This window comes from Streptomyces maremycinicus (assembly GCF_001184025.1).
GTDB lineage: Bacteria > Actinomycetota > Actinomycetes > Streptomycetales > Streptomycetaceae > Streptomyces > Streptomyces maremycinicus.
Window position 1 is genome coordinate 1 of record NZ_BBYG01000022.1, and the last position, 115,343, is coordinate 115,343.

The 115,343-nt window shown below is 68.6% G+C and carries 86 protein-coding genes and 5 pseudogenes; 26 read left to right on the plus strand and 65 right to left on the minus strand.

Going from position 1 to position 115,343, the window contains the following annotated elements:
- Positions 1 to 185: 185 nt before the first annotated feature.
- Positions 186 to 593 carry a hypothetical protein gene (locus tag AOQ37_RS33075; RefSeq protein ID WP_159401393.1) on the minus strand — a complete coding sequence of 136 codons (408 nt, stop codon included), beginning with the start codon at positions 591 to 593 and terminating at the stop codon, positions 186 to 188.
- A gap of 201 nt (positions 594 to 794) precedes the next feature.
- On the opposite strand from AOQ37_RS33075, the gene AOQ37_RS33080 reads away from it, so the two are divergent.
- Positions 795 to 1,664, plus strand: a complete 870-nt coding sequence (locus AOQ37_RS33080) for an IS5 family transposase (RefSeq protein ID WP_063781202.1) — start codon at positions 795 to 797, stop codon at positions 1,662 to 1,664.
- Positions 1,665 to 1,840: 176 nt separating this feature from the next.
- On the opposite strand, the gene AOQ37_RS33085 is transcribed toward AOQ37_RS33080, so the two are convergent.
- Complete coding sequence (locus AOQ37_RS33085) at positions 1,841 to 2,413, minus strand: hypothetical protein (protein WP_062649988.1); 573 nt, start codon at positions 2,411 to 2,413, stop codon at positions 1,841 to 1,843.
- 244 nt (positions 2,414 to 2,657) lie between these two features.
- Between AOQ37_RS33085 and AOQ37_RS39140 the strand changes: the two are divergent.
- Positions 2,658 to 3,281 (plus strand): annotated as a pseudogene (locus AOQ37_RS39140) (IS5 family transposase); the annotation flags it as partial.
- An 8-nt stretch (positions 3,282 to 3,289) separates the two neighbouring features.
- Here AOQ37_RS39140 and AOQ37_RS40555 read toward each other — a convergent pair.
- On the minus strand, positions 3,290 to 4,015 hold the full coding sequence (locus tag AOQ37_RS40555) for a hypothetical protein (protein WP_062649990.1): 726 nt from the start codon (positions 4,013 to 4,015) through the stop codon (positions 3,290 to 3,292).
- Positions 4,016 to 4,174: 159 nt separating this feature from the next.
- Entirely contained in the window at positions 4,175 to 5,404 is a 1,230-nt protein-coding gene (locus AOQ37_RS33095) for an IS701 family transposase (protein ID WP_078890457.1), read from the minus strand.
- A 166-nt stretch (positions 5,405 to 5,570) separates the two neighbouring features.
- Between AOQ37_RS33095 and AOQ37_RS41540 the strand changes: the two are divergent.
- Positions 5,571 to 5,648: pseudogene (locus AOQ37_RS41540) on the plus strand (IS5-like element ISNeu3 family transposase); the annotation flags it as partial.
- A 68-nt stretch (positions 5,649 to 5,716) separates the two neighbouring features.
- Here AOQ37_RS41540 and AOQ37_RS33100 read toward each other — a convergent pair.
- Positions 5,717 to 6,289 carry a TetR/AcrR family transcriptional regulator gene (locus AOQ37_RS33100; protein ID WP_062649992.1) on the minus strand — a complete coding sequence of 191 codons (573 nt, stop codon included), beginning with the start codon at positions 6,287 to 6,289 and terminating at the stop codon, positions 5,717 to 5,719.
- A gap of 239 nt (positions 6,290 to 6,528) precedes the next feature.
- Here AOQ37_RS33100 and AOQ37_RS33110 point away from each other — a divergent pair, with 239 nt between their 5' ends.
- The 4 genes from AOQ37_RS33110 to AOQ37_RS33125 all read left to right on the plus strand — a co-directional run bounded on the left by AOQ37_RS33110 (position 6,529) and on the right by AOQ37_RS33125 (position 9,568).
- Positions 6,529 to 6,888, plus strand: coding sequence for a darcynin family protein (locus tag AOQ37_RS33110; protein WP_062649996.1), 360 nt, complete (start codon positions 6,529 to 6,531; stop codon positions 6,886 to 6,888).
- A gap of 414 nt (positions 6,889 to 7,302) precedes the next feature.
- Positions 7,303 to 7,986: a siderophore-interacting protein gene (locus AOQ37_RS33115; RefSeq protein WP_062649998.1), complete on the plus strand. Its 684-nt coding sequence runs from the start codon at positions 7,303 to 7,305 to the stop codon at positions 7,984 to 7,986.
- A gap of 119 nt (positions 7,987 to 8,105) precedes the next feature.
- A protein-coding gene (locus AOQ37_RS39150; protein WP_107085362.1) for an IS5 family transposase occupies positions 8,106 to 8,908 on the plus strand; the annotation gives its coding sequence in 2 pieces (ribosomal slippage) (positions 8,106 to 8,447 and positions 8,450 to 8,908; 801 coding nt in all).
- 147 nt (positions 8,909 to 9,055) lie between these two features.
- Positions 9,056 to 9,568, plus strand: a complete 513-nt coding sequence (locus AOQ37_RS33125; RefSeq protein ID WP_267888028.1) for an MmyB family transcriptional regulator — start codon at positions 9,056 to 9,058, stop codon at positions 9,566 to 9,568.
- Positions 9,569 to 9,589: 21 nt separating this feature from the next.
- Here AOQ37_RS33125 and AOQ37_RS33130 read toward each other — a convergent pair whose 3' ends face one another.
- The 5 genes from AOQ37_RS33130 to lanKC all read right to left on the minus strand — a co-directional run bounded on the left by AOQ37_RS33130 (position 9,590) and on the right by lanKC (position 16,673).
- A complete protein-coding gene (locus AOQ37_RS33130) occupies positions 9,590 to 10,024 on the minus strand; it encodes a DDE-type integrase/transposase/recombinase (RefSeq protein ID WP_078890459.1) in 435 nt (144 codons plus the stop codon).
- Positions 10,025 to 10,260: 236 nt separating this feature from the next.
- Positions 10,261 to 12,096 (minus strand): ABC transporter ATP-binding protein, encoded by a 1,836-nt coding sequence (locus tag AOQ37_RS33135; RefSeq protein WP_062650002.1) that lies wholly within the window; start codon positions 12,094 to 12,096, stop codon positions 10,261 to 10,263.
- Entirely contained in the window at positions 12,096 to 13,829 is a 1,734-nt protein-coding gene (locus AOQ37_RS33140; protein WP_062650004.1) for an ABC transporter ATP-binding protein, read from the minus strand. The genes AOQ37_RS33135 and AOQ37_RS33140 overlap by 1 nt, the downstream gene beginning before the upstream one ends.
- A 94-nt stretch (positions 13,830 to 13,923) precedes the next feature.
- The gene (locus AOQ37_RS40945; protein WP_199825121.1) at positions 13,924 to 14,040 is read right to left on the minus strand and encodes a class III lanthipeptide; all 117 of its coding nucleotides are present in this window, start codon (positions 14,038 to 14,040) and stop codon (positions 13,924 to 13,926) included.
- The gene (gene lanKC / locus AOQ37_RS33145; protein ID WP_062650006.1) at positions 14,037 to 16,673 is read right to left on the minus strand and encodes a class III lanthionine synthetase LanKC; all 2,637 of its coding nucleotides are present in this window, start codon (positions 16,671 to 16,673) and stop codon (positions 14,037 to 14,039) included. The genes AOQ37_RS40945 and lanKC overlap by 4 nt, the downstream gene beginning before the upstream one ends.
- Before the next feature lie 317 nt (positions 16,674 to 16,990).
- Between lanKC and AOQ37_RS33150 the strand changes: the two genes are divergently transcribed.
- Positions 16,991 to 17,980, plus strand: a complete 990-nt coding sequence (locus AOQ37_RS33150) for an NAD-dependent epimerase/dehydratase family protein (RefSeq protein ID WP_062650008.1) — start codon at positions 16,991 to 16,993, stop codon at positions 17,978 to 17,980.
- Here AOQ37_RS33150 and pepN read toward each other — a convergent pair.
- The 7 genes from pepN to AOQ37_RS33180 all read right to left on the minus strand — a co-directional run bounded on the left by pepN (position 17,977) and on the right by AOQ37_RS33180 (position 28,568).
- Positions 17,977 to 20,577, minus strand: coding sequence for an aminopeptidase N (pepN, locus tag AOQ37_RS33155; protein ID WP_062650010.1), 2,601 nt, complete (start codon positions 20,575 to 20,577; stop codon positions 17,977 to 17,979). The genes AOQ37_RS33150 and pepN overlap by 4 nt on opposite strands.
- 202 nt (positions 20,578 to 20,779) lie before the next feature.
- A complete protein-coding gene (locus AOQ37_RS40560; protein WP_159401394.1) occupies positions 20,780 to 20,947 on the minus strand; it encodes a hypothetical protein in 168 nt (55 codons plus the stop codon).
- A 196-nt stretch (positions 20,948 to 21,143) separates the two neighbouring features.
- Positions 21,144 to 21,896, minus strand: coding sequence for a nucleoside 2-deoxyribosyltransferase domain-containing protein (locus AOQ37_RS33160; RefSeq protein ID WP_063781203.1), 753 nt, complete (start codon positions 21,894 to 21,896; stop codon positions 21,144 to 21,146).
- A 125-nt stretch (positions 21,897 to 22,021) separates the two neighbouring features.
- Positions 22,022 to 22,264, minus strand: a complete 243-nt coding sequence (locus AOQ37_RS33165) for a phosphopantetheine-binding protein (RefSeq protein ID WP_062650015.1) — start codon at positions 22,262 to 22,264, stop codon at positions 22,022 to 22,024.
- Positions 22,261 to 25,485 carry an AMP-binding protein gene (locus AOQ37_RS33170; RefSeq protein ID WP_062650017.1) on the minus strand — a complete coding sequence of 1,075 codons (3,225 nt, stop codon included), beginning with the start codon at positions 25,483 to 25,485 and terminating at the stop codon, positions 22,261 to 22,263. Before AOQ37_RS33170 ends, AOQ37_RS33165 begins: the two co-directional genes overlap by 4 nt.
- The gene (locus AOQ37_RS33175; protein ID WP_159401395.1) at positions 25,482 to 26,762 is read right to left on the minus strand and encodes an MFS transporter; all 1,281 of its coding nucleotides are present in this window, start codon (positions 26,760 to 26,762) and stop codon (positions 25,482 to 25,484) included. The genes AOQ37_RS33170 and AOQ37_RS33175 overlap by 4 nt, the downstream gene beginning before the upstream one ends.
- An 84-nt stretch (positions 26,763 to 26,846) precedes the next feature.
- Positions 26,847 to 28,568, minus strand: coding sequence for a carbamoyltransferase family protein (locus AOQ37_RS33180; RefSeq protein WP_062650020.1), 1,722 nt, complete (start codon positions 28,566 to 28,568; stop codon positions 26,847 to 26,849).
- Positions 28,569 to 28,957: 389 nt separating this feature from the next.
- Here AOQ37_RS33180 and AOQ37_RS40125 point away from each other — a divergent pair, with 389 nt between their 5' ends.
- Positions 28,958 to 29,710, plus strand: coding sequence for a GNAT family N-acetyltransferase (locus tag AOQ37_RS40125; protein WP_159401396.1), 753 nt, complete (start codon positions 28,958 to 28,960; stop codon positions 29,708 to 29,710).
- A gap of 12 nt (positions 29,711 to 29,722) precedes the next feature.
- Positions 29,723 to 31,429 carry a CocE/NonD family hydrolase gene (locus AOQ37_RS33190; protein WP_062650024.1) on the plus strand — a complete coding sequence of 569 codons (1,707 nt, stop codon included), beginning with the start codon at positions 29,723 to 29,725 and terminating at the stop codon, positions 31,427 to 31,429.
- Here AOQ37_RS33190 and AOQ37_RS33195 read toward each other — a convergent pair.
- The 4 genes from AOQ37_RS33195 to AOQ37_RS33210 all read right to left on the minus strand — a co-directional run bounded on the left by AOQ37_RS33195 (position 31,414) and on the right by AOQ37_RS33210 (position 35,251).
- Positions 31,414 to 32,463 (minus strand): glycosyltransferase family 2 protein, encoded by a 1,050-nt coding sequence (locus AOQ37_RS33195; protein WP_062650026.1) that lies wholly within the window; start codon positions 32,461 to 32,463, stop codon positions 31,414 to 31,416. The genes AOQ37_RS33190 and AOQ37_RS33195 overlap by 16 nt on opposite strands.
- Positions 32,460 to 33,218: a class I SAM-dependent methyltransferase gene (locus AOQ37_RS33200; protein ID WP_062650028.1), complete on the minus strand. Its 759-nt coding sequence runs from the start codon at positions 33,216 to 33,218 to the stop codon at positions 32,460 to 32,462. Before AOQ37_RS33200 ends, AOQ37_RS33195 begins: the two co-directional genes overlap by 4 nt.
- Before the next feature lie 51 nt (positions 33,219 to 33,269).
- Positions 33,270 to 34,247 (minus strand): ATP-grasp domain-containing protein, encoded by a 978-nt coding sequence (locus tag AOQ37_RS33205; RefSeq protein WP_234437081.1) that lies wholly within the window; start codon positions 34,245 to 34,247, stop codon positions 33,270 to 33,272.
- A 242-nt stretch (positions 34,248 to 34,489) separates the two neighbouring features.
- Complete coding sequence (locus AOQ37_RS33210) at positions 34,490 to 35,251, minus strand: class I SAM-dependent DNA methyltransferase (protein ID WP_159401397.1); 762 nt, start codon at positions 35,249 to 35,251, stop codon at positions 34,490 to 34,492.
- Positions 35,252 to 35,339: 88 nt separating this feature from the next.
- Between AOQ37_RS33210 and AOQ37_RS33215 the strand changes: the two genes are divergently transcribed.
- Positions 35,340 to 36,719 (plus strand): condensation domain-containing protein, encoded by a 1,380-nt coding sequence (locus tag AOQ37_RS33215; protein WP_062650034.1) that lies wholly within the window; start codon positions 35,340 to 35,342, stop codon positions 36,717 to 36,719.
- Between the two features lie 34 nt (positions 36,720 to 36,753).
- Here AOQ37_RS33215 and AOQ37_RS33220 read toward each other — a convergent pair whose 3' ends face one another.
- The 7 genes from AOQ37_RS33220 to vioD all read right to left on the minus strand — a co-directional run bounded on the left by AOQ37_RS33220 (position 36,754) and on the right by vioD (position 44,372).
- Positions 36,754 to 37,419 (minus strand): PIG-L deacetylase family protein, encoded by a 666-nt coding sequence (locus tag AOQ37_RS33220; RefSeq protein ID WP_062650036.1) that lies wholly within the window; start codon positions 37,417 to 37,419, stop codon positions 36,754 to 36,756.
- Complete coding sequence (locus AOQ37_RS33225) at positions 37,416 to 38,393, minus strand: NAD-dependent epimerase/dehydratase family protein (protein ID WP_062650039.1); 978 nt, start codon at positions 38,391 to 38,393, stop codon at positions 37,416 to 37,418. The genes AOQ37_RS33220 and AOQ37_RS33225 overlap by 4 nt, the downstream gene beginning before the upstream one ends.
- A complete protein-coding gene (locus AOQ37_RS33230) occupies positions 38,390 to 39,448 on the minus strand; it encodes a Gfo/Idh/MocA family protein (RefSeq protein WP_078890464.1) in 1,059 nt (352 codons plus the stop codon). The genes AOQ37_RS33225 and AOQ37_RS33230 overlap by 4 nt, the downstream gene beginning before the upstream one ends.
- Positions 39,449 to 39,522: 74 nt before the next feature.
- On the minus strand, positions 39,523 to 40,302 hold the full coding sequence (locus AOQ37_RS33235) for a hypothetical protein (protein WP_062650043.1): 780 nt from the start codon (positions 40,300 to 40,302) through the stop codon (positions 39,523 to 39,525).
- 8 nt (positions 40,303 to 40,310) lie between these two features.
- Complete coding sequence (gene vioC, locus AOQ37_RS33240) at positions 40,311 to 41,336, minus strand: arginine beta-hydroxylase, Fe(II)/alpha-ketoglutarate-dependent (protein WP_062650045.1); 1,026 nt, start codon at positions 41,334 to 41,336, stop codon at positions 40,311 to 40,313.
- A complete protein-coding gene (locus AOQ37_RS33245) occupies positions 41,326 to 43,269 on the minus strand; it encodes an amino acid adenylation domain-containing protein (RefSeq protein ID WP_062650047.1) in 1,944 nt (647 codons plus the stop codon). The genes vioC and AOQ37_RS33245 overlap by 11 nt, the downstream gene beginning before the upstream one ends.
- Positions 43,266 to 44,372 (minus strand): capreomycidine synthase, encoded by a 1,107-nt coding sequence (gene vioD / locus AOQ37_RS33250; RefSeq protein WP_062650049.1) that lies wholly within the window; start codon positions 44,370 to 44,372, stop codon positions 43,266 to 43,268. Before vioD ends, AOQ37_RS33245 begins: the two co-directional genes overlap by 4 nt.
- A 525-nt stretch (positions 44,373 to 44,897) precedes the next feature.
- Between vioD and AOQ37_RS33255 the strand changes: the two genes are divergently transcribed.
- Positions 44,898 to 45,830 (plus strand): macrolide 2'-phosphotransferase, encoded by a 933-nt coding sequence (locus tag AOQ37_RS33255; RefSeq protein ID WP_062650051.1) that lies wholly within the window; start codon positions 44,898 to 44,900, stop codon positions 45,828 to 45,830.
- A 132-nt stretch (positions 45,831 to 45,962) separates the two neighbouring features.
- Here AOQ37_RS33255 and AOQ37_RS33260 read toward each other — a convergent pair whose 3' ends face one another.
- The 5 genes from AOQ37_RS33260 to AOQ37_RS33280 form a co-directional block, all read right to left on the minus strand.
- Positions 45,963 to 48,899, minus strand: coding sequence for a condensation domain-containing protein (locus AOQ37_RS33260; RefSeq protein WP_062650053.1), 2,937 nt, complete (start codon positions 48,897 to 48,899; stop codon positions 45,963 to 45,965).
- Entirely contained in the window at positions 48,896 to 50,425 is a 1,530-nt protein-coding gene (locus tag AOQ37_RS33265; RefSeq protein WP_062650055.1) for an amino acid adenylation domain-containing protein, read from the minus strand. Before AOQ37_RS33265 ends, AOQ37_RS33260 begins: the two co-directional genes overlap by 4 nt.
- Before the next feature lie 26 nt (positions 50,426 to 50,451).
- Positions 50,452 to 52,251 (minus strand): asparagine synthetase B family protein, encoded by a 1,800-nt coding sequence (locus AOQ37_RS33270; protein WP_062650057.1) that lies wholly within the window; start codon positions 52,249 to 52,251, stop codon positions 50,452 to 50,454.
- Positions 52,252 to 52,253: 2 nt separating this feature from the next.
- Positions 52,254 to 53,036, minus strand: coding sequence for an SAM-dependent chlorinase/fluorinase (locus AOQ37_RS33275; RefSeq protein WP_159401398.1), 783 nt, complete (start codon positions 53,034 to 53,036; stop codon positions 52,254 to 52,256).
- A 383-nt stretch (positions 53,037 to 53,419) separates the two neighbouring features.
- The gene (locus AOQ37_RS33280) at positions 53,420 to 54,316 is read right to left on the minus strand and encodes an alpha/beta fold hydrolase (RefSeq protein WP_234437082.1); all 897 of its coding nucleotides are present in this window, start codon (positions 54,314 to 54,316) and stop codon (positions 53,420 to 53,422) included.
- Positions 54,317 to 54,524: 208 nt separating this feature from the next.
- On the opposite strand from AOQ37_RS33280, the pseudogene AOQ37_RS38130 reads away from it, so the two are divergent.
- A pseudogene (locus AOQ37_RS38130) lies at positions 54,525 to 54,929 on the plus strand (response regulator transcription factor); the annotation flags it as partial.
- A 65-nt stretch (positions 54,930 to 54,994) separates the two neighbouring features.
- Here AOQ37_RS38130 and AOQ37_RS33290 read toward each other — a convergent pair.
- From AOQ37_RS33290 to AOQ37_RS41545, 3 genes and pseudogenes are all read right to left on the minus strand, one after another.
- Entirely contained in the window at positions 54,995 to 55,477 is a 483-nt protein-coding gene (locus tag AOQ37_RS33290) for a hypothetical protein (protein WP_062650062.1), read from the minus strand.
- A gap of 192 nt (positions 55,478 to 55,669) precedes the next feature.
- On the minus strand, positions 55,670 to 56,770 hold the full coding sequence (locus AOQ37_RS33295; RefSeq protein WP_063781205.1) for a helix-turn-helix transcriptional regulator: 1,101 nt from the start codon (positions 56,768 to 56,770) through the stop codon (positions 55,670 to 55,672).
- A gap of 1,623 nt (positions 56,771 to 58,393) precedes the next feature.
- Positions 58,394 to 58,558 (minus strand): annotated as a pseudogene (locus AOQ37_RS41545) (transposase); the annotation flags it as partial.
- Positions 58,559 to 58,628: 70 nt separating this feature from the next.
- Between AOQ37_RS41545 and AOQ37_RS33300 the strand changes: the two are divergent.
- The gene (locus AOQ37_RS33300) at positions 58,629 to 59,153 is read left to right on the plus strand and encodes a transposase (RefSeq protein WP_234437083.1); all 525 of its coding nucleotides are present in this window, start codon (positions 58,629 to 58,631) and stop codon (positions 59,151 to 59,153) included.
- A 21-nt stretch (positions 59,154 to 59,174) separates the two neighbouring features.
- Here AOQ37_RS33300 and AOQ37_RS40135 read toward each other — a convergent pair.
- The 8 genes and pseudogenes from AOQ37_RS40135 to cas5c form a co-directional block, all read right to left on the minus strand.
- Positions 59,175 to 59,710, minus strand: a pseudogene (locus AOQ37_RS40135) (IS5 family transposase); the annotation flags it as partial.
- Positions 59,711 to 60,091: 381 nt separating this feature from the next.
- A protein-coding gene (locus AOQ37_RS39180; RefSeq protein ID WP_445407664.1) for an IS5 family transposase occupies positions 60,092 to 60,909 on the minus strand; the annotation gives its coding sequence in 2 pieces (ribosomal slippage) (positions 60,092 to 60,562 and positions 60,565 to 60,909; 816 coding nt in all).
- A 672-nt stretch (positions 60,910 to 61,581) separates the two neighbouring features.
- A complete protein-coding gene (locus tag AOQ37_RS33320) occupies positions 61,582 to 66,189 on the minus strand; it encodes an AAA family ATPase (RefSeq protein ID WP_062650072.1) in 4,608 nt (1,535 codons plus the stop codon).
- On the minus strand, positions 66,186 to 66,926 hold the full coding sequence (locus AOQ37_RS33325; protein ID WP_234437084.1) for a hypothetical protein: 741 nt from the start codon (positions 66,924 to 66,926) through the stop codon (positions 66,186 to 66,188). The genes AOQ37_RS33320 and AOQ37_RS33325 overlap by 4 nt, the downstream gene beginning before the upstream one ends.
- Positions 66,927 to 67,810: 884 nt before the next feature.
- The gene (locus tag AOQ37_RS33330; RefSeq protein WP_078890470.1) at positions 67,811 to 74,146 is read right to left on the minus strand and encodes an AAA family ATPase; all 6,336 of its coding nucleotides are present in this window, start codon (positions 74,144 to 74,146) and stop codon (positions 67,811 to 67,813) included.
- A 3,739-nt stretch (positions 74,147 to 77,885) separates the two neighbouring features.
- The gene (gene cas7c / locus AOQ37_RS33340) at positions 77,886 to 78,755 is read right to left on the minus strand and encodes a type I-C CRISPR-associated protein Cas7/Csd2 (RefSeq protein ID WP_062650080.1); all 870 of its coding nucleotides are present in this window, start codon (positions 78,753 to 78,755) and stop codon (positions 77,886 to 77,888) included.
- A gap of 57 nt (positions 78,756 to 78,812) precedes the next feature.
- A complete protein-coding gene (gene cas8c / locus AOQ37_RS33345) occupies positions 78,813 to 80,633 on the minus strand; it encodes a type I-C CRISPR-associated protein Cas8c/Csd1 (RefSeq protein WP_234437097.1) in 1,821 nt (606 codons plus the stop codon).
- A gap of 7 nt (positions 80,634 to 80,640) precedes the next feature.
- The gene (cas5c, locus tag AOQ37_RS33350; protein ID WP_062650084.1) at positions 80,641 to 81,411 is read right to left on the minus strand and encodes a type I-C CRISPR-associated protein Cas5c; all 771 of its coding nucleotides are present in this window, start codon (positions 81,409 to 81,411) and stop codon (positions 80,641 to 80,643) included.
- 17 nt (positions 81,412 to 81,428) lie between these two features.
- Here cas5c and AOQ37_RS33355 point away from each other — a divergent pair, with 17 nt between their 5' ends.
- Positions 81,429 to 83,972: a CRISPR-associated endonuclease Cas3'' gene (locus AOQ37_RS33355; RefSeq protein WP_234437085.1), complete on the plus strand. Its 2,544-nt coding sequence runs from the start codon at positions 81,429 to 81,431 to the stop codon at positions 83,970 to 83,972.
- A gap of 2,224 nt (positions 83,973 to 86,196) precedes the next feature.
- Here the strand turns inward: AOQ37_RS33355 and AOQ37_RS33360 are convergent.
- Positions 86,197 to 89,898, minus strand: a complete 3,702-nt coding sequence (locus AOQ37_RS33360; protein WP_159401402.1) for a hypothetical protein — start codon at positions 89,896 to 89,898, stop codon at positions 86,197 to 86,199.
- Positions 89,899 to 89,907: 9 nt separating this feature from the next.
- On the opposite strand from AOQ37_RS33360, the gene AOQ37_RS40565 reads away from it, so the two are divergent.
- Complete coding sequence (locus AOQ37_RS40565) at positions 89,908 to 90,051, plus strand: hypothetical protein (protein ID WP_159401403.1); 144 nt, start codon at positions 89,908 to 89,910, stop codon at positions 90,049 to 90,051.
- Between the two features lie 298 nt (positions 90,052 to 90,349).
- Here AOQ37_RS40565 and AOQ37_RS33365 read toward each other — a convergent pair whose 3' ends face one another.
- The 11 genes from AOQ37_RS33365 to AOQ37_RS33410 form a co-directional block, all read right to left on the minus strand.
- Positions 90,350 to 91,057, minus strand: coding sequence for a hypothetical protein (locus tag AOQ37_RS33365; protein WP_234437086.1), 708 nt, complete (start codon positions 91,055 to 91,057; stop codon positions 90,350 to 90,352).
- A 47-nt stretch (positions 91,058 to 91,104) separates the two neighbouring features.
- Positions 91,105 to 92,475, minus strand: a complete 1,371-nt coding sequence (locus AOQ37_RS33370) for a hypothetical protein (protein ID WP_159401404.1) — start codon at positions 92,473 to 92,475, stop codon at positions 91,105 to 91,107.
- A gap of 280 nt (positions 92,476 to 92,755) precedes the next feature.
- The gene (locus tag AOQ37_RS33375) at positions 92,756 to 93,808 is read right to left on the minus strand and encodes a hypothetical protein (RefSeq protein WP_234437087.1); all 1,053 of its coding nucleotides are present in this window, start codon (positions 93,806 to 93,808) and stop codon (positions 92,756 to 92,758) included.
- Between the two features lie 241 nt (positions 93,809 to 94,049).
- Positions 94,050 to 94,337: a hypothetical protein gene (locus AOQ37_RS42215; RefSeq protein ID WP_374701561.1), complete on the minus strand. Its 288-nt coding sequence runs from the start codon at positions 94,335 to 94,337 to the stop codon at positions 94,050 to 94,052.
- On the minus strand, positions 94,277 to 95,647 hold the full coding sequence (locus AOQ37_RS33380; RefSeq protein ID WP_374701562.1) for a hypothetical protein: 1,371 nt from the start codon (positions 95,645 to 95,647) through the stop codon (positions 94,277 to 94,279). Before AOQ37_RS33380 ends, AOQ37_RS42215 begins: the two co-directional genes overlap by 61 nt.
- Complete coding sequence (locus tag AOQ37_RS41555; protein ID WP_234437088.1) at positions 95,648 to 96,511, minus strand: hypothetical protein; 864 nt, start codon at positions 96,509 to 96,511, stop codon at positions 95,648 to 95,650.
- Positions 96,512 to 96,529: 18 nt separating this feature from the next.
- Positions 96,530 to 96,811, minus strand: coding sequence for a hypothetical protein (locus AOQ37_RS33390; RefSeq protein ID WP_234437089.1), 282 nt, complete (start codon positions 96,809 to 96,811; stop codon positions 96,530 to 96,532).
- A 342-nt stretch (positions 96,812 to 97,153) separates the two neighbouring features.
- The gene (locus AOQ37_RS33395) at positions 97,154 to 97,543 is read right to left on the minus strand and encodes a hypothetical protein (RefSeq protein WP_062650094.1); all 390 of its coding nucleotides are present in this window, start codon (positions 97,541 to 97,543) and stop codon (positions 97,154 to 97,156) included.
- Between the two features lie 24 nt (positions 97,544 to 97,567).
- Entirely contained in the window at positions 97,568 to 98,593 is a 1,026-nt protein-coding gene (locus tag AOQ37_RS33400; protein WP_062650095.1) for a hypothetical protein, read from the minus strand.
- 29 nt (positions 98,594 to 98,622) lie between these two features.
- A complete protein-coding gene (locus AOQ37_RS33405; protein ID WP_062650097.1) occupies positions 98,623 to 99,123 on the minus strand; it encodes a hypothetical protein in 501 nt (166 codons plus the stop codon).
- Between the two features lie 156 nt (positions 99,124 to 99,279).
- Positions 99,280 to 100,485: an FAD-dependent monooxygenase gene (locus tag AOQ37_RS33410; protein WP_374701563.1), complete on the minus strand. Its 1,206-nt coding sequence runs from the start codon at positions 100,483 to 100,485 to the stop codon at positions 99,280 to 99,282.
- 89 nt (positions 100,486 to 100,574) lie between these two features.
- Here AOQ37_RS33410 and AOQ37_RS33415 point away from each other — a divergent pair, with 89 nt between their 5' ends.
- The 3 genes from AOQ37_RS33415 (at position 100,575) to AOQ37_RS33430 (ending at position 103,759) form a co-directional block, all read left to right on the plus strand.
- Positions 100,575 to 101,291: a TetR/AcrR family transcriptional regulator gene (locus tag AOQ37_RS33415; protein WP_062650101.1), complete on the plus strand. Its 717-nt coding sequence runs from the start codon at positions 100,575 to 100,577 to the stop codon at positions 101,289 to 101,291.
- Between the two features lie 455 nt (positions 101,292 to 101,746).
- Positions 101,747 to 102,604 carry an ATP-binding protein gene (locus tag AOQ37_RS33425; protein ID WP_062650105.1) on the plus strand — a complete coding sequence of 286 codons (858 nt, stop codon included), beginning with the start codon at positions 101,747 to 101,749 and terminating at the stop codon, positions 102,602 to 102,604.
- A 9-nt stretch (positions 102,605 to 102,613) separates the two neighbouring features.
- The gene (locus AOQ37_RS33430; RefSeq protein ID WP_062650107.1) at positions 102,614 to 103,759 is read left to right on the plus strand and encodes a hypothetical protein; all 1,146 of its coding nucleotides are present in this window, start codon (positions 102,614 to 102,616) and stop codon (positions 103,757 to 103,759) included.
- A gap of 505 nt (positions 103,760 to 104,264) precedes the next feature.
- Here AOQ37_RS33430 and AOQ37_RS39190 read toward each other — a convergent pair.
- On the minus strand, positions 104,265 to 104,615 hold the full coding sequence (locus AOQ37_RS39190) for an ATP dependent DNA ligase (RefSeq protein WP_306305226.1): 351 nt from the start codon (positions 104,613 to 104,615) through the stop codon (positions 104,265 to 104,267).
- A gap of 95 nt (positions 104,616 to 104,710) precedes the next feature.
- Between AOQ37_RS39190 and AOQ37_RS33440 the strand changes: the two genes are divergently transcribed.
- Complete coding sequence (locus AOQ37_RS33440; protein ID WP_062650109.1) at positions 104,711 to 105,478, plus strand: class I SAM-dependent methyltransferase; 768 nt, start codon at positions 104,711 to 104,713, stop codon at positions 105,476 to 105,478.
- Positions 105,479 to 105,678: 200 nt separating this feature from the next.
- On the opposite strand, the gene AOQ37_RS33445 is transcribed toward AOQ37_RS33440, so the two are convergent.
- From AOQ37_RS33445 to AOQ37_RS33470, 6 genes are all read right to left on the minus strand, one after another.
- Positions 105,679 to 106,566: a GNAT family N-acetyltransferase gene (locus AOQ37_RS33445; protein ID WP_062650111.1), complete on the minus strand. Its 888-nt coding sequence runs from the start codon at positions 106,564 to 106,566 to the stop codon at positions 105,679 to 105,681.
- Between the two features lie 474 nt (positions 106,567 to 107,040).
- The gene (locus AOQ37_RS40140) at positions 107,041 to 108,840 is read right to left on the minus strand and encodes a hypothetical protein (RefSeq protein WP_107085365.1); all 1,800 of its coding nucleotides are present in this window, start codon (positions 108,838 to 108,840) and stop codon (positions 107,041 to 107,043) included.
- A complete protein-coding gene (locus tag AOQ37_RS33455; RefSeq protein WP_062650113.1) occupies positions 108,837 to 109,166 on the minus strand; it encodes a helix-turn-helix domain-containing protein in 330 nt (109 codons plus the stop codon). Before AOQ37_RS33455 ends, AOQ37_RS40140 begins: the two co-directional genes overlap by 4 nt.
- On the minus strand, positions 109,163 to 109,876 hold the full coding sequence (locus AOQ37_RS33460; protein WP_374701565.1) for a tyrosine-type recombinase/integrase: 714 nt from the start codon (positions 109,874 to 109,876) through the stop codon (positions 109,163 to 109,165). The genes AOQ37_RS33455 and AOQ37_RS33460 overlap by 4 nt, the downstream gene beginning before the upstream one ends.
- Positions 109,873 to 110,310, minus strand: a complete 438-nt coding sequence (locus tag AOQ37_RS33465; protein ID WP_234437090.1) for a DUF6233 domain-containing protein — start codon at positions 110,308 to 110,310, stop codon at positions 109,873 to 109,875. The genes AOQ37_RS33460 and AOQ37_RS33465 overlap by 4 nt, the downstream gene beginning before the upstream one ends.
- Positions 110,311 to 110,358: 48 nt before the next feature.
- Positions 110,359 to 110,691, minus strand: a complete 333-nt coding sequence (locus AOQ37_RS33470; protein ID WP_062650115.1) for a hypothetical protein — start codon at positions 110,689 to 110,691, stop codon at positions 110,359 to 110,361.
- A 476-nt stretch (positions 110,692 to 111,167) separates the two neighbouring features.
- Here AOQ37_RS33470 and AOQ37_RS33475 point away from each other — a divergent pair, with 476 nt between their 5' ends.
- The 4 genes from AOQ37_RS33475 to AOQ37_RS41565 all read left to right on the plus strand — a co-directional run bounded on the left by AOQ37_RS33475 (position 111,168) and on the right by AOQ37_RS41565 (position 112,922).
- Entirely contained in the window at positions 111,168 to 111,389 is a 222-nt protein-coding gene (locus AOQ37_RS33475) for a DUF8825 domain-containing protein (protein ID WP_062650117.1), read from the plus strand.
- Positions 111,386 to 111,610, plus strand: a complete 225-nt coding sequence (locus AOQ37_RS33480) for a LexA family protein (RefSeq protein ID WP_063781206.1) — start codon at positions 111,386 to 111,388, stop codon at positions 111,608 to 111,610. The genes AOQ37_RS33475 and AOQ37_RS33480 overlap by 4 nt, the downstream gene beginning before the upstream one ends.
- Before the next feature lie 788 nt (positions 111,611 to 112,398).
- Positions 112,399 to 112,683 carry a hypothetical protein gene (locus AOQ37_RS41560; protein WP_234437091.1) on the plus strand — a complete coding sequence of 95 codons (285 nt, stop codon included), beginning with the start codon at positions 112,399 to 112,401 and terminating at the stop codon, positions 112,681 to 112,683.
- The gene (locus AOQ37_RS41565) at positions 112,680 to 112,922 is read left to right on the plus strand and encodes a hypothetical protein (RefSeq protein ID WP_234437092.1); all 243 of its coding nucleotides are present in this window, start codon (positions 112,680 to 112,682) and stop codon (positions 112,920 to 112,922) included. Before AOQ37_RS41560 ends, AOQ37_RS41565 begins: the two co-directional genes overlap by 4 nt.
- 125 nt (positions 112,923 to 113,047) lie before the next feature.
- Here the strand turns inward: AOQ37_RS41565 and AOQ37_RS33490 are convergent, their stop codons facing one another.
- On the minus strand, positions 113,048 to 113,398 hold the full coding sequence (locus tag AOQ37_RS33490) for a hypothetical protein (protein WP_062650315.1): 351 nt from the start codon (positions 113,396 to 113,398) through the stop codon (positions 113,048 to 113,050).
- A gap of 261 nt (positions 113,399 to 113,659) precedes the next feature.
- The gene (locus AOQ37_RS33495; protein ID WP_062650119.1) at positions 113,660 to 113,911 is read right to left on the minus strand and encodes a hypothetical protein; all 252 of its coding nucleotides are present in this window, start codon (positions 113,909 to 113,911) and stop codon (positions 113,660 to 113,662) included.
- 292 nt (positions 113,912 to 114,203) lie between these two features.
- Here AOQ37_RS33495 and AOQ37_RS33500 point away from each other — a divergent pair, with 292 nt between their 5' ends.
- Together AOQ37_RS33500 and AOQ37_RS33505 are read left to right on the plus strand one after the other, a co-directional pair.
- Complete coding sequence (locus AOQ37_RS33500; RefSeq protein ID WP_054240969.1) at positions 114,204 to 114,374, plus strand: hypothetical protein; 171 nt, start codon at positions 114,204 to 114,206, stop codon at positions 114,372 to 114,374.
- Between the two features lie 356 nt (positions 114,375 to 114,730).
- Positions 114,731 to 115,084 carry a PRC-barrel domain-containing protein gene (locus tag AOQ37_RS33505; protein WP_062650121.1) on the plus strand — a complete coding sequence of 118 codons (354 nt, stop codon included), beginning with the start codon at positions 114,731 to 114,733 and terminating at the stop codon, positions 115,082 to 115,084.
- The last annotated feature ends 259 nt before the right edge of the window (positions 115,085 to 115,343 follow it).

The following is a 115,343-nucleotide window of genomic DNA, read 5'->3' on the forward strand; positions in this document are numbered from 1 at the left end:
AGAGGTCGTTTTCGTCCTTGAAGTGAATATTCCACCGTATTCCTCGGCGTGTGGGTGTCGTCGTGGCGGGGCTGACGAGTCGGATGCAGGGCGTGGGTCGTGTGGGGTGACCCGAGAGGCGGAACGCGCCTTACGCCTGTCTCATCCCAGGACGTCCGCCGCATGGTCGGTTCAGTGACGAGGGATCACCGCCGCCGCCAGCACCGGCGGACCGGAGCCGATGTATTTCCACCGCCTTCGCGCTGGGACTCGTGCCAGCGACGACGTTCTCGGCGAAGACGGCGCCGTAATCGGTATCTGCTGATGCGCATGCCGCACTCGGTTCCTGCACCCAGGATCAGCAGCACTGCCAAGACCGCCTGAGACACGCAGGCCACCGGCAGATCAGCCCAGGAGAAGCCGTAGCTGATCAGCGCCGAGCAAGTCGACCCCACGCCCAGGACCAGGAAGAGCCGACTCGTCTCACCGGGAACCGGCCCTCCCTTGGCAGCCCACTTCTTCATGCCTTCGACGAACAAGAAGGCAACCAGCGCCGCCACTTCGAGCCCTGCCAACAGGACCGCCAGGCCAATGTCCAGGACCCACTTCAACATGCTCACCATACTGAAGCGGACGGACGGCCACACGCCTGAGTACGGCTACTCAAGTGGAGTGGCCATCAAGCGGGACTTCACAATGCGGCCGTCGCAAAGGTTGCGGCAGGAGCACTTTTTGACGAGGCCACCTGGTCCGTGCTTCCAACGCCGGGACAGACGCCTGGGCGCACGCCCTCTGTCCGGCGGTATCACCTGGTCATGACCAAACGCCGTGCGTATCCAAGTGACCTGTCCGATGCCCGCTGGGCGTTGATCGAGCCGGTGCTGTCGGAATGGCGGGCCGAGCGGCGCCGGTATGCGCTGAACATCGGCCGCCCGCCCGAGCATGACCTGCGCGAGATCACGAACGCGATCCTGTACGTGGACCGCACCGGGGTGCAGTGGCGCTACCTGCCGCACGACTTCCCGCCCTGGGAGACCGTGTACGGCTACTTCGCCAGGTGGCAGAAGGACGGTGTGTTCGCCGAGCTCACCGGCGTGCTCCGGCGACTGTTACGGCAGAAGGAGGGCAGGGATGCGGAGCCGTCCGCATGCGTGATCGACGCCCAAAGCGTGAAGACCTCCACCAGCGTCCCGGCCGCAGGCCAGGGCACGGATGCGGCTAAGAAGATCGTGGGTCGCAAGCGGAGCATCGTCACCGACACCCTCGGCCTACTGCTGGCGGTGCTGGTCACGGGCGCCGGCGTGCAGGACTCCGTCGCAGGCACCGACCTGATCGACCAGGTGGCCGCCGCGCACCCCACCATTCGCAAGGTCTGGGTGGACGGCGGCTACCGCCAACACCTCGTCGAGCACGCAGCAGGGATCGGCATCGACATGGAAATCGTCCAGCGCACGCCCGGAACCAGGGGATTCACCCCACTACCGAAGCGCTGGACCGTGGAGCGGACCTACGGCTGGCTGATGCTCCACCGCCGCCTCGCACGCGACTACGAGACCTTGCCCACCCGCTCCGAAGCCATGATCCACCTCGCCATGACCGACCTAATGGCCCGCCGCCTCACCGGCGAAGCCACCATCTCTTGGCGCGACCCGATATCACAGGAACAAACTCGCATTCCAGGATGAAACACCGGGACAAAACGACCTCTTAGCTAACCCCCCATCCGCTGCCGCCCCGCAACCGTCCTCACTGCATGGGCGACACTGAGGTCGGCGCATCGTGGCGCGCCCTGTCAATCAAGAGGCCACTGCGTGACGGAGCCTGCCCAGAGCGGCCTGGTGCGGGGTGTTTGATGTCTGCATTAGCCCTCTTGGGTCACGTTTGTGATCTGCACGGATACCTTCGTGCCCGACGACGCCGTACTGATCGTGGACGGCCTGTAATTCAGTGTCGTCTCGTTCGACAGCTTGGCCGTCTGGATGACCGGTCCGGACTCGTCACCCTGGATCTCGTAAGTGATCTCGTACACCACGTCCGGATCGATTCCGTTGAAGACGCCCACGTAGGTCAACTCCGGCTCGACCGTCACGTTGCAGCCCGCCGATCCGAAGCACTGCCGTGAGGTGGTGCGCAACTCCATGGTGAAGTCGTCGGCGTCCAGGTCGGAATATGTCGGCTCCATCTCCGTCCCCGGCGATGATTCCGGCACAGCGGCGGCGGTGCCCTCCATGCCGTAGAGGCTGGGCCCGACAGTGGCGGTCGGGTCACTGCCGCCATGGCCGAACTGCGTGACCACGATGCCGGTCGCGACGATCGCGGCGATGACGGCGGCAGCAGAACTGATGATGATGACGTGGGTCCGCGACTTCCTCACCATCGGATCGGGCGGCGGTGGTGGCACAGCGGGCATGTGCGGCGTCGTGTCCTGGCTCATGGATCCCCCCTGGATCATTTATGGGTGGAGGCATGATGCGCAGCTGTGGAGACGGCGTGTAGGCGGAGCCACCGGGGTGTGACCCGAACGGGTGAAGCCCCGGCTGGACGTCGCTGGTCCAGTTGGCGGTCCGGCGGCCGCCGTGGCGGTGAGCAGCTCGCGAGCGGCGTTCGAGACGCGAGACGGTGGCCGCTGAGCAGCCGATCCGCTCCCCGAACGCAGCCAGCGTCCATGCCCGATCGAGGCGGACTTTCAGGGGCGCATCGACTGGAGCATGGTGAGCGTGGATTCCACCTCCTGTCGAGCCCAACAGCATGCTGCCGGTGCACCGCGCAGAACACCCCGGATCCCGAAGCGGAGATCGACGCCTCGGCAGCACCGCCCCGACGAAGGCCTCGGCCGGTCCCGCGGCGGCCTGACCTCCAAGATTCACCTTGCCGGGGAGGGCGGCCGCCGTCCCCTGGCCATGCTGATCACGCCTGGTCAGTGGGGCGACAGTCCACAGCTGATCCCGGTCCTGGAACGCATCAGGGTCAAGCGCCCAGGTGGCGGGCATCCGCGCACTCGTCCCGACCATCTCGGCGGCGATAAGGCGTACAGCTCCCGCCGCAATCGCCGCTACCTGCGTAGACGCCAGATCAAGCACACCATCCCGGAGCCGAAGGATCAGCGGGCCAACCGCCGGCGCCGCAGTAGCCGAGGAGGCCGGCCTACGGGCTTCGACAAGGAGATGTACAAACGCCGGAACGAGGTCGAGCGGACGATCAACCGACTCAAGCACTCCAGGGCCGTCGCGACGCGGTATGACAAGCGTGCCTACGTCTTCCACGGCACCGTCACCGTCGCGTCGATACGCCTCTGGCTCCGAGACCGTGATCAGCCCGCGTCCGGAGTATCGGCCCGCTTCGCCAGCTCGGCAGTCACCTGCCTCAGCAGCACCGTTGGCGATGGCGTGACGGCATACCAGGTGTTCGCACTCTCGTCGTTGGCCGGGGCCCAGGCTGCGACTACGGGGAGTTCACAATGATTGCCGGCCTCCAGTGGGGGCAGCGTCCAGGACATGCCGCGGTAGTGGCCGTAGTCCACGCCCCACGTGGTGAACGACTGGTTGTGGACCTCGTCGATCAGCGCAGCCCACTGCCGGGGTACCTCTCCTGCGTCGGCAACCCCGCACATCGCTTCCTCGTCACTGCCTCCAACAGTGAGCCGGGTGGTCTCGTCCTCCACCGTGACCGCAGCCAGTCCCTGCCCCCCGTCGTACCCTCCGTCGGCACCTTCCGGAAGCCCTGCCGAGAACTGCACTCGCCTGAGCGGTGTGAGGGCGTCGATTCGCCAGACCGCTGCGCGGCAGTCGATCAGTCGCCCCCAGTTCTCGGGGTCGAGCTCGGGATCGTATGGGGTCAGCAGCAGTTCGACGCGGGCTCCGGGAGTTACCCAGCGTGCGAGCGTGCGGTCACCCGGCAGTTGGAACAGCTCATCGGGCTGCAGCGGAAGGCTGGTATTCCCGATCGTCGTGGTGAAGGTCAGCGGGCCGAATGGCGTGTCGATAGCCGGCTGATCGGAGGAACGCAGGCGGGTGCGCGGGACGGTGGGGAGCAGCACCGCCCCAGCCTACTGCGGTGTCCCGGTCATGATCCGCCGGACAGAACCTAGTAGTGCTTCGTTAGGTTCTTCTTCTGGTGAGGGGTCTGCCGCAGGTGGTGCAGGTGCCGTCCCAGCAGCGCAGCAAGTCCTGTAGCGCGTCGAGGACTTGGTAGAGGGTCAGGCTTTCGTGCGGGCTTTTGGGTCGTAGCGCCGCAGGGTGAGGAAGGCCTGTGCGGCGGTGACGAGGGTGACGTGGTGGTGCCAGCCGCGCCAGGTGCGGCCTTCGAAGTGGTCCAGGCCCAGGCCGTGTTTGAGTTCGCAGTAGTCGTGCTCGATGCGCCAGCGCATCTTGGCGAAGCGCACCAGGTCGGCCGTGGGGGTGGTGGCGGGCAGGTTGCTCATCCAGTAGCCGGTGGGCTCGTCGGCTTCTGCGGGCTGTTCGACCAGCAGGGTCCGCAGCGGCAGCACGCCGTCCCACCAGCTGCGGCCGCCGGCGTGTTCCTGCGCGGCGCGGGTGGCTTCCTTGCCCGAGGGCCGCACCTCCAGCACCGCAAAGCGTGAGGTCATTGAGCCCTTGCTGCCCTGGCGCCAGGTGACGGTTTCGAAGACGGTGCCCGAGTCGACCAGGTGTCGCAGGGGACGGGCCGGTTCGCGGTAGCGGGGCAGCGTGGGCGGGCCCAGGCCCCGGTAGGGCGGCAGATACGGCTCGACACCGACCGGGCGGGCGATCTCCTTCGGGTCGACGGCCATGACGTAGGACCAGCCGTGTTCCTCCAGGGCCAGACGGAAGGAGACACTGCGGCCATATCCGCAGTCGGCCACGATCACCGGCACCGCCCCCAGCCAGCCGGCCAGCCTCTCCAGCAGCCCCAGCGCCAGACGCGACTTGGTCACATGCCCGACCTCGGCGGGCACGCCCGCGGCCTGCCGCCGCCGGGCGTCGTGGGCCCATTCCTCGGGCAGGAACAGTTCCCACTCCAGCGGGCAGGACGCACGATCGGTGGCCGCGTGCACGCTGACGGCGACCTGGCAGTTGGCCCGCTTGCCCAGCGCCCCGCAGTACTGCCGGGCCACCCCCACCGAGGCCCGCCCGCACTTGGGAAACGACACATCGTCGATGACCCACACCTCGGGCCTGACCACCTCGACCAGCCGCTCGGCGATCCGCCGCCGCACCGGTGTCCACTGCCACGGCGACTGGTTGACGAACTGCTGCAGGGCCTGCATGTTCCCGTCCGGCAGTCGCTGGGCCATCGGCTGGATCGACTTGCGCCGGCCATCCAGCATCAGCCCGCGCAGATAGCACTCGCCCCTGGCCCGCTGGTCCCTGCGCGGCACCGAAGCGAACACATCGGCCACGAACAGCCCCAACGCGGCCCGTAATCGGTTCACTTCATGCGTGTCCACGTACCCAACATGCTCTTGATCAGCGACAACGCCTAGACCTAACGAAGCACTACTAGGACCTGTCCGGCCGATCATGAGACTACTTCGCAGTCGTGTCGCTGACGTGCGCATGGGGTTGGGTGCTCTGACGGATGCCGAGTGTGGCAGGTAGCAGAATCACCGGCAGGTGATCGACGGGATTCTGCACCTGGTGCGGCCCGGCGTCCAGTGGCGTGATCTGCCCGAGCGGTTCAGCCAGTGGAAGACGGTCTATTGCGAGACACCGATGACAGCCGTCGGTATGTGGCCGGGAGTGACGCGGAGGGCTCGCCCTCAGAATTCCTCAGACCCGAAACCATGGAAGAAGCTTCGTGCCTGCTTGTGGATGTCGAGCTGTGCCGGGTCGCGCCCGCTCATGATCCAGAAGAAGGTGGGTCCGATCAGCAGGTCGATTGCATAATCACCGGCCGTCCGGTGCGGGTCGATGCGATGCAGGACAGCCCTCGCGCTGTCCCTGAGAACGTCCTTGGTCGCGATCAACCGTTTCACCGCCGGATCGTGCTGCGCGGCCGCGAGCAGGGCGCGGTAGCCGGCTCCAGCCGGTGAGTAGGCGAGGAAGCGCATCAGCGCGTCGAGGTAGGACGTGACCTCGTCGAGCCGGGTGCCCGCCGGCTCGACGGCGAGTTCCTCCTCGGCGTCGTCCACACACGCCTCGAAGAGGATCTCCGCCTTCGTCGACCACCAGCGGTAGACCGTCTGCCGCCCGACGCCCGCCCGCACAGCGATGCCCTTCATGGTCATCGCCGCGTAGCCGACCTCCAGCAGCAGATCGTCGACGGCGTGCAGGACGGCCTCGCGCGCCTGCTCGCTGCGGGGTCGGCCACCGCGGCGTTTCGTCTCGATCATCCCGCCATGGTACCGAGGCCGCCCGACGGGATCAGCGCCTCACCGAATAACTGGACACCGTGCACCGATACCTCTTAGAGTTTCGGTACACAGTGAACCGAAACCGGTGGGCGAGGGTCACGCCCGCCCTCGTCGCAGAGGTCACGGGCACCCGCAAGCTTCCCGGCTGGAATCCGACCTTCCCGGCCCGGTCGAGGTTCATCGTGACCACCATCCAGCATCCCGCGAGGAGATTCCCCATGTCCGACTTCGAGCCCGCCGTAACGGCGTTCATCCTCCTCAAGACCAATCGAGCTTGGTTGGAGCTGTCCGTGCCGGAGCGCGTCGCCGCCTTCCAGGAGAGCGTCCTGCCCGCCGTCAAGGACAAAGCCAAGGACGTACGTTGGCGCTACTTCGACACCGAGTTCTACACCGCCCGCGTCACCGACATCTGGGTCTGGGAGGCACGCGATCACCAGTCCTTCCAGTTGGTCGTCGAGGCGTTGCGCGAGACGCCGTTCTGGGACCACTACTTCGAGGTCGTCGAAATTCTTGTGGGTGTCGAGAACGGGTATGCCAAGAACTACGACCCCGGCATTCTGGCGACCGTCGACGCCTGAGCGTGCGTCAGCCAGTGCGGCGCGCAGGCAACCGTCCGTCGAACCGCGATTCGGCACCGGGCCAACCTCGCACCGGAAGCACGCGCCCCGGCTCCCAGCCGTCTCGGCCGACACCCATCCGGCAGCGCCAGCACTCGCCCGCAGTGCAGCGGCCTTGCTCTCGCCGCACCAGGCGGGCCTGGACTCCGGTCTCTGGGCATCACAGCCCTGGATGCCCGCACCAGCCTGGGCGCCGCGGCCCGCCGACATCCCCCTGTCCGCCCGCTCCGGTCACTCTGCCGGTGGCGCCGCTGGCCGTGTTCGCCGGCTACGAGAACATCACCCAGACGCGCACGATCGCGAAATCGTGCAAACACACGATATCGCGCTTTGCCTCCGGCCGAGTACAACACCCCGCCCCGTTGAGGAGCCTCAATGCCCGCCGTCCTGAACCCCGTCCTCGATCTTCTGGCCATGCGCGGCACCGTCACCGAGGCCGAGCAGCTCACCGCCCGGATACGTCGGCTGCGCATCGAGAGCGGACAACTGGCCGGCTTGGAGGTCCAACCGGGCCAGCAAGTACGTGTCCTGGTGGGCGGACTCACCCTCCGTACGTACTCGATCTGGCACTACGACCCGTCCGGCGGCGTCGAGCTGTGCGTACTGGACCACGCCGAAGGTGGACCGGGCGCCCGGTGGGGCCACACTGTCGCACCGGGCGAACAGGTGCGGCTGCGGCGGCCCGAGGGCACCTTCACGCTGCGCCCCGACGCCACCCACCATCTCTTCGTCGGCGACGAGACGGCCTCGGTCGCGTTCGGTGCGATGCTTGCGGCGCTGCCCAGGGACGCCGCGGTCTCCGGGTGCATCGAGACAGCAACAGCCACGGACCGGCTACCCCTGCCATGCGGCGACCGACTGGACTGGGTACTCCGGGGCGAGACGTCCCTGCCGGACGCGGTACGACGACTCGCCCCCGCACCCGGCGGGATCGCCTATGTCGCCGGAGAGGCACGGGACGTGCAAGCAGTGCGGCAGGTGCTCCGGCAAGCTGGCTGGGACCGGCGCGCGGTCCTGACCAAGCCCTTCTGGACGCCGGGCAAGAAGGGCATGGAATGACAGCCAAGGCGTACTCCTCCGCCCGCCACTCAACTGGCACTTGCCCGGCCAACCATGCTGCTCGGGGCTGATGCTTAGACGTCATTTCAGTTGGTGTGATCTTGCGGCAGTCTGGGGTGATGACTGCTGCGCTTGTCGAACGGTTGGCGCCTGAAGATCTGTGGGAGTTCCAGCGGGTCGTCCCGCCGGCGCCCGAACGCCCGCAAGGCGGAGGACACCGTCGGCGAGGGGACCGCGAGGTGCTGGCCGCGATCATCTTCGTGGCCTCGGGCTGCACCTGGAACCAACTGCCACCTGGCTTCGGACTGTCAGGCGTGACCGCCTTCCGCCGGTTCACCGAATGGACCGAGGCCAGGGTGTGGGCCAAGCTCCACCGCCTGGTCCTGGACGAACTCGGATCCCAGGGCGGTCTGGACTGGTCGCGCTGCGCGATCGACTCCGTGAGCGTCCGGGCCCTCAAAGGGGGCAGCTGACAGGACCGAATCCGACCGACCGAGGCAAGAAGGGATCGAAAATCCACCTCATCGTCGACCGCAGCGGCCTGCCGCTGTCGATCGGCATCTCCGCCGCGAACCTCCACGACAGCCAGGCCCTGATCCCGCTCGTCCGCGGCATCCCACCCATCCGCTCACGCCGTGGCCCGCGCCGCCGACGGCCCGGGAAACTGCACGCAGACAAGGGCTACGACTACCAGCACCTGCGGCGATGGCTGACCTCCCGCGGCATCCGGCACCGCATCGCCCGCAAAGGCATCGAGTCATCCCAACGGCTTGGGAGACACCGCTGGGTGGTGGAACGAACCGTCTCCTGGCTGTCCGGCTGCCGACGCCTCCACCGCCGCTACGAGCGAAAGCCAGAACACTTCCTGGCCTTCACGGCTATCGCTGCGACCCTCATATGCCACCGCAGGCTCACCAACTGAAATGACGTCTAAAGCGTCCTGCAGAGCGTCAGCCGCGCCCTGCGCCTCGATCAAACCGAACACGCCCACCTGCTGGACCTCATCCGCACCGGCAGCGGGATACGGCCGTGCCGCCCGGCCACCGCAGCACCCGTACTGCGCCCCTCCATACAGCGCATTCTCGACTCCATGACCACCACACCCGCCCTGGTCCTCAACGGCCGCCTGGACGTCGTCGGCGCGAACGCCCTGGGACAGGCCTTGTACCAGCCCATGTACGGCGCTTGCGGGAACGCCAACACAGCACACTTCGCCTTCACCGACCCCGGCGCACGAACGTTCTGGCAAGACTGGAGCATGATCGCGGACGACATCGCGAACGCCCTGCGGGCAGAGTCCGCCGGCAACCCGTGCGACCGCCTCCTGACCGAACTGACCGATGAGCTGGCCGCTCGCAGCCCACAGTTCGCATCACGCTGGGCTCGCCACGACGTCCATGTCGCGCACACCGGAACCCACCGGATCGAACATCCCCTGGTCGGTGGTCTCACCCTGCCCTTCGAGTCCACACCCCTGGCCGCCGACCCTGGCCAGACCCTGCTCATGTACAGCGTCACTCCTGGTTCAACCGCGCAAGACGCGCTCCACATCATGGCCAGCTGGACGACATCCCACCCGTAGGGAACCTTCAGGCTGCTCGCCTCACGACTGGTACGGATCACCCAACATGGCTTTGCGGACCGCTCCGGTTTCGGTAGAGATATTGAATGTCGATGGCCGCCGGGGCTTGATCAACTCGGTCTTGAACAGGCCGATCAGGCTCTTCGTCAAGGGGTTGTCGTAGGCGTCGCAGACCGATCCGATGGAGGCCGTGATGCCTGCGGTGTCCGGATGGTAGGCAAGCCGGGAACTCGTGTACTGCGACCCGGCGTCCGAGTGATGGATCAACCTGCCTGGCCGAACCGGGTGTTCATCACGGTCGCGTTGCCGGAGCGCCATCTCCAGGGTGTCCGGCACGAAGACCGTTTCCTTCACGGTGGCCGCGGACCGGCCGACGATCCGGCGGGAGAAGGTGTTCACGACGAAGGCGACGTGGACGACGCCTGCCCAGGCCTTCACATGGGTGAAGTCCGCCACCCATCACCGGTTCGGGACGCCGGCCACGAAGTCACGGTCGGCCAGGTCCGGAGCCCGCTCGACCTGCCCACCGGGCAGCGTGGTGATCACCCCGTCCCGCCCCGTTCTGGCGGACGGCGCGGCCTGGCGTCTGCGGCGCGCGTAGTAGGTAGCGGGGGCGACCTTTGCCCGGATTCATGGGATCGTGTGTGACCTGCTGCCCGAGGTCGGCAGCGACGAAACCTTTGCGGGCCCGTTCAGCCGGTCTCTGCCGCCGCCCGCGCGAACTGCGCCCGGTACAAGCGGGTGTAGGCGCCGTCGGCGGCCAGCAGCTCCTCGTGCGTTCCCTGTTCCACGATCGAGCCGTTCCCCATCACGAGGATGGTGTCGGCGTCCCGGACGGTGGAGAGCCGGTGAGCGATGACGAACGAGGTGCGTCCACGCGCGAGTTCGGCCATCGCCTTCTGGATCAGGATCTCCGTTCGGGTGTCCACCGAACTCGTGGCCTCGTCGAGGACGAGCAGCACGGGGTCGGACAGGAACGCCCGCGCGATGGCGATGAGCTGCTTCTCACCGGCGCTCACCCCGGAACCCTCGTCACCGATCACGGTGTCGTAGCCGTCCGGCAGCGTGCGGATGAACCGGTCGGCCTGGGCAGCCCGGGCCGCCTCCTCGATCTCGCCGCGGGTGACCTCGCCCGAGGCGCCGTAGGCGATGTTCTCCGCGACGGTGCCGCGGAAGAGCCAGGTGTCCTGCAGCACCATGCCGACCGCGCCGCGCACGTGATCCCGGTGCATCGTCGCGATGTCCACCCCGTCGAGGGTGATGCGTCCGCCGGAGATCTCGTGGAACCGCATCAGGAGACCGGCGAGCGTGGTCTTCCCTGCGCCCGTCGGGCCGACGACCGCCACGGTGCGGCCCGGGTCGACCGTCAGTGACAGGTCTTCTATCAACGGCTTGCCGGGTTCGTACCGGAACGAGACGTGCTCCAGCGCCACCCGCCCGCGCACGGCGACCGGCGGTGCGGCCTCGACGGGGTCGGCCCGCTGCTCCTCGGCGTCCAGGAGCTCGAAGACCCGCTCGGCCGAGGCGACACCCGACTGGATCAAGGTCGCCATCGACGCCATCTGTGTGATCGGCACGGAGAACTGCCGCGAGTAGTGTATGAACGCCTGCACGTCACCGATGGACAGCGACCCGGAGGCGACCCGCAGCCCGCCGGCCATGGCCACCAGCACATAGTTCAGGTTGCAGACACAGATCATCAAGGACTGCATGATGCCGCTGTGGAGCTGGGCACGGAGCCCGGCCTCGTGGAGCTCCTCGTTGCATTCGGCCAGCCGTCGCGTGGCGTCCTGCCGGCGTCCGAGCGCTTTCACCAGCGCGTGCCCGGTGTACATCTCCTCGACGTACGCGTTGAGCCTGCCGACGGCCCGGCCCTGCCGCGCGAAGTGCGGCTGCGACCGCGCCCCGACGTACGCGGCGACGAAGAACGACAAGGGCACCGTGACGAGGGCCATCAGCGCCAGGGTCCACGACAGCCAGCACATCATCGCCAGGACACCGACGACGGTCAGCATCGAGTTGATGAGCTGGCTCGCGGACTGCTGGAGCGTCTGCCCGACGTTGTCGATGTCGTTGGCGGCACGACTGAGCACTTCGCCCCGTTGCCCGTTGTCGAAGTAGGACAGCGGCAGTCGTGACAGCTTGGCCTGGACGTCCTCGCGCATCCGGTACATCGTCCGGTTGGCGGCCCGGTTCACCAGCCGGGTCGCCACCGTCATCAGCAGACCGGCGACCGCGAACACGGCCAGCGCGAGCAGGAGCACCCGGGCCACGGCGGCGAAGTCGACACCGCCCTCGCCCTCGGCCGGCACCGGCCGGCCGGAGGCGCCGTCGACCACCAGGTCGGTCGCCGCGGCGAGGATCCTCGGCCCGGTCACGTTCAGGACCACACTGGCGACCAGACAGGCCAACAGGGCGCACGCGGTGCTGCGTTCGGCGGCGAACCGTACGATGAGGCGTCTGCCCGACGCGGTGAAGTCCGCCGGGCGCTGACCGGCCCCGCCCTCGATCGTTCCCCGCCGCGTCATCAGGCAGCCTCGGCTTCCGTCAACTGGGAGAGCACGATCTCCCGGTAGGTCTCGTTCCGCGCCATCAGTTCGCGGTGCCGTCCGGTGCCCACGACCCGTCCTTCGTCCAGCACGACGATCCGGTCGGCGTCCCGTACGGTCGACACCCGTTGCGCGACGATCACGACGGTCGCCTCGTCGGTCTCCCGCGCGAGTGCCTCCCGGAGGGCCGCGTCGGTGGCCGGGTCCAGTGCGGAGAAGGAGTCGTCGAAGAGGTAGATCTCGGGCCGCTGCACGATCGCGCGGGCGACGGCCAGCCGCTGGCGCTGACCGCCCGACATCTTCGCGCCGCTCTGTGAGACCGGCGCGTCGAGTCCGCCCTCCAGGCCTTCGACGAAGCTCCTGGCCTGTGCCACCTCCAGCGCGTGCCACAGTTCCTCGTCGGTGGCCTCCGGGCGCCCGTACCGGAGATTGCCGGCGACCGTGCCGGTGAACAGGTACGGCTTCTGCGGGACCAGACCGACCGTCCGGGCGAGCAGGTGCGGGTCGATGTCCGCGACGGGGACACCGTCCACGAGGACCTCACCGTCGGTCGGGTCGTAGAGCCGGGGCACCAGGCCGAGCAGGGTCGTCTTGCCGCTGCCCGTGGAACCGATGACGGCGATCACCTCGCCGCGCCGCGCCACCAGGTCGACCGCCTGCAGCACCGGCTTCTCGGCACCCGGGTGACGCAGGCCGGCGCCGCGGATCTCCAGATGCCCGTGGCGGGGCAGCTCGGTGACGGGCTCGGCGGCCGGTGCGACGCCGGCAGGGGTGTCCAACACCTCACGGATGCGTTCGGCGCACACCTCGGCACGGGGTACCAGCATGAACAGGACCGCGGCCGTCATCACGGAGTTGACGATCAGCGTGAGATAGGTGAGGAACGCGGTCAGTTCGCCGATCCGCAGGTCTCCACCGTCGACACGGTGCGCGCCGAACCACAGCACCGCGACCGACGACAGGTTCACCACCGTCATGACCGTCGGGGTCAGCAGCGCGAGCATGCTGCCGGAGTCCGTCGACACCCGGGTCAGGGCGCCGTTGACCTGCGCGAACCGCCGCGTCTCGTACGCATCCCGGACGAAGGCCCGGATCACCCGGTTGCCGGTGATCTGCTCGCGGAGCACCCGGTTCACCTGGTCGAGGTGTTCCTGTACCGCGCGGGAGAGCGGTCGGACCCGTCGTACGATCAGGGCCACGCAGACACCCAGTACCGGTACGGCCACGACCAGCACCCCGGACAGCGGCACGTCCAGGCCGAGCGCCATCACGATGCCGCCCACCGCCGTGACGGGCGCCGACATCAGGAGGGTGAGGGTCATCAGGACCAGCGTCTGGACCTGCTGCACATCGTTCGTGGTGCGGGTGACCAGCGAGGGTACTCCGAAGTGGGCGACCTCACGCAGGGAGAACGACTGGACGTGGTCGAAGACGGCGGCACGCACGTCCCGGCCGAGTGCCGACGCTATGCGCACCCCGTGGTACACGGCGCCGATGTTGCATACCACCTGGACCAGTGAGACACCGGTCATCAGGCGTCCGTCGTGGAGGATGGATCCGGTGTCGCCCTCGGCGATGCCGTTGTCGATGATCGCCGCGTTCAGGGTGGGCAGGCAGAGCGTGGCACAGGTCTGCAGGAGCTGGAGCAGCGTCAGCAGGACGACAGGGCCGCGGTAGGGCCTGAGATAGGTCCGTAGAAGTCGTATGAGCAACGCTGCCTCTGGGCGTTGGCTTGGGCGTGGGCCGACGAGTGGGGGTCGCGCACCCCGGCGCCGAGGTGCGCGACCCATTGCACTACCGGTGTGGTCAGGCGTCGATGGCAGCGGTGCAGTGGTTGCTGATGCTGCTGCTCAGCGCCAGGGCGATCTCCGGCTCGGCGGAGTCGTCGGTGGTCAGGATCTGCAAGTCGAGAACGGCGTTCATGCTTCCTCCAGGGTGAGAGCACTCCGGGAATGTCCCGGAGTCTTCGATCGCAGCGGGCTCCGGCTGAGCGGTAGCCCGGTCGACTGCGACCAAATCGAGGGGGATGTGTCCACTGCCGGCCGGTCCTCCGCACCGATGCACCGGCGCGCGGCGCACAGGGCGAGAAGGATTCCCGCGCCACCGGTGGCCAGGTCCATGGAGAGACGGAGCAGCCAGCGGCCGGGGAAGGCGATACCGGACTTCAGGGACACGGCGTGCAAGGCGAGACCTCGGACGTGACGGGTCAGTGCCTCGCGGCGGCCGGGGAACTCGGGTTGTGCGGCCAGCATCGCCATCAGGCCGGCCCGGCCCGCGAGGAGGCCGGGCTCGACGGTGAACCGCGCCTGTGCGGCCAGCAGGATTCCCCGGTAGGTCTCTCGCAGGCGTTCGTCCTCGCGGAACCGCAGGTAGGCCGCCATGGGCTCCGCGAGTCCCGCGCTGCCCGTTCCGAGGTACGGAAGGAGACGCCTTCCGTCTCTGACGGACACCTCGCCGTCGCCGTTCGCCTCACAGAAGTCCAGGTCGCGGTCGAGCGCCTTCTTCGCGAGGTCGAGACAGCCGGTGTCCTGGGTGTCCTCGTAGGTGCGGAGCAGGAGAGAAGCCGCTCCGGTCCAGCCGTCCATGAGGCCTGCCGCACGGGACGTGCCGGGGACGGAGAGCTGCGAGGCCAGGCGGTCGATCACCTCGTCCGTGCGAGCCCGCCAGACCGAGTCGCCGGTCACCGACGCGAAGTAGCGCGTCGTGAACCCGATGCCGGCGAGCCCGCCACGCAGGTGCGGCGCCGCCACCGACGACGCGGCGGCATCGGCCCGTTCCAGCACGCGCAGCGCCTCGTCCTCGCGGCCCAGGCCGTGCAGCACGAGTGCCGCTCCGTGCAGTCCGTCGTGGAGGCCGGCCCGCGCCGGCACCCGAAGTGCCGTCCTCGCCAGCCAGTCGACATGACCCGGATCCACCGGGTGACCGGCATCGTGCAGGGCGAACAGCACTCCCGCCGCGCCGTGGGCCAGATCGTACCCACCGTCCGTCAGCGCACGCGGGTCACCGGGAAACAACCGGTCGGTGCGCTCAGGGGTGGCGGACTCGGCGACGGCCTCCCGTATCTTGTCCAGGAGAGCGTCCATGGCCGGACCGCTGGGGTCCCCGGCCGCGGCCGTGAACCCGCTGCCGGGCCGGGCCGGGATGTACTGGAGGCCGAGCGCACGACGCATCGACACCTGGGTGGCCGTCATGGCCGGGGCGGCTGACGGGAAGTGCTCGCCGATTATCTCGGCGTAGTCGTCGATCTTGCTCTTGTCGAGGTCGAGCAGCGTGGTCAGCGGCAGGAACATGGCCAGCCGAATGCAGTCGAGGGCGTACCAGTCCCGCGCCGGGCCGTCCAGCACCTCGGGATGGATGAAACCGGGACACCCGAGACGGGGTGCGGGCCCACGGTCCGGGCGGTACGCGATCTCGAAGTCCACCAGGGCTATCCGCCCGTCGGGCCGTACCAGGATGTTGCGTGGATGCAGATCCGCGAACACGTATCCCGTGTCGTGCAGTTCCTGCAGGGCCCGCTCCAGTTGGTCGCACAGGCCCAGCGCCTCCGCCGCGTAGGCGGTGGCCCGCTCCGGCTCCTGCGTGCCGCTGGTGAGCGGGTTGTGCGCGGCGAGGTAGCTCCACAAGGTGTCGCCCTCGATGTACTCCTCGGCGAGGAAGTGGTGCTCCCATACCGTGAACGTCCGCAGCAAAGAGGGTACGAACTCCAAGTCGCTCAGGGCTTGCAGGGTTTCGGCCTCGGCGTACAGCCGTGACACCGCGTCACGTCCGCTCCCGTCGAGTCCCGCGTGGGGCCGTGCCTCGCGCAGGACGACCCGCCGGCCGGTCGAGGGGTCGCGAGCCAGGTAGATACCGCCGGCGTTGGAGAAGTGCAGGGCGCTCTCCACGGCATAGGGCATACCGTCGACGGCTGCCGTGGCGTGCGTCTCCATCATCCGCGCGACGGAGTCCGGGACCGACACCCAGTCCGGAACGTGGAACCGGGGTTCCCGTCTGTCCGGTACGAGTGTCCCGTCGGGACGCCGGACGGCCAGCTGCTCGTGGCCGTTCTCGTCCGTGCAGTACATCTTGCGGAAGCCGCCGTAGCGGACGTACAACGGTCCGTCGCCCCAGCGGAGATCGCTCAGTATGTAAGGGCCGGAGCGCCCCGAGAGTTTCCCGGCGAGGACGTCCAGCGCGTTCGTGAGCGCCGTTTCGTCATCCGGGTACATGGTGATCAGCTTGCCGCTGCTGCCTCGGTTCGCGCCTTTGTCGTTGAGCGACCTGTGTGTGGTCGGCTTGGTGAGGAACTTGAAGTCGACATCCTGCGCGAGACAGTATGCGGCGACGATTTCCATCGTGTCTTCGGCGTCCTCGGGGCGGACCGACACGTGAATCTTCCAGCCCTGCTCCGGGATGTCCTTGCCTTTGCGCCCGAAGTAGGTCCAGTAGCCGTCGGAGGCCTTGTTCCAGGTTTCGGGAAGGGAGCGGTCGGCCATCGCGAAATTCGGGCCACCGGCCGCGGACGGGTGCTCATAGAAGAACTTGTCGGCGTGACAGTAAGGCAGGTAGTCTTCCACTTCGCATTCCTCCGCGCAATGGTGCTGATACCGCATCCCCATCGGGTGCCGGAGTGGGCTCCGTGTTCACCAGTGTGCGTCCGGGGGGTCGGCGGGAAAAGTCACGAACACTCGGTACCCGCTCATGGTCGGACGGCTGATCCGGCACGGAATCCGGTGGCCGCGCCGCCTCGAACCGGTACGGTCACGGGTACTTGTCCGGAGTAGGGCCTTGAGATGCGGACAAGAATCAGGGACGGTGATTCGGCGGAGAGCGGCCGAATTGTTCGCGCTCCGGATCCAGGGACGTGAGCACACGCGTACACGAGGTGGGATACATGCGAATTCTGGTCTTGGGCGGCACTTCGTTCGTCGGACGTGCGATAGTCGAATGCGCGCTCGCCGAGGGTGCGGATGTCACTCTTTTCTCCCGGGGACGTACGAATCCCGGCCTTTTCCCCCAGGCGACGCGCCGGCTGGGCGACCGTGAATCCGGACAGTACGATTCACTGAAGACCGACAGTCATGGCGACGGCGACGGCTGGGACGCGGTGGTCGACGTCACCGGATTCGTGCCCCGTCACATCACGCAGGCGGCCGACGTGCTCGGCGATCGGGTGGGGCGCTATCTGTTCATATCGTCGATCATGGTCTACGACACGTCGGAGACGGACGACCACGACGGCGTATGGGACGAGGACGCGCCACGCCTCACCCCCTTGCGTGACACCGAGGACATCACGCTGGAAACGTACGGACCGCTCAAAGCCGCTTGTGAGGACGAGGTGCTCGCACGCTACGGGACACGGGCGACTCTGGTGCGGCCGGGCATCATCGCCGGGCCGTACGACCCGACCGACCGGTTCACCTGGTGGGTGCGCCGCGCTGCGCGGGGCAGTCGGATCGCCTTGCCGGGACAGCCGGAGCAGCCCGTCCAGGTCGTCGACGTGCACGACCTCGCCGCCCTCGTGTGGCAGTTGCTGGTGGACGACCGGCCGGGCGTCTTCAATGCCGTCGGACCGGCGCTGCCGACGACGATGACCGGCATGGTCGAGGCGTGCGCGCAGGCGGCGGGCACCAGTGTGGGCATCGTTCCGGTGCCGGTGCCGGCGGCGAGTGAGCCTGTACTGCCGCTGCTTGAGTTGTCGGCCGGGGGAAAGCGGCTCTTTCGGCTGAGCGGTTCCCGGGCGAGGCGGCACGGACTCCCCGCCACACCGCTGGCGACGACTGCCGCCAAGGTCCTGGCCTGGGACCGGGAACGAGGTGAACCGCCGCTGAGGCAGGGGCTGACCGAGGAGCAGGAGGCGGCGCTTCTGAGCCTTCCCTAGAGCCTGTTCGACCTTCCCGTTCCCACTCCATGGGAGCGCTGCGAGCGCAGGGCGCGTTCGACATCCGCACGCGACTCCGAGATCAGTCGGCGCAGGGCCGGGCTCGGCTCGGCCGAGGCCAGCCACGCGTCCGTCCGGTCCAGTGTGTCCCGGGAGACCTGGACCGATGGGTAGAGGCCGACCACGATCCGCTGGGCCATCGCAGGTGAACGCGCGTCCCAGACGCCCTTGACCGCTGCGAAGTACCGCTCGGCGTACGGCGCGAGCAACGCTCGCTGGTCCACCTGGACGAAGCCTTCGACGATCGCGGAGCTGATGGTGTTCGGCAGTTTGTCGGAGACGACGACCGAGGCCCAGGCCTCCGCCTTGGCCTCTTCGGTGGGCCGGGCGGCCCGGGCGGTCGCTGCGTGGCGCTCGCCGGCGGCCGTCCTGTCGCGCTCGTACTCGCCCGCGATCTCGGCCTCGTCGAAGCGCCCCACCGCGGCGAGGCGCTGCACGAAGGCCCAGCGCAGTTCGGTGTCCACGGCCAGGCCCTCGATGGTCTCCCGGCCGTCCAGCAGGCCCTCCAGGAGGTCCAGCTGTTCGGGGGTGCGGGCGGTCGCCGCGAAGGCGCGCGCCCAGGCCAGCTGGTGGTCGCCGCCCGCCTCGGAGGAGCGCAGGTGGGCCAGCGTGGCGTCCGTCCAGCGGGTCAGCAGCGCCTCGCGGGCATTCGGGTCGGCGTACAGCTCGACGGCCGTTTTCACCTGCCGCTGCAGCGACTGCACGACGCCGATGTCCGACTCCTTGCCGATGCCCGACAGCACCAGCGAGAGGTAGTCGCGGGTGGCCAGCTCGGCGTCACGGGTCATGTCCCAGGCCGAGGCCCAGCACAGGGCGCGCGGCAGCGAGGCCTCGAAGTCGCCGAGGTGCTCGGTGACGAAGGCCAGGGACTGCTCGTCGAGACGCACCTTCGCGTACGACAGGTCGTCGTCGTTGAGCAGGATCACGGCCGGGCGCCGTTTGCCCACCAGCTCGGCGACCTTGGTCAGTTCGCCGTCCACGTCCAGCTCGACGCGGTCCCCGCGCACCAGCTTGCCGCTGCCGCCCGCGGCGTCGTCCAGGTCGTAGAGGCCGACCGCGATGCGGTGCGGGCGCAGCGTCGGCTCGCCCTTCGCGCCCGCGGGCAGGGCCGGGGCCTCCTGGCGGATCGCGAAGGAGGTGATGACGCCGTGCGCGTCCGTCTCGATCTCCGGGCGCAGGACGTTGATGCCCGCGGTCTGCAGCCACTTCTGCGACCAGGTGCCCAGGTCGCGCCCGCTGGTCTCCTCCAGCGCGCCGAGCAGGTCCGACAGGCGCGTGTTGCCGAACGCGTGCGCCTTGAAATACGCCTGCACGCCCCGGAAGAACTCGTCCTCGCCGACGTACGCCACGAGCTGCTTGAGGACGCTGGCGCCCTTGGCGTACGTGATGCCGTCGAAGTTGACGAGCACGTCGTCGAGGTCGTTGATCTCCGCCATGATCGGGTGCGTGGACGGCAGCTGGTCCTGCCGGTACGCCCACGTCTTCATGGAGTTGGCGAAGGTGGTCCAGGAGTGCGGCCAGCGCGAGCCAGGGGCGTAGGCCTGGCAGGCGATGGAGGTGTAGGTCGCGAAGGACTCGTTGAGCCACAGGTCGTTCCACCACTCCATCGTCACGAGGTCGCCGAACCACATGTGGGCCAGCTCGTGCAGGATGGTCTCCGCCCGCACCTCGTACGCGGCGTCCGTCACCTTCGAGCGGAAGACGTACTGGTCGCGGATGGTCACCGCGCCCGCGTTCTCCATCGCGCCCGCGTTGAACTCCGGTACGAACAGCTGGTCGTACTTCTCGAACGGGTACGCGTAGTCGAACTTCTCCTGGAACCAGGCGAAGCCCTGCCGCGTGACCTCGAAGATGGCGTCCGAGTCGAGGAACTCGGCGAGCGAGGGCCGGCAGTAGATGCCCAGCGGCACGCTCTGCCCGTCCTTCTCGTAGACGCTGTGCACCGAGTGGTACGGGCCGACGATCAGCGCCGTGATGTACGAGGAGATGCGGGGCGTCGGCTCGAACTCCCAGACGTCGTCCTTGGGCTCCGGCGTCGGCGAGTTGGAGACGACGGTCCAGCCGTGGGGCGCCTTCACGGTGAACTGGAAGGTCGCCTTCAGGTCGGGCTGCTCGAAGCTCGCGAAGACCCGGCGGGCGTCCGGCACCTCGAACTGCGTGTAGAGGTACGCCTGCTGGTCGACCGGGTCGACGAAGCGGTGCAGACCCTCACCGGTGTTGGTGTACGCGCAGTCGGCCACGACCCGCAGGACGTTGCGGCCCTCCAGGACGTCCGCGAGCGCGATCCGGGAGTCCTGGAAGACCTCCGCGGGATCGAGGGCGTCGCCGTTGAGGACGACGTCGTGGACGGCCGGGGCCACCAGGTCGATGAAGGACCCGACACCGCCCTCGGCCGCGTCGAAGCGCACCGTGGTCACGGACCGGTAGGTGCCGCCCTCCTGCGCGCCGGAGAGATCGAGATCGATCTCGTACGAGTCAACGGTGAGCAGCTTCGCCCGCTGCTGCGCCTCTTCGCGGGTGAGGTTTGTGCCAGGCACGCGGTCATCTCCTCGCTGTGGATGGAGCGACGGACCCGCGTCCGGAACGGGCCGGGGCTGGGGGAACAGTCGAAGCCGTGCAGCCGTGCAGCCGTGCAGCCGTGCAGCCGTGCAGCCGTGGAGGACAGGACGCGTCGTCCGATCCTCCGTCCGGCAGCGAGTCCTTCCGTCCGACTCCCCGGCAGAGGGGGCCGTAGGAGGCTCAGCCTCCCCAGGAGGTGTCACTGGTGTGGATGTTCCGGTTGCCGATCGCCGTGTTCCTGGACTGCTCGTGATCGCTGGGCTGCACGTATCCGAGGAGGGCAACGGCGAGGAGAGCGGCAACCGTTGCGTAGGACCACATCGGCCGTGAGCGGAAAAGGCGTTTCATGGCAAATTCTCCTTGTGCGTGCGGGTGGACAAAAGCTTTCCACCGGTCGTGGTACAGCCTGGATCCCGCAGGCGGTGCATGGGGCCGTCGGAACTCTTCAACAAGGTGCCTGGCAGTAAAGCGACATGCGACAATCCTGGCAAAACACCCTGAAGGGCTGTTCGGAGGAGTCGCGTTCGGTCGGCGAGACGTCGTCCTACGCGCCCGGGGTGGCCGGCCCGGGGGAGGACGAACGGGGACGGTCGAGACCTTCGCCGCGCGACACCAGCTCGACCCGTTCCGCCGCGGAATCGGCCGAGCGCAGCCGGGCCTCCAGAACCCAGTGGGTGGCGGGGTTGCCCCGGCTCCAGAGAAGGCGTCCCCCCAAGAAGATGTCACCACGGGCGGCCAGCCCCTCGAACCACTGCTGGAACTCCGCCGACAGCCAGAGAATCAGGGGAATGTGGCGCTCGGCGCCCTCACGTCGTGCGGCCGGTCCGGCCAGCCTGAGTGCCTCCGCCACGGCGTCGGGCAGATTGTCCGTCACGGGAACCGACAGCGCGCTCGCGAAATGCAGCAGGTATTCGTTGCGCTGAGCCTCGGGCGGAGAATCGAGGACGGCGCGGCCACTGTCGTGCCAGGTCCCCCATTTCACGTTGGTGACCAGACCGGGCAGCTTGGCGAGGTCACGCGGCACATGGAACAGAATGGCGTCGGCCGCGTGCATGGCTGCCTCCTCCCATGCGATCTGCTGCGCGTAGGGCGGTTCGGGCTCGCCCTCGGGTGCTTCGGGCAGGAAGACGGCAAGGCGGCCGTCCCCGTCCCACTGCTCGCGCAGCAGGAGTTCGGTGGGCGGACGCCAGGAGGGAGTCAGGGGATCGCGGGGGGTGGGGCCGCACAGGTAGACGGAGACCGACCAGTGCGCGGGCCAGGGCTGACCCGCGCGGATCACAGCGACATCGCGTGGCATGAGATCTCCTCGGCAGGAATCAGGAATCAGGAATCAGGAATCAGGAACAGAGGGATCGGCGGGGCCGGCGGGATCGGCGAATTGGCCGGGACGCACGGAGCCGTGTGTCCCGACCGGGGACCCGTTCAGCCGAGGTTGTCCGATGTGGGCACGGCGCCTACCGCGAGGGCTCGCATGTCGGGGAGGTCGAACACGTCCTCCACCTCGAAGTGGAAGCCCTCACCTCGAACCAGAGCGATCAGCCGGAGTGCCGCGAGAGAGTTTCCCCCCAGGTCGAAGAAGTTCTCCTCGGGCCCGATCGGCCGGTTGAAGATCTTCTCCGCCGACGTCAGGACGGCTGAGAGCGCCGCGTTGCGTTCTTCGTTCATCGGGTCTCCTCGTCGGCTGCGTCGCTGAGTACGGAGCCGATCAGTTGGTGGGCGAAGCCCAGGCGCTCGTTCCGGGGCAGCGAGACGGCCATGGACAGCAACAGGTTCAGGTCGATGTTCTCGGTGCCGGTCGCGGGGTGCGGCGTTGCGCCCCGTGGAGTACCGGCGCGACCGGACGGGCCTGTGGTGTGCGGCCGGTCGCGCTCGGCGAGGTCGGTGAGCAGCCGCTGGTCGACCTTTCCGCCGGCGTCGTAGGGCAGCGCGTCGAGGTGATGGATCGTCAGTTCGTCAGCCACTACCGGAAGTTCGCCGCGTACCGCTCGGGCCACCCGGTCCGGATCGGTGCCGGGGGCGAGGGTCAGGAAGAGGTGCAACCGTAGGCCTGTCCTCGACTCCGAGGCCAGTGCCGCGGCCTGGACGACACCGGGCTGCCGCAAGGCGACTCCTTCGACCTCACCCGGTTCGCATCGCACACCGGCCGGCCCGGACCGCCGATCCCGGCGGCCGGAGTAGTGCAGTCGGCCACCGCTGTCGACATGGACGATGTCACCGGTGCGGTGGACGGGCGCACCGTCTTCGGTGTGCGGGTCGGCGACGAAGACGGCGGCGGTCTGCCGGGGAGCGCCCGTGTAGCCGGCGGCCACACCGTCGCCGCCGACCCACAGCTCGCCTCGCTCGCCGGGAGCCGCCGGAGCGCCGGAGGCCGTCACAACCCGGACGTAGTCGTACGGCAGGGGCCGGCCGATCGGGGGGAGCGCGGTGCCGCCCGGTTCGACCCAGCCCGCCGTGGCCACCACGGTCGTCTCGGTCGGGCCGTACATGTTCAGCACCTTGAACGGCACGTCGTCGGGCAGGGCGTGCAGCCGGTCCCCGCCGGTGGAGATACGGTCCAGCCGACTGCCGAGCGGCTTCGGTACCCGCGCGAGGAGTTCGGCGATCGGCGTGGGCGCGAAGGTGTACTCGACGCCGGCCGCGGCGAGCCAGGCCGCCAGGCCCCGCGGATCGGCCCGGATCCCGGTGGGGGCGAAGCGGAGCCGGGCGCCGGCGTACAGGGCGGACCACACCTCGAAGGCGGAGGCACCGGACGCGGCGTTCGCGAGCTGGCCGACGACAGTGGCCGGACCCAGGCGCAGTTCGCGTACGGCCCAGTCGGCGAGCCGGTCCAGAGCGGACCGCGGAACCATGACGCCCTTGGGTTCGCCGGTGCTTCCGGAGGTGAACATCACGTAGGCGGGCGCGACGCTCTCCGGGGTGTGGCCGGTGCCGTCCCGGACGGGCCCGGGATGCCGTTCGGCCGACAGTTCCGCCCAGTCCACCTGCCGCCGTGACGGGCTGTCCGGTCCGCTGAGGGCGTCGGCGAGCGTGTCCGGCACACCAGGGATCCGGACGATCGTGTCGCAGTGCGCCCGGTCCGCCATCGAGGCGAGCCGCGCGGCGGGCTGTCCGGCCTCCAGCGGAAGGTAGGTCCCGCCGGCGTGCAGGACGGCGTAGGCACAGGCGAAGAAGTCCGGGGACGTCGGACCCAGGACACCCACCACCTGTCCCGGCCGGCCCACGACGGTCCGGACCGATTCCCCGAGAGCTGCCAGTCGCCCGTACGTCACCTGCCGTGTGCCGTCGTCGAGAGCCACCGCGTCCGGGTCGGCCGCGGCCCGGGCCCTCACCCGCCGGACCAGCCCGGTCACCGGTGGGGTTCGCTTCTCGGGCAGGAGCTGGACCCAGGTGCGCAGCCATTCCAGGGTGTGGGTCCACAGGGCCCACAGGTCGTCCCGGCCGGCCGCACCGCTCTGGGCCTCCATCAGCAGTTCGATCCGGGTGTCGTCGCCCGTCCCCGAGGCGACGGCCACCACGTTGACCGGGAACTCGGCGGCCCCGTTGAACACGCCGAGCTGGATCCGGGCGGTGGCACCGCCCAGCCGGACCTCGCGCTCGACCTGCTGGTGCATGCTGAAGGCGGCCCGCACCACGGCCCCGTCACCGCGTCCGGCGACGCCCCCGACGGCCTCGACGATGTCCGGCAGGGGGACCGCCGAGCGGTCCATCGCCTCGCGCAGGGCCCTGCTGGTGCGGCGCAGGGTGGCTTCGGGCAGTTCGCCCGGGCGGCGCTCGACCACGACCGGGACGGTGGAGACGAACCTTCCGACGGTGTCCTCGTGGCCCGGCGGGCGATTCTCCACGGCGCTGCCCAGGACGATGCCGTTCACGCCCTCGTACCGTGTCAGTGCCTGCGAGAAAGCCGTGAACAGAGCCGTGAACAGGGACACCGACGCGTACCGTGAGGCGTCCCTGACCGCTCGCAGGAGAGCGGCAGGCACAGGCAGGCGCAGGAAGGTGTCCTGGACGGTCCCGGGGGTTCGCGTGTCCAGGATCGGACGGGTGATCCGTGCGGCCCGCTCGGCGGCCTTGCGGACCTCGGCCGGGTCCGTGGGCGACTGGGACGCGGCGTAGGAGAAGTAGCGCAGGTCCGGGTCGGTGCCGCCGTCGGACAGGCCGTCCAGCAAGGCGACGAAGGACGTGCCGTCGTGGACCAGACGGTGCTCGGTGTGCACGAGCACGGCCCGGCCGCCCGGCAGCCGTACCAGTACCCAGCGCAGGAACGGACCCGTGGCGAGGTCGAAAGGACGGTCGGCGCCACTGAGCCGGACCAGTTCCTCCGGGGAGACGGTTTCGCCCGGCAGGTCCACCACGGTCAGGTCGGCCTCGGAGTCGGCGACGTCGGCGGCCGGCACCAGCTGCCGGGGGGCGCCGTCGTCGAAGACGATCCGGGTGCGCAGTACGGGGTGACGGCGCAGCAGCCGGAGCAGTTCCGCGCGCAGGGCGGACGGGCGGGGCACCTCGGCGAAATGGAACAAGGCGTGGAAGACGTGCCGGGAGGAGCCGGGTTCCAGGACGGACCGGTACCAGACCGTCCGCTGCTGCCAGGTGAGCGGTGCCCGACCGGTCCTCGCGGCGTCGGCCGGGTGCTGCGCGGGCTCGGCGCGGGGGCGGACGGCGAGCTCGTCCAGCAGCCGCCGTACGTCGGGGGCGTTGAGCAGTTCGTGGGCGCCGATGGTCAGTCCCCGGGCGCGGCGCAGGCGGACGGTGAGCCGCGCGGCGTCCATGGAACTGCCGCCCAGGGTCGTGAACGAGACGTCCAGTGGTTCCTGCGGACCGAGACCGAGGGCCTGCCGTACGTCATGGGCCAGACTCTCCACGACGGCGGTGACCGTCTTGCCTGTCATGCGTCGCTCTCCTTCACGGGTGCCGATCGGTTCTCACGGGGGTCGGCCTGGAGCGCGGGTCCGGAAACGGGCGGGACGCCGTCCGGGCTCTCCGTCGCGCTCGGTGCGACGTGCGGGGGACGGCCGTACCGGGGCAGGAGGAGCAGCATCGCGGTCAGGAAGACCGGGACGGCCGTGGCGGCGACCAGCACGGAGGCGGAGGCCCACCGGGCGCCGAGGGCGGAACCGAGGAAGATCATGAGCGACACCGTCTGCGCGCCCAGTCCGGCGACCGAGCTGACCGTGGCCCGGGCCGGGCCGGTGATGGCGTGCTGCAGCCGAGCGCCCATGACGACCTGGAGCATGCGCAGTATCCAGTAGAAGGCGGCGATGCCGAGGAACCCGCCGGGATGGTGGCTGAGCGCGCCGAGGGCCAGGGCCGAGCCGCCGGCGAGAAGCAGTCCCGCCAGGACGCCGTTCCCCGCCTTCGCCAGCCGCCACCCCATGAGGCCGCCAACGGCCATCGCGGCCCAGGGAAGCAGCAGGAGCAGCGGGATGGTGGCCGGCGGAGCGCCCCCTTCCAGAGCGAGCACCGGAAGGTACTCGTCCACGACACCGATTCCGGCCAGGACCGAGACCAGCAGCAGGGACGAACGCACCTGGGGTGTGTGGCGCGCCTCGGCCAGCCCGGCGCGCAGCAGGGACAGCCAGCCTTGTGCCGCGAGACCGTCGGTGCCGGTGCCGGTGTCATCCGTGGCGGGGGCGCGGCGCCGCCCGCGGCCCATGCCCAGCGCGGTGGGGACCGCGAGCAGGGTGAGCAGCACCGAAACCCAGCCGGCGGCACTGTAGCCGCCCCACAGCACCACGGGTGAGGCGACCAGCGAACCGACGGCGATCGAGCAGGCCTGGACGGCGGCCAAACGGCTGCTGACCTGCGCGTACTGCTCGGATCTGCCGTCGTCGGCCAACCCGTCGTACAGCAGGGACTGCAGGGTCCCGGAGGTGAGAGCGGTGGCGAGGCCCCACAGGACGAACCCCGCGGCGAACGAACCCAGTGAGGGCAGTGCGGTCCACAGGATGAATCCCGTGCCCTGTGCGAGCGCCGCCGCAGCCAGGACCAGATGGCGGGGGAAGCGGTCGGCCACCGCTCCGGAGGGGATCTCGCAGAGGAGGGTGGTCACCGTCCACAGGGCGAACAGAACGGAGAGTTCCGAGGTCGAGACCCCGTGCGAGGCGATCAGCAGGGCGTAGACGGCGTTGAGGGGGAGGAGTTCGGTCAGGCCGGTGTACAGGTACACGAGGCCCACGCGAAAGGAACCGGATGGCGGCAGATGCGGCATGTCGACCTAAGGGGGCATGAGAGGAAGTTAACAGGTGGATGCTCAACTCGCTGGTGAGTCGGCCCGGTTGAGAAGGAACGGCCCCAGGGCCAGGGCGTCGAGAGGAGTACGGGCGAAGGTGGCCAGCGCGTCACCAGGGGTCCACACCACCGGTTCGTCGCGGCCGTTGAACGAGGTGTTGAGGACCACCCCGTGCCCGGTGTGCTCGCCCACGCGGCCCAGCAGCCGGTGATACAGCGGGTCGTCCTCGGCGCGCACCGTCTGCGGACGGGTGGTGCCGTCGACATGGATCACCGCGGGCATCGCCGCCCGCCCTGCCTCCGGTACCGGTGTGGTGACGATCATGTAGGGCAGCGGTTCCGCGTCACCGAGCAGGGTGCCGGCCTCTTCCAGCCGCATGCTCGGAGCGAACGGCCGCCACCACTCGCGGTCCTTGACCGTGAGGTTGATGCGATCCCGTTTGGCCCCGGGGAAGGGAGCCGTGACGATGCTGCGGTGTCCCAACGCCCGCGGCCCTCCCTCTCCGCGGCCCTGGTGCCAGCCCACCACCGCACCCTCGGCCAGTAACCCGGCCACCGTGTCCGCGATGTCGTCGGGCTCGGTGTACCGGACGCCCTGCTTGTGCAGCACCCGGCGCAGGGCGTCAGGATCCCAGCCTTTCCCCCAGGCGATGGAGCCGGTCATCGGCCGGACACTCTCCCCGTGCCGGGCCGCCACCCACCCGGCCGCGCCGAGGCTCACCCCCTGGTCCCCGGCGAGAGGCTGCACGAACAGGTCGCGCACCTCCGGCAACCGGGCCAGCTTTCCGTTCAGGGTCGCGTTGAACCCGACCCCGCCGGCGACCAGCAGGGTGTCCTGCCCGGTCTCGCGCAGCAGCCTGCGCGCCATCGCGATCACCGACCGCTCCAGCGCCTCCTGCGCGGTGGCGGCGAGATCCCGGTACTCGTAGGGGTCGCGCTCGGTGCGCCGTACGAACCGGCCGCTCTCGCGGTCGTACACCTTCACCGTCCGGTTCGGCCCCAGCTCGCCGGTCTTCTCCAGGTGCGCCAGCCAGAGCCGCAGGGTGTCGGTCTCCTCGTCGGTCCGCCCGGTGGACAGCAGGTCACGTGGCACCGTACCGACGGCGTAGCCGTCGTCGAGGAAGCTGAGGCCGCCGCCGAACGTGACGTCCCCGGGGGTGCCGTAGGGGGCCAGCCCCATCGCCTTGCCCGCGGCGTCGGCGCCGAGTCCGGCGTACTCGCACACCGCCGAGTAGAAGTAGCCCAGCGACCAGCCCGGCGGGACCGACTCCAGGACCTCGAGCTCGCCGCCGACCGCCTTGGCGAGTGTCGCGCTCTCGCATTCCCCCTGGCCGTCCAGCACCAGTACGGCCCCCTCCCGGCGGCCGGAGAAGTAGTACGCACTCGCCGCGTGGGCCGTGTGGTGGGGCACGAAGACGAGTTCCGGGTCGCGCCGGCGCGGGAACAGGCTTCGCGGGAACAGGAAGTCCAGGGCCTGCGCGGAGTCGGCGAACCAGTCCAGGCCCCGCCGGGTCAGCAGCGACGGCATGTCCCATCCGTGGGCGACGACGTCGATGTCCTCCAGGGCCAGACCGCCCTCCCGGAGGCAGAACGAGGCGGCGTGCAGAGGCGCCTCGCCGTAGCCGTGCTTGTGGCGGGTGAAGCGTTCCTCCTCGGCGAACGCCACCACCTCCCCGTCGACGAGCAGACAGGCGGACCCGTCGTGACTGGCGCCCGGCCAGCCGTTGACACCGAGAATTCGCATGATGAGTGGTTCCCTCCGAATGGCCCGAGGGCCGGTAATTGACGGACGGCGAACAGTGCGCTAGAAATTATCAGCGATGCCACGCCTCGGCATAGGCGTGCAGCCGAATTCTCTTCTCCGGCGATGTCCTTGAGGTCATTCCTCCATCGGTCGGTCCTCTCTTTTCCGAACGCAGCTCGTTTTTTCTGCATGTCTCGATACTTGCTGAACGGTCCGAATTCCGTGCAGGAGACCAGAAGAAAGGGCACATCGTGCTTCGTCTGATCACGCACCCGGAAGACACTGTCGAACTCCCCGACGACGAAGAATTCCCGGCGGACGACTTCCACCAGAGCGCAGGCCGTTTCCGGCTGCTCCTGCGCCGCGGGGACCCGGTCCGGCTGCTCCGGGTGAGCCGGGACGGCGGACCGTGGGCCACGGCCCTCCTGGAGGATGCGGGGGAGGCGGGATGGTTCCTGTGGAAGGGCCCGGCCGGCACCCCGGCCCCCGAACTGCTCGCCGCCCTGCTCGCCGCGACGGAGCCGCTCGGCCCGACCACCCTGGTCCTGCTGCCTGAGTGGGACTTCCCCGAGGTGCTCGCCGCTTACGGCTACCGGCCCGCCCCCGACTACGTCACCGGTCTGGTGGCCACCGGGGGGAGCGACGAGGAGATCCTCGCCAGGATGCGGGCGAGCACCCGCAGCCGGGTCCGGCGTGCGTCGCGCAGCGGTCTGGGTTTCGCCTCCGACGCTCTCCTCCTCGACGAGTTCTACGACTTCTACCGGCCGGCGATGATCCGGGCCGGCTCACCCGACCTCGCACCGCTGGAGTTGCTGCGCGATCTTCTCGAGCATCCTTCCGTGCATCTTTTCGTCGCTCTTTCCGAAGGACGGGTGGCGGCCGGTTCCATCTGTTTCGAGAACCGGACATCGCTTGAAGCGCGCTTCGTTGCCACGCATCCGGAACACCGTGTCGATGGCGCGATGAACTATGTGCACTTCGAGACGATCAAGTGGGCGGCACGGCACGGGCTGCCACATTTCGATGTGAGTGGAATATCCGTCGGGGAAGCCGAGGCGGGTGCGGCGGGAATCAATCGGTTCAAGCTCGGATTCGGTTGCGACATCCTGCGCTATCCCACCTATGCCCGGTCCGCCGACTGAGAGGCGAATACCGTGAGAGTCGTCATCGACCGGGACGTCCGCGTCCCCATGCGGGACGGAGTCGTCCTGCGGGCGGACCTGTACCGTCCGGACACCCCCCGGGCGCTGCCGGCCCTTCTGCAGCGCACCCCCTACGACAAGAGCACCTCGGCCGGCGGCAGGTCCCTCGACTGGTCGCGGCTGGTCGCCGCCGGGTACGCCCTGGTGGTGCAGGACGTCCGGGGCCGTCACGCCTCCGAAGGCACCTTCCGGCCCTTCGCCGACGAGGGGAGGGACGGCCGGGACACCGTCGACTGGCTCGCGCGACAACCCTGGTGCGACGGCGCGGTGGGGATGCTCGGACGGTCCTACGAAGGAGCCGCCCAGTGGCACGCCGCCGCTGCCGGGCCGCCTGCCCTGCGCGCCATCGCGCCGCACGTCGCCGCGGCCGACCCCTACGACGGCTGGACCTACCTGGGCGGAGCGTTCCAGCTCGGCTTCTGCCTGCACTGGGTGCTGGCGGACCTGCTGCACGGTCAGGTCGAACGCCTCGGGGGCTCGCACGCAGACGCCCGGGCGGTGACGCGGGCCCTCGACGGCATCGACGGGCTGTACCGCCGGCCCTGGCGCGTACTGCCCTTGCTGGACCGCCTCGCCCCCTACTACCGCGCATGGCTGGAACACCCGGACCCCGGCGCCTACTGGCAGCGCATCACCGCCGTTCCGGACGCAGGGCGACCTCCTGCTCTGGTCATCGGCGGCTGGTACGACATCTTCCTGCCGGGAACCCTGCGGCCCCCCGCGCCACGGAGCGAGGACCGGCTCGTGATCGGGCCGTGGTCCCACTGCGTGACCGGCGGGATCTTTCCCCAACGCCGTTACGGAACGGCCGCCGACGAGGCGCAGGTGGATCTGACCGCGGTCCACCTGCGCCACTTCGACCGGCACCTCAAGGGACTGCACCCGCGCGAGGATCCAGCCGTGCGGGTGTTCGCCGGCGGCACGGACCACTGGCTCGGCACCGCAGACCTCCCCGGTGGAGCGAGTGAGCCCGTCTCCCTGTACCTCGGCAGCACGGGCGACGCCCGGACCAGGCACGGTACGGGCGTGCTGGACCCCGAGCCGGCCCGGCGGCCGGACGCCGACGTCTACCGGTACGACCCCCGCGACCCCGTCCCGACCGGCGGCGGGGCCACCCTCATGACGGGCATGTTCGTCGGGGCCGACTGCGGTCCCCTCGACCAGCGCCCCGTCGAGGAGCGTCCGGACGTGCTCTGCTACACCGGACCACACCTGCGCGAACTCGTCACCGTGACCGGACCGGTCGAAGCGGACCTGTACGTCTCCTCCTCGGCGCCCGACACCGACTTCACCGCCAAGCTCGTGGACGTGTTCCCGGACGGCCGTGCGGAACTGCTGTGCGACGGCATCGTGCGGGTCGGACACCGGGCCCGCCTCAATGGCGCCGGCCCGCCGGCCCCGGGCACCGTCCACCGGTTGAGGATCGAGGTGGGAACCCTCGTGCACGTCTTCCGTCCGGGACACCGGATGAGGCTGGAGGTGTCGAGCAGCAACTTCCCGCGCTTCGATCCCAATCCGAACACGGGCGGCACCCCCTTGACCCTGGCCGACGCGCCCGTGGTCACCGCGGTCAACCGGGTCCACCACGGGCCGGACCACCCGTCCCGACTGGTGCTCCCGGTCTCCGGGGACCTGTCGCGCGCTCACGGTGCCGCCTGACGGGGAGCTCCGGGCTCCGGTTCGGTCTCCGGGCGGCGCGCGAACGTGTCGTCCAGCGGGACGATCACCCGGCCCGCCTCCCGGTGCGCCCGGCGGAGCCGTTCACGCTGGGCGGGGGTCAGCTCGGTGCAGTGCTGGGGGATCGCGCCCAGCATGCGGGCGCGCGCGGCGGTGGCCGGATACCGGGAGCGCACCCGGTAGGGGTCACGCAGCAGATGCCAGAGCGTGCCGGTGTGGAAGGCGGCTTTGAGCAACGCGTAGTAGGCGGCGGCGCCGGCCCCCTTGTGCCGCGCACAGCCCACCAGGGTGCGTGACGCCTCGAAGAAGCGCCACAGCACGGGCACGGCCGGGGTGGTGAAGACACCGGTCTCCTGGGCTATGCCCTCCCCGACGCCGTAACGGAAATAACTGCGCATGTTCTGCAGGCCGTGCTGGGCGTCATGGAAGATGCGGGCCTCCGGCACATGGCGGACCGGGATGCCCGCGAGCTGCAGCCGGAAGTCGAACTCGCGGTCCTCGCACCAGTGGATCAGCGGATCGAAGTGGTAGCCGCCGATGTGCTCGACGATCGCCCGGTCGTAGATGAGGGGCGGGGACAGGGCACTGACGTACTCGCCCTCGTCGTACTCCCGGACCCGGGCCGTCAGCCGGCTCAGCAGGCTTCCGGTCTCGCCGTACACGACCTGCCCCTTGACGACGGGATCGGTGACGACCGCTTCCGCCATCATGCGCAGGACCCCGGGGGCGAAGGTGCAGTCCGAGTCCATCAGCAGCAGATAGCGGCCCCGGGCCGCCTCGGCGCCCGCGTTGTAGGCCGCCCCCAGATTGCCCGCGTCCGGGATCTCGGTGACGGTCAGCGGCCCGGGGTGCTCGTCGAGCAGACGGCGGATCTCGTCGGTGGCGCCGTTGAGGGCCAGTACGATCTCCACGTCCTCGTCCACCGACTCGATGCACTGCAGGATCCGTACGTCGTCGCGCAGGGCGATGACGATGCTGGTCTGCCGCAACGCCCGGTCGGTCGCCTCCGTGCTCATGCCCGCCCCCCGGCGTTTGGACGGCTGTGCGGCCCTTCTTTGCGCAGGACGTAGACATGGGTGGTGTGGCCCGGCGTGAAGCCCTCGCCGTCGATGTCCCGCACCCGCACCGTGCTCAGCCCCGCGGCCCGGCCGATCTCTTCCATCGTGAACGGATCCACCACGTACTGGAGATGCGTCTCCCGCCACAACATCCGCTCGGCGTCGAACAGGGTCAGCACCGACCGGCTGCGCCGCAGCGCCGGATCCCAGCGGTGCCGGCGGTGCAGCCGTACGCCGTTGCGGCTCTCCTCGTGCTCCAGGTCCCGCCAGTCCTCCTGGAGGACCTTGCGGGAGGAGTAGTCGAACACCAAGTGGCCGCCCTGACGCAGCGCCGCGGCGGCGCCGGCCAGGCACCCGGCCAGGTCCGCCAGGGGCAGGTAGTTCAGGGCGTCGAACCCCGAGACCACGAAGTCGAAGGAGTCCGGGTCGGTGGTGAAGTCCGCCATGTCACCGACGATGCGCCGCTCCGGCGGAATGCCGCCGTGCTCCAGCATGGCCGCCGACCGGTCCAGCGACACCACCTCGCCCCGCGGGACGAGTTCGGCCAGTACCCGTGTCCCCATCCCCGTCCCGGCGCCGAGGTCGAGGATACGGACGGGGCCGTGGGCCAGCTTGATCAGTTCGGCCCCGATGCCCTGGCGCCAGGTGTCCTCGGACATGGTGCCTTCGAACAACTCGTAGGTGTCGGCCCAGTTCTCATAGGCTGTCGTCATCAGCGTCCTCCGTCGGTCGATGGGTCGCGGCGCCGGGGTGCGCCACTCGGGTCAGTGCGTGAGCCGCAGCGGCAGCGCGGACAGCACCCGGTCGGCCAGGAGCTCCGCCGCCGCCACGTCGTCGCCGCGTGCGATCACCCCGGCCAGTACGTCGTTTCCGCCGCGGTAGCGCGGCAGCACCGTGCCGGGGCCGAGGTCCGTGCCCCAGAAGAGGTCGTAGACGCCGGGTGTCGCGGCCAGGTCGTCCAGTCCGCCGATCCACGCGACCTTGCCGCCGTCGGCCGGCAGGAACCGCTGGACCACGGCGTCGTCACGGGTCGGCCGCAGCTCCTCCGGTGCGAACGGCCGGCCGAGCGCGAGGCGCACCGCGTTGGGCAGCGGGTCCACGCCGGTGGCCAGCGGCATGACCTCGGTGGCGATCCTCGCCCCGGTCAGCCGGCAGGTGATCTCCAGCAGGAACACACGTCCCTCCGCGGTACGCAGGATGTCCGTGTTGACGACGGCCGTCGTCAGCTCCAGGGCTTCCACGCCCCGCTGTACCGTCCGTACGACCTCGGCCTGCTGGTCGGCGTCCAGCAGGGTGGGAAGGGTGTCTCCGCCTTCGAAGAAGTGGGGGAAGAACCGCTCCTTCTCGCCGTACTCGCGATCGGCGAACCCCGTGACCCGCAACGCGCCGTCCACGGCGAAACCGGCCACCGTGTGCTCGGTCCCGGACAGGTACTCCTCCACCACCACATGTCCTGTCGGGCTGAGGGCGAGAGCCCGTTCGAGGACGGGCCGCGCGGTGTCCCACGTGTCCAGCTTGGCCACCCCGACGGAGCCGGTGCGATCGCTCGGCTTGACCACCGCGGGCAGCCCGACGGACTCCAGTCCGGCCAGCGCGCCGGACACGTCGGAGGCGACGGCGAAGCGCGGCACCTCGAGACCGGCATCGCGCAGGGCCGCGATCCTGCGGTGTTTGAGCGTGCACATGTCGGCCACGTCGACGGGCACCCCCGGGCACCCCAGCGCGGCGGTCAGGCGTGCCACGACGGGGGGATTGTCATATCCGAGGGACATGACTCCGGAGATATCGCCCGGCCGGTCCCGCGTAATTGCGGAAATCACGTCCTCATAGCGATCCGGATCGGCTCGCACAAACATATCCACCGCCTTTTCGGCGGACTCGCCCAACCGTTCCGCCACGACTACCGTGCGTACCCCCATGTCCTTTATCCGGGCGAGTGACCTGTCCATTCCGGAACCGATTCCGCAGATGACGAGGGTCTCGGTCACCGGGCCACGTACCAGACGCGTGGGGTGTTTTCCTCCACGGGGCTCCGGTCGAGCCCCGCGTAGGTGTCCACGGTCGTGAAACCGGCCTCGACCAGGGCGTCGGTCACTTCCTCCGGATCGTGTCCACGCTGCGGATGCACCTCGTGCACCCGCTCGAAGCGGCCGTCCGCGGTACGGCTCACGACGGTGACCGTGGTGTCCACCCTGCCCGATCCGGCGTCGTAGGGGTTCTCCCAGACCTCCAGGCGGTCAGGGGTGTTCTGTTCCACGAACACCCTTCCCGCCCAGGCGCGTTCGACGAACCGGGTGGGGTGGGCGTCCAGCACCACCAGGCCGTCGGCCTCGGTGGCGGCCCGCAGCGTCTCGGCGGCCCGGCGCAGATCACCCGGATCGGTCAGGTAGTTGAGGGTGTTGTAGGTACAGGTCACCAGTGAGTGGGACTGCTCGGAGCGGAACTCGCGCAGGTCGGACCGGGTGAAGTCGATGCGGGTACCGGCCCGCAGCGCGGCGGCCTCGGCGTGCCGCAGCATGTCCGCCGACTGGTCCACCCCCGCCAGTCGGCCGAACCGGCCGGTCAGGGCGATCAGCAGGGTGCCGGTGCCGCAGCCGAGGTCCAGGAACGACCGGGTGTCCGCGCCGTAGAAGGAAAGCAGTTCGGGAAGGCTTTTCGCCACCTCCTCGGTGAAATCATTGTAAGGCGCCTTGGCGTATATGTCGGCGTAATCGCCGAAGAAATCAGTGCGAGTGCCGTATTGCATGGACGGTATTCCATTCAGTAGTCTCGGTTCTCGTCCCGGATGCCTTCGCATTCGCCGTTCCATTCTTTTCCCCGGAGGGAGAATTCACATGCGCGCCGTGAACGAGGAGGGTCCTTTCGAAGGGCTTCCGCTGCTTTCCGACCAGGTGGACCGCCTGACGATCCAGGAATGGGTCGAGGAGCGTGGTCTGGGTGTCGAGGTCCGCATGATCGGCAGGGGGTTCCGGCTCACCGGACCGCTGCGGACCGACGCGCTGCGCTCGGCGCTGACCGCGCTCGTCGCCCGCCACGAGGCACTGCGCGTGGCCGTCCCGCAGCGCGGCAAAGCCGGTCGGCAGGAGATCCGGCCCGCCCGCCCCTTCGTACCGGACGAGGAGGACCTGCGGGACCTGCCCGGGACGGAGCGGCTGGACGAGGCCCTGCGCCGGGCCGGTGTCTACCTCGGCCGCAACCGCGACCTCGACGGCGGGCTGCTGTTCAGCGCCGTCGTGTACCGGCTCGGGGACGAGGACCACCTGCTCGGCGTCGCCGCCGACCATCTCGTGCTGGACGGCCAGTCGTTCGAGATCCTCGTGAACGAGCTGTGGGAGCTGTACGCCGCGGAGGTCGAGGGCCGGGAGGCGAAGCTGCCCGAACAGCCCTTCACCTACTCCGACTTCGTACGCTGGGAGGCCGAGTGGCTCGGCCGCGACCCCGAGCCCAGGCAGCTGATCGCACGCTTCGCCGAACTGCTCGACGGGATCGGGACCAACGCCCCCGTCTCCCTGCCGAAGATGCGGCGCGAGACCAACGACCGCTACGAGGTCGGCACCTTCGACCTCTCGCTGCCGGCGGAGACGTTCCAGCTGCTCACGGAGTACTGCCGGTCGGCCCGGACCACTCCGTTCATCGTGCTGTTCTCCTCGTACCTGTGCGCGCTGCACGCCCGCAACGGCCGCGCCGACCTCACGGCGCTCATCCCGGTGACCCGCCGCACCCAGGAGCACCTGCTGGACCTCGTGTGCCTGCTCTCCACCTACGCCACCGTGCGGGTGCAGCTGGACACCTCGGTGTCGTTCCGTCAGCTGACGCGCCAGGTCCGTTCGGCCGTCCTGGAGACCCAGCGGCTGGGGCAGGTCCCGGCGCCCGAGGTGACCTCCGCTCTCGCCCCGCACATGCTCGGCAGGCTGCTGGAGAGCCCCTGCACGTTCTTCGACGCGGCGCCCGGCGGCTGGAGCGGAGGCAGCCGCCGGGCCGCGGGCCTGGCGGTGGAGCCGACCGAGGTCCCCGGCCGGCTCCAGCAGATAGAGAGCCTGGAGCTGTTCGCCTCGGTCGACGACAAGAGCGTGGACTGCAGCGTGCTGTTCCCCGCGGACGTCTTCGGCGAGGAAGAGGTACGGGAACTGGCTCATGTCTTCACCTCCTTGGTGCACAGGCTCCTGAGCTCTCCGGACACCGCGGTCGCGGAGCTGCTGCCGTCGGCGGACTGAGCGGACTGAGCGGACCGGGTGTCCGGCCCCCGGCTCAGACCGGGGAGCCGGACACCCGGATCACCTCGAAAGCCTCGCTGTGCCCCCGGCCGGTGCTCGTGACGGCCCGGTAGGAGGCCAGCCCGCGCACCGCCTCGTCCCAGGCCGCGTGCCGCAGCTGGGAGCGGTAGCACTGCATGGCCTCCACCTTCAGATCGATCTGCGCGGTGACGTCCTCGGTGTACTGGGCCTGCGCCAGCGGGGCCCAGATCTCGTAGCCGAGCACCAGGGACGGCGGCGGAGCGGGCGGCCCTGCCTCCTCGAAGAAGTCGGACTGCGCCATCCAGAGCGCTTCGAGGGCCAGCCGGTGGACCGCCTGGTGCTCCGCGTCGCCGTCGTCACGGTGCGGCACGTACACACGGTCCGGGCGCACCTCGCGCAGCAGCCGCACCACGGCAAGGTGCAGACGGCGGTCCACGGCGAAGTCACGGGACGGCTCCTCCAGGGTGATGTACCGCTTCACCCCCAGCACCCGGCACGCGTCGGCCGTCTCGGTCGCGAACTCCTCGTCGGTGACGGCGTGGTCCCGGGAACCCCGTTCCCGGCGGATCACGATGACCACGGTGACCTCCGCGCCGGACTGCGCCAGCTTGGCAATGGAGCCACCGCACCCGATGACCTCGTCGTCCGGATGGGGGGCGATCACCAGGACCCGGTTCACCGGCCGGCCCCGTCCGCTCCGGCGGCGTACCCGGCCCAGCGGGCCCAGCGGGCCGTCAGGTCCATGCCGTCCTGGAAGGTGACGCGAGGTGCCCCCAGCGCCGTGGCGGCGCGCGCCGCGTCGGCATGTGCCCGACCGGAGTACAGCGCCAGCTCCCAGTCCGGAACGACGCCGGCGGACGGCGCGCCCGCGGGGGCGGGCAGTCCGCGCAGGTCGCGTACACGGTCGAAGAAGTCGCCCCAGCCCACCGTGCCGGGCCCGTTGAGAAGGAAACGTTCCCCCGCCACACGGGGGGCCGTGAGCGCGGCGACGGCGGCGTCGGCCACGTCGTCCACGTACACCGCGTTGCAGACGCCCGGAGCGCCGGCGGCCGGAAGGGCCTCGAACTCGGCCGCGGGACGCGTGAGCTGGGCCGTCGTCCACTGTCCGCCCCAGGGGCCGTAGACCACGCCGGGCTGCAGGACGGTCATCGCGGGACCGTCGCCGTGCGCCGCCAGCACCAGCCGCTCGGCAGCGGCCTTCTGCTGCTCGTACTCGCGGTCGGCCGGGTCCGCGGCGAGCCCGGGGGAGTCCTCGTCGAACCGGGTCAGGCCGGTCGTGTCGTAGACGTCCACGGTGCTGATGTGCACCAGCCGTCGCACTCCCGCCCTCTTGGCGGCGGCGAGCAGATGGGCGGTGCCGTCCACGGTCGTACGCCAGCGCGGCTCCTCCCCGCCGCGGTTCCCGAAGGCGCAGTGGACCACGAGGTCGCAGTCCCGCAGTGCCTCCTCCAGACTCTCCGGCCTGTCCAGGTCGGCGATCCGGAAGCCGAGCCGCTCCTGCGGGAGCACCGACAGCCGGGCGACCCGGCCGAAACCGCGCACCAGCGCGCGGACCTTCCCCCCGGTCTCCAGCACGAGCCGTTCCACGACTCGCGCGCCGATGAAGCCACTGGCGCCGGTGACCGCGACGCGCTGTCCCGTGAGGTCGTTCATGCCGCACTCCCCGCCGTCGTCCCGGTCAGCCAGGGCTGCGACAGCATGCGCCGTGCGGGCCCCGTGTAGCACTCCTCGATGAGCCGGGCGACGCGCAGGCCGTCCGCGGCGGTGGCGTGCGGTTCCACGTCCGCGTCCGCGCACACGGCGGCGAAGTTGCGCAGCTGCTCCACGAACAGGTCGTCCCACTCGTCCTGGGCGGGCGGCAGGGCTTGTACGTCCCCGCGGTGCCGCACTTCGCCGGAGGCCGTGATCAGGGTGCACTCACCCGCCGGGAAGTCCGTGCCGATGCTCACCTCGGCCTCGGTGCCGGTGATCACACAGCTGGTGCCGAGGGCGCGCACGCGGCTCAGCTCCACCTCGGTCCGCACGCCCCCGATGCGCAGGGTGGCGAACGCGTCGGCCTCCACTCCGCCGAGGCTGTCGTCGACGTAGTCGACGACCTCGGTCTGCGTGCCGAGCCACCACAGCAGGATGTCGAACACATGGGACGCGGTGTCGGTCAGTACGCCACCGCCGGCGAGACGCCGGTCGAACATCGACCAGGAGACCGGTTCCCAGCTGTAGGGGTGGCCCTCGGTCCACCGCACCCGTGTGACCGTGCCCAGTACGCCCTCCTGGATCAGTGCGCGCACCCAGGCATTGGCGGGGAAGAGGCGGCGAGGATGGGCCATGAGGAGGCGTACGCCCGGAGCCCGGGCCGCGGCGGCGGCGAGGGCTTCGGTGTCCGGGGCGCTCGTGGCCATCGGCTTCTCCAGCAGCACGTGCTTGCCGCGGGCCAGCAGATCCCCGGTGACGGTGGCGTGCGCGGTGTGCGGCACGGCCACCACGGCCGCGTCGAAGGCGTCGGACACATCGTCCACGGACCGGGCCGTACGTACGTCCCCGGAGGTGCCGCCCTGTTCCCGGTACCAGTCGAGGGCCGCTCCGGCCTGCTCGGGGTCCGGGTCGATCAGGGCGGTCAGCCGGATGTCCGGGACCTTCGGCAGGGCGGTGAGGTGGCAGGAACGCGCGGCGGCTCCGCAGCCGACCACGGCCAGACGTAGAGGTGGCATGGATGATTCCTCGGGTGTGATGGTGCGGGCGGTGTCCGGCTGTCCGCCGGACCGGAGGGGAGGAACGACGCGCCTTACGTTCGGGTGCGGGAGAGCGGCTCATCGGGCCGGGCGGGGTGGAACACCCAGAAATTGGGCTCCGCGTAGACACCCTCGCCGTCGCCCGGCACCTCCAGGGGTGCCAGTGCTCCGGGTACGAGGTGAGGTCCGGGTCCGGGCAGGGGGTGCCCGGTGAAGGCTTCCCACCGGGCGATCGGCTGACGGATGACCAGGGACCGGTCGCAAGGGGCGAGCAGTTCGGCGCCCAGTGCGGCGTGGGTGGCGAGCCAGGGGTCGAACGGCGTGCCGTCCGCCCGCTGCCACGTCGCGTACGCGGCCATCGGGACGAGCGGGTAGCGCGCCTTGCGGGTGGGGCGGACGGGAATCAGCAGGCCGAGCCAGTCCGCCCCGGTGGCGGCGGACCGGGCGAGGGTGAGGAGCCGTTCCGCCGTGCCGGTGCCGCGCAGGTGCGGCGCCACGCTGACCGACAGCATGCACAGGGTGTTGGGGGAGCCGTGGCCGGTGCCGGAGAAGGCGGAGACGAGGACGTCGTCCGACCCCTCGGGGAGTCCGTCCACCGTGCCGTCCCAGTGGACCGGAAGCCCGTTGGCCACGGCGACCAGCCGGCCCTCCTCGTCCAGGACGCAGAACTGATGGGCGGCGCAGGTGTCGTAGAGCCGGTGCCAGCGCCAGTTCCCCGGCGACTCCCAGCTCATGAACTCGGGCAGGTTGCCCGTGACCAGCCGGTCGATGGCCGGTTCGAGGTCCGGCCGCCGGTCCAGGGTGGTCACCGTGAACGGACCGAGGTCGTCCATGGCCGTCGTCAGCCGATGAGCCGGGTGGACGAGGTGGCCCGCATGGCCCGGGACTTGCGTAGGTCGTGGGTGACGTTGATGCGCTTCAGCCACCGGTCCGTTCCGTCGTAGCGGGCGGTGAAGGGCACTCGGCCGTGCACGACACGGTGATTGTTGATCACCAGGCAGTCACCCTGCTCCAGCGCCACCTCGCGCAGACCCGCGTCGATGACGGCGATCAGTCTGTCCAGCGCCCGCCGTGCCTCGGGGTCGGTCTCGGGAACCTCCATGAAGTACGGGTCCAGCCGCAGGTACGGTTCCTGCCGGGGACCGAAGAGGACGGCGACCGGCCTGCGCTCGTGTATGAGCTTCTCGAGCGTGGCGAAGCGTTCGGTGTCCCCGTCGGACGGGCGGGAGTTGTTCTTGGGCAGATGCGATTCGTCGGGCGCGATGTGGAAGCGCTCCTCGAACAGCACCTCCAGATCCGTCGGTGGAAGCGCGTGGGCGACGTACTCGCCCACCGTGGTGGCGACACGGTCAGGGTTGCGCAGGGACGCCAGCACCAGATAGTCCCCGCGGTAGGGATGGAAGGCGTCCTCGGTGTGCCAGGTGAGGGTCTCCTTGCTGCCCAGACCCAGCTGGTCGTTCTCGTGCTTGCGCACGGGGAAGATGTCGTGCACCAGCCGACCGTCCTGCTGGGTCGTCCAGCCGAAGGGTTCTCCGAGCAGTCCGGCGTACAGCAGTACGAGGATCTCCTCGGGGAACTCCGTGTTGGGGCGCGGCCGTTCGCGCCAGTCCTCGGGAGTGGGGCCGATACGTTCCTGATCGAAGAGGTGCCCGCTGACGACGCCGAAACCGGTGGGCTCCGCGGTCGCGAAAGCACGCAGGAAGCGCTGGGTGCGTACCGGGAGCCCGGTGGCGAGCCGAGGCAGGTCGAGAAGCAGATCCGGGTCGTCGTCAGCGATGTACCGCTCCGCGAGGCGGAGCGTCAGCTCGGCCGTCTGCTCCGCTTCGTCAGGAGTGAGGGTCAGGACGTGGCTCTTGTCAGTGTCCATTGCAGGTAGGTCCTTCGCTGCCGTCGGTGAGAGCGGACGTACCACCGTCCGGGGCGCTCCCGCTCCGGCCGGTCCCCGCGGCCAGCCAGAGAGCGAGCCGACGAGGGGTGGGATGGTCGAAAACGGTGCTCGCCCGCAGCCCGGGGGTGCTGGGGAGAACCGTGCGCAGTTCGGTGACCAGGCGCATGGCGAGGATCGACTGCCCGCCACCGGCGAAGAAGTCGGAGTCGGGCCCGACGCCGGGATCGTCCAGCAGTACCCGGAAGAGCCGCAGAACGGCGGCCAGCGGTGCCGGTTCGTCCCCGGCCGCCAGGTGCCTCCCGACGGACGCGCCGATGCCGGTTTCCGGGACGGTGGACCTGGCGGTGGGGCGGGACGCGGTGGCGAGCAGGGCGTCGAGGGAACGGCGGTCGACCTTGCCGTGTGCGTTCTTCGGCAGTTCGGCCGTCCAGAACAGCCGGTGGGGAACGGCCCAGTCGGGCAGCTCTGCGGCGAGACCGGCCAGCAGTTCCTCGCGCCGCTCCCCGGTGACGGGCAGCGCACCGCCCCGGGTCACCTCCGCGACGGGGCCGGCCGGAACGAGGCAGGCCGACAACGTGGTCCGGGTGCTCGCGTCGAGGAGGACCACGGCCTGGGCCACCCCGGGATCGGCCGTGAGCAGCCGTTCCACCGACGCGGGCTCCAGCCGGTGACCCCGTATCTTGATCTGGTCGTCCAGGCGGCCCCTGAACTCCAGGTTGCCGTCCGGCAGGATCCTGCCGAGGTCCCCGGTCGCGTACAGGCGCCGCCCCGGCGAACGGGGATCCGTGACGAAGCGCCGGGCGGTCTGTTCCGGATCGCCGAGGTAGCCCGACGCCAGTGAAGGGCCGCCGACATGGATCTCACCGATTTCACCGGCCGCGACCGGCAGCCTGTCGGGGCCACGCACGGTGACCTCGGCGTTGGCGAGCGGCGTGCCGATGGGGACCTCCTGGGCGTCCGCGGGCAGCCGGCCGTCGTACATGGTCGATGTGACCGTGCACTCGGTCAGTCCGTAGACGTGCACCAGAGGGGCGTGGTCGCGGCGTTCCCAGCGGCGCCAGTCGTCGGGATCCATCCGCTCGCCCCCGACGAGCACCCGGCGCAGTCCCGGTGGCGTCGTCTCGTTCCGGACGTCGAGCCAGTGGGCGTACTCGCGCCAGTACTGGGTGGACAGCTCCACGACCGTGACATCCAGGTCGCTCAGCATGCCGTGCAGTTCCTGCGGGTCCGGCGCCGTGCTGCGGGGGCGGCAGATCACCGTGCCCCCGGTCGTCAGGATCGGGAAGACCTCCTCGACGAGCACGTCGAAGCCCAAGGAGGCCAGTTGCAGCCACCGGTCCCCGGGGCGGAGGGCGAGCCGGTCCGCGGCGGCGAGTGAGAAGCCGTGCAGTGCGTCGCGTTCGATCTCGACGGCCTTGGGCCGGCCGGTGGATCCGGAGGTGAACATCACATACGCCGCCGTGCCCGGGGGTGCGGCGCTGTCGGGCGCAGGACCGTCCGGTTCGGCGCCGTCCAGGTCCGGGGACAGGTCGACCCAGGGGAGGGGCCCCGCGCCCGCGGACCGTCCGCGCCCGGCCTGCAGCACCGCGCTGACGCGGTCGATCCGTGCCGCCCGTGCCGCCTGCGGCAGTCCGTCCTCCAACAGGACGAAGGACGCCCCCGCCTCCAGTACGCCCAACATGCACATGATGGCGTCGACGGGAGCGTCCATCCGGAGAACCACCTGCCGCCCCGGGGCGGCGCCGGCGGCGGCCAGCCGGCCGGCGATCCGCTTCGCGACCGCGGCCAGCCGGCGGTAGGTCAGGGTGCGCCGCCCGTCGCTGAGGGCGACACGTCCACCGTGGCGGGCCACGACGGCACGCCACAGCACACGCAGCGCGTCGGACTCGACGACGGGATCAGGTGCGGTCATCGACGGGCTCCCCCTCCGGTCCGCAGTACCGAGGAGAGGGACGCGAGTCCGTCGGTGAGGTCCTTCTCGCCGCCGCCGAAGCCCAGCCGGACGGTGCCTTCGCGGCCGAACGCGGTACCGGGAACCAGCAGCGTCCCGTCCAGGTCCAGGAGTTCGAGGCAGAACCGCTCCGAATCCGTGACGCCGGGCAGTTCCAGCAGGCAGCAGACGCCGCCCTGCGGCGGCTTCCAGGCCACCAGCCCTTCGTGTTCCGCGACCCATCGCTCCAGTACGGCGAGGTTGGTACGAGCCTGTTCGCGCCGCGGCTCGATGAGGGCGTCCGCCGACCGCATGGCCGCTGTGGCGATCGCCTCCACGATCGGAGACAGGAAGAGGGTGCTGCGGTCACGCAGGGCGAAACTGCGCTCGATCAGCTCGGGTGGGGCGGTGCACCACCCCACCCGCAGGCCGGGCAGCCCGAAGGCCTTGGAGAAGGTGCCGTAGCTGATGGTGTCGGGATGCTCCAGACCCGGGTCCGGCAGGACCGGGCCGCTCCAGGACATCTCCGCGGTCGCGGCGTCCCAGACCAGAACCGCCCCCACCTCCCGCACCCGGTCGAGGAGCCGCCGGTACGCGGTCGCGGTCAGCGTCGTGCCGGTGGGGTTGTGCGGGAAGTTGACGATGACGGCCCGGGTGTCCGGTGGGATCGCCCGGTCCATGGCCTCGGGATCGGTGCCGGCGGCGGTGAAGTGGTCCAGGGGCAGGGGGCGCAGCCGGCAGCCGGCCAGTTGGGGATAGTGGACGAGCGCGTGGTAGAGCATATCCGGCATCACCACGAGATCGCCCTGCCGCAACAGCGTCGCCAGGGTGAGGGCGATCGCCTCACTGGAGCCGTGGGTGACCATGACCCGTTCGGCCCGGCCCGGCAGGTAGCGGTCGGCGATGGCCTGGCGCAGTGCGGGCGAGCCCTGCGAGGTGCTGTCGTCCACCGGTATCCCGTCCAGGTCCGTTGCGCCGAGACCGGTCAGCCGACGCGTTTCGGCGTACGTGTAGGGAAGCACTCCGCTGGAGCTGATGTCCCGTTCCGCTCGGTCGAGATGGCGCCGGTACCACTGTTCGAGCACCGGTGGTTCCTCGGACAATGCCGAATTGGAATACATTCGAGTCTGCGACACAACGAAAACCTCGGGGTATAAGGCTTTGGAGGAATGCAGGAATGGGTGAATCGCAAGTCCGGTGTGCGTGCACGTGATAAGTTCGCCGGAGGGAATCGGCGTGGACCGGGGCAAGTCGACCGGATTGATTAGATCCGTAACCGCACGACCGGCGCAAGTAACGTGAGTACGTGACATGACGGGCGCCGCCCCGCGTTGTCGCTGGTCGAGCCGCTGGAGCTGCCCTGATGGCGGCGCCGGCCTCGGATCCGGCGACGGGAAAGTCCGTTCGGACGGAGCGCCGCTCACTTCCTTTGCGCGTGATGACCGATCGCCTTCCGCATGGCACTATTGCCGTCGCGTGCCCGAGGATTCCGCCCGGCGGCGTTCTTCGGCCGGGAAATTCCGGCAGTTCTCTCCGCGGTGGTTTCCTGCTCGTACCGGTGTCAGCCACTGCCGCACGCCTGTCACCGAGAACGGACGGAAGGAGCTCGTATGGGACTCGCCGAGAGTGAGGTCCGGGGCCGCGCGCTGGAGTTGGCCGCGTCCCGCGGCCTGGGACTGAAGCCGGGAACCGCGGTCGTGAACGACGAGGGCTGGGACTTCTGGGTCGTGGAGGTCCAGGACCCGGACGGGTCCGACTGGATACTCCGGCTGCCTCGCCGGGACCGGAGCGCCGACGGGATCGCCGCCGAGGCGGCTGTGCTCTCCGTGGTCCGTCCTGTCCTGCCGGTGGCCGTCCCGGTCTGGGAACACAGCGATCGCTCACTGGTGGTGTACCGCAGGCTGCCCGGGGCGCCGGCCGGAGCGGAGGACCCGAACAGCCTCCGGTACCACTGGCACACCGGGGCAGGCGACAGCCCGCCCGGTGCGCGGTACGCGGTATCGCTCGCCGGGGCTCTCGCCCGCCTGCACGGGGTGGCCGCCCGTACGGCCGTCGAGGCGGGGGTGCCCTTCCGTCACCTGGCGGACGTCCGCCAGGAGATGGAGCGCACTCTCGCCGACGCCCGTACGGCCGTCCCGCTTCCGGCGACGTGGTACGCGCACTGGTGCGGCTGGCTGGACGACGACCGGCACTGGGCGCACTCCGCGCGACTGACACACGGAGACATGCATCCCGCCCACACGCTGGTCGGGCCCGGCACCGACGCGGTGACGGGGATCCTCGACTGGACGAACGCCTCCTTCGACGATCCTGCCGCGGACTTCGTCGACCCGTATCTCGCCGGGGGCAGGCCGCTGGTCGATCCGCTGCTCCGGGCGTATCGACGGGCCGGCGGGGGAGTGCCGGAAGGGATGCGGGACCGCATCGCCCTCCGCGCGTCGTTCCGCTGGGCGCATGTCGGACTGCTGGGAGTGCGCACCGGCCGTCCGCGGCTGACGGCGACAGCCCGGAACCGCTTGTCCGCCGGACCGCCGCCGCTGTGACGCCGGCCGTGGCGGGGGGCGGGCGGGCCACGACCAGGGTCGTGGCCCGCCGACGGTACGGGGCCGGGCCTCAACCCGGCGGCCCGGCAGGTGCCCGCGTCCCGGCGGGTGCCCGCGTCCCGGCCGGCTCGGTCACAGGTCGTCGGCCGGGAGAGGCTCCAACGGTGTACCGACCGCGGCGAGCACCGCGCGCACCGTCTCGTGGTCCAGCAGCGAGCGGCGGTAGACCGCGGAGCAGGCCAGTTCCGAGCCGGTGTCGGTGACCCAGACACTGAGATCGAACATGGCGGAGGTGAGGTCGGGCACCCGCGGGGTTGCGGAGGCGCCGTCGAGCGTGAAGTGGTTCGGCTCGTTGCCCGCGATGAAGAGGGAGCGGCGCTTCTTCGGATACTGCTCGCCCGTCGGGTCGACCTCGCGCACCTCGTCGAGCACCGTGGCGAAGGGCAGCCCCTGATGCTGGAGGGTCCAGAGCATCGCGTTACGGACCGCCTTGAGCGTGCTCGGCGTGTCCGCGCCGCGCGGTGAGTCGACCAGCACCGGCAGCAGGTTAACGAAGTTGCCGACGGTGCCCGCGGCCTCCGGCACGAAACGTCCGGGGAAGGGGCAGAAGAAGGCGAGCTCGTCATTGAGCAGGGCGGGCCGCAGGGCGCGCAGGATCTTCGTGGTGGCGACCATGAATCCGGTCACCCGGTGCTGCCGTACCTCCGCCAGATGTTGCCGGTACTCCTCGCCGCGCAGCGTGACCTGGACGGTGCCCCCGTGGGGCGGGCACTGCGACCACGGTGTCGCGTCGTTGACGAACATCTCCGGCACACCTCGCGGGAGGCGGGCGCGCCAGGCCGCGCGCAGCGCCTGGGCACCCGCGCCTTCGAGCACGTGGCGTTCCGCGACGGCGATCTCCGCGAGGTCGGGACGAGTGTGCCCGGTCCGGAAACCCTGTTCGTCGTCCGTCGCGTAGGCGTCGCTCACGTCGTTGAGGAAGCGGTTGAAGGACAGGCCGTCGCACACCGAGTGGTCGACCCTGATCACGAGCGCGAAGCCGGCTGCGGGCCCGTGCACACAGGCCACGTGGAGCGCTCGGCCCTCACGCACGTCCAGGTCGCGCACGATCTCCTCACCGGCGATCTTGTCCGCGGTGCGGCGTACCGCCTCCCAGTCGTCCGACGCCGACCGCACCAGTTCCACCAGCCCGGGACGGGGCGGACGGGTCCGGTACAGCGGGCCGTGCGACGCGTCGATGCGGTACTCGGCCGTCAGCGCGGGATTCACCGCCGCGGCCCAGCGCACCGCGCGGTCCAGCCGGGCCCGATCGACACGGAGGCCGGGGAACTCGAAGACCTTGCAGATGATGCTCTCCGCGGGGATGACGCCGTCCGGCCGCTGCTCCCGGCTCAGTCCCAGGGCCATCCGGTGCGGCAAGGGCCGCCACTGCGCATCGGCGTCCTCCGCAGGGGCCGGCCCCGCCTCGGGCCCACTGCCGGCGGACTCGCCCCGGGGGGCACTGAGCACCTGCTCGGCGAAATCCGACAGCCGCGGGTGGTCGAACAGCGTGCGAAGGGACACCTCGACGCCGAAACGGGCGCCCACGGCCTCGACCAGTGCCTCCGCCAGCAGCGAATGCCCGCCGAGTTCGAAGAACGAGTCCTGCCAGTCGATGTCGGGCACGCCCAGCACCTTCTGCCAGACCTCGATCATCCCCGTCCGCTCAACGGCGGCACCGGGCTCGGCTTCCGGCCGCCGTTCCGGCCGCAGCTCAGCCGCCGGGGCGGCGGACGGGGCGATCGGGGCGCCGACGGTCGCGCCAGGACGGTCCGCGATGGCGGCGAGCACGTCCAGGTAGTCCGAGGCCATGGCCTGCACCTGGGCGGGCCCGAAGACGCCCCCCGGATCCTTCCACAGCACGTGGGTGCCGGAGTTGTCCTCCCGCACCATGACGGCGAGCTGGAACCCGGCGTTGCTCTCCACGTCGAGCAGCCGCAGCACGGCACCGTCGAACTCCAGATGCTGCAGATCCGTGCCAGGGCGCAGTCCCGCATGCCAGTACTGGAACAACGCCTGGTGGGTCCGCGCATGGGCCTGCGGGCCGGAGAGCCCGGCAGCGCGCATGATGCTGGTCAACGGCAGCTCGCCGAACCGCAGGGCGTCCTTGACCTCCAGGCGCACCCGGGTCAGCAGGTCGCGGTACCGGTCGGAAGCGCGGATCCGGTGCCGGACAGGAAGCGGATTGACGAAATAGCCCACCTGATCGGCGAGTTCCGGGGTCGCCCTGCCGTGGAAGGGCACGAAGGCCAGGAGATCGTCGGAGCCGGAGCACCGGCGCAGCAGCGCGAAGTAGCCGGCGAGCAGGACCGTGACGTAGGAGACGCCGTGCTCCTCGGCGCACGCCCGCAACCGGGCCTCGAGGTCACGGGGCATGTCGTCGCCGAGCATCGTGTAGTGGCCCGGCCCGGTGTTCCGCCGCAGCTCGAAGTCGGGGCCGCCGTCGCCGAGGATCGCGCGCCAGTAGGCGCGGTGCGGCTGTCCCGTGTCCCCGTCGGCGAGTTCCCTGGAGCGTTCGGCGTGGTGGCGCGCCGCCGAGAGATCGGCCGCCGTCCCGTTAGCGGCCGGTCCCTCGCCGTACGCGGCGCGCAGCGCGTCCATCATGATCAGCACGGCCGCGCCGTCGTTGACGAGGTGGTGCGCCGCCACCAGCAGGGTCTGCGAGTCACCGCGGCGCAGGACGTCGATCCGCAGCAGCGGGCCGTTGCGCAGGTCGAAGGGCTGCTGCCACAGCCTCCGCAGCGCCTCGTCCCGGCTGCCGGCCTGTTCGGTCTCGCGCACCGGTATCGCGGGAGCGTCCGACCAGTCCAGCGCGGGGCCGTCCGGGGTGGTGACGACCCGTCCGCACAGCTGCGGATACCTGGAGGCGAGGGCCTCCACGGCTCGGCGCAGCCGGGGCAGGTCGAGGTGCCCATCCACCTCGAACGGGAGCGGGATGATGTTCGACCGCTGCTCGGGGTCGCGCTGCCACGCGACCCACATCGCCTCCTGGTTGACGGAAAGCGGAAGGCGCTCGGTCTCGTCGGTCATGCGAACCTGCTTTCGGTGAGGTCCTCACTCAGCGCCCTGCGATCGCTCTTGCCCGACGCGGTACGGGGAAGGTCGGTCATGCGGACGAACGCGCCGGGCACGAGATGGGCGGGCATCTCGGCCGCGACGAGTTCGCGCAGCCGCTCGGGGGTGAGTCCGGACTCGGTGGTGTAGTGCGTGGTGAGCATCGGTTCGCCGCGGCGGCTGCTGCCCGCCGTGACGACGGCGTCGAGCACTCCGGGTATGCCCCGCACCACCACCTCGATCTCCCCCGGTTCGATGCGGAAGCCGTTGATCTTGACCTGATGGTCGGCCCGGCCGACGAAGTGGTACGTCTCCTCCGCGGCGCGCAGGGCGAGGTCACCGCTGCGGTAGAACAGGCGGGGCGGCCCGTCCCCGACCTCCAGCATCCGGAAGCGTTCCGCAGTGAGGTCGGGCCGGTTGACATAGCCCACCGCGACCCCGACGCCCGCGACCCAGATCTCGCCGGTCTCCCCGAGCGCGACGGGTACGCCCTCGTCGTCGAGCACCGCGATCTCCCATCCGGGGATCGGGCGGCCCAGTTCGGCGGCGAACGCCCGGTCGTCCCCGGATGCGTCGAGCTCGGCGTCGCTGAAGGTCCGGGTGCTGGCGTAGACGGTGATCTCGGTGATGCCGTACGTGTTCATGAACTCGCAGTGGCTTCCGGCGGTCTCGCGCCAGATCCTGACATCGGCCACGTCGACCGCCTCGCCACCGAAGACGACGCGCCGCAGCGTGCTCGGCCAGCGCCCGGACGCGCGCACCTGGGCGGCCAGGTAGCGGAACACCGTGGGCACCACGCTCATGACCGTCACGCGGTGACGCGTCAGCAGGTCGATCGTGGCCCGCGGCGAGCGCACCACCTCGGTGGGCACCACCACCAGTGTGGCGCCGCTGGCCAGCGCGCCCCACATCTCCCAGACGGAGACGTCGAAGCAGTAGGAGTGCAGGAGCGTCCAGACGTCCTCGGTGCCGAAGTCGTACCCGTCCAGCACGCCGCCGACCAGCGCCGCGACCGACCGGCGGCGTACCGCCACACCCTTGGGCCTGCCGGTCGAGCCCGAGGTGTAGATGATGTACGCGGTGGAGTCCGGGGACGGCTCCGGAAGCCCCTCCCGCGGCCGCGCCGCGGCCTCCCGGTCGTACGCGTCGATGCGCAGCACGTCGGTCCCGGCCAACACCGCAGGCAGGGCACGGTCCGAGACGACGGCGGCGAGACCGCTGTCCCGGGCCATGAAGTCCAGCCGGGACTCCGGGTAGACCGGGTCGAGCGGCACATAGGTGTATCCGGCCGCGGCGACCCCGAGCACCGCGGTCACCAGGTCGACCGTGCGCCCGCAGTAGAGCCCGATCCGCACGTCGTCGTCGCCGAAGCGCTCGCGCAGTGAAGCGGCGAGCGCTTCGGCACGGTCGGCCAGCTCGGCGTAGCTCAAGGTTCGTTGCTCGTCGCGGACGGCGGGGTGCGTACCGCGCTTGGTCGCTTGGTCACGAAAGAGGGAGTACATCGCGCATCCATTCGTCTCGTCGCGGTTCACAGGCGCAGGTGCACACGGAGGCGGCGCAGCCACGCGTCGAGGTTCAGGGCGAATTCGACGTCCGCGCGGCCGAACCAGCCGCCGCGGTCGAGCAGGTCGGGATCGGCGGCGATCCGGCGCGCCGCGGCGATGTCGAGCAAGGGCCGCACGGGAGCGTCCGAGTCGTCGAGCAGGCCGCGCAGCCGTGCCGCCAGCGCGGCCTTGTACCGCGACGCGTAGGTAATCGGATAGGGCACCTTGGGCCGGGAGAGCACCGATTCCGGTACGAGGTCCCGCGCGAGGGTACGCAGCAGGCTCTTGCCCCGCCCGTCGTACCACTTCATCTCGACGGGCACGTTGTAGAGGTAGGAGAAGAGCCGGTGGTCGCTGAACGGGTAGCGCAGTTGCAGCCCGGCGGCGGCGGCGAGGCGCTCGGAGTGGTTGATGGCCTGGTCGAGCATGCGGGTGACGGTGAGGTAGTCGTACTGCCGTCCCAGGCGGTTGAGCTGGGGGTCGCTGGGCAGACAGGGCACCTCGTCGAGTGCCTCGCGGAATCTGAGGGCGAGATAGGCCTCCGAGCCGATCTCGGCCAGCAGCTTCGGATCGAACAGCCCGGTGCCGAGTCCACTGCGCGCGCCCCATTTCCACGCCTTCTCGACCCACGGGAAGGTGCTCAGCTCGTATCCGTCCTTGATCCGGCCACCGAGACTGCCGAAGACGGTGTCGGCCGCCTCACCGCTGAGCGCCACCGCGGTGTGCTCGGCGACGCGCCTGCTGAACAGGTAGGGGGTGATGTTCTTGTCACCGAACGGGCACGGGTAGTCCTTCGCCGCCAGCACCGCGGCCAGCACGACCGGGTCCGAGAGCTCCTGGGGACGGACGAGGACCTCACGGTGCTCGGTGTCCCACATCCGGGCCACGGCCTGGGAGTAGGGACGGTCGGGTACCGCCGCCGCCCCGTCGCCGAAGGCCACGGTGAACGTGCGTGGCGACCGGGCGGTCAGCCTCGTGGCCCAGCCCGTCAGCGCGCTTGAATCGAGGCCGCCGGAGAGGAGTATCGCCGGGTGGATGCCGCGCAGATCACGGGTGACGGCGTCCTCCACCAGTTCCCGTACGCGCGCCAGGGTGGCGTCGAGATCGTCTTCGTGGGGGCGGGCCTCCAGCGTCCAGTAGCGGCGCACCTCCTCGTGCGCTCCGGAGAGCACGACGACGCAGCCGGCCGGGACCTCCCGCACTCCGCGCAGGGCCGATCGTCCGGGGGGACGGATCTGCGTGATCGCAGCGCACAGGCCCTCGGCGTCCATCTCGGCCCGGAGCAGCGGATGGGCGACCATCGCGGCGAGGTCCGAGGAGAACAAAGTGCCGTCGTCGGCGCGCGCGTAGTGCAGCGGCGTGATGCCGATGCGGTCGCGGCCGAGGACGAGCCGCCGGGCGCGCGCGTCCCAGACGGCGAACGCGAAGTTGCCCTCGAGACGCTCCGCCACGGCAGTGCCCCAGGCCAGGTATCCGCGCAGCAGCACGTCGGCCGGTCCCGCACCGCGCTCCGCACCGAGGGCGCCGGCCAGGTCCTCGGTGTTCTGGAGGTAGCCGTCGAGGACCGCGACCGCGATGGTGCGGTCGTCCTCCCGGAACTCGGCGAGTCCGGTGCCTTCGGAAGACGTCGGGTCGGCGCGATGGGCGAGCATCGCCTCCCGGTCCGACCACAGCGAGGCGGCGCCCCGCGCGCGGGGGGTGAGGTATGCGATCAGCTGAGCGACGGTGGCGTCGGCCTCGCGCACATCGCGCGCCGGGTCCGTCCAGCCGGTGATGGCGCCCATGGTCAGCCCTTGTCCGACGGCTCGGTGGTCCAGGTCAGACGATCTCCCACGCGGATCCCGTGGCTTCCGGCGAAGCTTCCGCGCACCGTGCCGATGTCGGTCATATCCGGGAAGGAGGTGGAGCGATAGGCCACGACCTTACCGGGATCGGGCTGAAGATAGATCTGGTTCGTGATGTGAACCGCCTCGCACAGCGCGGTCCCGTTCAAGGCGAGCGCGAGCGTTCGGCCGTGCGGCAGTTCGCCGATCTCCGTCATGACCTTGACGTTGCCGAAGTTGTCGACGTGCGTGACGGTGCCCTCGACGATAGGCGTGTCGTCGATCTTCGACTCCTCGTACGGGTATGCGGTGAGCCCCGAGGTGTCGTCGGCCGCGATCCGCGCCACGATCGGCGCGATGAAGGTCTTCCCGGAAAAATTCTTCTGCGGCACGTCCCGGATCTCGTACACGTGCTTGATGCCGAGGTCACGCGCAAGCCAGCCGAAATAACCGAAGTTGGAACCGACGAAGATGTGGCCCGTGCGTGTCTCGCCCCAGATGGCGTCGTGCGACGGTCTCACGTTCGAGCCCTTCGAGACCAGTGTGTAGATCACCGTCCCCGCCGGATATCCTTCCGCCACCAGGCGGGTCAGGAAGGCCGCATTGACTTCCGAGAATTCTTCCACGGCTACGATCGGCTCGATCGCAATCGAGCTTCCCATCTCATCCGCCTCTTTGTAGACAGCGGCACGCAGCTCGTTGAAGGCGACATCTTTACAATCGGTGACCATGACAATTCGAGCCATTACAGAACCCTTCCTGTCGGGCTCAAGTATGTCGTCGGACCGGATTATCGCGCCAGGCTTCGCAGGCTTCACCAAGCTGTTTGGCATCATAAGGACAGGGGCTCATTGTTCCGCATACCGGTCATATGTGACCGTAGGTGCGGGTGGGACGACCGCAGGCTGTCCGGGTGCCGGCCGGAGCGGAGGATCCGTGCAGCCTCCGGTTCACCGGCATGCGGCGGCAGGTGGCGGCCCGCCTGGTGCGCGCTAAGCGCACGGGCGCGGGCACGGCGGACGTACCGAGGCACCTTGCTCCGGCCGACGCTGAAGTGCGCTCTCGCCGAGGCGCATTGGCGACGGCGGGTATTCTCAGGTCTCAGGTCTCAGGTCTCAGGTCTCAGGTCTCAGGTGCAGGAGCGGAAGAACGTCAGCATGGTCTGGTTCACCCTGACCGGCTGCTCCAGATACCCGTAGTGGCCGCAGTCCGGTATCTGCGCGTACTGCCCGCGCGGGAGTGCCGCACCGACCTCCGCGCACAGGTGCGGCCGCACGATCAGGTCGTGTTCGAAGCCCATGACCAGGGTCGGCACCCTCACCTGCCCCAGAGCCTGCAGCCGGTCTCCCGGCTCCTCGTCGGACGCCGTCGGCATGGACGACGCGCCGGCGCGTTCGGAGGCTTCGAACAGGTCGAGCCAGTCGAGCACTTCCTCCTCGCGCTGCCAGGTGCTGGGGGAGAGGTTCAGGGCGGCGCGCAGCCACGCCGCGTACCGCGGAGGCAGACGGGTGCCGTGGGCCAGCAGGTCCCGCTCCGCATCGGCCATCTTTTCGGAGAACAGGTCGTCCCGGCCGCGCGTGGCCATCAGAACGGCATGGCTCAACAGCTCGGGCCGGGTCAGCAGAAGCTCCTGGATCATCTCCGCGCCGTGCGAGACGCCGACGACCCGGCACGGAGCGAGTTCCAACTGCTGGATCAGGTCCGAAAGTTCAGCGGCGCCGCGTCGCGGCCCCGGCCCCGGAGCCGACTCCGGTGTCGGCGGCGCATCGCGGTCGAAGGTGATGACACGGAAGCCGGCGCGAAGCAGGGCGGGCACCTGGTGAAGATGCCAGACCCGGCCCGGTACACCGCCGTCCGAGACGAGAAGGACCGGATCACCCTCCCCTTCGTCCTGAAGGACGAACTGTGCGCTCTTCACTCGCAGTGTGCGCATGCGCCTCCTTAACCGTTGACACTTGTACAGCATGTGCATCGGAGCGACGCACCACTTCGTCGGCAGCGGCATCTCTTCGTCCGCTTTTTCCACTATGCGCCCGGTCCTCTTGCTGTTCGGCAGTTTGATGAGGGGGCGGCCGAGACCCGGCAAGCCGTTTCTCTGTAAGGATTTCAGTTGCGGAGAGCGTGGAACACGCGAGTCGCTTCTGGTGGCCCACTCGGGTCTCGGCCTCTGCGCGCGACCTGTGCGATGTGCGTGACCTTCTGCCGAGCGACAGCCGCAATCGCTTCACGCCCAGGAAGGCAGTATGCGAATGGACGAAACCGCCGACGCCGTGGCGGCGTCGCTCAGCCGGCAGGAACGACAGGTGCTGGTGCATCTGGCCGACGGATTGACGTACTATGCGATCGCGCAGCGCATGCAGATCAGCCGGCATACCGTTGACACCTACATCCGGCGCATCCGCGCCAAAACCGGTGCGCGCAACCGTATGCAATTACTCATGCATGCCCTGCTCCTGGACGGCGACGTCGACCGGGCGGCAGAAGAACCCGATCTCCGCCCCGTACAGGCGATCGCGGGCAACTCCGGGAACGCATCGGTCGGGGCGGTGTCGAACCTGCCGCCGAACTCGGCATTTCTTCCGGTGCTCCGCCACCGAGGGCCGACGGCTTCCGCTCCCCGTCACAAGCACATCTCCTGATGCCGTGGTGGTGTGTCCGAGGTGATGCCGGGGAGCGGTGAGCCGGCCCGGAAGTCTGTGGCCGGTCAGTTCTCGACCGTCAGTTCCACCAGGAGCGCAACAGCGTGCTGTGTGGAGAGGGCGCAGTCGAATCCCCGCGGAACGTAAAGAACCTCGCCCACCAGCAACCGGTAGCGGAGTTGTCCCACGGTGACCGGCCAACCGGGCCCGACCGGCGAAAGGTGCACCTCCACTGTGCCTCGCAGGATCAAGGAGATGATGTCCGACTCGATGAGCGTGTTCTTCTCGGTGCGCCCGGCATGGATGGTGCGGTACCTGGCGCAGGTCCGCCGTCCGATCAGGTCGCCCAGCCTGCGCGCGACGGTGCGCGTCACACCCTCTTGATCCCACTCGCCCTGCCCGTGGGCGGCCACCAGAGCCCGCACGACCGAGGCTTCACCCTGGGGCCAGACCACCGCGGCGCTGCGACCGCCATGAGTTTCGAAACACATGATGACGTCGCCGAGGAAGTCCTCCAGATCGGATGGAAGACCTGGTGCTCCGGCCATGCTCGTCTCCTCATGCGGTCCTCTTTTCGTGCAGTGGACTCGGTAGGCTACCCGAAAGTAGTCAGGGTGAACGAGATTTTGGAAAATGCCTCAACGGTTCGACGTGCTGAAACCGAACAGAATCCACGGTATTCACGGACAGCGAGTTCCGAACGGCGGAGTATGGGTGGAGGCGGGTTCCCGAGCCTGCTGTCACGCGTTGTTCGATGTGCTCTCGCCCTCCTGGCCGTGACTCTCCAACACGGCGTCGTCGAGCGCAAGTGACGATTGCTCGGTACCGAGTGGCGGCGTCCGTTGAGTCAGCTGGGCCTTCACGGCGAAAACTCCCGCCTGGAAACGACTGTCGGCGCCCAGGTTATCCATTATGTCGGCGATATGTCGACGGGCTGTGCGGAGCGACATTCCCAGACGTCGTGCAATTGCCTCGTCCTTAAGGCCGGCGGCGAGGAGATCTATGATAGTTTGATGCATCTCCTTCGCCACGCGCTCCAAGCCGTCCTGGGCGGCGTCCGAGAAAGGGGTGGCGCAGATCCAGTACTGCTCGAATATCTCGTAAAGATATTCCACGACGGACGGCTCTCGGATCGAGATCGCTCCCCAGCTGCCTGAACGTTCGGGTATGAAGGCGAGGCTCCGGTCGAATATGATCAGGCGGCCGAATAATTCGTGCGAAGTCCGGTACTGCGCGCCCAGGGCCGTCGCCGCCGCGACGTAGGCCTGGCTCGGGCCGTTGAAGCGGGCCGTGTGGTGATAGAGCGTCCTCATCCGCACATTGCGGGCGAGGAGCGCGTGATCGCGCTCCAGCGCTTCCTCCATGGCCTCCGGGACCCGGCCGCCGCCTCCGGGCTGGCTGCTGACCACTTCCTCCCGGCACTCTGCCGACGCGCGGTTCAGGGCTGCCCGTACCTCCTCCAGCGTGGGCACCACCTCCAGGGTGAGGTCCTGGTGGTTCGGACGGTCGAAGAAGCGGTCACGCAGCCGTTCGATGTGGTTGTTGATCTGCTTCAGCTGCTCCTCCTGGTGGCGGATCGAGTCACGCAGGGGTGCGGTCAGTTTCGTGGCGACGACATCGGGATCCACGGCCCGGACTTCGTGGGGATCGGACCGCAGGGTTCTGACCAGTCCGGCCCCCCGGAGTCTCTCCAGCGCCGCGACAACCTGGTCCGGGGAGAGGCCGAGTTCGGAGGCCGCCTGATTGACGCGGCCGCCTCCCCTTCTAGTGAGCCATCCGTACACGGGGATGTCGCCCTCCTCGATCGGAAGAGGGGCCGACAGGTTTTTCGGGTCGTTCATCCGTTCAGTATCCGCATGATTGTTCAACTTCCGGAAGGGTTTGCGATTGTCGGCGATTCGGGTGCCTTTTGTCAATCTACCTCGGTATGCTCCTGCCCAAAGGAATGCTTGCGCGAATCGCAAAACTCTTTCCCGGGATTAATGTGACGTGCGGGCGCTCATGTATGTCCAGATCTACTCCCCCGGCCGTCGTCAACGCACTTGACCATACGATTACGCAACAGAGACGGTCGCTTTTCCAAGTGAAGTCACAGCTCGATAAGATTTGACTTTGCGTCAGAAAGTGCGGGCCTTGCAGTGGCGGGAATTTTCCTGCCTTCCCGCGTCTTCGGCCGGTGGCCGGCAGAAGGCGGTCGGTGGGGCATCGGTGATCGGCAACGCCGCTCGTCGCGTAGCCGATGACAAGGACCGCACCAGGACATTGCCTGGTAACTTCTGCCGCTGAAGCTGAAGCTGAAGCTGAAGCTGGGGTTGGGGTTGGGGTTCGGCCGGGACGGAACTTGCTGGTGCCGCCCGGACCGCTGATGTCAAGGGCCTGGGCAGACCCGGCTACGTCGTGGAGCGGACCTTCACCCTGCTCCACCAGTTCGCAGACGCCCGACGCGGGTTCTGGATCGTTCTTTGAGACGTAGCCGACGAAGGAGTGCGTGGTCGCAAGGCAGGGCTTCCTCCATAGCTGTGGGGATACGGCCGCCGCCGGGCTGGCTGCTGCCCACCTCTTCGCGGCACTCTGCCGACGCACGGTTGAGGCTGCCCGCACCTCTTCCGGGGTGGGTACGACAGTCACGCCGACGTCCTGGTCGTTCGGCGGACGGTTGCGAAAGCGGTCGCGTAACCGGTCGATGCCGCTCCTCATCTGTTCCAGGTGTTCTTCCTGACGGCGGATCGAATCGCGCAGCGGTGCGGTCGACTTCGTGGCGACGGCGTCTGGATCCACTGCTGTGATCTCGTGGGTGTCGGACCGGGTGGTCCTGGTGAGGCCGATGTCACTGAGCTGTTGTAGGGCCGCGGCGGCCCGCCGGGGAGAGAGGCCAAGTGCGAAGGCGGCCTGATCGGCGCGGCCATTTCCTCCGTCGGCGATCCACCCGTAAGGGGAGGTCGCCGGCTCCCTTGGGGCATCCATTTGTTCGATGGCCATCGTCTTCCCGCTCTCGTCGTAGGCAAGATCCAGCCTAGGAACGGCGCCGCTTTCCCAAGTCACCCTGCGGTGGACACCCCGTGTAGCTCGCGCGAGGGAGGGGTGGCACTGTCGACTCCCTCGCCGGCGACCGGCTCCGCGAAGCGCGCGTGCCTCAGCGGCTCTCCCGTCCGAGCGTCAGGCTTCGGGGACAGCGCGACAGCTGACCTCCAGGAGGAAGTGTCCAAGAGGCACTGAGCTTCTTCAGCGGCCACACCATGAGGTGAGTGATTTTCACCGGTTGACCCGGTTTCTGAGCTGCGGCAGCAGCTGACTCCGGCAGAGGGTCTGTCGAACGAGCGGTGTAACTGGGGTGGTTGGGACTACCGGCGGGCTGCCGAGGGGCGGCCGTCGAAGGTGATGTCGAAGGCGTTCGGCGCGGTCTTCCAGCGGGCCTGGCCCTTGCTCGTGGGGTCGAGGGACATGATCGCCATGTAGAGGCCATCTCATTTGGACAGCCTGCGGTAGCAGATGAGGGTGCAAGCGATGCTGGTGAAGGCGAGGAAGTGATCGGCTTTGCGTTTGTAGCGCCGGTGCAGTCGACGGCATCCGGTGAGCCAGGACATCGTGCGTTCTATGGTCCAGCGACGGCGGCCGAGATGGGTCGAGGCCGAGACCGACCGCCTGCTCGAAGTGTTCCGCCGGACCTGGCTTCGCCAGCTGGCTCTGGTGGAAACGGCGATGGGACACCAGACGCTTGCCTTGCTCGCCCAGCTCGAAGCGGCCTGCAAGGCCTGCGACGAGCTGGCAAGCGCCACCGAGGAGCTCTTCCTCCAGCACCCCGACGCGGAGATCATCACAAGCTTTCCGGGCCTCGCGGTGCTGACCGGCGCCCGGCTCCTCGCCGAAATCGGCGACGACCACACCCGGTTCGACACAGCCCGCGATCTGAAGGCTTACGCCGGAAGCGCCCCCGTGACGCGCGAGTCCGGCAAAAGCCGCCGCGTCAGCCACCGCCGGATCAAGAACAGCCGCCTGGCCGCAACCGGCCGGCACTGGGCTTTCGCCGCACTCACCGCCTCAACCGGCGCACACGACCACTACAACCGCCGGAGAGAGACCGGCGATCGCTACTACGCGGCTCTCCGAAACCTCTTCAACCGCATGCTCGGCCAGCTCCACCGCTGCCTGACCACCCACCAGAAGTTCGACGAAGCGATCGCATTCGCCCCGCAGAAACCAGCACCACTCGCCGCAGCTGCTTGACCCGATAGCTGCATGGGGTGTCTTGTCCGCATGGAGTTTGCGGGGTCTGCGCCGCCGGGGGCCGCGGCGTGAGCGGATCGGCGGGATGCCCTTCACGAGCGGGATCAGTGCCTGGCTGTCATGCGTGTTGGCGCCCGAGACACCGACGGACAGGGGCAGGCCGGTCCGCTCCGTGATCAAGTGGATCTTTGACCCGTACTTGCCCCGGTCCACAGGATTCGGGCCTGTCAGCTCCCCCTTTTCAAGGCCCGCATGTTGACCGAGTCGATCGCGCACCGGGACCAGTCCAGTTCGCCACGGGATCCGAGTTCATCGAGGACCAGCCGGTGGAGTCCGGCCCACACCCGAGCCTTGGTCCACTCGGTGAACCGCCGGTGGGCCGTCGCACCGGAGGGGCCGAACGAGGCGGTCGGCACCTGCTGCCACGTGCAGCCCGAGGTCGCCACGAAGATGATCGCTGCCAGGACCTCACGGTCGCCGTGTCGACGCCGGCCGCCACCCTGCGGCCGCGGCGGCGCCTCTGGAACCACCCGCTGGAACAGCTCCCAGTACGGCATCACATGGGGACGTGCGCGTGAGGCCGCACTGACTTTCGATGAACACGCCCTTGAGCTTGCGAAACGCCCCTACGACCTGCGCCACGCAGGGATCTCGTTCTGGCTTGCCTCCGGTGTCGACCCGGCAGAGTGTGCGCCCCGTGCCGGACAAAGCATCCAGGTTCTCTTCCGCTACTACGCCGAATTTCTGGCCGAGGCGCGGAACCATGCCAACAGTCTGATCGAGGAGTCGATGCGAAGGCGGGAGGGGCAGGACGGCAGAGCAGAGGAGGCGTGAGCTGAGCCCTGGCCCGGACATGCCCCGGGACAGCTGCTCGGAGGTGGGATGGCAGTGAGACATATCGGGAGTCGCTCTGCACTTCGCCTCGCGGCTTACTGTCCCTAACAAAGCCGTTGGACGTGGCGGTGGGTGATCAGGCAGACGGCGAGTCCGAGGAAGGCTTCGTGGATGTTGTCGCGTCGTTCCCAGCGGATGCGCAGGCGGCGGAAGCCGTGGAGCCAGGCGATCGTGCGCTCGACGACGTAGCGGAAGATGCCCAGGCCAGTGCCGTGTGGTTGGCCTCGCTTGGCGATCACGGGGCGGATCCCACGCTGCCAGAGCAGGCGGCGGTACTTGTCGTGGTCGTAGCCGCGGTCGGCCAGCAGCGCGTCGGGCCGTCGGCGCGGTCTGCCGGCCCGGCCCGCGACGGCCGGGATCTTGTCCAGCAGTGGCAGGAGCTGGGTGACGTCATTGCGGTTCCCGCCGGTCAGCGACACCGCGAGCGGGATGCCCTGTCCGTCGACGATGAGGTGGTGCTTGCTGCCCGGACGTGCGCGGTCGACCGGGCTGGGTCCGCTTTTGGGCCCCGCCGGGCTGCGCGAACATGCGAGGAGTCGATCACCGCCCTCGACCAGTCCAGCTGGTCCTTCGACGGCAGCTTCTCCAGCAACAGCACATGCAGCCGGTCCCAGACGCCGGCCTCGTTCCAGGCCGCCAGGCGCCGCCAGCACGTCATCCCCGAGCCGAAGCCCAGCTCCTGGGGCAGGTACTCCCACTGGATCCCGGTATGCAGGACGAAGAGGATCCCGCACAGAGCCTGGCGGTCCGGCACCCGAGGTCTGCCCTCAACCAGCTTCGGACCCGGCACGGGCAGCAACGGCTCGACGAGTGACCAGAGTTCATCCGACACGATCCACGGTCGCGACTGACGTTTCCCCACGACCAGACCAACGAGCGGACAAGCCCACAGTCACATGATCAACAGCTTTTGTTAGAGCCAGTTAGCCGCACGCAGGAAAGGGCGCCTGGCAGGTGAAATACCTGGTCAGGCGCCTTTCTTTAGTCGCTAGAAGAAGCCGAGCTTCTTCGGCGAGTACGACACCAGCAGATTCTTCGTCTGCTGGTGGTACACGACCTCACCCGCCTTTGACCTGCGACTACGGGTGGCGTTGCCCGACGCCAATCCGAATTGGTCCGCACCTGGTCCGGATCTTGGTAGGTGGTGCCAGCGGGGAGCCGCGGTACGGCATGGCACAGGCCGTGGAGAGGGTCCACGGGCGTCCAGTTGATCCAGGGTGAGCGCGTAAGCCCAGCTCAGGACCTTGTAACGTGAGTGCGTCCGCGGGTTGGTCATCGAGCCGCTGCTGCCGAAGGTCGAGTGCCGGGCCCGGTTCACCGGCTCGCGACGTCCGGTACGGCACCTCGCTGCGTTGTCGCATCACCCGAGTACCTCCCGTACGCGGACGGCGCTCCGCCTTGCGATGCATTCCTGCCGCTCGGACCTCGGACGCCGGCGATCTGGCCGGTCGCCCTGTGCCGGAGATCCTGCCACCGCCGCGGACATCGCACCCCAACGGATATGCAGGCCGTGAGGCCGGGGCCGGGGAGTCGCTCAGCGATGGACGGTGAGGGCGGCTAGGCCCGCTGGTCCGCCGAAGGCGATTGCCGGGTCGGTGGTGTCCGGCATGCTGCCGTCGGGCAGGACACAGAGGGACGTGAGGGACGTGCCGGTGACCACCCGCATGAGTTCTTCCCCGGTCCACGGGTTCCAGAGGCGCACGGTGGTGTCACTGGAGCCCGCGGTGGCGAGGAGCGGCTGTGGCGAGGCGGGTGTGGGCGGCAGAACGCCGATGGCGGAGACCGGGCCATTGTGCCCCTCGAGTACGGGGTACGCCTCCCTCCGAGGAGCTCCTGGGGACCAGAGCCGGACGCAGCCGTCGCTTCCGCCGGTGGTCAGCAGAGAACTGCCGTCCTCCGCGGGGCAGACGGCCAGCGACCGGACGGGGCCTATGCGGCCTGGCAGGCGCAGATGAGACGGCGCACCAACGCGGCTGAATCTCACGGTTCGGCCGCTGGAGAAGGCCAAGAGCGGGCCCGTCTCGGTTGGCAAAGTCGCGAGAGCACGCACAGCCCCGTCTTGGCGGAGGGGCTCCCAGCGCTGTTCGCCGCTGGCGAGGTCATGGAAGCAGATACTTCCCTGGCTCGTGCCGCTGACCAGGACGACGTCGCTTGCACCGGATGGGGAGAGCGTGGCGAGAGAGCGCACGCTCGCCGCTTGCCTGCTCTGATTCACCAAGGGGGACCAGCAGCCGGGCTGCTCGTCCCAACGGCCGATGAGGCCGTTCTTCAGGCCGATTACGACGGACGCGGATCCGTCCGGCCAGACGTGGGTGGCCAGGGCGGTCAGGGCATCGCAGTCCCATTCGGCGGGCCACGTCAGTTTCTGCGGATGCCGCCGTCCACGTCGCGGCTGCCCTCTCGCTGCGGACCGAATGCTGACGGCACCTGAGCGGGCGGGCGTTAGCAGGCTGGGGCCGTCGTTCGATCCGGGGAGTACAGCTAGGAGGGAGCCGTTTACCAACGCGTTCTGGTCGTGTTCCAGCTCCGACGCGCGCCCGGCGGGGTTCCAGATCCGGACCGTACGGTCCAACGATGCGGACAACACGAAGGGCATCCGCTGTCCCGTATCGACCGCGACCACGGCCTTGATCCTTCCCGTGTGGTCGGGCGGGGAGGTGAATAGCCTCGTTCCCGTGTCTGGATCCCAGAGGCTCACAGGCTCCCCGTCAGCGCCGCCGAGCGCCAGCAGCGTTCCGAAACCCGGAAAGGGGTAGGGCCCGAGAGAGGCCGCCGACCGCTGGATGCGTGCTGCCTTGTCCTCCTCGCCAGTGAGCGCGTTGTAGATGCGCACGCTGCGTGTCGTGCTCGAAGCTGCGGCGAGCCGGGGCTGGCCTTGCCGGTCGAGGTATAGGACGAGCGCGACCACGCCCCTGCCCTGCCCGTGCACCACGGCGACGACGTCGAGTGATTCGGCGTCGAAGACCTCCAACGTGCTGTTGTTGCCGCCCGCTGCGAGCAGTGTCCTGCCCGATGGGAGCCGCAACGTCGCCAACGCCTTGACTGAGGGGCCCATCCCCCCGTCGAGAGATCTGAGGGGAAGGACCGGTGTCTCCTCGTCGAACGGATCACAGGTGGTCAGTCCCGCGTCGGTTCCGACAGCCAGCCGGACCTGTCCGGTCCTGGTTTCGAAGGCTGCGAGGGCGAACACGGCTCCTGTCACGGGGAGCCGGACCGCATCGCCGCTCTGCGGGTCGTAGATCCAGACGCCGTGGGCGGTGCCCACCGCGAGCAAGGGGCTCTCCGTGGGGGCGGTCAGTACGGTCAGGGCGCGTACGTACGGGGCCGGCCGGAAGGGCAGGCCGAACTCCGTTCCCGTGCGAGCGTCCCATATGCGCACCTCACCACCCTGGTCGCCCGCTGCGACGAGAGTGCTGCCGTCCGAAAGGGTGAAGGACACCAGGGAGGCGAGGGGGGTCGACATATGTGCCAAGAGGTTTTCGGGCACCCGTAGTTGATTCCACCGCGGTGGGACGCTGGAGCGGTAGCCAGCTAGGGGACGTGTCCCGACCATGTTCCCAGCGGCACCATGCCTGACCTCTGTGCCCAGAAGGGACAGGCGGAGGCTGTCGGCTCGGGCCGCCGCTCCTGCATCGCCCAGAAACGTTTCGATGCGAGCCCACGCGGCGAGGCGCGCGGTACCGGTGTTGAAGTTGGCGGTGAGGCCGAGGGCTGCCCGGACCGTGCCGCTCGTCTCCCATGGCAGGAAGCGCCAGGGTACGTGCAGGTCGTCAACCAGTTCGGCGGCGGCGACGTGCGCGATGAGATGCCGTCGTAGGTACGGGTGTGGGGGCTGGTCAGGCATCGAGGGGAGCAGCTCTCCGAAAGCCCTCACGAGTTGCGCGTGCGCAGTGGTGATCGAGATCTCGGGGAAGCGCTCCTGCGGGTCCCTGTCCGGGAGACCGAGCAGCAACTGCGGTGCGTAGCGCAGGGTTTCGCTGATCCGCTCGTGGATCGGCCGATACACGGTCCGCTCGTCCTCGACCGCGGTGGTCAGGTAGCCGTGAAGACGGCTGGCCATCACTTGGCGGATGACCGCGTCCGGGTCGGCCACAGGGGTCAGGCACAGGGCCCGCACCGCGGCCGGCCAGATGTCGGCCCAGGGCAACCCCGCCCCCTGCCCGAAGGCGGACGTGCGCAACACGACCATCAGATGTTCGGCCGGTGTGTCGTGCCAGCGGGCGACCTCGCCGAGGTCCTCGCGGAGGAGCGCCTCGGTCCCCTCGCGCAGGGTCTGGCGCCATTGGGGGTCGTCGGAGCTTGGCAGGACACGCATCGAGCGAAGTCGCTCGGTGGCGATCCGGGCGTCCAGAAAGGATGGGGACACCTCTTCGGCGATCGCTGCAGCCAGCGAACGGTGCTGGTACCGGAACTGGGGCTGGGTGGGATCCAGTCCTGAGAGCTCCGGCCGCCCTTCCCCGGCGCTGTCCTGGCTCCAGTTTGGGGCCTGGAGCAGCGCGCGGACGTACGCCGCGATGTCGCCCCTGGTCGCCTCTACGTCGTCCGTGCGGATCGGGTTCCCGGAGTGAGTGGCCCGGATGAGGAGCCCGAGCAGGTCTGTGGAAGGGGCCGTGGGCATTGGGGGGGAGGGGCGCCGCGCTTCGTCGGCAGCTGTGGTGTACTGCCTGGCGCTGCGGACGCCCAGAAGCAGCCGGACCGCGGGACGCCCGCTCGCATCCATGCGTACTTGGGTGAGGGGGCGGATCAGGTCGGTGATGACGCGTGTCGGGTTTCTTGCCTCGTCGATGCCGTCCACCACGAGGGTCAGGGGCCGTCCCCGCAGCAATGCGAGCTCCCCGGCGAGCTTGCGCAGGGCCACCACTGGACCCTCGTCCAGGGGCCTTGTCGGACCTCTGGATGAGGTACGGGTACGTGCCGCCCGTGCCGCATCGAAGACGTTCGGGGAGCCGCCGAGCGCCTCGTACAGGGTCTGGGCGAGTTCGTCAGGATCGAAATTGCGGGCGAGGACGGCCGCGTCCACCGACCCCACCGGGACGTCGAGTTCCTCGGGGATGTCGGCGATGAGCGGACCGTAGTGCGGGTCCGCGCGGAATCGAGCGTCGCTGAGGGTCACCATGCGGGCAAGGAGGGCGGACTTCCCCGAGCCTGCCTCGCCGGTGACGATGAGTACGTTCTCGGTGCCGCCCAGGAACGCGAGCACTCGCTTGACCAGCTCGGCGCGTCCGGTGAAGTACCAGCCGGGGCCGCTGGCTCCCGGCTGACCGGCGGCGCGCGAGATCCAGTAGGTGTCCAGCTCTGTCCGAGTCCATCCGACCTGGCGGAGGGAGGCACCGAGTGCCGGTTCGACGGCCGCGTAGCCGGGGTTCGGAAGGCAGGGGCTCGGCTGTTGGTGCGCCCTCTGGACCGTGGGTGAGGGAGTCGGCCAGATCTCGTGGACGTCGGCCATGGTGTTCGCATCGAACACCGCGTCGACGACGCCCTTCCAGTCCTGCCAGCTGAGGTGGGACCCAGCGTAACCGTTGGCCTGGTCGGCGCAGTGTTCGTGCGCAGCCCGGAGTAGATTGGTGAACTGACCGAGGCGGGGCCTGCTCTCGTCGTTCCCGGCCGCGAGTACGACGAGCGAGCCGAGCGAGCGGCGCCTTTCCCGGAGCGCCTTCAGATTGGCCTTGAGCTCGGTTTCGAGCCTGCCGGAGAAGCAGGAGTCGACCATCACTAGGACGTGCGTGGCCCGGGAGTCGAGCACGGTCGCGATCAGTTCGGCGGTTGGGAAAGCGGTGCTGAGCGGCCGGTCCTCGTAGGAGTCGGGCAAGCGCAGGAAGTGCTGTGGGGAGTTGGTGGGCGCCAAACCGTGGCCGGTGATGTAGACGACGAGGGCTTCGTCGTCGTCTACATCGGCGAGTTCCTCGTCCAGGAGGAACTCGCGGAGGTCCCTCAGGTTATGGAGCTGTTTGGGCCGGGCGGGGGCGAAGCGGCGCCCGTCGTCGAGGTTGGGATCGGCCCACCAACTCTCCACGACGGTCACCTGCGCCGAGATGCCTGTGCTGAACTCCTGTTGCTGCGCCGGCGTCCCGTCGTCGTACTCGGTGACGGCCACGACGAGGAGGCGACGGGCGTACGTGCCGGGAACCGGATTGCTCGTCATGGCCGGCCGCCCGCCACTGCGCGGGCCACCGGTTCGCTGCGGAGGTAGCGCACGGCACTGTGGGGGTCGCCCGCGCCGTTGCGGACCGCGGCATCGACCAGTCCCGGCGCCACTCGGCGCAGCCCCGCGCCTCCGGTGACCACGTCGTCTGGGTCGTAGACGTTGATCCACCGGACGTGCTCGGGAAGGAGCAGGTGGCTGCCGTCCTCAATGTTCATTAGCCGTCGTACCGAGGGAATACCCAGGGGGGAACCACAGGTGATGAGGGTGTGGATGGCGGGCCCGGGAACATCTCCAGGCGTCTGACCTGCGACATCGTCTTCGTTGCGGAACAGGTCGTAAGCGATGACGCTGCCGAGGGAATGGCCGATGACCATGGAGGTGGTCGGGGTGATGTGGTCCCGGACGAGTCCGCGGACCTTGACGGCCAGGTCCGGCTCCGTCAGATAGGAGCGGACCTCCCGCATCCGCTGGACGAAGAACCGCCCGCCGCCGCCGGGGAAGCGGTGGTCATAGGCCATCATCAGTCGCGTGATCCGGGGCGGCCAGAGCTTCGGCGGGCCCAGTACGGCCAGCGGCTGTTCCTCGGCATAGGCCAGGTCCTGCGGCCCGACGACGTCACCGAGGGCCTCCGCTATGAACTGTTCCTCCGCTGGTGTCATCGACGCGCTGTAGGGGTCGTCCTGTGGCCCCAACCGGTCCGTGCCCCTGGCCAGCAGGGAAGTCCAGTGCGGCATGCGGAGAGTCGGTGGGTGCTCGAGCTGGTCCGTGACCTCTTTAATGCCGCGTTCGAGGGCCTTCCCCCAGTCCCGGGTCAACTGCTGCTCAGAGGTCCTAGACTGCCCGATGCCGTGAACCCCGACGATCTCCGCTGCCCACATTCGTTCCTCATTCCCCCCAGCCGTTCCGTGCTGAGCATCCGTCGGCCACTACCGTCGACCATCGGCACACGGCCCGGCTTTCCCGGGGCGTCGGCCGGATCATGATTCTGCTGTATCCGGACAGGGCATGTTGCTTGACTGGCGGACTCCGGAAGGTCCTCACTGAGAGTGTGGACGAGCCAGCAGGGTGCTCGGCGGCGTTGAACACCCTGCGCTGCTCTGGTTGCGGTCGACGCGTAGGGCGTGGCGTTCGGGATGCCGTTTGGTCCGTGATGGCCCCGGGGGATCTACTCCGGAACGGCGATGCTACACAAGGTGCCTGAGGGCTTCGCAGCGTAATTGCAGTGTGGGGTTGCCTGGAGCTCAACTAAGCCGCCAGCCAACCGACTTGAGTCCTAGAAGAACCGAGCTTCTTAGGGCTGTATGAACAAAGAACGTTCTTGGTCTGCTGGTGGTACAGCCGCTGCACCCACGTTGAACAGGCCAAATGGTAGTTGGTGCAGCCTTTGGTCGGGGGCTGGTCCAGAATGGTCCGGATCTTGGTCTGGTGGCGCTGGCTCGGGTGATGCTGCGGTTGCAGTGCGAGCGATTGGGAGCGAGCGGGACTGGACAGGGCAGATAGTTCGCTGCCCGGACGCTGGCTATCTGGGATCGAGGGTGTGGTGGACCCGCGGGCTGGACCCGCGGGCTGGACCCGTGGGACGACGTCCGCGCCATCGCGGTGTCCCGTCTGCTCTTCTTCAGTCCGCTTCCAGCCGCATGACGACATCTCGGGTGACGATCGGTGCGGATGCCCGCTCGGACAGGATGCCCAGCAGGTCGGGGCGGATCACGACGGCGCAGCCGGTCGTCCGCGGCCACGGCAGGCGGTAGGCACTCCGCTCGTACTCGGTGCGCCAGCAGATGAACCGCAGGGCAGGACCGCGGTCGTCCTCCAGCGTCAGCGGGGCGCCGGGCTTCAGGCGGAGTGCGGTGCGGAGCCACGGGGTGGGTGTCAGTGTGAAGCCGGGTAGTCCCAGGCCGTGGGCGGCGTCTGCGGCGGCGGTCGTGGCGCGGTCGAGGCCGAGGAGCGGGATCCCCGGCGGGACGTCAGCGGCGGGGTGCTGCCCCGGCGGTCGGATCCACTCCTCGATGTCTCCGTCCGAGAAAGGGATAGCGTCACTGTCCTGGTTCCCGTAATCGGTCACTTCCGGGCCTGAGAAGCTCACGACGGTCAGGCCGGTCTTCCGGGTGTGCGGTGACAGGAACTTGCGTTCCTCCACGGAAGCGAGGATGCGCCAGCCCGGGAGAGTCTGTCCGGTGAGGGCGGCGGCTTGCGTTAGTGGCCGTGTGAAGATGGTCTCGGCGGTTGTTCCGGTCAGCGGAGTGTCCTGGCTGGCCGGGTCGTCCGGGCCGGGTGGCAGAGGAAGGTCGGGGCGTGGCCAGCGTGCCTCTTCGAAGGCCAGTGGAATGCGGGGGTCGTCTGTCAGTTCGGTGGCCAGCTGATCCTCCCAAGCTGCCGGATCGCTCATGCCTAGGCCCTGCGAGAGCCTGTGCGCGCGGCTACCCGCTGCCACCGTTTGGATCGCCTCTTCGATGGTCTCCTCTATGGCGAGATAGGCGTCCGGCAGCTCGCCCTCGTCGGCGCTGAGGTTGGCGCGGGACTGGGCCTTGTTCCTCTCGATGGTGCGCTCCGTGTCAATCTCGCGGCGAACCCTGGCGAGGACCGCTCGGATCAGCCCGGGCTGCAGTTGCTCGGCTTCGTTCAGCCGCGCGCCAGCCACCTCTGCCACCATCCCCGTCACGACGCGGTCTCTCGGGCTGTCCCCCTGTGCGGCGGAGGTCCACAGGCGGCTCGGCAGGTTCAGCCCGGCCGGGTCTGACGCTCCCATGGGAACGCTGGCCGCGTCGGTGAGCAGCCGGCGGGCGAGGGCGCGGACGGTGAGCAGCGGACCCCGGGCCAGTGCCTCGAGCGCGTCTTGGCAGTGGTCCACGACAGGTTGGGCTTGCGGCCCCTGTTCTTGGAGGAGGCACAGCAGCCACATCAGGGTCGCCGGATCGGAGAGTTGCTCCAGTGCGAGGGCCATGGCGGGTGCCGTGACTTCGGGGCGCAGTGTGACCAGAGATCGCGTCGCAACCATCGCTCGGCGTTTGCCTTCCCGGTCCGCGTGTGCGACTGCGGCCAGTGCCGCGGTCGCGAAAGCGTGGTCGAGATCGCCGGGTGCGGGGGTTCCGTTGTCCTTGTCGGGGGCGCGGTAGGGGTGCTGGGGGTCGTCGCTGTCGTGGACGCGTGGTGCTCTGCTCTCGATGACCGTTGCGGCTTCGTCCCAGAGGGCGAAGGCCAGGTCGAGGGAGTCGTTCGGGGGCAGGCCGAAGGCTTGCTGGGCGAAGGCGAAGATCAGTGCCTGGGTGATGCCGTGGGTCCCGTACCGACCGGCGCTCACCACTGCTTCGGCCTCTTCGGTGATGACGCGGTGGGTGAGGGTGCGATCGAGTTGCGCGGCCGTACGAAGGGCGTCGAGGGCTGTCTCGCCTCCGAAGTTCAGCCATCCGCCTTGTCCGCGGGTGCGTACCCATGTCAGTGCGTAGGCTTCGGCGGCGAGCGCGTCATGGCCGTTCTGGCGGAGCTTGTCCGCGAGTTGGCGCAGCAGGAGGGGACCGTCCCGGAAGTCGAAGGGGCCGGCGATGGCACGCAGGACTTGTGCGGCCTCGTCGGTCTGTCCTCGGGTGGCGAGGTTGAGCAGGCCGTCGCCGACGAGGTCTCTCATCTGTTCGAGGGTGTGTTGTGGTGCGCCAGCCTCGTACGGGCTCAGGTGCCATGCGCGCAGTACCCGGATCAGGCCGACCGGTTCGGAGGGCGCGAGCGACGGGGAGGCAGGTGAGGTCGGGGCCGTGGCCGGCTGCGCGGGGATGGGTGCGCTGCGGCGGGGCTGGGACTCGTTGGTGACCTGTGGTTCGGGCAGGCGGGTGAGCTGCGGGGCGCCGACGCGTTCGGCGACGGCGTTGAGTTCTGCGACCAGCTGTGCGTCGGTCAGTCTGGTCTGGTCGCTGGAGGAGTCGCGGTTGGCTTGCCGCTCGTCGGCCCTGCTCAGTGCGATGCGCAGCAGTTGTGGAACGCCGTCGGGCGTGGAGGGGCCGACTGTCCGGGCGAGCCGGTCCAGAAGTGCGGCGTCGGCTTGGAGGAGCGGGGTGTCCAAGGTGATGCGGAGCGCGGTTGCCACAACCGGATCGGCGGTGTCGTTCCACGCGCGCCAGAGGTCTTCTCGGGCGCCGTGGAGGATGGTGTTCGGGCCGTTACAGTCGCTGAGCAGGCCGGTGGCTGCGAGATCGGCAAGGGCCACGGGGTCTGCCCCGGCCAGGACGTTCCACCACCGCGGGCGGGCAGCGTTGGTCTCCTTGCCGTCGGTGTGAAGGACAAGACGTTCGCACAGTGGCTGGATTCGCGCCACTCGCGCCCGCCCCCGGGCCGGGGCCGCGGTGACCAGGGCGGGCAGCGGATCCAGGAGCTCATAGACGGTGATGTCCTTGCGCCAGCCGTAGGCCACTAGGAAGTGGCAGGCCGCCAGCCAGTGTTCCTCGGCCTCGGCGAGGTCGTCGGCGGTGAGGGCGAGGCGCGCGTGGATGAGGAGGTAACGGGCGAGGTCGCTGTAGAAACGTCCGCCAGCCTGCTGGAGGAACTCGTTGCGGACGGCTTCGGCGATGCCGGCCCGCCGTGCGGGCGTGGTGTGCTCGACGGCGATCGTAAGGAGCGTGTCGGCTGGCAGTGGTCCGCCCATCTCGCCGCGCAGGCTGACGCTGATTTCCCGGCTGACGTGGATGAGGGTCTTCCACGCCTGCGGCCAGTCCTGGTCGGACACGAGGGCGGCCGCCCGGCGTACCGACTCTTCGATGAGCGGATGGATCGAGTAGAGGTCGCACGCGCGCGGGCTGCCGGTGAAGCGGCTGAGGTCTGCGGTCAGGAGCCCGAGGGCTTCGATCACCAGGCCAGACTGGGTGTGTGTTGCGGCGACTTCGGCGCGCGCGAGGGCGATCGCGAACCGCAGCCAACAGGGGTACCAGCCGGGCCCCTGAACGAGAGCCGGTACCGCGTCCAGGACGCTAAGGTCGGTCTGCGCCGTGATCGCCAGGGCATCGAGCCACCTGGCTACGGCCACGGGGCTCCACTGGACACGTTCGTGCTGTACGTCGTGGGTGAGGGCGAACAGGGTGTCGCGGGCAGTCGAAGTCTCGTCTGTCGCAATGCCTTCAGCGAGATCGGCGGCAGCGACCCCCAGCGCGAGCAACCGGTGCCCCGTTCCCAGCACGTATCCCAGGTCGGCCGCCTCCTGAGCCCACTCCGCGGCGCTGCCCGCCTCACCGGGCACCGCGTCTGCGGCGATCTGCTCGGCGAGTGCGAGGCATACTGGGCCGCCCGTTGCAAGGCGCGGCACCAGGTCGGTGACGGCCTCGATTCCGACGGTGTCGAGGAGCGTCTTCACGACTGCGTCGGCCGTTGCCTGGTCACCCCGTTCCTCAAGCCACTCGGCGATGCGGTCCAGCGACACCGGCCGGTCAGGCCCGTCCTCGCGGGGCTCCTTACCTCTCCCCTGATCGGTAGCCGACAGGCGCAACCGACCCCGCAGGCGTGCCAGTTCGACGGCTCGGTCGGACTCCGCCCCGTAGGAGGTGTTGTCCGACTCGGCCTCGTGGTCGTGTGCTGTCATGTACGCGTGCCAAGGTGCCACGGCGCCTGCCGCGTCGAGGACGGCGCACATCTGTAGACCTGCCCGGGCAGGCATGACGGTCCGGCCGTCGTGCAGGAGCAGGTCCGCCAGCGTCTGAGCCCCCATCAAGGCGATCGGCACGTCCGCGAATTCCACCAGGTCCGAGTCGAAGCGCTCGAACTCGTACGTCTGCGCGGCCCTGGCGAGTTCGACGCACCGCGCGACGACCGGCCAGTTCGCCGTCCTGGCGGCGCAGCGCACGCCGGTGGCCAGGTTGTCCCTGATCGCCGAGGCCGGGTGGGCGGTGGCGACGGCCCGAGTGACGAAGTCACGCCCGATGTGGTCCACCACCTCCGTGTCGCGTCCAGCTTCGGCGAGGATCTGCAGGAGGCGGCGGAAGGCCCGCGGGTCGTCGAACAGTCCCTTTGCAGTCAGCCAGGTGGCGATCAGAGCCAGCGCCGATTCCAGGGCCCCAGGGTCGTTGTCGTAGCCCAGGCGCAGGTAGCGGGCGAACGACTCGTGGTAGACGCGGATTTCGCCGGGTCCGGCCGTCCCGGAGAGCACCGGGGCCAGTACCTTCAGTGCGCCGTCGATCCTGTGCGCCCGGTCCGGGATGATCTGCCCGAGCTCCTCGCGGGTGACGGACATTCCGAGCAGGGCGATGATGTCCGCGACGACATCGGCTTCCGCGCCGAGCGTGTCGTAGAGGTGGGCGTAGTAGCCCTGCAACGATCCCTGGTAGTCCGGAAGCGCCCGCACCACTGCCGCGGCTTTGGTGATCGTCTCCGGCCGGAGGGCGACCTCGCGACAGAGGTATGTCGCGTACAGGGCGTTGCCGCCCGAGCGTTCCTGCAGCGCGTCCAGGAAGTCAGTCACGTCGCGGTTGTCGGTCAGGAGGGCTTCGGTGCGCTCGTCGTCCGCCGCCGGGACGAGTCCGAGCCGCTCCGCGACGGCGCGGCACTCGTGCGCGGTCAGTGGCGGCACGGCGACGGAAGCCGCCTCGGCGTCCTGGAGGGGGACGAGGTGGTTCCCGGGCTGGCTGAGGACGATGAGGACGCTGCCGGGCGGGAGGGGCAGCGAGCCGAGGACCGCGGCGAGGGCCAGGGACGGATCGGCTCTCCTGGTTCTTCCTCCTTGTACGCGGGTGACGTGGTCCAGTCCGTCCACGATGAGCGCCACGCGCTGGGTGGGGTCCTTGCGCAGAGCGGTGTCCACAGCCGTCGTCAGTGCTTGCGCATCGGCAGCAAAACGCGGGCGCTGCTCCTGGACGAGGTCGGGGTCCGACTCGGCCAGCCGGCCCAGCAGGCTACCGAAGACCGTTTCGGTGACCACCCGGGTCAGCTGGTCACCGTCAGCGTCGCCGAGGTAGCAGTAGTGCTCGGCGACCAGCCATCCGTCACCGGTGAGTTGGTCGACCAGCTGCTGGCACGCCCAGGACTTGCCCTGTCCCGGAGGGCCCGTGACCAGCAGGACTCCCCCGCCGGCTGCCGCTGTCCCGGCCGCTTCCGCCAAGACGCCGATCGTGGCGGGCCGGGCCACTTCCAGGGCGCGGTCGACAGGGTTCGCGCGCACGACGGCGCCGAGGTCGCTGCGCAGTTGGGCCTGGCGCAGTAGCTCGCGGGGTATCACGTCGGTGCCGCGCTGCCGAGCGGAGCGGACTGTGCGGATCAGCGCCTCGGCGACGTCCTCCGGTGAGCGTCCCTCGTTGGGGTAGATCCCCGCGCCGAGCTCACCACGCACCCGTTGGAGGAGAAGCTGTTCGGCTGGCCCTGGCTGCAGGAGGTCCGTCGTCATGGCCGGTGCGTCGACTTCCACCACCAGGTGCTCGCACAGCCATTCCAGGTCCCGCTTGGACACGGCCTTTTCACCGCTGGTCAGGAACCCAAAGATGTTACCCGCCCTGCGTCGGCCCCGCGCGGGCAGGTCGAACCCTCGCCAGAGGGCTTCCGCGTCGAACCGCAGGAGTGTGGTGTTCATCCCAGGCAGGAACGGCGCGTCGGAGGAGCGGGCGGGCACCATCACCGCGTTCAGTGCGTCGTCGTCCGGAGGTGCATTGCGCATGACAATGCGCAGTCGGTGGGCGATGGCGCCCGCACCCGGTCCGTCCCGGTCGGCGACGGCAGCCGCCACAAGGCGGTCCAGTCTCAGTCCGCGATCGTCGGTCGTGAACGTGGTGTAGCCGAGGGGGTCTTCCTCGTCCGAGTGCTTGAACTGGATCCGTTCACGGGATCCGTCCGCGTTGATCACCGTGAGGTCGTCGAAGCGGTCGTCCGTCACCAGCTTCTCGTCTACATGGACCCTGACGATCCCGCCGAGCAGCAGGTCGACGACGCGGCCTGCCTCCATCAAGTCCTGGTACTCGTACCCGCGGTGCGCGGCAGTTAGATCACTCATGTCGGCAGCATTCTCCGCCGTCAAACACCCTGCTGGCGCAAAAATAACCGAACCGCGACGAAGGCTCCTGATCAGGTCCTGACCGCGCCTGTCACCCGACGTCGTCCACACTTCTTCGCATGCTTCGTCTCGCCGAGAGCGACGCGACGTAGCGCCCCAGTTGGTCCGTGGCTGGTCCGGGAGGGGCGCAGATTCGTGGTGAACAGGACCGGAAAATTGCTGAGCGGTCACGGATAGTGGCTGCGCTCTGTGGGTGCCTGGATGAGTAACGCCCTTCCTCCAGGCACCGAACTTGAGGCTCTAGAAGAACCCAAGTTTCGTAGGGCTGTATGAACAAAGAACGTTCTTCGTCTGCTGGTGGTACATCTGCTTGCGCGGGTCTGACCAGCGCGAATGAGGGCTCGCGAGTCCAGCGTCGAGTTATCGGCCCGTGCGTGGTCCGGATCTTGGCGTGGGTCGGTCAGGGTTGGTGTGTGGGCACTCGTACGGATGCCGGCGCGGAGGCGACGAAGAGCGTGGGAGCGGAGTCGATGCCCTCGCTCTCGGCCGGTGCAAGGAGCACAGTCCGCGGGCACATGGGGTGCGACGACGCGGCACGATGCCCGTCGGCAGTGACCACGAGCGAGTCGGATCGGGGAGATCGCCGTCTTCGCTGCCGCGAAGGCGAGCCGGTGACGTTCGTCGTGAAGTTGTCCATGTGGTGGCGCTGACCTGCGGTATCGCAGCGATCTGCATTGCTGACCTGCACGGATGCTTCCGTCAGAGCATTTCAGGCTCGTGCTGCTTTATGTAGCCGATCCTCCCCACGCGCTTTCCCAGCGGCGCTAATTTTCCCCGCATCTCCAGGGAAAGTCGATCACTCTCCGGGGCAACCGAGAATCGCAACGTCCAGATGACACCAATGGAGTCCGAGTCGTGTGGTGTTGCGGCTGGCCTCCAAGGCGGCCAAGGATCGCAGGGCCGGCAGTCTGGCCACGGCGGTGACGACCGCCGCGAGTGGCGGTCGCCCTCCGGGGCGGACGAGGATCGCAACACCGACAAGCTCGAACGCAAGCTACTACATAGTGAAGTGACGGCCGCTCCCTGCCACGGCCGGGGATCGCAACTATGCAACCGACGCCACCTCCGTCGCCTCATACTTGTGGCGGCGCCGTCCAGGGTGACCGCGGATCGCAACTTCAGCTCTGAGGTGTTCTGACCGCCGAATCCGCCGTGACGGCTGCTCTCCGGGGCGGCCGAGGACTCTGGGGCTTCCGGCTGCGTCAACGAGCACGAACGTGAACCGGTCGGAAAGGCCAACCTGTGCTTAACCCCCAGCACACACTGCGCTCCGACATGCTGCATGGAGCCGAAAGAGTGGCCTTCGGCCCAGGACAACCGAGCATGTCAGAGCCGGTCACTTCAGAGCGCCCCACCCCCACAGTCGCGCAGCGTGCCTGCGACAGGGAGAGCCCTTCACTGCGTCGCCCCTGGCGACCGCCACCTATGTCCTGCCGTCACGACGCCCAAGGGCTATGCGTTGCGATCCTCGGCCGTCTAAGGACTACCCCACCTTCTTGGTATCCGGTCAAAACCTCTCGCCCATCTCATTGCGATCCTGCGGTCACACCGATAAGTGGCCGCCACTGGAGCGCGACGGGGCCGGCCGCGTTGGCCGGGGCGTTGCGATCCTTGGCCACCCAGGAGGGCGACCCCCACTTGTAGCCAGCAAGCCGACCGAAGTAGGAAATGCCGTTGCGACCCTCGGCCGCACGGGAGGGGCGACCGCCACGGCGCGGAAATCCTCCGCAGGCTTAGCCAGGGGAAGTTGCGATCCTCGCCGTCTCAATGGGGCGAACGTCAGGTCCTGCTTGTCGTTGCCCTTGTGGTCCCACATACCATTGCGATTCTTGGGTTACCCCGGAGGACAATCGCCATTGTAGAGGCCGTTCGCCTTGGCGTCGGCGTTGTAGACGTTGCGATCCTCGGTCACCCCGAAAAGGCGACCGCCAGTTTGGGGTGGCGATCTCGATGATGTTCTCACCCTGTGCGTTGCGATCCTCGGCCGCCCCGGAGGGCGACCGCAACTTGCCGATGGAGCCGCGCCACGACTTGCCGTCGAGGTTGCGATCCTCGGTCACCCCGAAGGACAACCGCCACGCGTTCGCGCCGCTGATCACGCCGTACCCGTTGACGTTGAGATCCTAGTCAGTCCCGGAAGGCGACCGCCACGTCCAAGATGCAGGCTCGGGCGTGGGATCTAGAGACATTGCGATCCTTCGCCGTCATGGAGGACGACCGTCACGCCGATGTTTCGCGCCGTCGCGGACAAGCGCCCGGCGTTGTGATCCTCGGCCGCCCCGGAGGGCGACCGCCTGTGTAGCGCCCTGCCTGAGCTGCTGCCCGGTCGGCAGTTGTAATCCTCGGCCGCTCGGGAGGGCGACCGCCAGCGACGCGGTCAGAGTCTCGCCCGCTCGTCCTAGCGGTGTTGCTATCCTCGGCTACCTCGGAGGGCGACCGCCCGCACTCCGCCAGGGTGTGACAGTGGCCGAACTCAGCGTTACGATCCGCGGTCACCCCAAAGAGCGACCGCGAGGCTAGAGATCATCTCGTCAAAGACACAACCCTTCCGGTTGCGATCCTCGGTCCCCCTGGAGGGCGACCAGTAGCCCGGTGTCCGGAGTACGTGATCCCGACTGATCCGTTGCGATCCTCGGTCGCCCCGAAGGGCGACCGCCGACCCTGCGCGCTCGTGCCGCCAACGATGTGTCCGGCGTTGTGATCCTCGGCCGCCTCGGAGGGCGACCGCCACTGGCCCCGGTGTTGGCCGAGGGTTTCGATGTCGGAGACGTTGCAATTCTCAGCCACTGCGATGGATCGGTCCAGTGTGAAACAGAGCTGAACCCAGGTCTTCGGCTTGGGTGCCGTTGCGATCCTCGGCCGCCCGCGTGGGCGACCGCCACCCAAGGCCGTGTGCTGTTCGTTGGTTCAGTAGTGTTGATTGCGATCCTCGGTCACCCTGAAAAGGCGACCGCCAGTTCGGGGTGGCGATCTCGATGATGTTTTCACCCTGTGCGTTGCGATCCTGGCAGTCACCCTGGAGGGTGGCTGCCAGCCTGGACTGCAACCAAGACCGAGTTGGATGTTCCTGGTTGCAACGCTCGGCTGCCCCGGAGGGCAACCGCCTGATACGTGCGGCTGGTGGGCCATCCGACCCACTCGGCGTTGAGATTCTCGGCCGCCCTTGGGACGGCCGAGTTTTCCCCAAGTTGCCCGGCGCCGCGTACTTCGTGACGTCGATATTGCGATCCTCGGCCACCCCAGGGGGGCGACCGCCATCCCACGGTGACGATGCCGGCGACTGTGCGGGTATCGTCATTGCGATCCTCGGCTCGCCAGGCTACGACGAACCGGATTGACCCAGGCATCGGCTGTTCCGATCCTCGGTCGTCCCGGAGGGCGATCACCACCGGTTGCATGCTGAGCCAGCGTGGTGAGTTGAACGGGGTTGCGATCCTCGGCCGCCCCGAAGGGCGACCGCTAGAGGTATTGAGCACTCTCCCAGGTCTCATGTGGACGTGCTTGCGATCTGCAGCCGTCCTGGGGCGACCGTCAGACCGGGCCTAACGCCGAGTTCGGTCTTCTTGACGGCGTTGCGATCCTCGGTCGCCTTCAAGAGGGCGACCGCCACACGCAGATTCTGCCGCATCACCTGCGTGGACAGATGGCGTTGCGATCCTGGGCCGCCCAGAGAGCAAGTTCAGTCGATGAGCCGGGTCAGGGTCACCCCGGCGGGCATGTTGTCTTCGTCGATGGTGATGCGGTCGGTGTAGTCGTCCCAGGAGCGTGCCTCGCTGTGGCCGAGCGGCTTGATGCGGATCAGGTCGAAGAGCTTGTGTGCGGGAGCTCGTCCGTAGGCGTCGTCGTGGGAGAAGACGTACAGGCCGCGGATGGCCATTTCGCCGCGGGAGGATGCCCGGTCGTGGTCGAACATCATGGTCAGGGCCTGCCAGTAGGCGGCGAGGTCTTCCGGGGTGACTCCGGCCTTGGCGCCGAGGGCTCCGGAGTAGAAGCCGTGGCCGCGGTAGAGTCCGTAGGGGACGTAGTGCTTGTTGCCCATCTCGGTGACCTTGCCCTTGGCCAGGTCCTCGGGCTTGTTTGGGGCGACACGGGTGATGCCAGCCTCGAGCGGCGTGACGGGGTCGATGGAACGGGAGAAGGTGAGCTGCATGGGCCCGCGGGCCCTTCCCGCGTGCTTCTTCTGGTCGCCCACGGACATGACGGCTCCGAACATGCGCACGTCGTAGAAGTTGTGGATCATCCACTCTTGCGCGGTGGCGGTCTCGCCTTCCTTGGCGCCCCCTTCGATGTAAGCGCGCTGGATCTGCGGGTTGAGGGCGACGCCCTGTTCGACGTACATCTCGAAGCCGGGCTTGCCCTGGTGGACGAGAGTGATGGTGTTGCGGATCTTGCGCTTGAGGGCGACGTCGGTGATGAGGCCCTGGCCGGTGATGGGGTCGGTCCGGGGCATGCCGCCGGCGTCGGGGTCACCGTTGGGGTTGCCGTCCTTGACATCAATGAGGAAGACGTAGTCGTGCTTGCGGGCGGGGTCCAGGTGCGCGTCGGTCATGATTGTGGTCGGTGTCCTTCCGTGTCTGTGGCGTCGAGGTGAGCTGGCGGTGGGGCGTTACCAGAGGGTGTTGTCCGATGCGTCGGCGTCCTCGGCGGAGGCTTCGGGGAGGGCGTCCGCTTGCTCTTCTGCGGCGAGTTCCTTGCCGGCCTCTCGTGCCTTGATGGCTTCTGCTGCAGCGCGTGCGGAGTGGGCTCGCTGGTGGTCGTAGCCGAGGATGAACAGGGCCTGCTGTTCGGTGTTCAGGTGGGCGGGGATGGTGTCGAGCAGGTCGAAGGCGTCCCGCAGTCTGCTGTCCATGGCCTTGGCCGCGGGTCCACTGGTGCGGGCGATGGTGCGCAGGTGCGGTCGTGCTCCGATACGGAGGCGGGTGAGGACGGCTCGGGGGGAGACGACCGCGGTGCTCAGGTACTTGTCGGTGATGGTGGTGTTGACCTTGGGCATGGCCTTGCGCTGGATCGCTTCGAGCATGGCCATGATCCGTCCGCACACGTAGCCGGGCTCGGTCGACTGGGGGTTCAGCTGGGGCACACAGAGCTCCTTGTGGCGAGTCGTCGTACGGATCAGGGCGAGGCGCAGCAGGGCGATGCGGGGCCGGTCGAGGTTGTGGTCGGCGCGGATGCGCTGCAGGAGGACCGGCAGGAGATGGGCCGGTGGGGCGGCGCCGTGGAGTGCGGCTTTGGTGAGGTCGGCCTGGAGGTGCTTGGGGACGGTGGTGTCGACGTACTTCTTCTTGCGCTTGTCCCAGCGGGCGCAGGCGAGGGCGAGTCGCCAGACCGACCAGTAGGTGTAGGTGTTGTTCCAGCCGTCCCAGGTCTGCTGGTCGGCGAACCAGGTCCCGAGTCTCCGTTTCAGTTCGGGGACGGGGATGGTGATCCAGTCGGCGACGATGACCCTGTTGGTGTTCACCCGCAGGGTGAGGGCGTGGAAGGCGTTCTCGTCGAGTACTGCCAGTGCGTCTCGTCCCCGCCGGGGGTGGCGGATTCCGGCGACGAGCTGGGCCACCTCCTCGGGCTGGGGGTCGCGCAGGGTCCACATGGCTGTGTCGGTGTCGGGGTCACGGGTCCACCAGACGATGGCGGAGTCGTCGGCGAAGGCGCGGTGTTCGGGGTCGGCGAGCAGTGTGTTCAGGGCGGTGGCGGACTTGGTGCCGCAGTCGACGCAGATGGGGGTGGCACCAAGCTGCTTGGTGCCGGCCCGGAAGTGGGCGGGTTGGTTGAGGCAGACCAGCTGGGTGTTCATCCCGGAGTTGGGGATGCCCTTGATGGGAACCGGGAGCGTGGACAGCAAGGGCATGACGCGGCCGCACACAAGGCAGAGTCCCTGGTTCGCCTTGCCCGTCTTCCCGCTCTTCGCCTTCTTGACCTCGTGGGACCACCAGCTCTTGGCTTCCGGTAGGTCGTGGGCCCACTCGCCGTCCAGGCTGATGGCGACGAGGTGGTCCTTGTCCATCTCCAGCGGCCAGGCGGTCGGAGCGTGGCTGCTCAGCCATGCGGCCACCGCCTGCGCCTGGGGAAGGTGGGGGTGGTCGTTGCACCAGGACGTGACCAGTGCACGGTAGGCGGCGTGCCGGGTCCTCGCCTTGGTGACGTCGGCAGAGTTGGCCGAGAGGACCTTCTCCCCGTCCGGCCTTTTGACCAGGCCGGGATGGGCAAGCGCGAACTGCGCGGTGTCAGCAAACAGGATCGGTGCCGGCTTGGACCCGGAGCGTCCCGTGTACGGGGCGGTGATCTTCCGTTGTTCCTGACGGAGGTCGATGACCAGCGGTTCCGCGTTCTCTGTGCTGGATAGATCGATCTGCCACATGACCCGGCGCGTGAGGTAGTACTCAGGAGTGTCGCCCTGTCGGATGTCAGCTTGCCGGACGAGGCTCTGCATCAACACGTCAGGCCACCTCCTCCGCGGAGGCTCGTCCCTCGGCTCCGGGCATGCCACTGACCTCGGCGGGGGCGAGCGGGCGGTCGGGCACGTGGAGAACGCCGTGCTCGAGGTTGGCCCGGAACCAGTGGTAGCGCTCTTTGCCCTTCGGGAGGTACTCGATGTGGTGGAGCATCAGCCCGAGCTCGTCGATGGGCGGAATGCCTGCCTGGTCGGCGGCGGTGACCACGCCGGCCTCCTCCGCTGATCCGCGAGGCCCGAAGAAGGCTGCGAACTCGCGGCAGCCAAGATGGGGCTGCTCGTAGCAGGCACCGCGTGCGAGCCGGCGGTCGAACTGGTCGCGGTACTTCGGCAGGGGCGCGGTGCACCGGTCGGTGGCGCGGATCGTCGCGTGGATGCGGTAGGCGACGTCGCTCAGGGCGACGGTGACCCGCTGGCCGCGGTCCTCGGCGACGTCGTAGCGGTAGCCGTTGTTGGCCCGCAGGCTCTCGTAGGCGTTCTTGGTGATGATCGAGTTGTTGACCTCATTGCGCCGGAAGCGGGTCCACCTCACCGGCTTGAGCTGCTCGATCCGCTCGACCCGGTAGGTCATCTCCGGCTTCCAGAAGATGGCCTCCAGCAGTCCCCTCGCCGCGGAGGGGGTCATGGTCGGATACGAGACCCGCTCGACCTTGAGCTCCGGACGCGTGAAGCAGGCCAACGGCCCCCACGCCTCCACCTCAACGTGTAGCGGCCGGTCCGCGCGCTCATCGCGCCGCCGGGTCTGCTCTCTGGTCATACAAACTTCCCCCTCATGTGCGGCTCGGCCGGTTGTCAGTGGTGCCCGTTACCGTCGCGACACTGGCGATCGACCCGAATTTCCTGCAGCCACCCAAACGTCGCTATGGCCCCGGGGCTGCAGATGACCGATCCGCGACTCACGTGTCCCAGGGTGGACCGATAACGAAATGTGGTGGTCTGGTGGATTCTCAGCGCATAAATGATGGAATGTCAAACGGGCTTGCGAACAAGGCAGTTGATCCGGTAGATGAGTCGATGCCAGTCCCGGAAGGCAGACTCGTGGCCCACTCGCCGGGCCACCAAGGGACCTGGCACTGGTACGAAGACCACGCCCGCGGTACGGGCGAGCTGGCCCGTCGGTTCGCAGAGCCATGGGGAGGCGGTGACCTCGCCTACCGGCTCGGACGCGACCACGACACGGGCAAAGGAGCCTGCGCGTGGCAGGAGGGGCTGATCGAGGAGGCCACCACCGGCCGCAAGACCAGACGGCCCTCGCACAACGACGCCGGAGCCCTCCTGTTCGCCCGGGCGGCCGAACCTTCCCCCGCTCTGCTGCCCTGCGCCGGTGTGATCGATGGACACCACACCGGCCTGTCCGCGTGGTCGGAAGTCCGGCTCCGGCTGAAGGCCCTGATGGCCGACTCCAGCGAGGTGGACGAAGCCATCCACCGAGTCGCCGCGGTCATGCCGGAGATCCTGGACGGCTCATGCCCGGCCGCCCCGGACTGGCTCGACCCACGTGACAAGATCGCTGTGGAGATGCTGGTCCGCATGACCTACTCGGCCGTGGTCGACGCCGACCGTCTCGACACCGCCGCCCACTTCAGACCCGGCACGCACATCCGGCCGCACGTCGGGATGCCAGAACTATGGGAGAGGTACGAGGCCCGCCGCCAGGAGGCCCTCGCCGGACGTCAGCGCTCCAAGAGCGCCTCCTGGCTGGACAAGCTCCGCGAGAAGGTCTACCAGGAGGCACTCGAAGCCGCCGCCGGCAAGCCGGGCGTGTACCGGCTGCACCTTCCGACCGGCGCCGGAAAGACGTTCACCGGCGGAGGCTTCGCCCTCCGCCACGCCTCCCTGCACGGATTGCGGCGCGTCATCGTCGCGGTCCCGTTCATCTCGATCACCGAGCAGAACGCAGCGGAGTACCGAAGCCTCCTGGACGCCGAGCAAGGACCGCCGGTGGTGCTGGAGCACCACTCAGCCGTGAACGTCGAAGCTCCGCAGCAACGCGCGCCGCAGTCCGCCGGCCCCTCGACGAACGTGCGCCACGGCCTGAAAGGGGGCCGGCCCAACCGGTGGACGAAACTGGCCACCGAGAACTGGGACGCACCCTTCATCGTCACTACCACCGTCCGCCTGATCGAAACGATCTTCGGAAGCACCCCCTGGGCGACCCGCCGACTCCACCGGCTCGCCAACTCCGTGATCGTCCTCGACGAGGTCCAGGCTCTCCCTGACAGGCTCCTGACCCCGATCCTCTCGGGCCTGCGGGAACTCGTGGAGCACTACGGCGTGACCCTCGTACTCTCATCGGCGACCCAGCCAGAACTCGCCGCACTGAACTCCTGGCGCGCCGGTCTCCCTCAACGTGACGTCGTCGCCGACCCCGCACCCCTCTTCAAGCAGCTGCGCCGCGTCAGATATGAGTGGCGGACCGGCCCGGAAGTGACCCTCGCAAGCATCGCCGCCGAGGCGGCCGAGCACGACCAAGCCCTCGTCGTGGTCAACGGGACCAAGGACGCCAGTCAGGTGCATCGCATCTGGCTCGGCACGAACTGCGACGAGGACCCAGGCGTCCTGCACCTGTCGACCCGCATGACCGGCGGCCATCGCCGAGAATCCATCCAAGTGACAAAGCAACGCCTGGAGCAGGGCCTGGACATCCTCCTCGTGTCCACCTCGCTCATCGAAGCCGGCGTCAACCTTGACTTCCCCCGCGGATACCGCGCCAGATCAACACCGGAGTCCGAGCAGCAGGCCGCCGGACGGGTCAATCGGGAGGGCAAGCGCCCCGCGAAGGACAGCATCATGACCATCTTCGATCCCCGGGATGGCCTCAACCCGGAGATGGTCTACAACACGTGTGCCATCGCAGCGGCGTCCCGCCGCTTCGGCGACGGGCTGGCCGATCCCGACGATCTGGACGTCCTCCGCTCGTACTACCAGCACCGCTACCGCCTCCAGACAGGACAACACTCCAAGGACCCCAACGGAGCCACCGGAGAAGTCATCGAAGCGCTGCGAGAAAAATTGCACTACCCGGAGGTCGCGCGCAGAATGCGGATCATCGACAACGAACACTCCGTGGCCGTGGTCGTCATCCGCCCTCAGCTTGAAGAAGAAACCCGACAGGCCGCCCAGAAGGCAGTCGACCAGCTCCGCCGCGGCCTGCCAACGCCGGTGACCTACCGCACCCTGCAGGAGCACATGGCATCCATCCCAGAGCGGGAACTGGAGCTGGCGATCAACGCCGGCTACGCCATCGAAGTCGCCGGTGACCTGCACCAGTGGGTCGGCCCCTACCACCCGCAACGAGGCATCGAACCCCCTGCATGACCATTCAGACCACCGAGCGCGCACCAGTACGCTGGCGGAACTGGAACCGCCAGCCGGCTGCCGAAGTGTGGCGATCAGCTTGCAGCAGTGAAAATTCGAGTGCTTGGAAAACCGATCCGTCGCGGTGGTCGCCCTCCGTGCGACCGAGGATCTCAACACGCTGGGCGAAGCTGCGGCAGCGGCGGCTCGTGGGCCGGCGGTCGCCCTCCAGGGCGACCGAAGAATCGCAACATGAACGACGAACTGCGTGTCCTGACCCAGTTCCCCCTGGCGGTTGCCCTTCGGGGCACCGAGGATCGCAACGGGTTCTTGCACGGCCCGTCAACCCGGATGTACGGGTATGGCGGTCGCCTTCCGGGGCGACCGAGGATCGCAACACCGCCAACGGCGCGGCTAACCTCATCAAGGTGAGCTGGCGGTTGCCCTCCGGGGCGACCGAGGATCGCAACCACGAAGTCAACCTGCTGTTCGGGGACCTAATGTGAGTCTGCCGGTCACCCCCAAGGGGTGACCGGCTATCGCAAGCGCTACCAGCCGATCACCCCGTCCACGGCCGCGCAGTTAGCGGTCGCCCTCCGGGGCGATGGAGGATCGCAACCACGGCAGGCCCTGGCGTACTGCACAGAGGCCAGCAGTGGCGATCCGTCTCAGGGCAACCGAGGATCACAACGTCTCAAAGTCCCACGCTCACGTCTGCATCTCGGACCTGGCGGTCGCCTCCCGGGACGACGGAGAACCGCAACATGGTGATCAGCGGGTGACCCTCCTCCACGGCGGGCGCTGGCGGTCGCCGTCCGGGGCAACCGAGGATCGCAACTGGGCCACGTCAAACGCCCCGCAGGACCTGCGGGCCCTGGCGGTCGTTTTTCGGAGGACCGAGGATCGCAACATCGCATAGTAGATGTCGATCATGTCGCCGGACGCGGCTGGCGGTCGCCCTTCGGGGCGACCGCGGATCGCAACGATACGATGGACGGTGACAAGCGCGTCCGGCTGTACCTGGCGGTCGCCCTCTGAGGCGACCGAGGATCGCAACCAAATTCAACGCTGGATCGTAATTCCGCAAGGTCAGACTGGCGGTCGCCCCTTGGGGCGGCCGAGGATCGCAATCCCAAGGGTGGCGACGGCAAGGTCATCCCAGTCACGTCTGGCGGCCGCCTTCTGCGGCGACCGAGAATCGAAACAACCAGCACAAGGACTACGCGCAACGGAACGGCCGGCGGTCGCCCTCCGGGGCGACCCGGATTCGCAACGGCGGCATAGTTGCCTCCTGGGGCAACGAAGGCACGCGGCGGCCATCCCTACGATGGCCGAGGATCGCAACCCCGCAGTGCTCATGCCAGCGAAGGTCGTGCACGGCTGTGGCGGTCGTCCTCTGGGACAACTCGCAAGAGCATCGAGTCCACTGGGGTCGATGCGGCCCGCGGGGTGATGTTCTCCGGCGCAATTGGTCCGTTACTGGTCCGTGTGGAGCTCCACCGATGTCAGAGAGTGACGAGAAGAACCCAACGCGTTACATTGGGTAGCTATCGCGTCGGGTTGCCTGGAGCGCAACGATGCCTCCAAGCAACCCGACTTCAGGCTCTAGAAGAAGCCAAGTTTCTGAGGGCTGTAAGAACAAAGAATGTTCTTCGTCTGCTGGTGGTACACAGCCCCATCCGCCGCTGACCTGCGGCAGATGGTGGAATCCTCTGCTGAGCAACCGAGTTGGTCCGCACCTGGTCCGGATCTTGGCACACCCGCCTTCCTCCCTCGGGCGCTTTGCAGCGTGGGCGACCCAACAAGCCCGCCAGCATGCTGCGGCGCGAGCCAATAGCGGATCAACTCCCCGGCCCCGAGATCCAGCGAGCGCGGGGCCTCGGCGCTGGCCGAGCACTCTTCATGTGAAGGCCACGTGGCCGAGGCGCGCGCGTGAGTGCCAAGCCGGAACGACCGAGCCACAGGTCTCGCACTCCCCGTCCCTCTGATTGGAGCGCATCGCGGACGTGTCCGACGTGGTGCCTTCCGGGTCGGGCGTCGGGGCGTGAGACGGATGGTAGGTCACCCAGCCACCCCACACACTGCGGAGCAGCACGCCGGCCTCTGTCGCGACGTCTGCGCCGCACCGGGCACAGCGGCCCGCGCATTGGTTCGTCCGTACCGGACTGTTCACTGCCTCGCCTCAATGAAGATCAGACCCTGCAGCAGAGCAGAGTGTGTGTTCGCGCCGCTCGACACAGGTGCTTCAATCATCGGCTGCGGCAAGGAGTTGTGCCGCGCGTTCGGGGGAGATGTCCCATTGCAGGGCGACCGTGATCAGGAATTGCAACTCCTGGTAGTCATCGGCTGGTTGGCCGGTGACGCCTTCAGCAAGGGCGACCGCAAGATTGGGGACTCCCGGGTCTCGGATCGCCACATCTTCGTCGATTTCGCTCTGCACCCGGCGAGCCAGGGAGCCGAGGAAGTCCACGATCGCACTGATGACGGGGTCGCCGGGACGGAATTCCGCGATGATGCGGTGTGCCTCTTGGAATCGCCTCGCAGCCTCGTCGGCGACGCTCTGGTGCAGAGGAGTGGTATCCCGCAAAGTTGCCAGGTACACCAGGCCAGAGAGGCATTGAAGAGCCTGGTGGGCGTCGATGACCGCGTTAGTAAGCGGGGTCGGGTGTGCCTCGGGAAAGGCCGTAATCCAAGTGTCGAAGAGGTCGACTCCCGGCCACAACGTGGTGGTCTGGAGCTGCCGAGCCAGGAGGCGGACGGGTCTGCTTTCGACGAGTGGCACGAGGAGGACGGGTCCTCGGTAGCCCTGCGATACATGATCGTGGTGCATCAAGGCGCTCAGTTCTTCCACCGCCGCCGACCATCCGATGACGTCGTCGAGGTACACGCCCACCGCCGACTCAACGGCCGGCCATTCCGTCGCGTCGGGGTCGGCGAGAGGGCGGGCGTAGAGCTCAACGGAGAGTCCTGCGGTCTCGGCGTCGACCTGGAGTTGCTGCTGTACGACGGACGCTCGGGCGCTGGCGGCGGCGCGGGCTAGGTCCGCCGCCCGGGCGAGAGCGAAAGCAGATGGTCCCGATCGTGCCGCGGTTCTGATGGTCTTTAGACCGACGGTGCCCCAGGCAAGCTCCGCGAGAACGGCGTGAAGGTCGGTGAGAGCCTTCGTCATCTGGTCTAGGACAGCTGGTGGTTCCTGGTCGATGAGGTGCCATTGTTCCGCGTCCCGCACGCCCAACGCGCTTTTCCTCAGCGAGTCTCGGGCGTACCCGGCGAGTGATCGGTACTGCTCGGGATCCGCGATCCTTCGTGTCAGATTGTCTGCGACCCCGTGTGCGAGCAGTTGCAAGTGGTCCGCTCCGCCACCCGGGACCGCATCGTCGGCAGGCAGTGAGGACAGGTGGGTACCGTCCATGGGCAGTGTCAGCGAGGTGGCCTGCTTGTACAGGTCAGCCTGCATCGTCTGAAGCATGGCGATGTCCCGGGGCTGACTGCGGCCGGTGAGCCAGACTCGGGTCAAATCAGCCAAGTATTTGTACAGCTTAGGGAGCAGGGCGTTTGCGGCAGCGGCTCTGCTGGTCCGGTCGGTGGTGCCGGCCAGGGTGGTGGCGATCAGGCTCTGCGCGCGAATCCACGCCACCTGGGTCGGCGAGCGATCGTACTGACGCTCCAGACGGCTGATCCCAGCTGTGAAGTCACCGAAGGCCCGGGGAATGCCACCAGGCAGCAGGCTCTGAACGTCCACGCTTTCGCAGTGCGGGAGGCAGCGCAGCAGGATCCGCCCGAAGGTCCGGACCGCTTGTTCCGCCTCCGGCTGAGCCCGATCGGACACGTGCAGGAGACGGGCGTACGCGATCTGTCGTCCTTCCCGCTCTACGACGGCTACCTTGTACAACCACGGAAAGTGGGCTCTCAGTCTCGTCAGGACAGTCTCTTCTCCGCCCACGAGTTCCAGCAGGCCGTTCGCCAGATCCAACGACACAGCTCGCGCCGCTGTGAGAAGGTCCCCCAGCGACTCGATCGATGAACCGGTGAGAAGTCGGCCGAACGCTGAGTCCGCGAGTGTCGGAGGCCAGTTCGTGAGATCCAGATCTGATCCGGTCAGGACGGCCAGGACCCTCTGCGCCTCGGCCGGTTCCGCGCACCGTGCAAGACGGTGGGCTAACTGGGCAGTTCCGAGCCGTTCCACCAGGGTGTCGCGCAGCGGTGAGCGCAGCGGACGGTACGCCCGGATCTCGGCCGTAGCCGCGGCGATCTCGGGTTGCAGGTCGGGCAGTGAATCCCCGTCGAGCAGCGCGAACTGCAGAAGGGTTCGACGGTGTGCGAGCGATACTTGATGCCGGTCGAGGATCCGCTTCCAGTCAGTGGCGCAACGGGTGAAATCGACCAGCCGGAGGGCCTGGAGGACGCCGGTGACCGCGGCTGTTCCGTGCCTTTGCCCGAGTTCGACGACTATCTGGTCCAGTACGACGGAATCGAGGTCGGGGCGCTCCGTGAGGACGCCGGCCACGAACGGCTGGAGCTGTTCGTCTGCCAGCATCCGCATGACCGCGATCACGGTCTCGTCCAGTACAGGCGGCGGCACTGCGTGTACGGCATCCGCCAATCTGCCTGAGCGCAGCTGGTGGAGCCCGGACAGATGACCCAACCGCTCCTGGACGAGGTGCTCGTGGATCAGTCGCGAGAGCGCGGCGCGGAGTTCCGCGTCCCGGACTCCGAGTTGCTGCTGGAGCACCCGGACCGGCAGATCAGTGCCCCATCGATGGGCCACCGAAATCCTGGCCAGAATGTCGAGCTCTGTCTGTCGTCCTTCGACCACTCGCCGGTCGACCTGCTCCGAGAGAACGTCCGAGAGCCGCCGTCCTTTGGTGAGAAGGTGGGTGAACTCCAGAGTCAGACCGTCGGCTGCCTCGTATGCCTCCCGCCAGTGCGGTGTTGTTGTGGCACCGGACGCGGTCAGCCCGGTGTGGATCTCCTTCGCGACGTCCTCGTCGAGTGTCACTGTGATCTGCGTACACCTGGTCCGGCTCCGCAGCGGCAACAAGTCCTCACTGCGTACAGAACCCAACAGCAGGACGCCGGGAATCGGGGCGAGTTCATGCTGAAGCGCGTCCCAAGCCTCGGCCGAGCCGATCCCGATGCCGTCCACCACGAATCCGACCGGCGAGCGCGTCGAGGGCTTCAACGCTCTTGCCAGCCGTACCAACGAGGCGATGTCCCCGTCTCGGAGGCGCCTGATCCGATACCAGAGCACATGCCTGGTCACGTAGGCGGCCATCCACATGACCGTCGACTTGCCCACTCCTGACGGGCCGACGATGAGGATGCTCTCCTCGCGGTCGATCGCCGTTACCACCTGGCCGGTCAGAGCCTGCCTGGGTGCGGGCAGGCCGGCCGCGATATGGCCGGGCTGCACGTCGACGCCTTCGTAGAAGCCGGTCGGCAGAAGCGGTCGGTCGAAGTCCACCGGCTCGCAGGCACCTGACGACAGGGCTTCTTCCAGCGACTCGCGATCGATGGTTTCCACGACCTCCTGGGCCATGCGCTCGATGCTTGTTCGGGTGAGCTCGGCCGCCTCACGCAGACTTGCCTCTGCGTTGACATCGGCTTGGCCTGCCACCTCATCGCGTAGGGCCAGCACAATAGGATCGGCAGCCGCAGGAAGCAGCCCGAAGCGCTGTACCACCGCGGTCCGGGTTTCCTCTGCAGCGGCACCCCATGGCAGCACGTAGAGGCTGACAACCTTGCGCCAGGCGTCGATCTCATCCCTGTTCAGACCGGCTTTTGCAGCCTTCGAGTCGAATTCCCGTAGTACAGAATGGTCTGTTGGGAGAGCACTCAACGGACGATCCCAGTCGGTGAACAGTTCTCCTGCCACTGGCCGTTCGAGAATGAGGATCGCGCGGTCGGTCACTCCCGCTGCTTCCCGCTTGGCATGCGCCTTGGCCATGGAGACGAGATGCCCGGCTACGTCGGCAGCAGTGAAATCGCCGACCCGTTCCTGACGGGATTTTACCTGGATATGCCAGGATGTAGGGCCCGCGCAAGAGAGGTCCTCAAAACCTTCGGGGATGATGCGATCAACGACGAGTCGGCCGGATAGGACCCGGCCGCACAGCCATGCTCCGACGGCATCCTGGTAGTGAAATCCGCGACCGGCCCGCGCCCCAGAGCGTGTCTTCGTCCACAGGGATTCTGCGGGTTCACTGTTCGGATCGCCTTGTCGCACTGGTGCGACGGGTCGCTCTCGGCGCCCCCTATTCTTACTGGCCATCCTGGAAGCATGGCAGTTTGGTCGGACAGTCGAGGCGACTTGTCCAGGCATGCCCATGGTCACCCGCAAGGGCGCCGCCACTGCCAATGCCGCCGGACCGTCAATGACATGCGAGGCAGTCTGCTGGTCACGCCTCGTATGGCGGCTGGGGCTGCGCTCGGTTCGGAGTGATGAACACCGCGAGGCAGCGGAACTCGCTACTTGGGCCCTCCAGTTGGGTGTATGGACGCCAGGTGAGCATGTAGGCGCCCCGCAGCACTCGGGTGTTGTCCGGGAAGGAACCGCCGGCCCACAGCAAGGTGCCGCTCAGTTCGCGGCCCTGGTGGATCCGGAACTCCTCGTCCCTGGTGGGCATCCTGCGTTGCCTGGGGCGCCACAGGGCGGCCTCGTTTGTGATGAGCAGGGCCAGCCCGTTCTGGTCCTCGCGGTCGCAGAAGCGTTCCAGCCTTCCTACGTCCCGCAGGAAGTCCTTACGCGCGACGTCCGGTGCGTTGTGTCCGCGCAAGGCGTACTCCTCGGGAGGAGTCCCGGCGGTACCCGACCACTGCCGGGTCACGTATTTGAATTCGATTGCCGTACGGCCCGCAGGCCCCAGGCACAGTAGGTCCAGGTACTCCGAGGCGTCGCTCCCGCGCACAGGGACCTCGAGACGGCACCTGACCTCCGGCGCGACCTCGCCCAGGGCGAGGGCGAAACTGTGCTGGAGATCGGCCTCGGAATGGAACACCGGCCGCCGTGCGCGTAGACACGCCAGGACTTCGTCCAGCGCAGCGCTACCCGAGATCATCTCCAGGGTGGCGGGCGGGGGCGGGGGTATGGGTATCGGCGTGGCCACGACGCCATTGAAGACCGTGCGGCCTGTCCTTGTCAGCTGAGAGCTGATCACAGTCGACAGGAAGTCGGCCACATCGTTGGACGCCGAAGCGCTCGTGGTCCGCCGAACGCATCTTGAAAGGGGGCCGATACCGAGGATGCCGTCCCCCTTCCCCTGCTCGGTGCCCGGTTGTCCGGAGGGTCATCACCGGGACGTGAGTCAATTGGCAAGACCGCTTCCTGCGACGCTGGCGAGGGCTGCCACCCGCCAAACCCTTGACGGGCTGCCCCTGCAACCGTCACAGGCGAGCGGGGGCTGGGCGGGGTGGAGACGACGGCGGGCTGTTCCAGCGTGGCCAGAAGCGCGCAGGCCTTGGCCAGGTGCGTGGGGTTGGCGCTGAGCAGGGCCAGGTCCTCGGCGATGGCGACGGCCCGGTGCTTGCGGTCGTCGTTACGGGCGGGGGTGAGCAGGCGGCCGCGGCGGACGCATTCATCGGCGGCCGCCCGCAGCTCGGTGGCCGCGAGGTCGGTGAGGCGGGGGTTGTGGCGCACACGGTTGGCAATGTGGTGGAGCCGGTGGCGGACGGTCACGCTCGGCTTGGGCAGGCCGGCCATCTCCGGCAGGCACAGGGCGGGCAGGCAGGCCCGCAGCAGGGCGGTGTCGAGCGCCAGCTCCGGCTCGAGCTGTTCGGCCGGGCCGTCGTCCGTGTTCCCGGTGAGGGAGGAGCTGTTGGCCGCCATCATGCGGCTGCGGCGCGCCTCCACCTCGGCCTGGTCCAGGAGAAGGTGTTGGACGGCGGTGCCGATGGCGGGATGTTCGACCAGATCGTTCCAGCGGTCGGGGCAGGTTGCGAGGATGCGCCAGGGGGCGCCTTCGCCGAACTCGTGGGGCAGGCCCAGGTCGGCACGTTGCGCGAACTGCCATTCCTCGTGCTGCGGGTCCTTCAGCAGCCGGGCGAGCGGGGTGAGGGCGTGCTCCAGGACGGCGTCGAAGAGCGCCGGAGGTATGGGAGGGGCCGGTTCGGCGTCCGGCCGGTACAGGTGGCGGTTGGGGTCCCAGTAGGTGACGACGTCCTCGAGGTCGGTGTCGTGCATGCCGGGCAGCAGGCCGATCGCGGCGTCGACCTGATCGGTGTGGCGGGCCAGACCGATGACCAGGCCCGGTGTCGGGCGGTGGGTGCGCAGGATCGTAGGCAGGTCGGCGGCCACCACGACGCCCTGGCCGGCGAGTTCGGCGAGCTGCTTGTCGTCGGCCTGCTGAAGGAGGCGGCGGCGCAGTCCGGGGCGGGTGACGCGGCTGAGCAGGACGGGCAGTGCGTCCGCGAGGGCCTTGGTACGGCGTTCCTCTCCGCGGCCGGCGACGTCGTGGGGGGCGACGGAGGTCGAGCACAGTGCCTCGACCATCCTGGGTAGCGCCTCGTCCGGCAGCGCGTCGCTCACAGCGAGCTGCTGCCACAGCCCAGCACGTCCCGGCGTTGACCATGTTCGACTCTCCCAGGCTGCGACCCCGTGTGACCGTCTGGTCACTGCATAGCTGGGGGTGACGCTACGCGGCGACGGCCGCCCACCGGCCCCGAACGTTGAATTGCGCCGTCAGATCGCTCAGGGGCGTAGGCGCAGGGACCCGGCTGGTCCTCTTCCGCGAGACCAACGCTTGTGCGGTCATGGGATCCGCCGCCGACGGCAAATCCGGTCCAGGCATGAGCTGTCTTCCCTGCCGCTATCGCAGTTGTTGCGCTTGATGGCGCTGGTCGTGGTGCTGGACAGCGCGGCGTGGAAAAGCTTGGGCCATCCAGTCCTGTGATGCTCCCACCTGGTGCAGCGTCTCGATCTGCCGGTCGTAGTCGCGTCCTTCGGGGCTGGCGTGGACGCGGAGATAGAGAAGGTCGTCTTCGTCGTGGCTGTCGAAGTAGAAGGCGCAGGTGTGGCCCCACTGGTAGGGGGCGTCCGGTTCGGCGCAGTGGCAGAACCGGTGGGCCACCTGCACGGGCAGGCCCCATCGCGGGTGGCACAGCCGCTGAAGGAGCCGGTCGTGCCACAGGGCCCGAGGGTGGGCGGTGCGGGCGTCGATCTTCCAGCTGTCGGCGTCGTCCCAGCACTGGACACGGTAGAAGGCGGTGCCGGTGGGGAAGAGCGCGATACGCCGGAGCAGAGCGCTGCCCACCGCGGCCCGCCTGGCTCGCAAGCTCTCGAGATTGGGAGAGGCGTTGAGGTAGCCGGATTCAACGGGATCGAGGTGCGGGGTCGTCCATAGCGGTCGCAGTCCGTTGTCTTCGCACCAGTGCCGGTGCCGGCCTTCGATGTCGGCCCAGCCCTCCGGCAGCCCGCGGGGCAGAACGAGCAGGAGGGTTGCCGCTTGCCCCGGGCTCACCGTGTGCAGGTGCAGGTGCAGCTGTCGGCCGCCGGCCTTGATGCCGGTCACCCGCAGGCCGGGGATGCCGGGCACATCGTCCCCGGTGCCCGGTGCGGGAGTCGAGGGCAGCAGACGACTCAGACAGTGTTCGGGGAAGGAGTACCGCTCCTGGCCCATGTAGGGGTCGAGGTGCAGGGTGAGGGACGTGGTGGCACTGGTCAGTGAGGCGATGCCGAAGGGGTGCGCGCACAGACTCGGGGAGGTGCCCAGTTGCTCGAGGACGCGGCTCTCCAACTGCGCCTGCGCTGGCGAGGCCGCGGGTGCCGGGTGGCTGGTTCGAAGGCCGGCGCGGCGGGACTGCCCACTGCACTCGGCCCAGTAGCGGAGCTTGCGGGATTCCCACGAGGAGCGGTCGCTCACGACAGTGCCTTCCTGACGCGCCTCGGCCCGATCCCGGCACGTCAACGAACACTGACGAGCTGCTGTGTGTGATCACGGTGGTGCAGGCCGGTGCAATGCCACGCTCCTTGCGTTCCGGTACGCCGGATCGGGCGGCGGTCGGAACGTGGCCCGCCTCGGGCCAGTTCCGACCAGCATCCAGCACGACCACGGCCGGGGACGGACGACACCTTCACCGGTTCACTCGGACGGGTCCTGTGCGTCAAGCCTGGAGGGGACAGGTGAGCGGGAGCACGCGTTCGGTCAACTGCCCGGTGAGCTGGGCGTTGGTGAGGGTGGCGTCGGTGAGCCAGTCCGCTGCGGTCAGCTGGTCGACCAGCTGCTGCAGCTCGCTGGGATCGACCGCGACCCAGGCGGTGAGAGTGTTCAGGGCGATCCCCTGACCGCCGGGACCGAGGATCCCCGAGGCGTCGGTCTGGGTGGCCAGCGTCAGGGCAAGCAGCCGGGTGCCGGCGGCGGCCTTGGCCTTGCGGAGCTTCTTATCCGACACGATTTTTTGCGCCCAGCCGGAGAGCTTGGGCCGCATCTTCTTGCCGAACGTGAACGGACCCGCCTCGTCCTCGCGGGGCACCAGAGAGGGGACGGTGATCGGGCTGGGGTTCTCCGGCCGGGAGGCGAGCAGGTCGCTGGCGTGCCGGGCAGGGTGAGCCAGCCGCAGCCGGTCAGCTTCTCGACCAGGGCCTCCGGGTCGGTCAGGCCCAGCGCGGTGAGGTCCTGGCCGACGAGGTTGCCGGTGCCGGTGTGCGCGGTGCGCAGGGTCAGCATCAGCGTGAGCAGCCGTGCCTCCGGGCCGGGCAGCGGGCTGTGGTCGGCCACGTGGGCAAGGACGGAGCGCGAGTGGTCCCACTGCGTCCGCACGGTCAGCAGTCGGCTCACGGTCGGCCCACTGCCAGGGGCCTCAGTGCTGCTGGTGGGCTCACTGCCGGCTGGTCCAGTACCGGTTTGCCCGGGGCCGCTGGAGGTCCGGCCCGTGCGCTGTTTGTGCTGGAAGCGGGCGGCAGCGGCGGCCTGTTCGGCACGCACGGCCTCTACCCGCAGGCTGAGGATGCCGCTGGCGTCGGCCCAGGCGATAAACGCGCGGGCTTTTCGCTCGTGGAGGTCGGCGAGCAGCGCCAGGTCGGGTTCGGTTCGCTGCTGGTAGGTGCGGAAGAGGTCACCGAGTTCGATGAGTTCGTCCCGCAGCGCGGTCGGTCGCAGATTATGGGGGATAACCCGCTGGGCGATCTTCGCCTGCTGCGGGGGGCGCCGTGCAACTGCGGAGCGGGGAGCCGGGACTGCCGTCCCGGTGGCGGCCTGGTGGTCGGAGATCTGCGGCCCGCTCGTGCCGGTTCCCGTGGCTGCGGGGGCCGAGCGGCTGGTGGTCTGCGGGCTGGGCGGCTGGCAGGTGGCTGCGGTCTTGGCGCCGGGGGTTGCGGCCGCGCACCTCGAGCAGCACTCCATGGCTTGCCACCAGCGTCCTTCCCGGTCCGTGATCACGGCCAGGACGACCGGGCCGCCGCACCGCCAGGGTTCGGCACGCGTGTGCCGGCCGGTGCCGGGGATGTGAGTGTGGCAGCCGTCCAGCTTGCATGCGCAGAACGCCCCGGCCCTGGGGGCGGGGGCGGCGCGCAGGTGGGCCTTGAGGTGGGCGATGGCGGCCGCGCGGCCGGCGGCCGCGGACGGCAGGCGCTGCTCGGCACAGGCGGGACGGCTGCACGAGATGCGCACGGCCGCACTGCCCCGGCCGGCGGCGTCCAGACGCACCGTCCAGCGGCGTCCCGGCACCCGCTCCTCCAGCTCGCTCACCGCGGCCTGCGTCATCTAGGTCTTCCTCCCGTGCCGTGTCTGCGATGCGTGCCGCCGCTTTCCGCCGTGCGGGGCGTGTGCGCGGGCGGCGAGGCCACCGTATGCGGCGCCAGGGGGAGAAGGCTGGTGAACTCGCCCGGCCTTTTCGGCATGCACGACCGTCGCATGCGTTGCCCGGCCAGCACCTGGCCCCCGGGCTGCCGGTCGATGTCCGAGGCGAGTTCCCGGCACCTCGGACCGCAGAGCGTCGGCCCATTGCCGGGTGAGTGCCCGTCCGTTGACGTACAGCTCCCCGTTCCGGCCTCCGACGGCGAACAGCACCCCGCCCCTCTGGGCGGGGATCACCATCGCGCCTGTCGGCTCGGCGACCTTGCCCTGGTGTACCAGCACCGCGGTGGCGGCCTGAGCCTCGGCCAAGGCTTCCTCGTCCACCGTCGGTATCGGGTCGGGGCCAGTAGGCGGCAGCAGAGGCATCACGCCGTCCTGGGGCGCACCGTCCAGGCCGCGGCCGGCGAGCTGGTTGTTCTCGTAGAAGGTGACCATCCCCGCCAGCAGCGGCATTTCCTGCCGCAGCTGTTCGGCCACCGACGGCGTGAGCCGTTCGCCGTTGGCCAGCACCTGCCCGCTCCTGCCGACCGCGACGGAGAGCACCTTGCCGTCCGGAGTGAAGTGGTACTTCACATCCGTGCCGCCGGCCATCAGGCCGGTGTCGATCGCCCGGTCCCACAGTCGCATGACCCGCTCGACTTCCGCCTGCGGGAATGGCGGCTCCGCCCCTCCGGGCGCGTGATCGTCACGTAGGTGACGCCGACCGGCTGCGGCACCCGCAACGAAGAGCTGACGACCGACGGCGACGTCCAGGTTGGCGGGGTTGTACACCGCATCTGACGGGGGACCTCAGAGGTCGCGCCGATATCCCTCAGGGTGCCGTTGCTGCCGGTACCAGAACGCATCATCGAGGGCGAGCTGCCACCACGACAGCCATGTCTGGGGGAGCGGATGCCGGTGCGGCTGCGGAAAGGGGTAGTCCTCGAGCTGGGCGCCGTCCGCGGACAAGCGGCCGTCGGTGTAGGCGGTGACTACGTGGTGCACACCGTCGGCGGCCACAGCAAAGTACGGGTACCCGGCCCGGACGTCGTGCACGATCTGAGGTGCGGCCTCGGTGAACACCGAGCGCAAGCCGAAGGGCTCAACGGTGTGCCCGCAGTACACGGCCGTGCCATCGCTGGCGAGGCGATACAAGATCTCCCGCCCGCTGCCCGAGGGTGGGGCATCCTCGGTGAGCTGGCGGACTGCCGCACCGACGTCGGCTCGATTGGGCTGGGCAGGGTGGCGGCGCTCGTAGTCGTGAACCGTGTACGAGGGCAGCGGAAAAAGCGCCAGGTCGTCTGTTCCCGGGGTACGACGGGCCAGGGTGGGGTCACAGCGCAGAAAGAAGGCGAACGCGTCGAGGAGGGTTTCAATGACAAGGCAGCCGCCGACCGCATCTCGATAGGCGGTGTGGGAGTGCTCGTTCGTGCCCTACTTATTGCTCGAAGTCCTCTTGCTGGCGCGAACGACGGCGGGCAAGTCCTCGTACAGCTGCCAGGAAGGCATCACCCGGTAGCCGGCGCCTTCGCCGACGACGCGGTTGACGTCCACGTCGAGGGCGGCCGGAAGGTGAATGTCTGCGTTACGCACCAGCACCAGGCCGAGAACGACCTGTCCCTGCGGGTCGGTCCTCTGCAGGTCCTGATAGCGCTGGGCATCGGCTCCGGGCAGGCCGTTCCGGATCACCTCGAGGTCGAGAGTGCGGATGGCCGCGAGGGCCGGAGCAATTTCCGGGGCAATGTCGGCAGAGTCGAATACCAGACCATGGCCGCGGCAGAGCCTGGTACCGGTGGAGGTCGTGGCCTCCCATGGAAATTCCATTACACATCCGCAGGACGAGGGGGCTCAGGACGGGGCGGACACCGGCGCGGCGCGGCAGAAGCAGAAGTCGACCTCGGTGTCGGGGTCCGTCGCGAGACGGGCCCTGGGCGCCAGGCTGCTGGTGGCGCAGCGCGGGCAGACGAACGGGCGCGACGGGTAGACCGTCTCACCGACGGCGTTCCGGTACTCGTAGACGGTGTGGTTCACCAGATACTGGAAGGCCGCAGTCTCCGAATCGACATGCTGAATCTCGCAGAAGTAGCAGGTCGTCACGTAGTAGACACGGTCCGGCCTGCGGGTGTCGGGGACGGGAGTTGGGGAGGGAACGTAGGCCCACTGGGAGCACTGGGGGCATTCGAGTGTCCTGCTGCGGAGTGGGCCCAACTGGGGGCCGAGCGCGCGCAGGCGCTCCACAGCGTATGCCTGGATGTCGCGCAGCCCGGAACGGATGCGTACGAGTTCGTGCTCCACCTCATCCTGCTCGTCTTCGGTCAAGCGGCCAAGGACGTGGTTGTCGAGGAAGGGCATGAGAAACCCAAGCACCTTGGCGGTAAGCATCTCGATCGCCTGGGCGTTCGCAGCCTGACCCACCAGACCGTAGTGCTGCAGGGCATTGCGCATCTTGGCAAGCTTGTCGAGCGCCTCGGCGTCCGGCTTCGCCACCGGGATTCCGACGATGTTCTCCAGCCGTTCGCGCGCCTCCTTGGGGGTGCAGCTGGTCAGCGTGCCGTTCTCCACCTCGTCACGGACGGCCCGTCCGGGGTGGGAGAACACAAGCGTCCAGTGCTCCATCTGCAGGCGGGCCTTGAGAAGGACCTCCGCCCCGGCGGCCAGGTGCAGGACCACGTACTTGAGATCCCGCGGGCTGGGAGCGTCCGCCTCCAGACACTCCACGACGCTCACGAGGTAGTCCAGGCCGTTAGACACCGGGGGGAAATGCGGCGTGCCGCCCGGACGCTCCGACTGGCGGACCACGCGGGAGTCGGAACCGTAGTCCGTGCCGATTCCGCTGATCTGCCCCTCGAAATTGATAGGCACGCCGTAGTGCATGTTGTGTCTCCGGGTGCGGAACAGACCCCTCATGCTGGGCAGTTGGGCTGCGGCAGGTCAAAGAAGAGCACGGCCGGGTTCTCGTGGGGCTGGCCGGGGCGCTCCTGCGTCGCGCTGCAAAAGTCGGACACCAGTTTCCCTTTCCACCAGCTCTCCGACAACTGAACAGTCTCCTGCAGCTCGGGCGTCACGGAGACCGGGCCGTCCTCGACGAACGTCGAAAGCTCGGCCCGGAAACGGAGACCCTCCTCTGCCCAGTCCCGGACCCCCAGCAGTCCCGGCCGGGATGCCCCCGCGATGACCTGCGCGGACTCGTTACCCGTCCAGAGCTTCTCGCTGACTCTGTCCGCCGACGTGACGACGACCCGAAGCCATCTGGCGGATCCGTTCACCGTCACCTTGCCGCCCAGGGTCCGTCCTCTCCAGCCCTCAGCCCGAGCCCCATCGACGGTCCGGCAGCCGAACTCCTCCGCGGCCCGCACGAACACCTCCTGGAGGAGTTGGAGATCAGCCTCAGCGGGCTCCCACATCGGCACTGTCCGTCCCTTCAGATCGATCGCCCGAGTTGACCCTCCGGGAAGGGGGCACACAGGGCGAGGTGCCTGTTCGGCTGGCCACCAAAGAAAAGCCTGGATGCTCGGCTGGCGCTCGGAGAATGACGGTTTTCAGGCGTCGCCGTGATCAAGTCATCGCATGACGCGGCTGGTGTCAAACGGATAGTCGGGCAGGTCCACGGTGCTGCTGATTTTCTCCCCCAGCTTGAGCATTCGGTTCAGGAACAAGGGGCGGGACAGCAGGGTGTTGCGGAGACGTATGCCGGTGGCGGTGCCCGGGGCGAGGAACCTGCCGGTGCGGTCGCCGCCTGCCTGGCAGCCCTGGGCGTACTTCCGAAGCCTGCCCTCGTACTGGGTGAAAGCCGCCCGGTAGTCGCCCTGGGCTCGCGCGAGTTCGCCAGCCAGCACGTAGGCGGCGACCACCGCGGTTCCTGTCCCCATGCCGCCGATGGTGGCCCCGCAGGCGGCGTCACCGACGAGGCACACTCGCCCTGTGGACCAGGTATCCACGTCTGCGCGGCTGATCGAGTCGAAGTACAGGTCGGGCGCCTGCCGCAGTGAGGCGAGCAGGCGGGGCACCTCCCAGCCGAGACCGGCGAACGCCTTGTCGATCAGGCGTTTCTGCTGTTCGGGATCATTGCGGTCGTACGACAGTTCAGGCGCGGCGAAGACGACGAACGCCCCTGCTTGCGCCGGGTCCCGGTGGTCGGCGCCGACCGAGGCGAGACGCCCCGGCGCGTTGTATCCAACCGACCCCTTTCCCAGGCCCAGGTCGTTGGGCAGCGGCCAGGTGGCGGCGTAGTAGCCGAGGTGGCTCACATAGTCCGCCTCTGGGCCGAAGGCGAGGCGACGGACGTTGGAGTGCAATCCGTCCGCGCCGATGACCAGGTCGAAATCGCGTGAGACTCCCTGCTGGAAGTCGACCCGCACGCCGGAGAGGGTCTCGGTGAGGCGGGTGATCGAGTCGCCGAAGATGTACTCGGCGTGTGGGCGGCTGTGCTCGTACAGCACCCGGGCCAGGTCCCCGCGGAGCACCTCTATCTCGCCGCCGGCGAACTCGGCCGGCAGGTGCAGCAGTGTTCGGCCGCGTTCGTCGACGAAGCGCATCGGGCTGCCGCCTGTCTCGATGCGGCGCAGATCGGGAGTCAGGCCCATGCGTTCCAGCACGGTCAGGTGTGTTTCGCCGCGGAAGTCGACGGCCTGACCGCCGCCGCGCAGGGCTGGGGCCAGTTCGACGACGGTGGGCTTGAAGCCGTGCCGTCCCAGCCAGTAAGCCAGCGCGGGGCCGGCGATGCTCGCGCCGGAGATGAGGACGCTCCCGTTCACGGATTCCTCCACTCTAGAAACTGTGTCCTATGGACACTGTTATTTACTGTGTACCGTAGACACAGTTGATTCGGCAAGGTCGGTCAGGAGGGGCGGCAGGCATGGGTGACGAGCACGCCGAGGCGGTGCGGCTGCTGTGGGGTCCGCACCCCAAGCCCGCGCGGGGGCCCAGGCCGACACTCGATCTGGACCGCATCGCGCGGGCCGGGATCGAGATCGCCGACTCGGAGGGGTTGGCCGATGTGTCCATGCAGCGGGTCGCCGCGCAACTGGGCGTGACCAAGATGGCGCTGTACCGGTATGTGCCGGGCAAGGCTGAGCTGGTCGCTCTGATGGTGGACGCCGCGATCGGTCCGTACCCGCAGGTGAGGGCGGGACGCAGTGGCTGGCGGGAGCAGCTGGAGGAATGGGCCCGCGAGCTGATTCACGTCTTTCGCCAGCACCCCTGGGCGTTGGACGCCACCGTCGGGCCGCGGATCATGGGACCCGGGGAGCTGTCCTGGCTGGAGCGTGCCGTCTCCGCCCTGGACGGCACGAAGCTGAGCGGCGCCGAACGGATGGACGCGGCTGTCCTACTGGTCGGTCACGTTCGCGGTATCAGCCAGCAGGCCCGTGCAACAGGCCCGGCGGGCAACCCCGAGGCCCAACTGGGCGCCATCCTCGGCGACCTGATGCAGGCACACGGCGAGCATTTTCCCGCCCTCACCGCAGCCCTCACTTCGGCAGCCCAATCCCACGGCCAGGACCAGGCATGGGAGTTCGGCCTACAGCGCATCCTGGACGGCTTGGCCGTCCTCATCGACGAGCGCGCACGCTGACCCCAATTACATCGGCGATACCCCCCCACCTGAAGGCAAGCCACTCCCTGATGTCAGCCCGCGTGGACGATACTGACCTCACGTCCCTCAGTCAGCCACATCCGTCTGACCTGCGCGGATAAACACGAGGTCTAGATAAGGCGAGCTCCGGAAGGGTTCGACGCCGCCACGCTCTACGCCTACTCGCTGCTCCAGGAGGACGTCGCCGCCCGCGTCCGCGCCGCCTTCCCCGTCCTGGGCAGCCCGGCCGGCCTCGCCGCCGAAGCGACCGTGTGCGCCCGGCTGCTGCAGACCGTGAGCCGCGGCGACAACCTCAGACTCGAAGACCAGCTCCGGCACTGGTCCGAGGAACTCCGCCGTCGCTGAGTCCGCCACCCCGCCGTGCCCTGGGAGGCGTTACAGGGCGTTGATGCGGGATGGACAATCCGTTCCGGCCTGATGAAGGATGCGCTGTTATGGCGGATCACGTACTTCTGGAAGCCGGGAACGACCTGGTGCGTCAGCTCTCGCACGAGCGAGAAGCCGTCAAGGCTGTCTTGGAGCTGGTGTGGAACTCCCTCGACGCCGACGCCACGAAAGTCGACGTGACCATCGAGCGATCTGGCACCACGGGCCTAGACAAGGTCGTCGTTGCCGACAACGGCGACGGCATCACCCCGGAGAAGGCGCGTACTGCCTTCAAGCAGGTCGGCAATTCCGACAAGCGGGTGGGTGGCACAACCGACCGGCTGCGGCGTCCGCTCCATGGAAAGGCCGGCCGCGGACGCTTGCGGGCATTCGCGCTGGGTGATGCGACGCGCTGGACGAGCACAGCTCGCGCAGTGGACGGCCAGCTGATGCGCACGACGATCGAGTCGGAGATCAGCCGTCGGACGACGTGGCGGATCGACACGCAGTCGGCGCCTGGGACGGACAGCCCAGGCACGAAGGTGGAGCTCTGGGGAAAACAGGCACACCACCTCAACAAGCCCCTGGAACCCAAAGCCGCCACCCAGATCACAGCGGCCCTCGCGCCCTATCTGCTGACCTGGACCGACATCCGGGTCATCTACGACGGCCAGCGCATCGACCCACAGACCCAGATCCAGGCCGAAGAATTCGAGGACCTCACCTTCGACTACGAGGGCCAGACGCATCCCTTCCACATCAGGCTGATCCCTGGCGCACGGGCGCAGAGCGCACCATCGCTCTGTGTGACGCCGCCAGCGCCCCGGTGGAGAGCCTCGATGTATCCACCGAACACGCCGACTTCGCCTACACCGCCTACGTGCTGTGGGAACCGACGCCCCGGCACCGCAACGAAATCCCTTTGATCACGTTAGGTGGCGACACCCCCCCTGGCGCCCCTGTTGCGGACCGCCCGCGAATGGATCGGCACACGGCTCGAAGAACGGCGCCGACGGCAGCGCCGCCAGCTTGTCGAGCGGTGGATAGAGGAAGGCGTCTACCCTTACCCGCGCCGGGCGGAGGGTGACCAGGCCCGTGCCGAACAGGCGACGTTCGACTTGGTCGCCACCTCCATCAACCGCCACATCACAGGCGACAGGACGAAGAAGCGGCTCACGCTGTCCCTGCTGCAGAACTCCCTCCGGCACAACCCTGACGAGATGGTGGAGATCCTGGAGAAGGTGCTGAGCCTGGGAGGTGACGACGTCAGCCACCTGCACGGCCTCCTCCAGCAGACCAGCCTGTCCAACATCATCCGCGCATCGTCCATCGTCACCTCACGGCTGCAGTTCCTGACCGCCCTCGAGCATCTGGTCTTCGACGTGGACACCTACGGAGTGGTCAAGGAACGCGATCACCTCCACAAGATCCTCGAACGCGAACTGTGGTTCTTCGGCGAAGAGTTCAACATGATGCGCAGCAGCGAAATCGGCCTGACCCGCATGCTGGAACACCACCGGCGCGCTGTCGGCTGGGACCCGACCCCAGAAGGACCCGTCCGCGCGGTCGACGGCGACACCCGGCGAGTCGACCTCATGCTTTCCGCCGAAAGCCACGAGCACGATCGCGTACGGCACCTTGTGATCGAGCTCAAGGCACCCGCCGTCGACGCCGACCGTGAGCAGGCTCTCCAGGTCGATGACTACATGCAGGCCGTCCTCAACGAGCCGCGCTTCGCCAACGTCGAAACGACCTGGGACTTCTACCTTGTCGTCCGTTCGGTGAAGGACAGATTGAAACCGGCTCTTCGCCAGGCCAACAAGCCCGAGGGTCTGTACCTCGAACCCACCCAATACGAGCACGCCGGTGTCCGGGTCTGGGTGCGCACGTGGTCCGAATTCCTGCGCGAAGCCAAGCAGCGGCTGGAGTTCGTCAAGAAGGGCATCGACCACAACCCCTCCCTCGAACAGGCCCTCGCTTACCTCCGGCACCGCCACGGCGATCTTCTTCCCGACCAACTGCGCCAGCCGGCCTCAGTTCCTACGCCGCGTTCCGGGGCAGCCCATAATCCCGCTGTCTGATCCAGCCCGGGTAGAGATCTGGGTCCGCCCCAGACCTCTCCACGCCAGACCATCGAACCGACCACGGGTCCGACCGTGCACGCGAACTGCGGCTCGCCCTGGACGATGTCCTGGACCTGGTCGTGCGCGCGACCGGCGACCAGCTCCAGATCGTGGTCACCGATCGCAGGGCGACGACACGGTGACCATTCCGCCCGGCAGCCGCTTCACCTCATAAGGCCCCGTGTTGCGGTAGAGGTTGCGCCAAGGGTTGCGCTGAGTGTTGCGGTAGGTGTTGCGCCGGCCTCCACAGCGCCCTGGAGTCCGCCCAGGTCACCACGAACATTCGGCGTGGTCGGGCCGCTGACATCCCCGTTGCGACCCCCTTCGACCATGCCCTGGCTGGAGTTGAGGATGAGGGAGGGCGAGATAGGCGGCGCGGACGCAGCCGGGGATCGGGGCGCGCTCAGCCGGTTGCGCGTCGGCGGGGCCTCCGCGCCAGGCCGCCGTCAGCGCGGCGGTGACATCAGGCGGGGACGTCGGCGGGGGAGAGGTCAGGGCGGGCACGGTGCCAGCGTGCGGGATGCCGCCACCGGCCGGAGGCGTCGCGGGCGACGTCGACGCCGACTTCCACCACCAGCTCGGGTTCCACCAGCGTGACGTTCAGCTTCTCCTGGCTGCCCCACCCGGCGCTGAACGACCAGCCTGTCCACGGATGACCGCGACGCCCCGCAGCGAGCAGACCGGCGACCGCCACACCTGCCGCCTGAGCGAGCGTGGTGGTGCGGCCGACGTACTGAAAGCGCCCTTCGGTGTCGTACCTGCCGAGCAGCAGCGTACGGGGAACGGCCAGAGAGCCGGTGATCGCTCCGACGATTGCCGCGCCCGTCTCGCGGACCTACTGGTGAAGAGGCAGTGTTCCGACCTTGCACTATTCAGTGCGGCGGGCCCGCCTGGCTCTAGGCTGCGACGATGGAACGCGCAACCGACATACCCGAGAGCTTCCCTGATGCTGCGGAACCGGCCCGGGTGAACGACTACGACAGTTTCGCCGAGGCGTATGCGGCGGAGAACGAGAACAACCTCGTGAACGCGTACTACGAACGGCCCGCGATGTTAGCCCTCGCCGGAGACGTGGCTGGCCACCGAGTTCTGGACGCCGGCTGCGGCTCGGGCCCACTGACCGCCGCACTGCGCGACCGCGGCGCGGTCGCCACCGGGATCGACGCCAGCGCCGGGATGCTCGCACTGGCCAGGCGGAGGCTCGGTGATGAGGTAGCCCTGCACGTAGCCGACCTGTGCGAACGCCTGCCGTTCAAGGACGGAGCGTTCGACGACGTGGTTGCGTCGCTGGTCCTGCACTACCTGGAGAACTGGGGGCCGACGCTGGCCGAGTTTCGGCGAATACTCAGGCCCGGCGGCCGACTGATCGTGTCCGTGGATCACCCGGTCACGGCGTACACGTTCCGAGACCCTCGGCCCGACTACTTCGCGACCACGAGCTACACCTTCGACTGGATGCTCGGCGGGCAGTCCACCCCAATGCGACTCTGGCGAAAGCCGTTGCACGCAATGATCGACGCTTTCACGACTGCGGGCTTTGGTCTGTCCGTCATCAGCGAGCCGCAGCCTGACCCAGCCGCCCGGGCGCTGTTCCCCGACGGCTTCGACGACCTCTCGACCAAGCCCTGCTTCCTGTTCTTCGTCGTCGAGGCGCTGCCGGTCACTGGCCCGGAGTAGCGAGTCGAGGCCGCTGAAGACGTCGAGGTCGCCCAGGTGAGATGACGTCAGGTGCCTGAGCAACCATGCCACCTCACGTGGGCCCCTCCCTCGGCGGCAGGAGGGCAGGTCTATTGCGGCAGGTGGTGCGCAAAGCCCTCCGTATCGCCGATGCGGGAGCTACTGGCGAGCCTTCCTAGGCCGTTGTCTAGGGGCGCCCGTCATCCGGCCTCTGGTGCGTCATAGGAGAACCTGTATCCGGCGAAGTCGGCGAGATGGACGTAGCCGATGCGCTGGTAGAGGGCGTTGCTCGTGGGGTTGTCCGGGTCTGTGAACAGGACGACGTCCGTCGCCCCTGCGCCCTGTGCGGCCCTGCTCGCCTCGACCGTCACAGCTCCGGCGTAGCCGCGGCCGCGGAGGTGGGCCGGGGTATAGACGGGATCCACCCGGACCATGCCGCCGACGAGCGAGGTCGAGGCCGCCATCGAGACGGGGACGCCCTCCGTGGTCTCCCAGAACGTGAAGTGCCTGTCGCCGAAGCGCGAGTCTTCCCAGGAGCCGGCGTCGATCAAGTCGATGGAACGCTGCTCCCCGACGTCGACGCAGAACTCCCGGCACCAGCGAACGATTTGGTCACGGTCCTTACGGCCCGTGAGGCGGTCCTGGCCCTCCGGGCGCGGCTGCGGCGGGGTGAGCGTGCCGAGACGGTAGAGATGCGTCTTCCAAAAAGGTGCCGACGCCGCGCCCGTGTACTTCTGCCATGACTTGGAGAAGGCGCTAGCGGTGTCGTGCTCCGCGATGACGTGGGCGGGTGAGTGGCCCAGGCCGGCCAGGTGTGCAGCGAGGGTGTCGGTCTGCTCGGAAGAGAGCGGCGTGAGGCCCAGGCGTCCGAGGGGGGTGAGATAGAAGATCGCGTGAACCTCACCCTGTGACTCTAATCGGCCGAAAGTGGCGGCCTCTTCGTCGGACTCGGCCGCCCTGTGTGTCCGCAGCTTCTCGATGTCCGTCAGCGGCGTGTTGTGCAGGGCAGCGCGCGAGCGCAGGAAGTGCCCAGCTCGGGCGAGGAAGGTGTCGACGTCCTGGGCGAGGTGCCAGTCATCCGGATGCATGCTTCATGTTCCCGGACCACCTTGACTCGGGGCCGCTCCTTCAACTCCTTTCAGCCACGTCCCGTCCTATCGTTTGGCGCGGGCGAGTCGCGGCCAGGTAGTCGGACCAGTTCTCGCCGGCCATGGCTGCGAAGCGTTCCGCGGTTCTCGGCTGGATGCCGATCAAGTCGGAGAGCACGACGGGTGGCAGGTCGGCGAGCGCTTGCATCATGGCCGTGTTCCGGGCTGCGCGGGCGGGCAGCCCGTAGCGCTTGAGTTTGTCGGACAGTCCCGCAGGGTTTCGGGGGCGCCCGAGAGCTCGGCCCGGCAGCAGGTACCTGGTGGCTTCGTTGCCGTGCCGGGATCCGTCTTCGAGGTGGTCGTCGATGAGGCGGGCGAGCTTCGGTGGCAGGACGACGGGGTGGCGGATGATCGTCAGGTAGGTGTGATCCGCGTCGTGGTGGAGGTGGTCGGTGGTGAGTTCGACGATGCGGGTCAGAGGGAGGGCGTAGAGGCGGATGAGGGCTGCGGCGATGCGAACGTCCGACGGAAGCGTGGGGGGCGCCGGCCCAGCGGATGAAAGGGATGGAGCGGGCTCGCAGGGTGGGCCTGGAGATTGCCCAAATGTCCAGGTCTTCCTGTGTGAGGCTTTGGAGGGTGTGTTGTTGGGGGGGGGGGCAGCCAGGTGAGGAAGTCGATGGCGGCGCGGATGTTGGCGCAGTCGCCCTTGTGGGCGGTGTAGGTGTAGCGGCCGCGCGCCGAGCGCCGGCGGGCGTCGCGGATGATGTGCCACTCGGCGAACGGGCGGATCAGGGTTGGCTGATGTCCTGGCAGCTCGGCCAGCGTGCGGGCCGTCCAGTTGATGAGCAGGGCGAGGTTCTCATCGCGTGGCGGAAGTATGCCTGCGGTGGTGAGCAGGCTGCGGACGTAGGTGGTGGCGTGTCCCTGGGGCAGCGCGTCCAGGGCCGCGTGGTCGAGTTCGTCGGGCGCGGTTACCAGTTGCCCCAGGAGGCGTGCGGCGGGGCTTCGGCGCAGCCAGGCCAGGACGGGGTAGGGGTTGGGAGCGTCGCTGAGTACATCGGCGAGCGGCCGCAGGGAGGCGTCGAGGGTGTTTCCGTCGCGTGAGAGCAGGCTGGTCACCTTGGCGAGCAGGGTGCAGCGTGGACAGCGGCGTCCCGGCAGGACGTCAGCCGGCTGCTGGCAGGACGAGCAGTAATCGGGCCGCTCGTCGGGGAAGGAGCACGCCTTACAGATCCGGCCGCCGTTCGGGGTGCGGCCCACGAGAATGCGCTGCCGGCCGCACATCGTGCACGATTCCGGCTGCGTCAGAGCAGTCCGGTAGCACAAGGGGCAGACGGGCCCTACCGGCCAGAACACGCCCACATTCCGCTCCTGGCCGCACAGTGCGCACTTGTGCAGCTGCCGCTTGCGGGCCTCGCGTGGGACGTACCCATCGCAGTGGAACGGTCCATTGCCGTGGTCGATGTGGTGGCCGCGACGGATCCGCCCGCATACGGTGCAGAGCTTCTCCGGCCGCACGTAGCAGCGGTAGCAGATGTCGGGAGCCTCGCTATTTGCCCGCACCCTGATGGGCGCCACCTGCTCGCAGATGCCGCACCGGCGCGCAGGGCTCGCGTAGCAGGTCCCGCAGACGGGCCCGTCGGCGGTCAGCGCGTTCGCCCGCCGCCGGCGGCCACAGCGGCAGCACGTCTGGAGCTTCTTGGGGGCGTAGGTCCGGCACAGGTAGCTGCCGTCGGGCAGGTGCCGTGTGGGAATCATCATTCGGCGGCAGCTGCCGCACTCGTTGCGCGAGCCCGGCTCCTTCTCCTTGCACACTTGGCAGATCCGTCCGTCGGGACGCCGCGCGGCTGCCTTCGCGAGCTTGCCGCACCGCGCGCACGGGACCGCCAGGCGCCGGCTGGAGCAGCCGTGGCACAGCCGTCCTTCAGGTCCGGCGTACGTCGGCAACGGGTTCGTCCGTCCGCAGTCGGCGTAGGGCACCAGCCCTACCTTCGCACCGTGACCGGCCTCGATCAGCAGGGCGATCAACCGCACCCCGCAGGGCGGGCAGTCCGGCGTCGGCGCACTCAGCGCGTCAGGTCTGGACGCCAGGTAGCGCAGCAGACGGAAGGCGTTCGCACCGCTCCAGGCCCGCACCCTCTCGACGAACCCCTGAGCCTGCTCCGTCCCGAGGGACTCCCCGACGGCCAGGTTCAGCAGGACGACGATCCGGTCACGGGCCCCGGCCAGGTCCTCGCGCAACCGCACCTGGTCCGGGGTCAGGTACTTCCTCACGACGCCGTCCCCGGGCGCCGGATCGTGGTCCGGCGCTCCGTCAGCGGCAGCGGTACCTCCTCGCCACTCGCGGTCTTCTTCACCTGCGCGTTGACGACCGTCGGCTTGATGAGGTCGTTCGGGGTACAGCCGAAGATGTCACACAGGGCGACCAGGGTGTCCATGCTCATCCGCTGCGGGGGCTGCGTCACCAGCCGGTAGACCTGCTCACGCGACAGGCTCACCCCGCGCTCCGCGAGCAGCGGCACCAGGTCCGAGGTGTGGAACATCTCCCGCTCGGCCATGATCGGCCGCAGCCGCCACTCGTAGCCCATTTTCTTGATCACTTCAGGTCCCAGTCGTCGCCGAGCCGGCGCTTCAGCGAAGCCTCCAGCAGGTGGTTGCGGTACTCGTCGGAGACACCCATGTAGATGGCTGTCGTCGAGCCGTGGGAGTGGCCGACCTGCTCCTGCACGAACCGCGCGGGGTAGCCGAACTCCGTCAGGTGCGTGATGTAGCTGTGGCGCAGACAGTGCAGATCGAGGGCTCCATCCAGGCCGGCCGCGTCCCGAGCTGTGGTGAAGGCCTCGTTGATCGAGCGCGGCGACATCCGCCCGGCCCGCTCGGTCACCCACAATGCCGGATGCCGGCCCGGCGCCAGCCGGGGACGCACCGCATGCACCCACTCGCCCAGGACGTCGACCACCCAGTCCGTCTCCGGCACCAGCAGCACGGTCCGCCGCTTCGGTGGCGCCCCCTTGGACGACTTCCCGTACCGCACCGCCAGCGAGCCGAACTGCCCGAACTGCGGGCTCTTCCGATGCCGTCGTAAGTCCACCAGGTCGACCATGGAGGACTCGGTTCGCCGGGTTCCGTAGGCGTAGATCGTCTTCAGCACCGCGGCGTCACGCAGCGCGGTCAGCTTCCCCTTCCGCCCGTGTCCGCGGATCTGGGCCGGCCGGGCATCGGCCGCGTCGAACAGGGCCTGGACCTCGTCGTAGGTCAGCGGCCGGCGACGAGGGTTGGCTGCCCAGGCAGACGAACGCGGACGGGTCAGGGTCTGCGATGGGAGGCGGGGGCGGTGAAGTGCTCATCGTGCTGGTGTCCTTGCGGCGGGGGACGGTGGGGGAGGGCCGGGGTGGTGCCGCGGGGTAAGCAGGGGATGTCGAGCTGGGTGTCGGGGCGGCAGTGGGTGCAGGGCCGCATGCCGTCGGCGAGGAGGCGGCGGGCTTCGTCCCGCCCGACGGGACGGCGTCGCTTGCCTGCCATGTGACAGTCGCCGGCGTGGACCTGGACCGGTGGGCGTCCGGTGCCGATGCCGAGCTCGACTGTCCAGTCCGGGGTTTCGGGGCGGCGGCGCCGGCCGTGCTCGGTTTCTGTCTGCTGTTGCTGCACGGCGGTGATCTTCGCATCGATGCGGGCCAGCCAGAGGGTGTGCCACACCCGCAGTGTCTCCAGGCGGGGCAGGTCCTCCGGCAGGTCATCGAACACATATTTGATTCCAGGTGTACGTGCCTGCCGTTTCCATCAGGGAGGACGTCACGGGGGAGGGGCTGGTGGTTCGGCCGGCTGCTGTGGGGGTGCCGCGGGGTCCGGGGGCGGAGGGAGGGCGATGGTCTGGCGCATGCGGGCGATGTGGTCCAGGCCTGCCCGGTGGCGGTCGGGGTCCTCGAGGAAGCGGTCTTCGTGTCGCCGCCGCATGGCGGCGACACGGTTGTCGGAGTAGGTGGTGGCGAGGGTGGCGATGCCTGAGGCCAGGGCAGGGAAGGCGGGGAGCAGGAGCGGGATCATGACCCACCACGGGGCATCGGTGAGGGCCGAGCTTCCGGCGGCGAGGCCGGAGAGAAGGCTGGGCAGTGTCGGGGCGTTCATGGTCGGCTCCTGGGCGGGGTTGCGGTGAGCAGGGCATGGGTGTGTCACCGCTTGTGGTGGTGGAGGGGGCGGGGGACGGCACCGGATGCGGCGGCGGGTGTGGCAGGCATGGTGGCGAGGGCGGTGGTTAGCCGCGCAACCCCGCTCGGTGGGCAGCACTTTCGCCTGCTGGGCAGGCGTATTCGATAGCTGCGAGCTGCAGCTTCCTGGCCGCGCGAGATCTTGAATCGTGTTACGTGAGGAGATAAGGGAGTCGGTGACCTGCGTGGGCTGGCGCCGGGAGCCGGTGCGGCCGGAACGGCGAGGTGTTACGACCCTCATCCCGCGGTTAGGGAGTCGAGTGCCTGCCGGTTCCTGGCGGCGGTGCGCATCCTGCACCGGGGTGGCCCTAGCCCCGCAACCTGTCGTCCGGCTGCGGCGGGCGGTGTCGAGGGTGTCACTTGGCAAGGAAATCGAACAAGCGATCTAATGCCGGTATGGACGGCACCGACTTCCCCGACGACCTGATGCAGACGCAGCACGCCTGGAACACCACCTACCGCGCGCTCGCCGCGCCCCGGCCCGGCAACGTCACGGCGCTGCGCCGCCGTCTGCTCCGGCTGTCCGTACGTCTGTGGTGGCACCCGTACTGGACGCACGGGCCGGCCGGCCGGGAAGAGCTGCGCCGCCAGGGCCGCGCCCTGGAGCGGCAGCGGTGAACCGGCGGCCGCAGCATCTGACGGCGCGGGAGGAGGAGACCCTCTGCGCGATCCGCCACTCCATCTGGGACCGGGGTGAGGCGCTGTCGGTGCGGGAGCTGGCGCGGGAGCTCGGGCTGCGCAGCCCCGCGTCGGTGGCCTATCACCTGGCCAACCTGGAGGAGCGTGGGGCGCTGGTCCGCGACGGACGCAGCTGGCAGAGCTGCCGCCTAACCGGCTGACGGGACGGCGCCCTGGACGCGAGAAGGTGGGTACCGCAATACCCACCTTGGTTTGTGCTGCAGGTGGAGCCTCCAATGCCCTGACGGCAGATGTTCGGCCGAGCCGGATTCCTGCTCCTCCGAAAGCGAGTACTGCTCTACAGATGACCGACGCGTCAGGACGGCTGTCCCGCTGGCTCGTACCCCTCATCGATTCGGTGAGGAGTCACGCCGAGAACCAAGTCATGGAATCAGAAACAGCCGCGCAGAGCCCGGTGCGCGTAACGCCCATGGGGTAGGGCACGACGGCAGCCGTGCTCATCCGGCCCTCACAGGCAGTTGGTGGGGCGGTGGCGGGGCACCTGGGACCGGGCGTCTGCGCAACGTGGTGACCTGCGCTGGTTGGGCCATTGGTCGAGGTTTCGGCCCACCGTGGTCGGGGGTGTTGCGCCACCAAGTGAGGCTTTCGGCAGGCTTCACCTGTCCTCCTCGACCAAGCGGAAGCCGCACGATGCGGAGACCGTATGCCCGTCGGGTGCCGTCCGCTTGCATTGCGGGCAATGAAACGACGGCGGTCCGGCAGGGGGAACAGTGGGAGAAGGGCTGGTCGGCCAAGCCCAACGACCCCGCTGAAGCACCTCGAGAATCCGCATCCCTCCATGATGCTTCGCGGTGGTCGCTAGAACGAGCACCATTCCACTACCGACGACAAGCAGGTGCCAAGCCGCAGCGATCGTGGTCCCTGGGTTCTGGTGGTATTGAGGTGCGGTCAGGCCGGTGCTGGTGCACACTTCTCCACCGTGGGAATCATGATGGGCGAGCTGCAGCGTCTTCGATCCGAGTCGGGAGCCGAGGAGGATCAGCTGCGTCCGTTCCTCGTACGTGTCCGGTTCACCGCCGAGGATCCGGCTCAGGTCATCTCCCATGCGCGTGCGGTGTTGACGGGCGTGGTCGAGCAGGTGGCTGACTGGCCTGCTTTTGAGCGCTGGCCCAAGCTGCTGCCGACGTGGTTCATCCAGCGGTGCGCCCCCGAACACCCGGAGCATGGTGAGGCCTTCGAGCCGAGGCACGGCTGCGGCAGTGGCGGGCGATGACGCCGGAGCAGAGGGCGGCTGTAGATCAGGGGCCGTGGACGCTTTCGGGATGGCTGTACTACTTCGACCCGACCGAGGAAGGGATGGGTGACGATCGCAGCTGGTGGTGGTGGCACGCGGGAACTGATCAGTCGGATGGCTGGGTGCAGGTGGCTACCACGGGCTGGCCGTTCGGCAGCGGTTCGCTGTCCTGGCTGATTGAGGCCAGTGGCGGTACGGATCTCGTCTACGGGCCCTGAGGATCGAACACTGCGCGCGGCGGCACGATCGCGGCGGTGGCTGACACCGCGAGATCACCATCTACGCCTGGAGTACCGGGCCCTCCGTGGTCACAGTGCGACAACCCGCTGAACCAACAAGCAGATCAGGGCCTGAGGCATTCTCCCTGCGGATCGAAGCAGACGAGTCCGTGCTCGCGAGCCAGCGTAGCGGCGTGCTCGGACACTTCCTCTGCCTTGTCATAGGACATGCGCAGGTACACGATCGGGCCCGATGCCTCCTCGATGACCGGCGGGGACGCCCATACGACACTGCGATCGACGTCGTCCGGATATCGCGCGACGAGCGCTTCCACATACGCCACGATGCGCGGCTCCGGAGGCAGCACGACGTCGTCCGACTCCAGGTAGTGCTCGTAGAGCGCGTCATAGGTCAAGCCCGCTTGGCGGTCGTCGAGTGGACGGTCGCCGTCCCACACCGCAAGGTCATAACTCACAAGCGCATCGTCGCAGGCAGCGGTCCCCGCCGACGCCAACGGGTCCGGAGATCGAACCCCCGCCAAGTGATCCGTAAGAGAACTCCTAGCACGGGCCGCCGCGCGGTAGCCCGCGAACGATGCGTGCGGAGCAGGCGCCACGAACGGCGAGGGGACGGGTGTGATCCCCTCGCCCGCCGCCCGAAGCCTGCCGCCCGAAGCCTGTCGGGCCCGGCGACCGGACCGGCAGTCGGACGGAACGGCCGCGCACAGGTGGACCGATCAGGTCTGCGAGCTCGCCTGCCTGGCCGTACTCGTGGCCACGATGTCGATCGCGACCCGAAGCGGCGTCTCCGCCCTCCCGAGCAGCGCCCGCGTGATGGCGATCGTCGGGATCGTGTTCACCTCGCGCTCGACCAGGAAGGCCTGGACCGCCTCCATCCCGTCGTTCGCGAGGAGCGGCCGGCACTCCTCGACCAGCGCGACCCAGCGTGCGGCCACGTCCGGGTGCAGCCCGGTGAACTCCTCGAACACGGCCAGTTCCTCCCCCTGCTGAGCCGACGGGACAGCTTACGTACCGTCAGGAACGGTCGATCTGCTCAGGCCCTGCACGGCGTCATCGTAGGGAAGGCCGTCCGGAGCCGGCCGACCGGACTGCCCTCGGTCACGGAACCGGCGCAGCACGCGAGCGGGACGTCGTCGGGGGCGCGCGCGTCCTTCGTTCCGCCGCTTTCCGCGTACGTCCTCCTACAAAAAACGTACGGGGAACCGAAACACGAGTGGAGATCGAATCGCGGGGCACACGATGGTCCGGAGGTTGATAATCATGGTTCCCGTTCTTCTCGTTCTTCTGCTCGCTCTGATCCTCTTCGGCGCCGGTTTCGCGCTCAAGGCCCTGTGGTGGATCGCCGTCATCGTGCTCATCGTGTGGGTCCTCGGATTCGTGATCCGCCCTGCGGCGAGTGGTGGCAAGCGAGGTCGCTGGTACCGCTGGTGAGCGGGTGTCAATGACGGCTCGACCGGGTGGGCACCGGCGCGATGGCGTCGGTGCCCACCCATGTCCGGCCCCGGTCACGGCGGGTTCGACGTGGTGATTCCGTTGATTCCGGGTACTCAGAGGTCGTGGCCGGAGGACGTTCGTGCCGCCAGGGACCATGGCCTCCAACACGGCGCCTCCGGCCACTCGCATTCCCTTTCCGGGGAAAAGGTGTGGGGACCGGAGAACAGGGCACCCGAATTTTCGAGCAGACATCGCTGAATTCGATGGATCCGTTGGATCCGTTGGATTCGACGCCCACCGCAGCTCGCCTGCGGAGGGCGGATGAACGCAAATCTCGATGAGGGAGTCGTTATATGAGTGACAGCATCTGGGGCTATCAGCCGACCACCGGCCACACGGCGGGCACCGACCTGATCGGATACTCGGTCGAGGCCACCGACGGCAGCATCGGGAAGGTCGACAAGCACTCGGACGACGTCACCTCCTCGTACCTCGTCGTCGACACCGGCGTATGGATCTTCGGCAAGCACGTGCTGCTGCCGGCGGGCACCGTCAAGACGGTCGACCAGGCCGAGCGCAAGATCTATGTCGACCTCACGAAGGAGCAGATCAAGAACTCTCCCGAGTTCGACAAGGACAAGCACGTCGGTGACGCCGGCTACCACGAGCAGGTCGGCGGCTACTACCAGAACCACCGGTCCATCTGACCGACGACGTCACCCCCGAAGTGGGGCCGACCGGAACATCTCCGGTCGGCCCCACTTCTCGTGCGCCGTCGGCGGCCGGGCGTTCTCGGTCCGTGAGGAGGCCGGGATCAGGCCGGGATCGGGCCGAGCCCGGGCCGGGTTCCGGCCGTGTTCAGGCCGCGCGAGAAAATAGAACAGCATGCCGGACATGCATGGGGCCGGGGCGGGCAGGAGACGCTCATCTTGTTCTCCAACGAAGGCGGCATCGTGACGTCCCCCG

Excerpts from the sequence above, each read along its gene's own strand:
- AOQ37_RS33080 (WP_063781202.1), top strand. The coding sequence starts at position 795 with ATGACCAAACGCCGTGCGTATCCAAGTGACCTGTCCGATGCCCGCTGG.
- cas7c (WP_062650080.1), bottom strand. The coding sequence starts at position 78,755 with ATGACCGACGCGCACCTGGACCCCGCCCGCAAGCACGACTACGTCTTC.
- AOQ37_RS33290 (WP_062650062.1), bottom strand. The coding sequence starts at position 55,477 with ATGGCCGGAGCACCAGGTCTTCCATCCGATCTGGAGGACTTCCTCGGC.
- AOQ37_RS33400 (WP_062650095.1), bottom strand. The coding sequence starts at position 98,593 with ATGCACTACGGCGTGCCTATCAATTTCGAGGGGCAGATCAGCGGAATC.
- AOQ37_RS33405 (WP_062650097.1), bottom strand. The coding sequence starts at position 99,123 with ATGTGGGAGCCCGCTGAGGCTGATCTCCAACTCCTCCAGGAGGTGTTC.
- AOQ37_RS33230 (WP_078890464.1), bottom strand. The coding sequence starts at position 39,448 with ATGCCACCTCTACGTCTGGCCGTGGTCGGCTGCGGAGCCGCCGCGCGT.
- AOQ37_RS41565 (WP_234437092.1), top strand. The coding sequence starts at position 112,680 with ATGACGCCGGAGCAGAGGGCGGCTGTAGATCAGGGGCCGTGGACGCTT.
- AOQ37_RS33300 (WP_234437083.1), top strand. The coding sequence starts at position 58,629 with ATGGGACACCAGACGCTTGCCTTGCTCGCCCAGCTCGAAGCGGCCTGC.
- AOQ37_RS33215 (WP_062650034.1), top strand. The coding sequence starts at position 35,340 with ATGCGCGCCGTGAACGAGGAGGGTCCTTTCGAAGGGCTTCCGCTGCTT.
- AOQ37_RS33210 (WP_159401397.1), bottom strand. The coding sequence starts at position 35,251 with ATGCAATACGGCACTCGCACTGATTTCTTCGGCGATTACGCCGACATA.
- AOQ37_RS33165 (WP_062650015.1), bottom strand. The coding sequence starts at position 22,264 with ATGAACGAAGAACGCAACGCGGCGCTCTCAGCCGTCCTGACGTCGGCG.
- AOQ37_RS33475 (WP_062650117.1), top strand. The coding sequence starts at position 111,168 with ATGGACGGCACCGACTTCCCCGACGACCTGATGCAGACGCAGCACGCC.
- AOQ37_RS40560 (WP_159401394.1), bottom strand. The coding sequence starts at position 20,947 with ATGAAACGCCTTTTCCGCTCACGGCCGATGTGGTCCTACGCAACGGTT.
- AOQ37_RS33505 (WP_062650121.1), top strand. The coding sequence starts at position 114,731 with ATGAGTGACAGCATCTGGGGCTATCAGCCGACCACCGGCCACACGGCG.
- AOQ37_RS33200 (WP_062650028.1), bottom strand. The coding sequence starts at position 33,218 with ATGACGACAGCCTATGAGAACTGGGCCGACACCTACGAGTTGTTCGAA.
- AOQ37_RS33150 (WP_062650008.1), top strand. The coding sequence starts at position 16,991 with ATGCGAATTCTGGTCTTGGGCGGCACTTCGTTCGTCGGACGTGCGATA.
- AOQ37_RS33075 (WP_159401393.1), bottom strand. The coding sequence starts at position 593 with ATGTTGAAGTGGGTCCTGGACATTGGCCTGGCGGTCCTGTTGGCAGGG.
- AOQ37_RS33415 (WP_062650101.1), top strand. The coding sequence starts at position 100,575 with ATGGGTGACGAGCACGCCGAGGCGGTGCGGCTGCTGTGGGGTCCGCAC.
- AOQ37_RS33425 (WP_062650105.1), top strand. The coding sequence starts at position 101,747 with ATGGCGGATCACGTACTTCTGGAAGCCGGGAACGACCTGGTGCGTCAG.
- AOQ37_RS33270 (WP_062650057.1), bottom strand. The coding sequence starts at position 52,251 with ATGGGCGCCATCACCGGCTGGACGGACCCGGCGCGCGATGTGCGCGAG.
- AOQ37_RS40945 (WP_199825121.1), bottom strand. The coding sequence starts at position 14,040 with ATGAACGCCGTTCTCGACTTGCAGATCCTGACCACCGACGACTCCGCC.
- AOQ37_RS33275 (WP_159401398.1), bottom strand. The coding sequence starts at position 53,036 with ATGGCTCGAATTGTCATGGTCACCGATTGTAAAGATGTCGCCTTCAAC.
- AOQ37_RS33100 (WP_062649992.1), bottom strand. The coding sequence starts at position 6,289 with ATGATCGAGACGAAACGCCGCGGTGGCCGACCCCGCAGCGAGCAGGCG.
- AOQ37_RS33110 (WP_062649996.1), top strand. The coding sequence starts at position 6,529 with ATGTCCGACTTCGAGCCCGCCGTAACGGCGTTCATCCTCCTCAAGACC.
- AOQ37_RS33500 (WP_054240969.1), top strand. The coding sequence starts at position 114,204 with ATGGTTCCCGTTCTTCTCGTTCTTCTGCTCGCTCTGATCCTCTTCGGC.
- AOQ37_RS33160 (WP_063781203.1), bottom strand. The coding sequence starts at position 21,896 with ATGCCACGCGATGTCGCTGTGATCCGCGCGGGTCAGCCCTGGCCCGCG.
- AOQ37_RS41560 (WP_234437091.1), top strand. The coding sequence starts at position 112,399 with ATGATGGGCGAGCTGCAGCGTCTTCGATCCGAGTCGGGAGCCGAGGAG.
- AOQ37_RS33470 (WP_062650115.1), bottom strand. The coding sequence starts at position 110,691 with ATGAACGCCCCGACACTGCCCAGCCTTCTCTCCGGCCTCGCCGCCGGA.
- AOQ37_RS33245 (WP_062650047.1), bottom strand. The coding sequence starts at position 43,269 with ATGACCGCACCTGATCCCGTCGTCGAGTCCGACGCGCTGCGTGTGCTG.
- AOQ37_RS33225 (WP_062650039.1), bottom strand. The coding sequence starts at position 38,393 with ATGAACGACCTCACGGGACAGCGCGTCGCGGTCACCGGCGCCAGTGGC.
- AOQ37_RS33325 (WP_234437084.1), bottom strand. The coding sequence starts at position 66,926 with ATGCCGCACTGGACTTCCCTGCTGGCCAGGGGCACGGACCGGTTGGGG.
- AOQ37_RS33395 (WP_062650094.1), bottom strand. The coding sequence starts at position 97,543 with ATGGAATTTCCATGGGAGGCCACGACCTCCACCGGTACCAGGCTCTGC.
- AOQ37_RS33135 (WP_062650002.1), bottom strand. The coding sequence starts at position 12,096 with ATGACGCGGCGGGGAACGATCGAGGGCGGGGCCGGTCAGCGCCCGGCG.
- AOQ37_RS33445 (WP_062650111.1), bottom strand. The coding sequence starts at position 106,566 with ATGCATCCGGATGACTGGCACCTCGCCCAGGACGTCGACACCTTCCTC.
- AOQ37_RS33115 (WP_062649998.1), top strand. The coding sequence starts at position 7,303 with ATGCCCGCCGTCCTGAACCCCGTCCTCGATCTTCTGGCCATGCGCGGC.
- vioC (WP_062650045.1), bottom strand. The coding sequence starts at position 41,336 with ATGGACACTGACAAGAGCCACGTCCTGACCCTCACTCCTGACGAAGCG.
- AOQ37_RS33360 (WP_159401402.1), bottom strand. The coding sequence starts at position 89,898 with ATGGCCAAGGCGCATGCCAAGCGGGAAGCAGCGGGAGTGACCGACCGC.
- AOQ37_RS33320 (WP_062650072.1), bottom strand. The coding sequence starts at position 66,189 with ATGACGAGCAATCCGGTTCCCGGCACGTACGCCCGTCGCCTCCTCGTC.
- AOQ37_RS33235 (WP_062650043.1), bottom strand. The coding sequence starts at position 40,302 with ATGGACGACCTCGGTCCGTTCACGGTGACCACCCTGGACCGGCGGCCG.
- AOQ37_RS33170 (WP_062650017.1), bottom strand. The coding sequence starts at position 25,485 with ATGACAGGCAAGACGGTCACCGCCGTCGTGGAGAGTCTGGCCCATGAC.
- AOQ37_RS40565 (WP_159401403.1), top strand. The coding sequence starts at position 89,908 with ATGCCCGGCTACGTCGGCAGCAGTGAAATCGCCGACCCGTTCCTGACG.
- AOQ37_RS33380 (WP_374701562.1), bottom strand. The coding sequence starts at position 95,647 with ATGACGCAGGCCGCGGTGAGCGAGCTGGAGGAGCGGGTGCCGGGACGC.
- AOQ37_RS33260 (WP_062650053.1), bottom strand. The coding sequence starts at position 48,899 with ATGACCGACGAGACCGAGCGCCTTCCGCTTTCCGTCAACCAGGAGGCG.
- AOQ37_RS33180 (WP_062650020.1), bottom strand. The coding sequence starts at position 28,568 with ATGCGAATTCTCGGTGTCAACGGCTGGCCGGGCGCCAGTCACGACGGG.
- AOQ37_RS33330 (WP_078890470.1), bottom strand. The coding sequence starts at position 74,146 with ATGAGTGATCTAACTGCCGCGCACCGCGGGTACGAGTACCAGGACTTG.
- AOQ37_RS33255 (WP_062650051.1), top strand. The coding sequence starts at position 44,898 with ATGGGACTCGCCGAGAGTGAGGTCCGGGGCCGCGCGCTGGAGTTGGCC.
- AOQ37_RS33195 (WP_062650026.1), bottom strand. The coding sequence starts at position 32,463 with ATGAGCACGGAGGCGACCGACCGGGCGTTGCGGCAGACCAGCATCGTC.
- AOQ37_RS33440 (WP_062650109.1), top strand. The coding sequence starts at position 104,711 with ATGGAACGCGCAACCGACATACCCGAGAGCTTCCCTGATGCTGCGGAA.
- cas5c (WP_062650084.1), bottom strand. The coding sequence starts at position 81,411 with ATGACCAGAGAGCAGACCCGGCGGCGCGATGAGCGCGCGGACCGGCCG.
- cas8c (WP_234437097.1), bottom strand. The coding sequence starts at position 80,633 with ATGCAGAGCCTCGTCCGGCAAGCTGACATCCGACAGGGCGACACTCCT.
- AOQ37_RS33265 (WP_062650055.1), bottom strand. The coding sequence starts at position 50,425 with ATGTACTCCCTCTTTCGTGACCAAGCGACCAAGCGCGGTACGCACCCC.
- AOQ37_RS33295 (WP_063781205.1), bottom strand. The coding sequence starts at position 56,770 with ATGAACGACCCGAAAAACCTGTCGGCCCCTCTTCCGATCGAGGAGGGC.
- AOQ37_RS33085 (WP_062649988.1), bottom strand. The coding sequence starts at position 2,413 with ATGAGCCAGGACACGACGCCGCACATGCCCGCTGTGCCACCACCGCCG.